The organism is Nocardia sp. XZ_19_369, assembly GCF_015355715.1.
Lineage (GTDB): Bacteria > Actinomycetota > Actinomycetes > Mycobacteriales > Mycobacteriaceae > Nocardia.
Map to the genome: position 1 here is coordinate 56,032 of NZ_JACVED010000010.1, position 115,343 is coordinate 171,374.

A 115,343-nucleotide genomic window follows, 5' to 3' on the forward strand; every position below is an offset into this window, starting at 1 on the left:
GTCCTTGATTCGGAAAAGCTGCGAAACCGGGGCGAGTCGAACTCCAACGCTGACGGTGGCGTCAAATGGCGTGGTTGCAGGTTCGGTCGATCCGACGGGTACGTCGCAAGCATCACAACCACCAATCTGACAATCGACAAGACCCGACAGCGCAACTTCGCCGACGCCAAGGAATTCAGTGTTGCTGGCCGCCAAGCGATCTCGACACGGCAGGTCGCCGATCATCCAGAAGCCGCCTGTGTGGTGAACGTCGAGATAAAGGGTGGAAGCCTCGACATCAACTTGAGCAACCCTCCCTCGAATCGGGAGACCGGGCAAATCGACTCATGCGTGCTTGCTCGGACGCTCGCCGAGAAGATTGTGCCAACGATGCCAGCCAGTGTTTGACCAGATTCTGATCGGACTCGTCGGGAGGGAAGGATAGAGATGAGCGACGATAAGTCACCTCGACCAATGGCGAACATGCTCGCTGCGGCACGCGACGGCCAATTGGCAGTCGAGATGAATCCGGAAGACTTCGTCTACATCGACCGCGATTGCCAGTTCTTCAAGGACACGATCCGGGACATCCAGGAGATCATGGACAACGTCTCCCGACAGGACCACTGGGGTCTCGGCGAGAAGGAAGACAAGATGGTGTCGGCCACGACGCTGGTCGACAGGTTCCGCAAGAAGGCCAACGGAGCGGGGAACGGCAACTCCGTGTGGCAGATCATGGAAGAGCACCACCGGATCGTCGAAGACATCCAGGAAGTCCATCGCGTCGTCCGCGAACGAATGATGCAGGCCGACAGCAACTTCGCCGCTGAGTTCAACCGGCTGAACGAAACGTTGCCGCAAAGGCCGCCGGTTCCCTTGAAGGCGGGACCGTACCTGCTTCCTGATGGGACAGGGCGATGAGCGGCTACGAATCGACACAGATTCCGGGTGGAGGTGAGCACACCGATAGCTGGGAACATCCAGACATCAAGGGCGCCTTCGAACCGCTCAACACGACCGACGCGATCAACCAGGCGCAGAAGTACTGGGAAGCCCACCAGAAATGGGAACAGGGCGTAGAGACCTTCGCCCGGGCGATCCAGAATTCGATCGCTCAAGCATGGTCCGGCCCCGCTGCCGACAAGTCGAAGGAATCGATTCAGAGCTACACCACTGACGCCCAGCAGTTGACCCCCGCTCTGGCTGAGCTGCACACCCGCGTCCGCGACGCCGCAACCGCAATTGTCAACACCAAGAAGGCAATTCCGGATCCCGTGGTCGTCACATGGACCTCGTGGGCATGGCCACCGCACCGCTGGGACCTGCAGCGCGACCAGAACGAAGAGACACAGAAGGCTCGAGTCGCGATGAACGAGTACTACGTGCAGCCTTTCAGCCAGATGGACGGCAAGATTCCGGTGCTCCCGACGCCGACCAGTCCGACGAAGGCCGTCGACATCCCGGCCCCGCCGCCCGGCGGATACCAGAGCCAGGACGGCACCGGCGGTCAGCCGTATCAACCCACGTCGACTACCACCGACCCGGCTTCGAACAACTCCACCGTTCCCGGCGACAAAGACGGCGACGGCAAGCCTGACGAACCGTCGACCCAGAACCCGAAGACGGCTGACAACCCGAAGGCCGAGCAGACCACACCTGCCTCGACGAACCCGGCAGGCACTCAGACCACACCGGCCGGCACCAACCCGACGACCACCCCGACACCGAGCAACCCCACCTCCACCGATCCGGCGAAGACCGCGCCGACGGGCACCGGCACGCCGTACTCCCCGAGCAGTCCCGGCAGTCCCAGCAGAACGGGCAGCCCCAGCAGTCCGGGTTCGCCTGGTTCGAAGACCCCGCAACCCGGCCGCAGTATCTCCGGCAGTCCCGCCGTTCCGGGCACCACGTCCACCCCGGCGGCAGCAGCCGCGGCGGCCGCCCGTGGCGCGAGCGGTGCCCCGGGCATGGGCGCTCCAGGCATGGGCGCGCGCGGTGGTCAGTCCGAGGACGACTCCGAACACAAGATCCCCGACTACCTGATCACCCAGGAGAACACCGACGAACTGCTCGGCGAGCTCCCGAGAACGATCCCCGGTGGCGTAATCGGCGGCGACAACACCACTTAGACCCCACGACACCGCACCGAACGGCGGAACCTCGCGTTTCGCGGCCGCCATGTCCCGTTCGCGTGGCGGTATTCGCCGGGCGCAGTTCGGTGATGCGAGCACGACCGCTCACGGCACTCACGAACAGAACGAACACACAGAAGATCGGACCGAGATGACTGAATGGACTTGGGAACCAGATGATTTCGCAGCACTCTGGTATTCCGATGCCCATGATCGGTTCCCCGGTCCGCTGCGCTACACGAGCCGGTTCGCTTTGCGTGACGAGTTCGCGGCACACCGTCGCACCGTCCGCGACCGTTATACCTCCGATGAGCTGGAGGAGATCCAGCTGGCGCTGCACACCTTGGGCACGTCCGATGTGCGGATCGAAATCCTAGGCGGCACAAGCAAACACAAGAAGAGCACCGGCCGAGATGACCTACGCGAGTACCGAATCATCGGTGCCCGCAACGCCTATCACGCCGTCACCCTGATGCAGGCGGGCACCGCCACCGAGCACGGCCCGATCCGGGTCCGCATGTTCCGCCCGGAAAGCCTTGCCGCACGCACCGTCCAGGCTCTCCCCGCCTGCCCGCCCGGCACCGCCGCGCCCGCCACCTTCCACCCCGACGACATCGCACCGCGCCGCGACGGCTACTTCGAAGACGTCGCCCGCCAAACCCCTCGTGAGCAATACCAACGCCTCGTCGGCCGCCCTGCCGACGGTGGCGGCACCGCCGTCCTCATCGCCGCCCCGCTGCACACCCCCGCTCAACCCTGGAACGTCTTGCAGTGGCACGACATCACCGACGACGGTCGCTACACCGAGATCCGCGGCCCGCACATCACCATCCGCCCCACCACCCCCACCGACCTGACCAGTCACTTCACCACCTGGATAACCCAGGCCTTGAATCGCCTCGAAGAAGCCAACTGGTAACCAACTACTTGACGTAACAATTGCGAGCGCCTGCACATTGGTGCCCGTCACTCCAAATCGCATTGCGGCGTTCGGGATAATGCGTTCACAGGCGCCGCAAATGGTGAGCGCACAATTAACAGTCGAGCATTAACCTATTTCTGAAGAGAAATATTGCTGACGCTAAATAACTCCGTCGCCGATGAAAGCAGTTTTTGGTTGATACCCTCGACAAAGCCTGCGACCTGCGGCGCAACAAACTCCCGATAACCGTGCCGTGCAGGCACAGGGCGACACTGTGCGCAGATCCTGCTCAACTGGCCGCAGACCGCTGCCCTTGACCGCTCGCCGGGTCCCACGCTCCGATCCACGAGTGGCTCGCCGCCAGTTCTTCCGCACGCTGCGTGCGCGGCTCATCGCGGCCGTCGGGCAGGTACATCCGGAGCACCGGCGGCGACTGCTCGGCCGCGGCCAGCGCGAGCTCCGGTTGCTGCGCAGTCACCGGATCGTCGCCGTCGGGCTCGGTGACGGTCTCGGTAGCGCGCCCATCGAGCATGTTCAGTGCCAGCGCGCACAACACGATGAGCGCCCCGCCGATGATCCCACTCCACGTGGGCACCTGACCGAAGAAGATCAGCCCGAACAGCAGCCCCCACACGCACTCGACGGTCAGCATGTTGCCGCTGAGCACGGGGTCTACTCGTTCGAACGAGTAGTTGATGAGGAAGACGTTCAGCACGCTGAGCAGGCCGCCGATACCGATTGCGGCCCAGAGCATTACCGCTGACGCGTCCGCCGGGACATGCGGCAGGCCATCTCTTTGCAACAGCGAGGTCAGCGCGACGCCCACCGCGCCGACACCGAGGGTCAGCGCGGTGAGTTCGTGATTGTTCAGCGTGCCGTCGTGCAGATCGCGGCCGAGGTAGCTCAGCGAAATCGCCACCATGGCGACCAGCGCGAGCAGGTTGCCATAGTTCAGCGAGCTCGACGCATTGCCGCCGAATCCCGACAGGATCGCGACACCCACGGCGGACCCACCGACGAACACGATCCGCACGGCAGACACGCGCACGCTGCGCAGCAGCATCCCTAGGGCCGCCACCAGCGGCAAGGCGGCGATGAACGAAATGTCGCTCACCGCCGTCATCCCGGCGGCCTTCGCGAACAGCGTGGTGCCGACTACGTACAGCAGCACGGTGCGTCCGATCACCACGCACCATTCCCGCGCGCTGATCCGCAGCACGGTGCGCCAGCGGATACATCGGCTGAATGCGATAATCGCGATGAAGAACGCCAGACCCGTACGGAGATAGACCTGTTGGGGCGCGGTGAAGCCGCCACCGAGATAGCGCGACACCACGGTGAGCATGGCAAATGACGCGGTTAGCAGAACCAGCGCTCCGATACCGCGCAGGTCAGTGAAATGTCTGCTTTGTACGATCTCGGACCCGTTGATATCGCTCACATTACCGATTTGAGCGACACCCAGGTTCCGTACTCCCGGGTATTTTTTCGCGACTTGCCGCAGCTACAACGGTACGGGCTGAACGACTCCCGCTACGGTGTCGCGTATCCGGTGTGTGCCTCGGTCAGGCGAGATTCGACTAGGCGGTACCCCCTGCCGCATTATGCAGCCGGGCGTGCTTTCGATCATCACGACAGTGACAGCGGCGGCCGCGAGCGAGCCAGCCTGCCAGCACCCAGGCTCCCGCCAAGGCCGTCACGGCCAGGGTGTTCATTGCCGAGGCCGCGGTCACGAAGGTGGCCAGAGCGGTCACCACAGTCGCGATAGGCGTCATTACGTGCACCATTTTGTGGGCGAATGACACGTGGTCATCCTCGTCGGCGGCACACTCCGGGTTTGCCAGGACCCTGCCGACGATGACGATTTTTTTCATACCCCCAGCGTGCCGCTGACCGGGCCCTGCGGCCAGGGATTGCCCCGCTCTTGCACGCCATACGCGCAGAACCACGACTTTTATGGACGAAGTCGTAGGGCAGGGATACCGTCGAAAGCGCGGACGTCGCAGATACCTACGCGTGTCCCGACTATCAGAAACACCAATGATCTGGAGATGTTGTGGGTGGGCAGCACAGCATTGCGTGCGGAAGACGAGTCGTACGCGAATACGAGGCCGCGGGTGGGTCGACGTGGGAGCAGGTACACGCCGTGCGATCGCATTGCGGGGTTTCCTTGTTGCGCGCTCATCGCATCGCGCATGGGTTCACGCTCGTCGATGTCGCGCAGCGACTACAGCAGATTGTCAGCGCCGACGGATCGTCATGCCGGGGGTTATCGCATCAGAGCGTGTCCCGCTGGGAGACCGGCCTCGACATGCCGACCTATCAGTTCCTCGACGCCCTGTGCCGGTTGTATCGCACGCGACCGGACCGGCTCGGTTTCGGACACGACTACACCGACGACGAAACCCCTTCTCCCGCTTTACCCGGCCGCTTGGTCGTCGCTCCGGCTTCGCATGTCGGCTCCACCGCGCGGGATACCGTTCGCGCGCTGGAGGAAAGCCTCGAACTCAGCGGCTATCTCGTATATGTCCTTCCCCCTTCGGAATACATTCCGGCGCGGATGCGCGACCTGGCTCAGGTCCAGCATGTGAAGCTGACCGATCACTCCGCCGATCTGCGCCGGCGGCTGCATCGCATCGAGGCAATTCTGGCGGGCCTCATCGCTTTTCGACTGAACGACGTCGCCGATCTGCACGACACGTTCATGTGGTTCGCCAAAGCGCGCCGGGCCGCCCGGCATGCCGGCGACCCTTCGCTCGAGGCCTGGCTGGCCGGGCACATGGCACACACCCACGAGTGCTATCGGCACGCCCTCGATCAGGGATTGGCCGCAGCGCGTTCGGCGCAGGCGGCCAGCGGACGGACGCCGACGGCGGCGGGCGTTTTCGGGTTGCTGGCGGAGGCGGGGATCCAGGCCAGAATCGGGCGGCGCCGGGACGCGCTGGAGGCGGTGAACGCGGCGGAGCGGATGTTCGACGCGCTGCCCGAGACCGCGACGACCGACGACAACCTCGGCACCTCCGAATACATTCTGCGGTGGCATCAATCGCATGCGCTCAGTTCGATCGGTGATTGGCGGGCGGCCGAGGCGATCCGCGATCGCATGCTCGAGTTACCGATGGCGGAGAAGGACCAGGTCGGTCGGGCGCTGCTCGATCTCGACATGGCCACGTTATGGACTCGCCAAGGGGAACTCGACCATGCGCGCGAGCAGATCCGTCAGGTGTGGCAGTCGCTGCCGCCGGAATTACGGGTGGGTCAGGTGCGCAGGAATGTGTCGCAGCTCGTGGTCGGGCTGCCACCGGCGTTGCGGGACAACATCATCGAGCGGTGATGGTGGGTCCTGTTGCGGGCGTAGGTAATTGGTGAGTCAGGCGTCAGGTAGATGGGTGCGCTGGTCGTAGGTCGAGAGTTGATAGCCGTCGGCGGTGCGCTGCCAGCTGGTGATCGAGCCGTTACCCGCGAGACCTTCTTCAGCGAGCGCCAAAACTGCTGTGTCGGTGAGGTTCTCCAGGATTTGCCGGAGGAACAGTACGACGGCGTCGTGCGCCACGATCAGCACGCGGCGGTGCCGATGCTCGGCTCGGAGATCGGACACGACACCGCGGAGGCGCTCGGCGACATCCTTGAACGACTCGCCACCGGGTGGGCGGTAGCCGAGTGGGTCGCGAGCTTCTTTCGCGGGTTCGTCGGGGAAGCGCTCGCGCACAGCGGCCGGCGGTAGGTGTTTCAGTTGACCACGGGAGCGGTCGTACAACCGCTGATCGATGCGATGGCACGGGACTGTGCGGTTCGCCGCACGCAATTCCTGTTCGGCGAGTTGCCAGGTTTGCACGGCCCGCAGGTACGGTGAGCAAAGCACCAGGTCGGGCAGCTGATCAGGGTCCAGGGAAACCAACCATCGGCCGACGGCCACGGCCTGCCGCTCCCCCAACTCGGTCAGTTCGATAGTCATGTCGTCGGATTCGATGAGTTCGTCGGCGGCGAAAGCAACATTCGCAGTGCTCTGCCCGTGCCGGACCGCGTACAGCAGGTCGACAGAGCCCGAATTGTCCATATGCGAGCAGGTCATCTCGAATTCACCGCGCCCCCAACCACTTACATCATCAGTTCGCACACCATCCCCTTCGTGATCACCCCAATTATGCGCCCGCTCACCGCCTACCCGGCAGTGCCGCGCCGCGCGCACGCTGAGCCGGGCTTTCGCACTGCGAGGGTGGCGGCAGACTTGCGCCCCCGAGTGTCGGGGTCGAAGCCGCAACCCGACGCCGAAGCCGTGCCCGAGGCCAGAGCAGGAGTAGGAGGCAGGTCCGCGCCAAGCCGCCGGTCCACGATTCATGATGCGGGCCGCCGCCCGTGCGGCCGGTGCTCAGCTCCTTGCCGCACTCTCCTCGTCAGCCGACCTGGGCCCAGCGCCGGTCCTGGGCGGGGTGGTCAGAACCGGAACGACGGCGGGTGCCGCAGTCAGTGCCGGAGACGGCCGGAGCCAGCGACAGAGCGGAACGAGCCTGGACCAAAGATGGGGAGCGGGAGGCAGAACCTCCGGCCAGACCGTGGTCGCCGCCGAAGCCAATGCCAGTTGCTGAACGTCAACCACAACCGCGCGGGTGACGGTGCGACTGCGCTGAGGGCGTCAGCAAGTGGCGTGTCGTGCCCGGCCGACGTACTGGGCCAGCCTGAGCCATCTGACCATCCCGCTCTGCCTTCCGGCTGGCATGGCATATCAGAGCCGCCATAACTCAGGCGGAGTCTGCGCAGTGCCGACTGCGGCTCAGCTAACGGAATGGTGCCTGCGGGTCGGGCGAGCGTTGCCCTCATACCCGCCGCACCAGGCCGGGCCGCTTGCACAGCGACGCGGCTACAAGCGATCACCTTGCACGGCGACACGCCTGCACCGCAGCGAAGTCCATCCGACCTGCCGCGCACACCGACGCCAGACACCGCACGATCGCAATGATCGCGCGGCGCTGTGGTTTTCGTGACCCGTCGCGTGTCGTCCAGCGCTTCCGCGCCGCGTACGGTGACACCCCGCAAATGGCTTTCGCCGACGGGGAGGTTTGGTTAGTCGCAGACCCTGGCTTGTTTGCCGGCGAGTGCGTCCAGGCCGAGCATCGCCAATAGGGATTGGCAATCGTCGGCGTTCTGTGAATAGCTGGCAACGGTGCGTGCGGCCACCGCGCTCTGTCGCGCAGTTTCGGCCTTTTCATTTGCCCGCGCCTCGGCGAATTCGCCCGGTTCGTGGATGAGAGTGATGTGTCGTGCCGGGGACATGAATCTCCTTGGGGTTGATCGAAGCCTACAAGGCGCGCTCGCTCCGCGACAGCCGAACCGACCCGGCAGTTCGCTGACCGGGGTCTGTCGGGCGGCACAATGCCGACAATTCGACAGGCGGCGGGGCGCGTCGAAGGGGAACAAGTTCCGCCGCCTTCCGGGGTGGTCGGACGCTTGCGAGCGCCCCGGAGCGGGCAGGGCCGCCGAGGCTACTGAACGCCGCCGAAGGTGGATTTGTCGGCGCGGATAGGGCCTGCGGCCACACACTCGATCCAGATCGAAGCACGATGAGTGTTGCGTCACATGATTGCCGGGATGAGCCGCGCGGCACTTCCAGCCGGCAACACCAGACGAGCTGGACGAGCGCGAAATCTTGGTGTCGACCCCTCTCGACACCGCTGGACCGTGATTACGGGACGAGTAGCTGACGGACCACTCCGTCGGCCAACAACCTGCCTCGATCGGTGAGGACGAGATGGTCTCCCGCGCGAGTGGCGAGACCGTCCGCGATGACACGGTCGGCGGCCGCGGTACCTGCCGGGTCCAGTTCGGCGAGGGGTAGCCCGGTGCGGAGACGAACGGCGAGCATGACGCGTTCGGTGTAGCGCTCGTCGGGAGTGAGGGTTTCCCACCCCGCCGCGGGGAGTCCGCCGTCGGCGACGCGGTCTGCGTATCGAGCGGGGTGTTTGATGTTCCACCAGCGCACGCCGCCGACGTGGCTGTGCGCGCCGGGACCCGCTCCGAGCCAGTCACCGCCGTCCCAGTAGCCGAGGTTGTGTCGACAGGCCGCGGCTTCGCTTGCGGCCCAATTGGACACCTCGTACCAGCTCAATCCCGCGGCGGTGAGGCGAGCGTCGATGCGTTCGTAGCGCGCGGCGAGCACGTCGTCGTCGGGCGCGGGGAGTTCGCCGCGGCGCACGCGGCGGGCCAGCGCGGTGCCGTCTTCGACGATGAGCGAGTAGGCGGAGACGTGGTCGACGCCTGCGTCGAGAACCGCGTCGAGGCTCTCGTCGAGGTCGCTGTCGCGTTCGCCGGGGGTGCCGTAGATGAGGTCGAGGTTGACGTGGTCGAAACCGGCGGCGCGGGCCTCTCGCGCGGCGGCGACGGCCCGGCCCGGCGTGTGGGTGCGGTCCAGGACCTTCAGCACGTGCGCGGCGGCGGACTGCATGCCGAGCGAGATCCGGGTGAAGCCTGCGGCGCGGATCCTGTCGAAGAATTCCGGCGAGGTGGATTCGGGGTTGGACTCGGTGGTCACCTCGGCGGACGCGGCGAGGGTGAAGTCGGCGCGCACGGCATCGAGGACCGCGGCCAGTCCGTCGCCGCCGAGCAGGGACGGGGTGCCACCGCCGACGAAGATCGTCGCCACCTCGGGCGTTGCCGTCGGCAGTGCCGCGAACTGCTCTGCCGCCGTGGCCAACTCGCCGCGCAGCGCCGCCAGCCAGGACTGCGGCGACGCGGAGGTCCCGAGTTCGCCCGCGGTGTAGGTGTTGAAATCGCAGTATCCGCAGCGTGTCGCACAGAACGGCACATGCACGTATATCCCGAACGGGCCGCCCCCGAAGTCGCCGAGCACCGGTCCGGACGTCTCGGTGCCGACAGGGATAGCCGCAGGTGAACTCACCCCTCCAGTGTGCAGGTCGCCCCGCGACCGACACTCGACGCCTCCCCCGCTACCCGATGGGACCTGGACGAATGATCACGGGGAACTGATGCCGTTCGCTACTCGGGCGATGCCGGCATCAGTTCCCCCTCACCTCAGGATTCGGCGATGACGGTGTTCTGGTTGGCGGTGAGCAGCCAGTGGCCGTTCTCTTTGGACATGACGTACATCGGCGAACCTTCGCCGGTGACCTGGCCGTCGTTGGTCAGGTAGCGCTGGCGGACCTTGACGGCGGCGACGTCGGGCCGGATGAACAGGACGTGTTCGATCTCGTAGGTGGCGGTGCCGTCGCGCATGGCGCCGGGCAGGACCTTGGCGGTGAACTCGGCGATCGCGGCGCGGCCGAACAGTCGTTTGCCGCCGCCGGTGGTCCAGATGGCGTCTTCACGGAACAGTCCGACGAACTCGTCGACGAGTTCGTTCTGCTGGGAGTGCTGGATGGTCGCAACTACCGTGCGAATCGCGTCGAGCTCGGTGTCGACAGGTGCGGTACTCATGCCGCAGAGTCTGATCCCTGAAGTGCGCTTCAGGTCAAATGAACTGGCGGACAGCATGATGCGGTCAGCGAAAACGAGCCAGGCAAGGGTGGCGCGGCTCCATCGGCCCGGCCAAGCAACGATGGCTGTCGAACGCGACGGCGGCAGGCCCCATCTCGACAGTGGCGCACTTCACTTTTAGTGATCCCGAGGTATCACCGGCCGCCATCGCTGGATGATCTATGACCGCCGTCACATATCTGCCGAACGGTCCAGGGGATTCTCCGCACTTTTGCGGAAAATATCGGTCTACGGTCGGAAGCCGCCCGTTGAGGTGGCACAATAGGCTGCATGCGCGCATCGGGAGTACGACTTGTGGCACGTCGCCACGTCGACTACAAGCGCGTCTGTAGCGCCAGCTGTCTGCCCGATTCCCCTCGGTAGCTCAGCGACGCCCATCCCCGGGTCCTCCCGGCGATCCCGATATTCGACTTCATCGGTCCGCTGACACCGCAGGTGCGAGTCAGCCCCTCGCGCCTCCAGCACGGATGTATCACCCACCCCGCAGGAGCGACCCTCATGACGTCGAGCACCGACGCCGGTCCGATCGATCAGTCCGGCCCCGAATCCCGGCCAGGTCACCACCCACGCCCCGAACGCCCCGCCACTGAACGCCGCGTCCGCCCCGACCGCCCGCGTCCGGAAGCCTCGGCAGGCCCGCGCGCCCGCACGGGTAAGCCGGTGCGTCGCAAGGCGGAGGGCCAGTGGGCGCTCGGCTACCGCGAACCGCTGAACCCGAACGAGCAGTCCAAGAAGGACGACAACCCGCTCAACGTCCGCGCCCGGATCGAGAACATCTACTCGAAGCAGGGCTTCGACAGCATCGACAAGGGCGACCTGCGCGGCCGCTTCCGCTGGTGGGGTCTCTACACCCAACGCGAGCAGGGCTACGACGGCAGCTGGACCGGCGACGAGAACATCGACCTGCTCGAGGCCAAGTACTTCATGATGCGCATCCGCTGCGATGCGGGCGCGTTGAACGTCGAGCAGCTGCGCACGCTCGGCCAGATCTCCACCGAGTTCGGTCGCGACACCGCCGACCTGTCCGACCGCGAGAACGTGCAGTACCACTGGATCGAGGTGGAGAACGTCCCCGAGATCTGGCAGCGGATCGAGGCGGTCGGGCTCGAGACCACCGAGGCGTGTGGCGACTGCCCGCGTGTGGTGCTCGGCTCGCCGCTGGCCGGGGAGTCGCTCACCGAGATCATCGACCCGACACCGGCCATCGACGAGATCGTGCGCCGCTACATCGGCAAGAAGGAGTACTCCAACCTGCCGCGCAAGTTCAAGACCGCGATCTCGGGCCAGCAGGACGTGGTGCACGAGATCAACGACGTCGCGTTCGTCGGGGTGAACCATCCCGAGCACGGGCCCGGTCTGGACCTGTGGGTCGGCGGCGGTCTGTCCACGAATCCGATGCTCGCGCAACGGGTCGGCGCGTGGGTGCCGCTCGATGAGGTGCCCGATGTGTGGGAGGCCGTGGTCTCGCTCTACCGCGACTACGGCTACCGCCGCCTGCGCACCAAGGCGCGGCTGAAGTTCCTGGTCAAGGACTGGGGCATCGAGAAGTTCCGCGAGGTGCTCGAAGAGAAGTACCTGAAGCGCAAGCTGATCGACGGCCCGGCACCGGAGCAGCCGACCAAGCCGATCGACCACGTCGGGGTGCAGAAGCTGAAGAACGGGCTCAACGCGGTCGGGTTCTCCCCCATCGCGGGCCGGGTCTCGGGCACGATCCTGACCAAGGTCGCCGACGCGGTCGAGCGGATCGGGTCGGACCGGATCCGGTTCACCCCGTACCAGAAGCTGATCGTGCTCGACGTCGCCGACGACAAGGTCGACGCGCTGATCGACGAGCTGGCACCCCTTGGGCTGCAGGCCCGTCCGTCGCTGTGGCGGCGAAACCTGATGGCCTGCTCGGGAATCGAGTTCTGCAAGCTGTCGTTCGCCGAGACCCGCAAGCGGTCCCAGGCGCTGGTGCCCGAACTCGAGGAGCGGCTCGCGGATCTCAATGCGCAGCTGGACGTTCCGGTCACCATCAACATCAACGGCTGCCCGAACTCGTGCGCGCGGTCGCAGATCGCCGACATCGGGTTCAAGGGCCAGCTGGTCGACGACGGCACCGGGAATCAGGTGGAGGGCTTCCAGGTTCACCTGGGTGGCAGCCTCGGCTTCGACAGCGCCTTCGGGCGCAAACTGCGTCAGCACAAGGTGACCAGCGACGAGCTCGGTGACTACATCGAGCGGGTGGTGCGCAACTTCATCAAGCACCGCGAGGATGGCGAACGATTCGCGCAGTGGGTCGTTCGTGCCGACGAGGCGGATTTGAAATGAGCCTCGCTTGCGCAAGAGCACACGCTGTATTTACCCACCCCGCCGGCTTCGCCGGCTGCCGTCCCCTCAGGTGATGGGAGATCAACTGTGACAACCGAACTGGTGGCGAAGCTCACCGAGGACGAGCTGCGGGCCATCGCCGATAAGGGCGCCGCCGATCTCGGTACCGACGCCTCGACGCTTGATCTGCTGCAGTGGACCGAGGACAACTTCGGCACTGCCGCTGCGGATCCGCAAGCGCCCGGTGGCTACATCGTCGCCTCGAACATGCAGGACGGCGTACTGGTGCATCTGGCCGCGCAGGTCCGCCCCGGAGTTGATGTCCTGTTCCTGGACACCGGCTACCACTTCGCCGAGACCATCGGCACCCGGGACGCCGTGGAAGCGGTGTACGGGGTGAACGTGGTCAATGTCCGGCCGGAACAGACTGTCGCCGAACAGGATCAGCTGCTCGGCAAGGATCTGTTCGGGCGCGATCCCGGCGAGTGCTGCAGGCTGCGCAAGGTCGTTCCGCTGAAGAAGTCGTTGAGCGGGTACAACGCGTGGGTCACCGGTATCCGCCGGGTGGAGTCGCCCACCCGCGCCAACGCGCCGCTCATCTCGTTCGACGAGGCGTTCGGACTGGTGAAGATCAATCCGATCGCCGCCTGGTCCGACGACGAGATGCAGGACTACATCGAACAGCACGGCATCCTCGTCAATCCCCTTGTGGAGGAGGGGTATCCGTCCATCGGCTGCGCTCCGTGCACACGGAAGCCGGAGCCGGGATCCGATCCACGAAGCGGGCGTTGGGCCGGCCTCGCCAAGACCGAATGCGGGTTGCACACCGCCTGACCGAGTCAGGCCTGGAGGAGGCAGCGTGCGTAACCACGTAGGGCCCTCGGACAGGCAGATTGGATACAGCATGACGGAGACCATTAACGTGAGCGAACGCGTGAGCGACCAATCCACCGAACGTGCCTTCGGCATCAGCGATTTCGATACCCTCGCCGCGCTGGAGTCGGAGTCGATCCACATCTTCCGCGAGGTGGCAGGTGAATTCGAGCGGCCGGTGATCCTGTTCTCCGGCGGCAAGGACTCCACCGTGCTGCTGCACCTGGCGCTCAAGGCGTTCTGGCCCGCGCCGCTGCCGTTCGCGCTGCTGCACGTCGACACCGGGCACAATCTGCCCGAGGTGCTGGAGTTCCGGGACAAGATCGTCGAGCGGTACGGGCTGCGGTTGCACGTCGCCAAGGTCGAGGACTACCTCGCCGACGGCAGGCTCACCGAACGCCCGGATGGCATCCGTAACCCGTTGCAGACCGTCCCGCTGCTGGACGCGATCACCGAGCACCGTTTCGACGCCGTGTTCGGCGGCGGCCGCCGCGACGAGGAGCGGTCCCGGGCCAAAGAGCGAATCTTCTCGCTGCGCAACGCCTTCGGGCAGTGGGATCCGAAGCGGCAGCGGCCCGAGCTGTGGAACCTCTACAACGGGCGGCACGCGCCGGGCGAGCATGTGCGGGTGTTCCCGTTGAGCAACTGGACCGAGCTGGACATCTGGCGCTACATCGCTCGCGAGGACATCGATCTGGCGAGCATCTACTACGCGCATCAGCGTCCGGTGTACCAGCGCGACGGTATGTGGATGACGCCCGGTGTGTGGGGCGGACCGCGGGAAGACGAAGTGCTGGAAACGCTTTCGGTGCGATACCGCACTGTTGGCGATGGATCTTCCACCGGCGCGGTGCTTTCCGATGCGGCCGACAACGCGGCGATCCTCGCCGAGGTGGCCGCTTCTCGGTTGACCGAACGTGGTGCTACCCGCGGCGACGACCGGGTGTCGGAAGCCGCGATGGAAGACCGTAAGCGCGAAGGCTATTTCTGATGCCGACGCCATTGGACCTGATGCGCGGTGTGGGTAACGCCTTGGCGACTGCCGCGCGGAAAGAACGTAAGCGAGAGGGTAGTTTCTGACATGTCCGACCTATTGAGGCTGGCTACCGCCGGTTCTGTCGACGACGGTAAGTCCACTCTGGTCGGGCGTCTGCTGTACGACACGAAATCCGTGCTCGCCGATCAGATCGACGCCGTGACCCGCGCCTCGGTCGACAAAGGTCTTGCCACACCGGACCTTTCGTTGCTCGTGGACGGGCTGCGCGCGGAGCGGGAGCAGGGCATCACCATCGATGTCGCCTACCGTTACTTCGCTACGCCGCAGCGCTCTTTCGTGCTCGCGGACACTCCGGGGCACGTGCAGTACACGCGGAATACGGTGTCCGGTGCGTCGACGGCACAGCTGGTGATCCTGCTCGTCGACGCGCGCAAGGGCGTCATCGAGCAGACCCGCAGGCACGCCGCGGTTCTCGCGCTGCTCGGCGTGCCGAAGCTGGTGCTCGCGGTGAACAAGATCGACCTGGTCGATGACGCGGCGACCGTATTCGCCGAGATCTCGGCGGAGTTCAACCAGCTCACCCGTACTCTCGGCTGGTCCGACGACGACGTCGTGGAGATTCCGGTCTCCGCGCTGCACGGCGACAATATCGCCACCCGGTCGACCAGCACCCCGTACTACACCGGGCCCTCGCTGATCGAGCACCTCGAATCGGTACCGGTCGATGCCGACAGCACCGGCAATCACACACTGGGACTTCGCTTTCCGGTGCAGTACGTGATCCGCCCGCGCACCGCCGAGTACCCCGACTACCGGGGTTACGCGGGTCAGATTGCGGCCGGTGCGGTCGCGCCGGGCGACGAGGTCGTCGTGCTGCCGTCCGGGATTCGCACCACCGTCGAACGGATCGACACCCCCGACGGTGAACTCGCGGTCGCGCAGACCGGCCGCAGCGTCACGCTGATCCTGGCCGACGACGTCGACATCTCCCGCGGCGACACCATCGCCTCGGTCGCCGACGCTCCCGAACCGATCGACACCTTCGACGCCACCGTCTGCTGGCTCGGCGACAAGCCGTTGCGCCCCGGCGCCCGCCTGCTGCTCAAGCACGGCACCCGCACCACCCAGGCCATCGTCGGCGGCCTGCTGGAACGCTTCGACGAGCAGCGCATGATCGCCGACCCGAACCCGGAATCATTGGCCCTCAACGACATCGGCCGCGTCTCCCTGCGCGTCGCCGAACCGCTCGCCGTCGACGACTACCGAGTGAACCGGCACACCGGCAGCTTCCTGCTGATCGACCCGTCCGGCGGCAACACCCTCGCCGCCGGCCTCGTCGGCGACGTGCTGTCGGCGGTCGAGGTCGGTACCGGAGTCTGAGATGACGGATCCGTCCGGCATCACATGGTCGGCCGCCGCTCCCGTGATGGGTGGGGCGTTAGCGGCCCGCGCAATCGGGAGCGAGGTGTCCGGCCGCCCCGCACTGATCGCGGTGGCACATGGGAGCCGGGATCCGCGGTCGGCTGCGACGATGTCGGCGGTTGTTGCCGAGTTGGCGGCCGCGCGGCCGGGTTTCGATGTGCGGCTGGCGTTTCTCGATCTCAGTGCGCCGTCGGTGGAGCAGGTCGTGGATGCTGTTGCGGCCGAGGGGCATACCCATGCGGTGGTCACGCCGCTGTTGCTGGGTAGCGCCTTTCATGCGCGGGTGGATTTGCCGGGGCTACTCGCGGCCGCGCACGCTCGGCACCCTCAACTGCAACTGACCCAGGCTGGGGTTCTCGGGCCTGATGCCCGACTGATCGCTGCCCTGCGGGATCGCGTGGCGGAGGCATCCATCTATTCGGCTGGCCGAGATCGCGTGCTGGAAGCGACCGCGTCCGTGCCCCAGCGAGACGGCAAGCCGCAAGCAACCGCCTTTACTCTGCTGGACCGCGAGCCGGAAGCATCCGCATCTTCGACCCAGCGAGACCACAGCCCGGAAGCCCCCACCGCGTCGTCCCAGCGAGACGGCGTGGCGCAAGCGTCTACCCTCTCGGCCCCGCGAAATCCCTTGGGCGCTCGGTCGAATCGCCGACTGGGGATCGCCGTTGCCGCCGTGGGTTCCTCCTCCCCCGCTGCCAACGCCCGCACGGCCGAGGTGGCCCGCCGCCTTGCCGCACTCACCGGGCACCTCACCGAGATCTGCTTCGCGACCACCGAACCAACACTGCCCCAGGCGATTTCCCGTCTGCGCACGCGTGGCGCCGAGGACATTCTCGTCGCCCCGTGGTTCCTTGCCCCCGGCCTGCTCACCGATCGCCTCATCGCTGCCGCACCGGATGTGCTGCACGCCAACGTCATCGGCCCGCACGCAGCTCTGACCGACATCGTCTGGGACCGCTACGACGCAGCGATCGCCACCACTCTCACAATGTCGGCCTGACAGCGCCCCGGCCGAGATAGAGCTCAGCCCAGCAGATTATCGACAATGGCCCTGGCCGTCGCGACTCCCCACTCGTTGTCCATCTGACGAGCGGTGTGGGCGGCCGATATGACGGCGTCGAGTTCGAAGGCGATGATGTCGGCGTTGCGCTCGGCGAGGTGGCCTTGCTCCTGGGCGAGGCGGATCTCCTTGGACAGGAATGCGAGGAAGTCGCGGTGGTCCGCGGCGATGGCGTCTCGAACGGGACCGGGACGACTGTCGAACTCGGCGAGGGTGGCGACGCGGAAGCAGCCGCCGGGGAAAGCGGGTTCGGCGACCTGGCCGAACCAGTGGTTCACGAGGGCGCGCAGGCGTGGCATGCCGCTGGGTTCGGCCAGGCTGGGTGTGATCACCTGGTCGATGAAGACCTCGCGGGCCGTTTTGACCGCGGCCAGCTGCAGGCTCTCCTTGCTGCCGAACAAGGTGGCGATGCCGCTTTTACTGAGGCCCAGGTCCGCGGCGAGCTTGCCGATACTCACGCCCGTCAGGCCCTCGACGGACGCCACGTCGGCGGCGTGTCTGGCGATCGAAGCCCGGGACCGCGCGCCCTTCGCCAAGCGCTGATCAGTGCCTTGCTGCTGGTCGGCCGGGGTAGTGGGCTCGGGCATGGCTCCATTCTTCCATGAAAGGTTGCATACAAGAACGTACGGTCGTACTTTAATGAACGAACGATCGTATGCACTTATGCCCTCTCGAAGGATCTTCATGACCGACGTGTCCGCGCTATCGCATAGCGACAACGAACTTCGTACCGAAGCCAACGACCCGCTGCTCCTCTCTCCCGAATCGGCACACCGCCTGCTTATCGGCGCTCCGTGGCAGCGATACGCGGTGCTCGGCGATTCCCTCGCCCAGGGTGTGGGCGACCCGAGCCCCGGTTACACGAACAGCGGCTGGGCCGACCGCGTCACCGACGCCCTGAGATCGGTGAATCCTGCTCTGTCATACCTGAATACGGGGCGGATCGGCGTCACCTCGACGCAGGTGATCGCCGATCAGCTCCAGTCCGTGCTCGAATTTCAACCCGACCTGGTCCACCTCAGCTGCGGCGGCAACGACCTGTTCACAGCGGGCGGCAGCCCCGACGAGGTCCGCGCGAACCTCGACACCCTCTTCGCCGCCCTCACCCGCAATGGCGCGCAGATCTGCGCCTTCACCCTCGCCGACGTGTGGGACACCGACCGGATGGCACCCATGCGCCAGATGCGGGACCGCATGTCCGTGCTGAACGACATCATCCGCGACCTCGCCGCCCGCTACGACGCCGTCCTAGTCGACCTGTGGGACCACCCCCTCCGCCTGCGCCCCGACCTGATGAGCGAGGACCTCATCCACTTCACCACCAGCGGCCACGCCGTCCTGGCCGCCGAGATCATCCGCGCCCTCGGCCACCGCATCCCGTCGAACACCCAGGCCACGGCCTGATCATCCGCCGAACGGGGCACAGTGGCGCCATAGCCGACAGGTCGGGCCGGAGGTCCGGTCCGGCGGCTGCCAAAGAGGCTAGGGCCGAACAATTTCCGACGGCGGCGGCGGGCCGACGGTGGTTGGCCACCCAGACTTCCGCGAGTGGCACGTGGTGGAGGCGTTTGTCGAGAAGAGCCCACCATGGTGTGCCACTCGACGACCGCCGCGATTCCGGAGCGGGAACGGGTGGAAGATCTCCGGGTCACGACTGGTAGCGCTCCAGGAGTTCGGTGCCGATGCGGACAAGTTCGGTGCGAACTTCCGGCGGGTCGAGGACTTCGATGGAGGATCCCCAACCGGCCAGTTGCTGGGCGAGCATCCAGGCGGTGGGGGCGGTGACCTGGACGCGGATCCGGCCGTCCTCGATCGGGCCGTCGACCACGCAGTGCCTGCCCTGCTGATTGCGCAGGATCGGTAGCAGGCGCTCGGAGATGAGGACGGTGGCGGCGGTGGCGGCGCGGCGCTGCTCGAGCTCGTCCACCACCTCATTCCAGGTCGCGGAGAGATCGAAATCAGCTGGGCGGTGGGCGGTTTCGTCGGTCACGACGGCCTCGGTGATGCGGTCGATGCGGAAGGTGCGCTGGCCGTTGTCGGTGCCCGCGATGAGGTACCAAATGGCGTCCTTGTCGATGAGGCCCCACGGGTCGACGAATCGTTCGGTGTGCTCGCCTTTCTTACTGGCGTAGCGCAGGCGAACCTTGTTGCGCTGCACCACCGCTCGCTGGAGCAGCGCGACCACCGGCGGCAGTTCGCGGTCGGTCTGGCCCCAGCGGGCCGGATCGATCACCACGGCGTCGGCGGCCGCGGCGGCATCGGTGCGGAACGGCTGCGGTAAAGCGCGAACCAGTTTGCGCAGTGCTGATTTCACCTCCGGCACCGCGTTCGCCGACGGTCCCGCCAGCAGAAACAACGCTCGAGCCTCGCCCGCCGTCAAGCCGGTGAGGTCGGTGCGCGCGCCGCCCACCAGTGACCAGCCGCCGCCGCGGCCGGGCTGCGGGTAGACCGGGACGCCCGCCATCGACAACGCCTCCAGGTCGCGCCGCGCGGTGGCGACCGAGATTTCCAGTTCCTCGGCGACCTCGGCCGCGGTCACCCGTCCGCGCGTCTGCATCATCAGCAGGATCGCCACCAATCTGTCCGCTCGCATGCGCACAATTCTGCCGGAAAAAGTGCTCATTCAGTGAGCACTTTAGGGCGGATGATGGTTTTCAACAGCAAAGAACACACCGAAGAAGGAGATTGACATGCTGCGAGGAATGGCGACGAGCACGTTCTACGCCGACGATCTGGAGGCCGCGAAGGACTGGTACAGCGAGTTCCTCGGCGTCGAGCCGTACTTCCACGTCCCCGGCGGCTACTACGAGTTCCGCATCGGCGACTACCTGCACGAATTCGGCATCGTCAACCGCGCATACGGACCGGCGGGCGCCCACAACGCCCCCGGCGGCGCGATCGTCAACTGGCACGTCGACGACCTCCAGGCCACCTTCGACCGGCTGCTCGAACTCGGCGCCAAGGAATACGACCCGATCACCCCGCGCGGCAACACCGGTTTCGTGACGGCGTCGGTCGTCGACCCCTTCGGCAACGTCCTCGGCCTGATGTCGAACCCGCACTACCTCGAGGTCCTGGCCAAGACCGGACCGGCGTAGTCCCCCACCGCGACCTCCTAGTCGCGGCCGAACAATCCGAGCGAGTGCCCCGCAGCCTGCTGCGGGGCACTCGGTCGTCGGTAGCCTGGCGGTCCGGCGTCGGTGCCCGGCGACCCCGCAACCCGGCGACCCCGCAACCCGGCGACCCGGCAACTCGGCAACCCCGCGACCCGGCAACCCCGCGACCCGGCAACCCCGCGACCCGGCAACCCCGCGACCCGCAACCCGGCGACCCCGCAGCCCGGCAACCCCGCGACCCGGCAACCCCGCGACCCGCAACCCGGCGACCCCGCAGCCCGGCAACCCCGCGACCCGGCAACCCCGCGACCCGGCAACCCCGCAACCCGGCAACCCCGCAACCCGGCAACCCCGCAACCCGGCGACCCAGCAGCCCGGCAACCCCGCGACCCGGCAGCCCGCAGCCTGGCAACCCGCAGCCTGGCAACCCCGCGACCCAGCAGCCCGGCAACCCCGCGACCCAGCAGCCCGGCAACCCCGCGACCCGGCGACCCGGCAGCCCGGCGACCCCGCAGTCCGGCAGCCCGGCAGCCCGGCAGCCCGGCAGCCCGGCAGCCCCGCGACCCAGCGACCCAGCGACCCAGCGACCCAGCGACCCCGCGACCCCGCGACCCCGCGACCCCGCGACCCCGCGACCCCGCGACCCCGCGACCCCGCGACCCCGCGACCCCGCGACCCCGCGACCCCGCGACCCCGCGACCCCGCGACCCCGCTATGAGATGGTTGCCACGGGTGACCGGAGATGCAATGTCTCGCGCAGCATTTCAGATGAAGCTCGGGCGATCGCTCGGTCTGGACAGATGAGCGGTGACCCGTAGAGCGGACTGGATATCGACCGCAGGCGGGGCGGGGCGGGCGTTGCGACATGGGCCGACATATGATCTGGGCCACATCAGGCCGTGCCAATGCGAGCGGCTTCGGGCTCGGAAGGACACCTATGGTCATACCCGCTGGAGCGGCAGACGATGCGAACAGTGCCGCGGAGGCACCTGCGTTGCGAGATCGAACCCCGGACGAGGCCGGTCGGCCGTCGGCGGACACGCTCGGCCGGACCCAAATGATCCCGGCCGTCAGTAAATTGGAGCAGACCGTGATCATGCCGCCGCTGGAAGGGTTGTCGGACAACGACTCTCCGGCGCCTCGCAGCCAGACGGGATGGACCACCCGGGTCACCGGTTTGTGGCGGCGGCTGCGACCGTAGCCGATGCCGGCACCGGCCGGCGCGATGGTGCCAGCTACAGATGCTGCCGACACCTGGTCGTCCTGCTCAGGGACGGAACCACCGCTCGAGTACCGTGGCGACGCCGTCTTCCAGCACGTTCCCGGTGACCTCATCCGCCAAGCCGCGGACCTCCGCGGGAGCATTCGCCATAGCCACGGAATGTGCTGCCCAGCGGAACATTTCGCGATCGTTGTAGCCATCGCCGATCGCCAGGGTGGCGGTGCGCGGTACCTGCAAAGCCAGGCGGAGACGTTCGAGGGCCCAGCCTTTCGAGACGCCTTGGCGCGAGACAGTGAGCCAGGGGCCGAATTCGCCGTGCACCCAGCTGGCACCGGGGACCTGAAGTTCTGCCAGTAGGCGCAGCATCTCTGCCAGTGAACCCTGCGGCCACCAACCGTTGAGTCGCGGAGTGCGCTCGCTGCTCAGGGCAGAGTGGTCGACGAGCAGGTATTCGCCGAGCGAGAACTGTCCAGGGCTGACGCCGGTCGCCCAGTAACCGACGCCGACCTTCTCCACAGCGAAGATCATCTCCGGGATCAGGGCGCGCAATGCGACGACCGCGGGCGCCGGGTCGAAATCCTGCACGGTGAGCGGCTGACCTTTGGCGACGTCGACGTGCACCGCACCGTTGGAGCACAGCGCGTGCCCTTCGACGAGGCCGAGCTCGGCCAGCACCGAACGGGTCGCCAAGACGGTTCGCCCGGTGGTCACGACCACGTGCGCGCCCGCCGCGACGGCCGCGCGCACAGCGGCGGCTACCCGCTCGCTCACCGGGCTGCCGGTGTCGAGCAGCGTGCCGTCCACATCCAGCGCGATCAGCTGGGGTCCCCCGGTTGCCACCAGCCCATTGTGCCCCGCGATAGCTGCGCTCGTCCCCCGATCAACCGCACCGAGACTGCTGCTCGCCTCGATGATTCGGTACTCCCCTGGCCCCTTACCCGCCGGTGGATCAAGAGGTCGCCGCTCGGGCGTCAGGTCAGCCATGCCCCGCCGAGCTGCTCACGTCGCAGCGCGGCCTCTCGCCAGTTCGGCGAGCGATTCCGCAGTGGTGTCGACGACCATGTCGTAGCTGCCGCCGTGGTCGTGCACCGCGTGGAAATTCCCGCGAGCCAACCCCGATTTCATTGCCGCGGTGCCGCTCGCGCTGCTCCGCTACGACCAACGGGCAGGTGACGGCTATCAGCCCTATTGAGGAAGATGACTCGGCTGGGGAGGTGAGCACCCGCATCCGACCAGATTATCGAGTCGAATGCGGGCCACTGGCAGCTAGTGGCTGCTCGCGGAGTCGCCGCCGGAAGTAGAACCGCCGGAGGGCGATCCGCCGGAAGTGCTGCCCGAAGAAGTATCGGACGTGCTGCCGCTGGTCGATGTGCCGCTGGAGGTTCCGGCTGACGCCGTGCCGCCGGATGTGCTTCCGCCCGAAGTGGTTCCGCCCGAAGTACTGCCACCCGTCGAAGTACCGCCGGACGAGGTGTCGGACGTGCCGCCGGTCCCGGACGTGGTGCCACCCGAGGTCTCTCCGGAAGACGTACCGCTGGTGCTGGATTCGCCGGACGTTCCGCCGGAGGTGGTTCCGCCGGAGGTGGTTCCGCCGGACGAGGTACTTCCCGAGGTAGTGCCGCTCGTGGTTTCGGAAGGTGTTGTGCCGGTGGCGGTACCAGCGCCTGCTGTCGGACTGTCCACCACACCACCAGTGGCTGGTGTAGCGACCGGGTCCGGTACCGAAGGCGCGGGATTGGTTTGCGGCGCAGCGGGTATCGAACCTGACGCGGGCGGCGATACGGGCGCGCCCGCGATCGGCGACACCGGATGGGCAGGGACGCCCGGAACCGAAGGATGCCCAGGCAATGGCGCAGGCTGCCCGAAGGGCAACGGATTGATGAAGTACGCCGGGTCGGCGTAGGTACCGCCGGGTCGCGCTGCGCCGCTGTGGCTTGCGAGTTCGTCGTGCGAGTCGCTGCGGGATTCCGCCATGCTCGGACCGAGCGTGCTGGTACGCGCCACGGGTGTGATGAACAGCCCATAGGCGGACGAGCTCGGCGCACCGAGGCCGGCCGCGATGGCTCGCGAGGTCTTCCATCCCGCCGGTGTGGCCACCCAGGCCTCGTGCTGACCGGCCGATTTGTCCGCGCTGGCGTCGTAGAGCAAGGCGTCACTCGACGGCGAGTCGAGGCCCGGGTAGTGCTCGAGCACCGGTGACGCGGCGGGGCCTGCGGGACTACCGAATACGGTCACCGCCGACATGGCAACCGCGGAAACCACAGCAGCGCTGGAGAATACGGCGACACGCGGCGCATACTCCTTACCACCGGACGCGGCAAGCGCCATGGTGCGCGCGGCCATCAAGGCGGCGCCCGCAGCGATGGTGTGACCCGGGTCGGCCGAAACGACCAGGGGGCGGCCGAGTTCGGCGAGTGTGCGGGCGACCTCGGCCGGCCGCGACGCCCCGCCGATCACCAGGATGCGGCTGATGTCGGAGAGGGTGAGGTCGGCGGATCGGACGGCCGCCCGCACCACTTCGAGGGTGTCGTGCACGTGCGCGGTGCGCAGGCCGTCGATGTCGACCATCGACAGCAGCGACATGGGCGTGGTCGCGCCGGGACCGGTGTCATGGGCGTATCGCGCGATCATCGCGCCGAGCGGCCTGCCGCCGAAGTCGTAGCAGCGCACCGGCTTTCCGACCATCGGATGGTTGTCCCAGTCGGGGCCGACCCGCACGACGGTGACGTCTAGACTGGTCCCGCCGAGGTCGTAGACGAGCACGAAGCCGGGCTCGAGTGGACCATGTTCGCGCTCCAGCCATTCGGCGGCGGCGACCGGTTCCGGTACCAGCGCAACGTCACTCGCACCCGATAGATCGAGCGCCTGCCGCAGCAAGGACACCTGCTTGTCGGAATACATTGCGGGATAGGTGGCTACGGCACCCGACTCGGCCGCAGTGGGCTCGGCCGCGCGCAGTCCGTGCACCACTGCCGCGACGAGGTTGGCCGGCGACCAGATGCGCCCGCCGACGATCATCGGTTCCGGATCGCGGCTCAGGTCGGCGAAATCCGTTACGGCCATGCTGAATTGCGGGATGCCGCCGATGCGCAGTCCGCCCGCGCTGTCGAACGTCACCGCGGTGCGTCGACTGCGCACGACGGGCCGGGTTCGTGCACCGGTCACCGAAGCCGTCACAGAGTTCACTGCACCGATGCTGAAACCCAGACCTGTGGTCATATGCTATCCCGTCAACGTACCGAGACCACGTCCATCACACAGAGAACCATGTGGCCGCGGTCGTCTTCCAAACAGCCAGCACAGATTAGCTGTTGGGCTCGCTGGAAGGATGTGGAATTGACATGAACGGGCCGCGAATGGCGTGAAACGTTTAGCTCCCGGCGACAATGATCCGCGTCACCTGCGAGTATATTCAAACATCAGACCGTCCAGCCCTCTCGACAAGGGCGGATTAGATACCGGGCGGTGCAATCCCGTTACCTCACAGCGATTCGGACAATGCGCCGATATCCGATCTTTCGACGAACTCGGCCAAAGAATGACAAGTCACATTATGACACTGACCGGTCGGTAACTAAAGCATTGCCGGTTAACGCATTTCGCGCATCTGCACACCACTCTCCAGAATGATGACACATCAACTCAACGTCTGTTTCCCGCCAGCGCCACCATCCGGCTCCGGCTTGACTTACTTCCACGACCCCACCAGCGCGGTGAGATCGCAAGAAGGAGAAGGGAAATGGAGACCATGGCAACACGGTTCGCGGAGAAGGTCGTGCTGATCACCGGCGCCAGCTCAGGTGTCGGCAAGGCGGTGGCCTTGCGGGTGGCGAGCGAAGGCGCCGCCGTGGTACTCGGCGCACGTGGCAAAGACGCGGGCGAGCAGCTGGCCGCCGAGATCCGCGCGGCCGGCGGCCGAGCAGTGTTCGTGCCGACCGATGTCACCGTGGAGGACGACGTAGCGCGGCTCACCCAGGCGGCCATCACCGAGTACGGGCGACTCGACGCCGCGTTCAACAACGCGGGCGCGGTCAACGCCTTCGGACCCATCAGCGAGATCGATGAGGCGGGCTGGCGGGCCGACCTGGAACTCAACCTGACGAGTGTGTTCTACGGACTCCGCCACCAGGTGCCCGCGCTGATCGCCTCCGGCGGCGGCGCAATCCTGAACAACGCGTCGAACCTCGGCGTGGTCGGCATGGGTTCGGTCGCGCCGTACGTGGCGGCCAAGCACGGCGTCGTCGGACTGACCAAAGCTGTCGCACTCGAGGCCGCCGCGCAGGGTGTCCGGGTGAACGCGATCGCGTCCGGAGCGATCGACACCCCGGCGTTCCGCAACTCGATGGGTGCGACACCCGAGGGCGAGGCGATGATCGCCGGGCTGCACCCGCTGGGGCGGATCAGTCAGCCCGAGGAGATCGCGGCGTTCTGCGCGTACCTGCTCAGTGACGAAGCCAGCTTCATCACCGGCGCCGCGCTCGCGATCGATGGCGGTTTCACCGCTCAGTAGCGTGCGTAAGAAAGGGCTCGGACGGGTCGCCGCGCGCGACCCGTCCGAGCGGAAGCGGGACCGACCCGACGTGGTCCCGCTAGATCACCAGGCAAGAACTTGCACCGTTGACCCCGGTGCCGACCTGCAGGCCGGTGGTCTTGGACTCCCTGTTTTGGTGACCAGGATGGTGTGCGGACCCACGGTCTGTGGAGTCCAATTGGCCACGTGCGTCTTACCCCTCTATCGTTCGGCCCCACCCCGCACCACCACAAGGCCCCGAAACTGGGGTCGCCGCGCATAACACCGCCAATTGCCTACGCCGCGAAGTAAAAGCGCGTGCCGGAACCACATCGCACGGTGCCGGAGGCAGAAAGCATCGGGCGGGCGCGTCAGCTCAGCAAAGAGCGAACGGCCAGCAGCAGAATCAGGTGCACCATGCGCTGATCAGTCAGCATGTTTGTCTGGAGTAGCCGAGGCGCACGCATTACTGGGCGCACACGAGGGCGAGGCGATGGCACCGGCCCAGCGGTCGACTCCATAACCCTGCGCGGTGCGGCAATTCAGCCGATCACGGTCACGCCCTCATCGCGCGACCAGTACGGCAGGGCACCATCGACGGCGGCGCTGGCGTCGATGGTGAGGCTCGCGGGACCACTGGGTCCCGCGAGAGACTGTCAGGAGCGGGTCAGGAGGCGGCGGACCGGGGTGCGGCGCTTGGTGGCGCCGGCGGCGCGGACCGCGGGTTGACGCTGCCGGACCAAGCGGTCGAATTCCGTTGCGGCGCCTGCGGGTTCGGCCAAACGTCCGGCATTGAAATCGTCGGCGAGTTGCTGCACGGTCTGCTGGGCGCAGGACTTGTTGGTGCCGATGAAGCCGGTCGGGCCGCGCTTGATCCAGCCGGTGACATAGGTGCCGGGAAGCACTGCGCCGCCGAGGCTTTCGAGAACACGGCCGTCCAGATTCGGGATCACGCTCGATGCGGCGTCGAACGGCAGGCCGGGCAGCGGCACGCCGCGGTAGCCGACCGAGGTGAGCACCAGACCCGCGTCGAGGCGTTCGGTGGCGCCGGTCGCGACCGCACGGGTGCGGCCGTCCGCGTCGGTGACGAGCTCGTTGCGGCTCACCTCGATGCCCGCGACCCGGTCGGTGCCGAGGATCTCGGTGGGTGAGGCGAGGTAGCGGAAGACGATTCGCTTGCGCTCGCCGAACGGCCGGTTGCGCACGCTGTGCAGCAACCGCAGCTTCTGCTCGACCTGGTACGGCAGACCATCGGTCAACTCGGGCAGGTCGCCCTCGATCGCGATGTCCACGTCGGCACCGAGCAGACCGACGAATTCCGGCACGGTGAAAGCGGATTCGAGCGGACCGCGGCGGCCGAGGATGACCACCTCTTCGATCTTGCTCTCCCGCAACGCCCGCAGCGCGTACGGCGCGATGTCGGTGCCCGCCAACGATTCCGGATCGCCGGTGAGGATGCGCGCGACATCGAGGGCGACGTTGCCGTTGCCGACGATCACGGCGCGCTGCTGCGTCAGGTCGAAGATCCGGTCGACGTGATCGGGGTGCCCGTTGTACCAGGCGACGAAGTCGGTGGCGGAGATGTTGCCTGCCAGCCCTTCACCGGGGATGTCGAGCTTGCGGTCGGCCGACGCACCGACGGCGTAGATCACCGCGTGGAAGTGATCGAGCAGCTCCTCGTGCGAAACATGCGCGCCCACTTCGACATTCAGGTACGAACCGAATCCGGGCTGCGCCGAGATGATGTCGAAGAGGTGGCTGACCTTGCGGGTCTTGTCGTGGTCCGGTGCGACACCGTGCCGGGCCAGCCCGTACGGCACCGGCAGCCGGTCGAACACGGTCACCGATACGTCGGGCTGGGTCAGCAGCTCGTCGGCCGCGTACATCGCCGACGGACCCGACCCGACGATCGCCACCCGCAGCGGCTGGCGCTCGGTGTGGATCGCGGCCGCGGGCACCGGCTTCGCGAGCAGTGGCCTGGGCCGGCTCTGCCAGTAGAAGTTCGCGTTGATCTCGATGAACGGCTTCTGCTCATCGGTCAGCTTCTTCGACGACACGATCGCGTCGACCGGGCACGCGGTGGCGCAGGCGCCGCAGTCGACGCAGGCCTGCGGGTCCACGTACAGCATGTCCGCGGTCAGGAAGTCCGGCTCATCCGGCGTGGGATGGATGCAGTTGACCGGGCAGGCGTACACGCAAGACGCGTCGCTGCAACAGGATTGGGTGACGATGTAGGGCACGTCAGCCGGCCTTGACCGCGCGCAACGGCTCCGAACGGTAGCGAGTGGTGTGGCCGTCGATCTTGAGCAGCTTCCAGACCGCCTTGGAGATCGGGTTCATCAGGCCGATATCCTTGGCCAGCGTGCGCACGTCACCGAAGAAGTCGCTGAACTCCTGCTTGGACTCCTTCGAGCCGTAGAACAGCTCCTTGCGGACGTAGTCCGGGATGTCGAACTCGCGCCAGAACGACCGCGGCGGGGTGAAGATCGAGCGGCCGAGGATGTACATGACGATCGGCATCGCGATCGACAGCACGAACTTGCTGCCTGGCTTCGCCTCCGGCACATGGATTTTCAGGAACTCGTGGGCGAACGAGATGTGCCGCGCCTCCTCGGCGACGTGAATGGCCATCACACCGCGCATGATCGGGTGCACGTCCTCGCCGGAGCGCAGAATCGCCTTCTGGATGTGGTCGATCGGCTCCTCGCCGGCCAGCACCGCCATGAAGAACAGATTCGGGAACAGCGCGGCCACGGGCGCACCGAGGTACTTGAACTTCCGGACGAGCGGGCCCATGCCCGGTACGTCCTCACCGATCCGGTTCACCATCTCCTGGAACATCAGGGTGTGGTTGTGCTCCTCGATCATCTCGTGGGAGCAGTAGCGGAACTCGGGGGAACCGTTGGGCAGGCCGAAGTTGTGCGTCACCATGCCACTGATCAGGATCGTCTCGAACTGCAGACCGACCTTGGCGACGTTGGCCTGGCGATACTTGCCGATCGCGATCTTGCGCTCGTCGGACTGCGCGAGGTACCACGGGTGGCGACCGAGCGGGTCGGCCGAGATCGGCAGAATCCACCGCTCCGGTCCCGCGTCGGGGGCGAAGTCGGGGTTGTCCCAGTCGATGTCCTCGAAGGGATCGAAATGCTTGTTGACCGAACCTTCGGAGAGCAACAGAAGCTTCGAGGCGTACTCCTGCGCCTTCTCCAGATCGGAATCGATCGGGGGCGTCACGGCTGTAGACATCGTCGTCGCTGCCTCTCCTAGTAGAACGTTTACCTGTTTCCCATAGTTACACCTACAGGAGGTCACGTCAACCCACGGAGACACATCTGGACGAACGATCATGGGGATCCGGTGGCGGCCGCCCTCGTCACCGCCGCCACCGGATCGCCCCGTTTACCGCAGCCCGAGCTGCGCCAACCCCACGATCACCCCGTCGGCGGGCAACGCGAGCGCCAGGCCGACACCCGCGACGGACAACCCCGCGGCCGTCGCAACCTTGGTCAGCCGCTGCTTGGTCCGCTGCGACAGCACCAAGGCCCGGGTGGCCGCCCGATGTGCGCCGCCACCGCGCCGCTTGCCGTGATGCTTGCCCGCGGCCTCCTCGGCGGCGACGGCGGCCCGACGGCCGATGATCGCCGCACCGTCGGCGATGGTGCGCTCCGGATCGGGCGCGGTGATCACCGGCCGGGCCAGCTCGCCCGCCAGCACCTGGGCCACCTCGACCGGCCGCGCCGCGCCGCCGACTACCAGGACGCAGTCGACGTCGGCCATGGTGACGTCCGCGACGCGCAGACATCGGTAGACCAGTTCCAACGACGAGCGCACATGCTTGGTGCGCAACTCGTCCGCGGTCGTGCCGGTGACCGAACCGGAGATCGAGGCCGACGGCAATCTGTGCCCCGCCCGCGAGGCGACCAGCGCACCGAAGGCCCGGCCACCGAATTCGGCGGAACGCATCGGCTCGCCGACTATGGGATTGATCGGACAGCCTGCACCGACCCGGACCAACGTGACGTCGAGACTCGCGCCGCCTAGGTCATAGATCAGGGCGAGCCCCGGCATGAGCGGGCCGCGATCGGCTTCCAGCCAGGTCGCCGCCGCGATGGGTTCGGCGACCAGCGCGACATGATCGAGACCGATGGCGTCGAGCGACGCCCGCAGATCTTCGACGTGCGACTCGGCGTAGCGCGCCGGGTAGGTCAGCGCGATACCGACATCGCTGCCGTGCCCGTCGCAATGCGGATGATCCAGCAGGGTTTCAGAGATGAGACTCTCGGCGACCACTGCCACCAAGTCCGCGGGTGACAACGCGCGGTGACCCACTCGCGCCGACATGATCGAACGCTGGGTGAGATCGGCGAATTCGATGATCGCGCGCCCGTGCCGCGGAATCATGCCGACCCGGGCCAGGCCCGTGCTGTCGAACGTGAGAGTTGTTCGGCGGGTGATGGATTGGGAGCGCTGGGCCCATCGGCGGCCCGGCGGCGCCTTCGCTGAACCTTCCTCCGCGAGAGCGGAAACCGTGTTCACCGTGCCGATGCTCAAACCCAGACCAACCGCCATCGCAATCCACCTGATCGCCGATCCGATTTGCTTCGAACTCCGTCCACGCAACCACTCCGCGACCCGCCTGCCAACCACCGGACACCCTGTTGTCCGCAGCCCGCCTGTTTTGGAACAGGTTGCATAGCACAGGCATCCATCCTGGTCACCTGCCCTGGACGGCGGCGAATGCGACGGCGGCCGGATCTCCCTGCGACACGCCGATATTCGCGGGTGTCCCATCCGTGTTTGCGGAGACCCACAACAACCGTGTGAACGTCGGGCACCTAGCGCGAATACACGTTCTCACATGCTGTGATAGCCCCTAACAATCCCCCGAAGTCCGGACAGGAGACCGCCGGAGGCGGATACTGTCCCGACCCGCCGGTGCGAGAACCACGAGACTCTCACCTCAGCCCTCTCGGGCACTTGCCCAGAAAGGACACCCCACACGTTTGCAGGGCTTGACGCGAAGGACTTCCGACGGCACGAACGACGGGATTTCCTTGCGCCAGCACAAGATCAGCAACGCTTCAGCAGCCGGATGATCTACCGCGCAGGCACAGCCTGACTCGGACTGCCCACCGATCAGTGCGCAGGCAACTCCGGAATCCGCGTCGCCCGCGCGTAAACCGTCTCACCATCGGCCAACCGCAACGCCTCCGCGTCACCCCGAGTCACCTGCGCTGCGAACAGATCACCGGTCGCCGCATTGCGCAGTTCGACCCGAACCTCGAAGCCCAGATGTACGACCCGTTCAACGGTCGCCCTGGTAACACCCGCGGATTCGGCCGTCCCCTCGTGCTCGGCCAGCGACATACTCGGCTCCCGCCCGACCCGAATGTCGTGCGGCCGCACCAGATGTCCGTTGAGCCGCGCGACCGCACCGAGGAAGGACATCACGAATTCATTGGCAGGCCGGTCGTATACATCCTCCGGCGTGCCGATCTGCTCGATGCGCCCCTTGTTCATCACCGCGATCCGATCGGCCACGTCCAGGGCTTCCTCCTGGTCGTGCGTGACCAGCACGGTGGTCACGTGGACCTCTTCGTGCAGCCTGCGCAGCCAAGTACGCAGATCGGCACGAACTTTGGCGTCCAGCGCGCCGAACGGCTCGTCGAGCAGCAACACCTGCGGGTCCACGGCGAGCGCGCGAGCCAGCGCCATCCGCTGACGCTGACCGCCGGACAGCTGCGCCGGGTAGCGGTGCTGGAAGCCGTCGAGGCCGACGATGCCGAGCAATTCGTCTACCCGCTTGGCGATTTCGGCCTTGGGGCGCTTGCGGATCTTCAGTCCGAAGGCCACGTTGTCGCGGACGGTCATGTGCTTGAACGCGGCGTAATGCTGGAATACGAAACCGATATCGCGTTTCTGCGGCGGCACCCTGGTCACGTTGTTGCCCGCGATCAGCACGATGCCGGAGTCGAGCGATTCGAGGCCGGCGATCGAGCGCAGCAGCGTCGATTTGCCGGAACCGGAGGGCCCGAGCAGCGCGGTCAGCTCGCCGGACGGGATATCGATGGTGACGTCGTCGAGCGCGGCGAACGAACCGTAGTTCTTCTTCGCATTGGTCACGGTGATCATTTAGTGCCCCGCTTGCGTTCGAGGAGGGTCATCAACAGGAGTGTCACGAGGGCGAGGCCCATCAGCAGGGTCGCGGCGGAGTAGGCGCCGAAGGTGTTGTGGTCGTTGATGTATCGGCCGTGCACCAGCAGCGTCAGCGTCTGTGACTTGCCGGGTTGCGCGGACGACACCATGATCACCGCGCCGAATTCACCGAGGGCGCGGGCCACGGTGAGCACCACGCCGTAGGTGAGGCCCCAGCGGATGGCGGGCAACGTGATTCGCCAGAACGTCTGCCACCGGGTGGCGCCGAGGGTGGTGGCGGCTTGTTCCTGCTCGTCGCCGATCTCGTGCAGCACCGGCTCGACCTCACGCACCACGAACGGCAACGTGACGAAGATGGTGGCGATCACCATGCCGGGCAACCCGAAAATCACCTTGAAGCCGGCGCTCTCGAGCCCGCCGAACCAGCCGTTGGCACCCCACAGCAGGATCAACGCGACACCAACGACCACCGGCGAGACCGCGAACGGCAGGTCGACGATGCCCTGAACGAGAGTGCGCCCCGGGAACTTTCCGCGCACCAGCGCGAGCGCGGTGAAGATGCCGAAGATGACGTTCAACGGGACCACGATCGCCACGATGATCATCGACAGCTGGAACGCCGAGATGGCCGCCGGCGTCGTGATCGAGTCGATGAACGCGCCGATGCCCTTTTCGAAAGTGCGCAGCAGAATGATGATCAGCGGCAGCACCAGCAGCACGAACAGGTAGCCCAGCGCGACGACGCGCAGCGAAATCCGGGTGGGCCAAGACAGATTCATCGGGTTTCCTGCTCTTTCCGCACGCTGCGCTCGGCGAGCAGGCGCAGCACGAGCAGCGAAACGAACGAAATCGCCAGCAGCGCAACCGAAACCGCGGCCGCGTTGATCGGGCGATCGATCTCGATCTGCTTCTGGATGTACTGCGAGGCCATCTCGGTCTCGCGCGGGATCGCTCCGCCGATCAGCACCACCGAGCCGTACTCGCCGATGGCACGGGCGAAGGCGAGCCCGCCGCCGGAGATGACCGCGGGAGCCAAGGTCGGTAATACGATGCGGCGGAAGGTCGTCCAGTTGTCCGCGCCGAGCGAGAGCGCGGCCTGCTCGACCTCGCGGTCGGCCTCGATGAGCACCGGCTGCACCGAGCGGACCACGAACGGCAGCGTGACGAACGCCAGCGCCACGACCAGCCCGGGCTGAGTTGCGTTGAGGTGGATGTCGATCGGGCTCTGCGGACCATACAAGGACAGCAGCACGATGCTCGCCACGATCGTCGGCAACGCGAACGGCAGATCGATCAGCCCGTTGACGATGCCCTTGCCCGGGAAGTCGTCGCGGACGAGCACCCAGGCGATCAGCGTGCCCATCACCACGTTGATCACCGCGACCACCACCGAGACGAGCACGGTGATGCGCAGCGAGTCCAGCGCGGCGGGCGCGGTGACCGCGTCCCAGAAGCCGGACCAGCCGTCCTCGAAGGAGGTGACGGTCAGCGCGGCCAGTGGCAGCAGCACGATGATGCTGAGCCAGAGCACCGCGGTGGCGATGCCGAGCGGGCCCACCGAGCCGGTCACGCGCAGCCAGGACCAATTCCACCGGCCGGTGTTCGGGGTACCGCCGGGAGCGGGCTTCGTGCCGATCCCGGCGGTGCTGGTGTCAGTCACAGTCGTCCAGTATCCCGTGTGCCGGAGCCGGTTACTTGGTCGCCTTGTCGTAGATCACCGCGACGGAGCCGGTGTTCGGCGTGAACAGCTCCTTGTCCACGGCCTTCCAGCCGCCCAGGTCAGCGATGGTCCACAACTTCTGCGGGGTGGGGAAATCGTTGCTGAAATCGGCCGCCACCTTCGGGTCGACCGGGCGGAAACCGGCTTGCGCCCACGCCTTCTGGCCCTCGGCGGTGTAGAGGAAGTCGCGGAAGGCGAGCGCCTTCTCCTGGTTCTTGCTCGACTTCAGCACCGCGACCGGGTTCTCGATCTTGAAGGTGACCGGCGGCACGAAGTGCTCGATCTGGTCGCCGTTGCGCTCGGAGAACAGCGCTTCGTTCTCGTAGCTGAGCAGCACGTCGCCGGTGCCCTGCAGGAAGGTCTCGGTGGCCTCTCGGCCCGACTTCGGCTGCACCTTCACGTGATCCTCGGACACCAGCTGGCTCAGGTAGTCCAGGCCGGCCTGCGGGTTCTTGCCGCCCTCGGACTTGGCCGCGTACGGGGCGAGCAGGTTCCACTTGGCCGAGCCGGAGCTGAACGGGTTCGGGGTGACCACCTCGATGCCCGGCTTCAGCAGGTCGTCCCAGTCCTTGATGCCCTTCGGGTTGCCCTTGCGGACCACGATCGCGACGACCGAGCCGAACGGAATTCCCTTGGTGGCGTCGGCATTCCAGTTCGTGTCGACCAGGCCGGCGTCGACCAGGCGGGTGATGTCGGGCTCGACCGAGAAGTTCACCAGGTCGGCCTCGGCGCCGTCCTTGACCTTGCGGGACTGGTCGCCCGACGCGCCGTAGGAGCCGTTGACGATGACGTTCTTGCCCTTTTCGGTCTTGTTGAACTCGGCGGCGACCTTGTCGAAGCCGGGCTTGGGGACCGCGTAGGCGTAGAGGTTCAGCGTGCCGCCGCTGCCGTCCGCGCCGCCACCGCCGACCGTGTCACTGGCTCCGCCGCCGCACGCGGTGAGGGCGACCGCCGCGAATGCGGTGATCGCGGCGACAGCGGTGCGTCGGCGCGGGGGGAGCCAAGATTTGCGAGACATCGGGGTGGACCTTTCCTACGGACCGCCTGCTCGGGAACTCGAGCGGCAGAAAAGACTGCGATGGATCGGTAGACCTGCCGCCGCTTCGATGCGGCTATGGCGCGACTGTCGGCCGGGTAGGCCGCCGGGGTTCGGGGACGTCTGCGAAAAAGTTGCACGCCAGTCTACGAGGGAGGGACGCGCAGACGTGCCCGGTCGCCGATCAGCGACAGAGAATGTCGGCGACCGCGAGGTTGCCGACCGCGATCAACGCCAGTTCATGGCGGACCTGCGGGACGGCATTCGAGGACACGGGCAGACTGTAGCAGAGGCCACGGCCTCGATTCGAATCACAGAGCTCCAGGAAGAGGGGGGTTTCATCCCATGACTACCAGCCCGGATCGCATACGCACCAGGTTTCCCGGCATCAGCACTCGCGCGTGGGAGCACCCGGCCGACCGGACCGCCTTGGTCGCGCTGCGCACGCTGTCCGGTTTCGACACCGTGCTGCGTACATTGTCCGGTTTGCTGCAAGAACGCCAGCACCGTCTTCTGTACCTGGCGACGGCGGTTCGGGTCGACGAACGACAGTTCCGTTCGCTGCATCAATTGCGCGAGGACTGCGTGGCCGTGCTCGATGCCCGCACCACGCCGGAAATGTTCGTGCTGCAGAGCCCGCAGGTGAATGCCTTCACCATCGGCATGGACCAGCCGTTCATCGTGCTGACCACCGGTCTCATCGATCTGATGGATACCGAGGAGTTGCGTTTCATCGTCGGCCACGAGCTGGGGCACGCCTTGTCCGGGCACGCGGTATACCGCACCATGCTCATGCATTTGCTGCGCATCTCCGCGAGCATCGGCTGGATGCCGGTGGGCGGCTGGGCTTTACGCGCGATCGTGGCCGCGCTGATGGAATGGAGCCGCAAGTCCGAGCTGTCCGGCGACCGGGCCGGGCTGCTGTGCGGACAGGATGTCGACGCCTCGGTGCGGGTGCACATGAAGACGGCGGGCGGCACCTGGATCAAGGAGATGAACCACGGTGCGTTCCTCGCGCAGGCCGACGACTACGAGCGGTCCGGCGATCTGCGCGACGGTGTGCTGAAACTGCTCAATCTGGAATTGCAGAGCCACCCGTTCTCCGTGCTGCGCGCCGCCGAGCTGCGCCGGTGGATCCAGAGCGGTGAATACGACCGCATGCTCGCCGGCGACTATCCCCGGCGCGATCAGGACAAGAACACCAGCCTCACCGAGGAGATCAAGGGCGCCGCGCGCACCTATCGCACCAATTTCGACCAGTCCGAGGACCCGTTGATCCGCACCGTGCGCAACCTCGGCCGCGATGTCGGTGCCGCAGTCGGCACGGTGGGCCAGGAGGTCGGCGAGACGGTGTCCAAGATCGGCAAGCGGTTCAACGACTGGCGGACGGGCGAGCGGGAGAACTAACCCCGGCCACCGCCGTGGAAGCCTGCCGCACACCTTTTGACAGACGCACGCGTGTCAGGACGGCGAGTCCGTGTGCGGGAGGTCAGAACGTGTGCGGCCGGCCCGGACTGTCGTGGCCGGGCCGCACCGTTGAACGGATGAGCTGGTCGCGGGTGTCAGCGCGTGACGAGCCAGGCGACCACGACGAGGACGAGCAGGGCGATCAAGGCGAGCTGGACGCGCGAACGTGGCATCAGTGGGCACCGCTCTGCACGGTCGGGCGGGCGTCGACGGCGAGATCGGCGGGCACGGTGTCGGGTACGGCGGGCAACGCCTGCTCGATGCCGTGCTTACGGTCCAGGATGCGCAGCAGGGCGCGCAGCGTGCGGTCCAGCAGGTAGGCGATGGCGAAGCTGACCGGGACCATGCCGACGAGCACGACGAGGAACTGCGGGATGAACGGGAGTCCCGCTACCCACAGCTCGAAGCTGTCCCACCACCCTGCGATCTGTTGCACGCGGTCCAGCCTAGTGGGTCCACCTGAGAGCTCGGCAAAGTCAATATTCGGTCACGGCGGCCCGCTGATACGGCACGGCGGCGAAGAGAGTGGACGTGCGGCCCGGCCGGGCCCGAAGATGAGGTATGCCGTCCTCCGATGATCTCACCGTCGACGAACCGTACGACCTGCCGGTGCTGAGCTACCTGTCCGCGTCCAAGCGGCATGGCGCCTACCCGCCGATCGACGACTACGCGTTCCTGTCCGACTGCGAGACCAGCTGTCTGATTGCCAGCAACGGGGCGGTCGAATGGATGTGTGTGCCGCGCCCGGACTCCCCGAGCGTCTTCGGCGCGATGCTGGACCGTAGCGCGGGGCACTTCCGGATCGGTCCGTACGGCGTCAACGTGCCCGCCGCGCGGCGCTACCTGCCCGGCGGCATGATCCTGGAGACCACCTGGCAGACCGAGACCGGCTGGTTGATCGTGCGTGACGCGCTGGTGCTCGGCCCGTGGCACAACAACGACCAGCGCTCCAAGACGCACCGCCGCACCCCGATGGACTGGGATGCCGAGCACATGCTGCTGCGCACGGTGAAGTGCGTCAACGGCACCGTCGAGCTGGAAATGAGCTGCGAACCCTCGTTCGACTATCACCGCGCGGCGGGTCGCTGGGAGTACACCGGCAAGGTGTACGAGGAGGCGACCGCCGTCCGCACCGACGACCCGAGCGCGGGCCCGAGCCTGGTGCTGACCACCGATCTGCGGCTCGGTCTCGAGGGCCGGGAGGCCCGCGCTCGCACCAGAATGGCGGAGGGCGACGAGAAGTTCGTCGCCCTGACTTGGTCGGAACTGCCCGCGCCCAAGACCTATGAAGACGCGGCGCAGAAGATGTGGCAGACCACCGAGAGTTGGCGGCAGTGGATCACGCTCGGCAACTTCCCGGATCACCCGTGGCGCGACTACTTACAGCGCAGCGCGCTGACGCTCAAGGGGCTCACCTACGCACCGACCGGCGCACTACTCGCGGCCGCCACTACCTCGCTTCCGGAAACCCCTGGTGGGGAACGCAATTGGGACTACCGCTACACTTGGGTGCGCGATTCCAGCTTCGCGCTGTGGGGCCTCTACACCCTCGGACTCGATCGTGAGGCCGACGATTTCTTCGCCTTCCTGCGCGACGCCACCACTGGCGACAACGGGGATGCTGTTCCGCTGCAAGTGCTTTACGGCATCGGCGGGGAACGTCAGATCACCGAGGAGACCCTCGACCATCTCAGCGGCTACGACCGCTCGCGGCCGGTGCGCATCGGCAATGCCGCGTACAACCAGGACCAGCACGACATCTGGGGCACCATGCTCGATGCCGTGTACCTGCACGTGAAATCCCGCCAGCAAGTGCCGGAAACGTTGTGGCCGTTGCTGGAACGCCAGGTTCGCGCCGCCATCGCACACTGGCGCGAGCCCGACCGCGGCATCTGGGAGGTGCGTGGCGAGCCCCAGCATTTCACCTCGTCCAAGGTGATGTGCTGGGTCGCGCTGGACCGCGGCGCGAAACTCGCTGAGCTGCACGGCCAATACGAGCACGCCACCGAGTGGTACACCATCGCCGACCAGATCAAGGCCGACATTCTCGAGCACGGAGTGAACGCCAACGGCGTCTTCACCCAGACCTACGGCGGCGACACCCTGGACGCCTCACTGCTTTTGGCGGTACTGACCCGCTTCCTGCCGCCGGAGGACCACCGCATCCGCGCCACTGTGCTGTCCATCGCCGACCGGCTCACCGAGAACGGCCTGGTGCTGCGCTATCGCACCGAGACCACCGACGACGGATTGTCCGGCGCCGAAGGAGCTTTCACCATCTGCTCGTTCTGGCTGGTCTCCGCCCTGGTGGAGATCGGCGAGGTGCAACGCGCCAGGCACCTGTGCGAACGACTCCTCGGCTTCGCCAGCCCGCTGCGCCTCTACGCCGAGGAAATCGACCCGCGCACCGGCCGCCACCTCGGCAACTTCCCCCAGGCCTTCACCCACCTGGCCCTGATCAACGCCGTCACCCACGTGATCAGAGCCGAAGACAACCGAACCGCAGGCGGTTTTCAACCCGCCCACTCCCCCGCGAACAACCCTGGGTAACTGGGGTTTTCGTCAGACGGTCAGACTGTCGGCCTGTTCGCGCAGGCCGCGCAGTTTGCCGAGTTGGCCGTCGACGTCGGCGATGCGGTCGCCGCTGTGGTCGCCGTACTTCTGGTAGGCGGCCTCGGCCAGGCGCAGCGCCTCGTCCGCTTGTTTGGCGACTTCGGCGGCGATATCGGTGAAGTGGTCGCGCAGGACGCGCTGCATGGCGCGCAACCGATTTCGTGATTCCTTGCTCACCTGGAAGATGACGTCGTCCATCAAACGAGCCACTGCGAGCTTTGCTTCGGCGCGGCGGCGCTGTTTGAGGTTTTTGCGCTCGTCCCAGAGGGCGTTGATGCCGAGCAGCACACCCGCGCCGATCGAGTACCAGTTCACCAACGACATCTTGAGGATGCTGGTGACGAGACCCACCATCAGGATGCCGCCGTAGGAGCCGCGCAGCGCCGACAGGATCTGTTGGCCCACGCGCGCTTTCGCGCTCTCCAGCGGTTCGAGTGGTTGCACCGGTTCGAGCACCTCGCCGGGGTTCTCCAACCGCATGTTGGGCAGTGGTGCGGCCCGATTGTCGGCGAGGAACTTCGAGGCCACCTGCTCGGACAGTTCGACCGAGCGGTAGTGCGCCATCACGAAGTTCTCTTCTACCGCCTCGCAGATCCTGGCGTCGAGATCGGTACCGAATTCCTTCCAGCGCCGCGCCGGATCGGTTTGCATGATTTCGGCCTCGGCGTCACGCACGAGGCTACGCAGGCGGTGGCGCAGGTCGTGTTCGATATCGGCCATCAACTCGGTGCTGCCGTCGACCAGCGTCACCTGCCAGTTGGCTGTCCGCTGGCGCAGCTGATCGGCCTCGTCCCTGGCTCGGACCAGCTTGTCGGTGATCTCGGCCCGCATCCGCGGATCCCGCAGCGACTCGACCTCATTGCGCAACGTCAACGCGAGATGATCACTGACCAGCCGGATATCCTGCACCGCGGCGTCCAGCGCGACGCTGTCCGCGCGGGCGACCACATAGTCGCGCAGGTGGTCGATCAGTTGCGGCACACCGGATTCGATGTCGCGCTGGTAGTTGCCGGACAGCCCGGCCTGCCGGTGCAGCTCCGCGGAGACGGGCGCCACCGCGAAGCCGAGCCCGGCCGCGTCGAGTAGTTCGCGATTGCGCTGCTGGGTGTGTGACCAGTGGGAGAACTGGTCGATCTTGTTGAGCACGCAGATGACGGTCGGGCAGATCTGCTGGATGCGTTGCAGGTAGGCGATCTGGTCCATGGTGAGTTCGGTGGCGGCGTCACCGACGTAGAGCACGGCGTCGGCGGCGGCGATCATCGACCAGGTGGTGTTGTCGGCCCCGCGCGCGCCGGGTGCGTCCATCACCACGACGCCGTCGGCCAGCAGCGGACTGGGCTGGGTGAATTCGGCCCGGATCACGCCGAAGCCGGAGATGGCTGGGCCGGGATCGAGCGGATCGACCGACTGCCGCTCGGTGCGGCCGTCGACCGAACGCACCAGTGTCGCAGTCGGTTCCGGTCCGTACTCGACGATGACGGGCACGCTCAGGTCGCTGTTGGTCGCGCTGACCGACGCGCCGACCAGGCTGTTGACCAGCGTGCTCATGCCGTTCTTCGGCTCGCCGACGACGACGAGGCGGACCCGGGGGTCGCTCACTCTCGCCCGGACCATGCTCAACCGGCTGCCCAGATCGTCGCGGCCCGCGAATCTGGTCATCTCCCGCAGTTCGTCCAGAATCCGGATCAGCGGCGCCATCGCGTCCGGATGTTTCACCGTCGCGGCCTTCAGCCCGGCTGCGGCAGACAACCTGCCTCCTTACATAGTTGTGCTCTCGATCGACATGGACGCCCCCTTCACCCCTTGATCACCAAGGTCCCGCGCTATATCAACGCGGAGTCCAAGCCGCCCGGGCCCATGTGGTGGGTCTCGGCCATCGTAGATTCCGGCAGCAGACCGCCGGACAGGCCACCGCCCGCGAGGATCGAGTGGTCGGTGTAGGTCGGGTAGTCCTGGATCTGCGCTGTGTTCGCGCCGACCAGGTGGGTGTTGTCCGCGATGGCATGCGGCTTGGGATCGATCGGCGGCTTGTAGGTCGGTACCGGCGCCTGCGTCGGCGTCGGCGCGTGGAAGGTCGGCGGCAGGTCGTGGGTCGGCACGGGTGCGTTGTGCGTCGGGACCGCCGTCGGCACGTCGCGGGTCGGCACGGTCGGGTCCGGCTGGGTCACCGTCGGCACCTCGCGGGTCGGCACGGTCGGCTGGGTGCTGACCCCGCCGGTCGCGCCGCCGGGGCCCGCGCCCGTGCTGGGAGTGGTCACGTCGTCGTCCGGGATGGTCGGCGACTGCGTCGGCTGGGTGCCCGTGGCCGGCGGGATCTTGGTGGTCGGCACGTCCGGCCCGGTGGAGATGCCACCGTGTGAGGTCGACGGGTGGCCCGCGCCGGGCACCTTCGTGGTGAGGTCCGGCGTCTTCGGGATGCTCGGCGTGGTGATATCCGAGGGCACCGTGGGGACCGGGACGGTCTTGGTGATAGTGGTGGGCATGTTCGGCGTGGTGACCGACACGTCCGAGGGCTTGGTATCGGGGATCGGATTCGGCTTCAGCACGGGCGTGGGCCGAGCCTGATCGAACAGTGCGGGCGTGGCGGCGGCGGGCACGGTGAGCACCGACGGACCCTCCGGCGCCGCAAACACATTCGCGATCGGGGTGGTCGCGGCGTCCGGCTGGATGGTGGTCTGCAGCGGAGTGGCCGCCACCGGCTGCGGCGCGGCACTCGCCACGGGCGCGACCACGGCGGGCGCTGCGGCGGCGGTGGCCACCGGCGCGACCGTGGCCATCGGTGCGGGCGCCGGGAGCGCCTGCACCACCGGTTGCGACGTGGGGGCCGGGGCCGCCGAGTGCGTGGAGTGTGTGGACTGGGTCGACGACGAGCCCGGCGTGGTGAGACCGCCGACAACACCGGGGTTGCCATGGCCGACCACGGTCGGGTCGGTGACCGCGCGGTCGTTGCCGTCGGGTACGTGCAGGCCGCTGCCGAGCCAGTCGGTGAACTGGTCGAGCTGATCACCGACGTGACCGGCGCCCAGGTCGACCTTCATCTCGGAGTTGAAGTAGACGCCCTGCGGGCCGATGGCGAAATCCACCGACCACTGCGTGCCGACAAAGATCCCGAGGGGATCACCGCCCGCGTCGCCGACTCCGTCGAAGGGGCCGCCCGCCGCCGGGGTCGCCTGGGATCCGGGCAGGTCGAAGACGCCGGAACCCGGCGCGACGAAACCGTTCGCACCCGGCAGGCCGAAACCGTGCCCGGCCTGACCCAGTCCGTGGCCGGGCAGACCGAAGCCGTTGCCGCCGGGCGCCTCGACTTCAGCGCCGGGGCGGTGGGCGGGGCCTGCGTCCGCACCGGGCAGGCCGATGCCGCCGGGCGTACCGGGCAGGCCGAGGCCGTTACCGGCGGACGTTCCCGGCAGTCCGACGCCGTGCTGGTCCGCGGCACCGGGCGTACCCGGGAGTTCCATGCCGTGCTGGTTCGACGCGCCGCCGGGCAGGCTCGGCAGGCCCATGCCCTGATGGGTGGACTCGGTGCCGGGCAGCTGGAATCCCGCGTCGGTGCCGTTGTACTCGTCGCCGAATGGCGGCAGATTCGCGCCGGGGTGGGTGCCGGGCAGGCCGAAGCCCGAGTTGCCATGGGCGACGGGCGAGTTGGCCGCGTACGGCGAGTTCAGCGGAGCCGGTTCGACGACCGGGTCCGGAAAGGTGATCGTCGGGGACGGCAGGTCGGCGTCGGGGTCGCTGTTGTGCGCCCAGCCCGCGTTCCTACTGTCCGCGTGTGAGGAACCGGGGTGCGCCGGGACGCCGCCACCGTTCGCGGCCACCAGTGCGCCGCCGGTGACATACGCGCCCGCCCGTGCTACCCGCGCGACACCCGTGGCCACTCGGTATGCGGTGTCACCCGCGCGCTCGGCTGCCTCGGTGGTGTCGTCATCGAAGGGCAGGTCACGCGTCATAGAAGCTCCATCTCGGGTTTCCAGCAGCCATCCTCACATGCCGGCCAGGCCGAGTGAAGATCACCTAACACTATTTCGGGAAAACCCGACTGTCACATTCTCCAGGACTGTAGAGACTCCACTGGTGGCGAGCAACACAACCCTGCCATCCCGAAAACCAGAACGGAAGCCCCATTTCTGGTGGGTTAACAAACCGTTCGAGGCGACCGATTTGGCGTGTGACCAGGTCGAATTCTGCCGCGCGCCGAGCGGGCCACGCACTCGACGACAGGAACCTAAGAGTTCTCTAACGAATGCTCAACAAGTGGTGAAGATCCTTTCCCTACCGTCGATTTCGTCGGACCAGCCGGGCCGGCAGCATCGATCCGAAGGAGTCACCCTCATGACCGCATTCACCGGACGCCGCCTCGCGGCCGTGCTCAGCGGGACCGCGCTCGCCGCCGCCGTGGTCGCGGGCATGGCGGGCGCCGCATCGGCGCAACCGGGACCGCCGCCCCCGCCCCCGGCTCCCGGCGTCATCCAGGTCGATCCGGTCGCACCTGGCGAACCCGTCATCTGCACCCCGATCGATCCGAGCGAGCCGGTGGTCATCACCCGCGGCGAAGGTGCGGACGGCCCGTGGGTCACCATCGAGCGCGAACTGCCGCCCGGCGCCGTCCCCGCTGTCCCGATCGCGCCGATGCCCGCGATCCCGGCCGACGCCGTGCCGGGCACCCCGGCCGAGACCTTGCCCAGCGCCCCGGGTGAGCCGGGGTGCGTCGTCGCCAGTGTGCGCTGACCGGGACTAATGTTGATCCATGACCGGACACCGGATCTTGGTCGTGGACGACGAGGTTCGCGTGCTCGCCTCGCTACGACGCGGGTTGGAACTCTCCGATTTCGAGGTGGTGACCGCGAGCGACGGCGCCGAAGCGCTGTCGATGGTGCGTACCGCGGCGCCCGACGCCATGGTGCTGGACGTGAACATGCCAACCCTGGACGGTGAAGGCGTGGTCACCGCGTTGCGCGCGATGGGCAACGACATTCCGATCTGCGTGCTCAGCGCGCGCAGCGCGGTGACCGACCGCATCGCCTGCCTCGAACGCGGCGCCGACGATTACCTCACCAAACCCTTCGACCTGGGCGAGCTGGTCGCCCGGCTGCGAGCTTTGCTGCGCCGCCGGGTGACCCCCGCCGAACGTCCCGGCACCCAGGTGCGGATCGGTCAGGTGCAGATCGACCTGGCCGGGCACCGGGTGCTGGCCGCGGGCGCGCCCGTCGACCTGACCAAACGAGAGTTCGAGGTACTCGCCTTGCTTGCCGAACATCCGGGCATCGTGCTCGGTCGCGAGCAGATCCTCTCCGCCGTATGGGGTTACGACTTCGCCACCGACACCAATGTGGTCGATGTCTTCGTCTCGTATCTGCGGCGCAAGCTCGAGACACCGGGCGCGCCACGGGTGGTGCACACCGTGCGCGGGGTCGGCTTCGTCCTACGGGAGCAGCCGTGAAACGGTCACCGTCGCTGCGTACCCGGGTGGCGCTGGTGTCCGGGGTCGTCGCCGCGCTCGTCGCGCTCACCCTGACCATCACGTTCGCCGCGTTGCTCAACGCGACCGGCGAGCGGCAGTTGGACGATACCGTTTCGTCGATGGCGGTAAGGGTGGCGCCGCCGTTCAAAGGTGCTCCGGCGGAGACACTTCCGCCGCCGTATCCGGGGCCGCAGGCACCCGCCGCGCCACCCGGCACACCGCCCTATGCGGAAAGTCCTTCGCCGCCACCGTCTGTCGCTTCGCCCTATACGGAAACGCAACCCTCGGTGGACGCCCGCTCGCCTTCGGTTGTCGATGTCCCCGAATTCTCGGTGCCCGGCGTACCCAGCGACGCGGCGGTGACCCGGGTCGACGGCCTGCCCGGGGTGCTGGTGTCGCTCGATCCGAACCGCGACGTGGTCGCCTCGGCCATCCACCGCAGCCAGCTCATCGGCCTCGGCATCGGGGTCGCCGGTGCCGTCGTCGCCGCCCTGCTCGGCTGGTTGCTGGCCGGTTATGCCGCGCGGCCGCTGCGCACGCTGGCCACCGCGACGCACGGCATCGACACCCTCGAGGAGCTCCCGCCGCTGTCCGGCCGCGGCGCCAAGGAGACCGAGGAGCTCTCCGACGCCATCACCCGCATGCTCGCCCGGCTCGAGGCCGCGCACCGCGCCACCAACCACGCCCTCACCAGCGCCCGCGATTTCGCCGCCGTCTGCGCCCACGAACTGCGCACACCGCTCACCGCGCTGCGCACCGACCTACAAGTGCTGGCCACCAAGGAGATTCCCGCCGACCAGCGCGGCACCATCCTCAACGAGGTGCTCTTCGCCGAACAACAGATCGAGAACACCCTCACCGATCTGGAACGGCTCGCCGTCGGCGAACTCACCGAGCCCGACATCTTCGAACCCTTCGACCTCTGCGAAACCCTCGACCGCGCAACCCAAGACGCGCAACGCCGGCACCCCGGCGTCCGCATCGAACTCATCGAATGCGAGCCCGTCACGGTGACCGGCCTCCCCGGCGGCCTCATGCTGATCGTCACCAACGCCGTGGCCAACGCCGTCCAGCACGGTCACGCCGACACCGTCACCATCACCGTCCGCCCCGCCGCCGACGACACGGTGGAGATCCTCATCGACGACGACGGAACCGGCATCCCGGATACCTTGTGCCCCAAGGCCTTCGACCGGTTCGTCAAAGGACCGGGTTCCCCGGGCTCGGGGCTGGGTCTCGCGCTGGTACAGCAACAAGCCGAATTGCACTCCGGCACAGCCGAACTCGCCAAGAGCCCAGCGGGCGGCGTACGGCTCCAGGTCCGGATCGCCGTGCAGCCCGCAGGCTGAGTTCGGTCGATCCGGTCCCGGAGCTGGGCTGCGCCCTACTTCCCCTTCGGCTTGTCCGACGCGGCGTCGGAGGAGAGCGCAGCCACGAAGGCTTCCTGCGGGACGTCGACGCGGCCGATCGTCTTCATCCGCTTCTTGCCTTCCTTCTGCTTCTCCAGCAGCTTGCGCTTACGGCTGATGTCGCCGCCGTAGCACTTGGCGAGCACGTCTTTGCGGATGGCGCGGATGTTTTCGCGAGCGATGATGCGCGAGCCGATAGCGGCCTGGATGGGCACCTCGAACTGCTGGCGCGGGATGAGTTCGCGCAGCTTGCTGGTCATCTTGTTGCCGTAGGCCTGCGCGGCGTCCTTGTGCACGATCGCGCTGAACGCGTCCACTGCTTCACCCTGCAGCAGGATGTCGACCTTCACCAGCGCCGCGTCCTGCACGCCCGACTCCTCGTAGTCGAGGCTGGCGTAGCCGCGGGTGCGCGACTTCAGCGAGTCGAAGAAGTCGAAGATGATCTCCGCCATCGGCATGGTGTAGCGCAGCTCGACGCGGGTCTCGGACAGGTAGTCCATGCCGCCGAGCTCGCCGCGGCGCGCCTGGCACAGCTCCATGATCGAGCCGATGAACTCACTCGGCGAGATGACGGTGCACTTCACCACCGGTTCGAAGACGTGGCGGACCTTGCCCTCCGGCCAGTACGAGGGATTGGTGACGACATGCTTGGTGCCGTCCTCCATCTCTACGGTGTAGACCACGTTGGGCGCGGTGGAGATCAGGTCGAGGTCGAACTCGCGTTGCAGCCGCTCCCGGGTGATCTCCATGTGCAGCAGGCCGAGGAATCCGCAGCGGAAGCCGAAGCCCAGTGCCACCGAGGTTTCCGGCTCGTAGGTCAGGGCGGCGTCGTTGAGCTGAAGCTTCTCCAGTGCGTCGCGCAGGTCCGGGTAGTCGGAGCCGTCGACCGGGTAGAGGCCGGAGTACACCATCGGGCGCGGCTCGCGGTAACCGGTGAGCGGCTCGGTCGCACCGTTGCGCATGGCGGTCACCGTGTCGCCGACCTTCGACTGGCGCACGTCCTTCACGCCGGTGATCAGGTAACCCACCTCGCCGACACCCAGGCCCTGGGTCGGCTTGGGCTCCGGCGACACGATGCCGATCTCCAGCATCTCGTGCGTGGCGCCGGTGGACATCATCTTGATCTTCTCGCGCGGGGTGAGCTTGCCGTCCACCACGCGGACATAGGTGACGACACCGCGGTAGGTGTCGTAGACCGAGTCGAAGATCATCGCGCGGGCGGGCGCGTCCGGGTCGCCGACCGGCGCGGGCACCGTCTTGATGACCTCGTCGAGCAGTTCGGTCACGCCGACACCGGTCTTGCCCGAGACCCGCAGCACGTCATCGGGGTCGCAGCCGATGATGTGCGCGATCTCGGCCGCATAGCGGTCGGGGTCGGCGGCGGGCAGGTCGATCTTGTTGAGCACCGGGATGATCGTCAGATCCTTGTCCAGCGCCAGGTACAGGTTCGCCAGCGTCTGCGCCTCGATCCCCTGCGCCGCGTCGACCAGCAGCACGGCGCCCTCGCAGGCCTCCAGTGCGCGTGACACCTCGTAGGTGAAGTCGACGTGGCCCGGCGTATCGATCAGGTGCAGCACGTAATCCGTGCCGTCCACCTGCCACGGCAGCCGCACGTTCTGCGCCTTGATGGTGATGCCGCGCTCACGCTCGATATCCATCCGGTCCAGATATTGGGCGCGCATCTGCCGCCCCTCGACCACACCGGTCAGTTGCAGCATCCGATCGGCCAGCGTCGACTTCCCGTGATCGATGTGCGCAATGATGCAAAAGTTCCGGATCCGAGACGGATCGGTGAACGTCGTGTCGGCGAAGCTGGCGGGCACTCCACTCCTCATGGGTATCGGCAAACTGTCCTCTATCGTCCCATGAGCAGTACGAAGCTCCCGCCATCGGTGTGGCGAAGCGCCGGATCGGGGTGCGACCGAGGGTGATCCCCGCTGGAAACAGTGGGCGCTCACACACCTGGTGTCGGTTTGCTATGAACGCGAATCCGCGCGGTAGCCGGTTCGTCCCTGGTCGCGAAGGTCCTGGCTGGAACTGGTCGTTCGGTCCGGCATTGTGCGCCTGGATCGGCGCACGGATGGGGGTCGCGGCGCGCGTGAGAAGACGGCGGTGCGCCGTTATATTGCGAATATGGCCCGAAGTTGGAACTCCCTCGGCAAGCAGCTCGGACTTATCGCTAAGGAGCAGGGTCCCAAGCTCGTCAGGCAGCAGGGGCCGCGGCTGGTGGAGCGGCTGGTCGGGTCGTTGAGCCAGCGGCGCACGCCTGCGGTGAAGGTGCGCCCGACCGCGTCCACCCCGGTGCCGACGGCCGAGCGGGCCCGGCAGGTCGTGTACTCGCCGCAGTTGGACGGGCGGGCCGATCCGGGCGAGATCGTGTGGACCTGGGTGCCGTTCGAGGAGGATCCGAGCAATGGCAAGGACCGGCCGGTGCTGGTGGTCGGGCGCGACCGCAGGACCCTGCTCGGGTTGATGCTGTCGTCGAAGGCGGACCGGGCGCGCGACCCGAACTGGGTCGGGATCGGCAGCGGCAGTTGGGATCCCGAGGGCAGGCCGAGCTGGGTTCGGCTGGACCGGGTGCTCGACGTGCCCGAGGCAGGCATCCGGCGCGAGGGAGCCATCTTGCCCCGCAAGTCGTTCGACCTGGTCGCCCATCGGTTGTGTGCCGAATACGCCTGGCACTGAAACGATTACGGTGATCGCCTCGACCGGCGACGCTGTTCCCCGAACGGCGGAATAGCGGAGAGCCCATCGGCACCCCTCGGCGCCGATGGGCTCTCGGATCAACTCAGGACAGCACGTTGCGCGAGCGACCGAACAGCAGGCCGTACACCAGCGCGCCGAGCGCACCGCCGATCAGCGGGAACACCACGAAAGCCCAGACCTGCCCCATCGCGCCGTCCTGGTAGGGGGCGACGGCGAGGCTGCGCGCGGGGTTGACGGAGGTGTTGTCCACCGGGATCGAGATCAGGTGGATGACGGCCAGCGTGACACCGATGGACAGGCCGGCCAGCGGCACATCGGAGAGCTGATCGGTCGAGGCGAGCACCACGAACACCAGCAGCGCGGTCAGCATCACCTCGATGATGATCATCGCGGCCAGCCCGTAGCCGTTCTGCAGGACGACCTCACCGAGTGGCCCCTTTTGCGCCGAAGGGCTGTGCGGCCCCCAGCCGTTCGCGCCGAGTCCCTTGGCCTCGCGGTCGTAGGACGGCAGATTCTTCGCCAGCGCGAACAATACGAGCCCGGCCAGGAATCCACCGATCAATTGCGCGATCCAATAACCCGCCGCGGTGACCACACTGATTCGGCCGAGCAGCAGATGACCGACCGTCACGGCGGGATTCACGTGGCAGCCGGAGATCGGCCCGATCGCATAAACAAGAAACAACAGTGAAAGGCCGAAGGCCAGCGCCACACCCAGCGCCCCGACCCGGTCCCCGGCGAGCACCGCCGTCCCGACACCGCCCATGACCAGGACGAACGTGCCGAGCGCCTCCGCTCCCCACTTCTTGCTGTCGGGAATCGGCCCGAATTCGGCAACCTCTTCCACAACTTCCTGAGCCGTTGGAGACATCTGTCCACCTTCCGCGTTCCAGACAAGTAGCTTGTGCCAGCCGTGGTGTCGCTCAGAAAACAGTGCCGTTCAAGATCAACGGGTTGTACCCGGGACGCTACGCCAGACGTGTGGTCTCTACAACGACCTCGGGATCGATGCGCCTGCGTGGCCGCCGCGGCAGGGGTGGCGAGGCCGAACGCGTCGGCGTAGCGTCCCGGTCGACGGTGCTGATTTCGTGCGCCGAGCGGCGGCTGGTATTCTCGACCTTCGGCGTTGCGTTACCCGTTTATCGAGGGTGCGACGCACGCGCAGGAACTTTTCCAGCACAGACCACTCAGCGACAGGAACACGAGGAAACAGGCGTGGCCAACATCAAGTCCCAGTTGAAGCGGATCCGTACCAACGAGGAAGCGCGCAAGCGTAACCAGTCGGTGAAGTCCTCGCTGCGCACCGCGATCCGCAGCTTCCGGGAAGCTGCCGCGGCCGGCGACAAAGAGAAGGCCGCCGCGCAGCTCCAGACCGCGAGCCGCAAGCTCGACAAGGCTGCCTCGAAGGGCGTCATCCACGCCAACCAGGCCGCCAACAAGAAGTCGGCCCTCGCGCTGGCTCTGAACAAGATCTGATTTTCCCGGTACCGATCCGGTACCGCATGCTTCTGACGCAGCCGCCGTGGCCTCGACGACCACGGCGGCTTTTGTCGTGCACACACCCCGGTCAGCGACCTGTTCGTCCGCGAGGATTCCGGATCGGCCCACAGCCTGTCGGAGGTTCCAGCTACCATTCGGCGCATGGTTACCGTTTACGCCAATCAGACTGTGGTCCGTGGCGAGGATCTGCCCGACGTGATCCGGGCCGCCGAGGTCCTGGGCATCGGGGTGAAGATCGAGAACGTGATGGTTCCCATCGACGAGGAGGGCTCGTACTCGTTGGAGTGGGTTGTCACGCGAGACGACGAAGTACCCGTGTACGACGACTGGGAGGGCCGATACGAGGAGTCGGAGGAAGAGGACGAGGAGCTGGTGCTCAGCTCGGTGGAGTGAGTTCCGCCGCGGGCGTCCGATCGACCAACGGCGCCGGATCGGCCATCAGCCGGTCCAGCGCCGTCTGCGAATCCGCGTCGGCCGCCCGATAGATGATGATGCGCTGGTCCGGATCCTGCACCGGCATCAACACCTCGTAATTGACCACCAGCCGCCCGACGATCGGGTGCCGCAGCGGTTTGGCGCCGCGGCCCTGCACCCGCACGTCGTGCCTGGCCCAACCCGCCTCGAACTCCGCGCTGTGTGCGGTGAACTCCGCGATCAGATCGCCGAGCGCCTGATCGTCCGGATGGGCCGCCCAGGCCGCACGCAGGTCCGCGACACCCTCGCGGATGATCCGCTCCCGCTCCACGTAGAAGTCGCGCATGCTCGGGTCCATCAGGCACAGCCACATGGAGTTGCGCTGGCGCGGCGGCACCGTGTCGAAGTCGATGATCAGTCGCGACATCTCCCGATTCCAGGCCAGGATGTCGTAGCGGTGGTTGATGAGCATCGCCGGTAGCGGCGACAGATCGTGCACCAGCATGGCCAGCGCGGGCGCGGGTACGGTGGCCGGCTTCCCGGCATTCGGCTGCCGCTGCTGAGCCAGATCGAACAGGTAGGCGCGTTCGTCGGCGTTCAGCCGCAGCGCCCGCGACAAGGCCTCCAGCACGTCGGCGGACGGACGCAGGCCGCGGCCCTGCTCCAGCCGGACGATGTAGTCGGTACTGACCCCCGCCAGCTCCGCGACCTCCTCGCGCCGCAGCCCCGGCGTGCGCCGCGCCTGTCTGCGCGGCGGTAACCCGAGGTCAGCGGGGGTCAGGCGCTCCCGCCGGTCGCGCAGGAAAGCCGCCAATTCCTGGGTCGCGTTCACCATTCCGGTCATCACCGTCGATATTACGGCTGCCTAGGACTGGCTTTCCCAGGAAAAACCTTCCCTTACCCCTCCGGTCGCGCCGCTGAAGACTGGGTTTCATCACCAATGCAGCACCAATGACAAGGAGCTGGACATGTCCGGAGTCCGTACCCTCGACACCTACCGGCTGCTCGGCCGCTCCGGTCTTCGGGTGTCTCCGTTGTCCCTCGGCACGATGACCTTCGGCGCCGACTGGGGTTGGGGCGCCGATAAGGACGAGGCCCGCAAGATCTTCGACGCCTATCTCGACCGTGGCGGAAACTTCATCGACACGGCAAGCCAGTACACCAACGGCACCTCCGAGCAACTTCTCGGCGAATTCACCGCGGACAATCGTGAAAGCCTGGTGCTGGCAACGAAATACACCATGCTGCGTCGCCCGGGTGACCCCAATTCCGGTGGGAACCACCGCAAGTCGATGTTCGCCTCGGTCGAGGCGAGCCTGCGCAAGCTGAAGACCGACTACATCGATCTGCTCTACTTGCACGCCTGGGACTTCATGACCCCCGTCGACGAAATCCTGCGTGGCATGGACGATCTCGTGCGTTCGGGCAAGGTGCTCTACGTCGGCATCTCCGATGCGCCGGCCTGGCAGGTGGCCCGCATGCAGACCATCGCCGACCTACGTGGCTGGTCACCGCTGATCGCGTTGCAGATCGAATACAGCCTGATCGAGCGCACCGTCGAACGCGACCTCATCCCGATGGCCCGCGAGCTCGGCCTCGGCGTGATTCCGTGGTCGCCGCTCGGTAGCGGCGTGCTCACCGGCAAGTACACCCGCGAGGACCTCGATCATCAAAGCGAGGGTGCGGTCGAGGGCACGCGCAAGAACGTCGCGGCCGCGCAGGGCGCGCTCACCGAGCGTTCGCTGTCCATCGCCGACGTGGTCAAGGATGTCGCCACCGAGCTCGGCAAGACGCCCGCGCAGGTCGCGCTGGCCTGGACGCTGCGCAATCCCGGCGTGACCTCGCCCATCATCGGGGCTCGCACCGCCGCCCAGCTGGAGGACAACCTCGGCGCGCTCGATGTCGAATTCGACCCCGCGCAGCTGGCTCGGCTCGAGCAGGCCAGCGCCATCGAACTCGGTTTCCCGCACGACATGCTGGCGCGGCCGATGACCCGCGGCGTCGTCTCCGGCGACCTGAAGATCGAAGCCCGCGCCTGAGCAATCGGTGCACGCGGCGGTGCGGGCATGGCTTGCGCCGCCGCGGGTGGCTGTCCTATGCTCGGCGCCGCGACATCCTGTCGCCGTAAGCGTTCACGTCAACCAACGCACCGGCCCCGCCGATCCGGCGGTGCCGTTGCCTGACGAACACTTACGGAGCGACCGATGAACTCTCGCAACACTTTTGGCAAGCTGCCCGCCCGGTATTCCGCGGTGATTCTGCCGATGCTGCTGTCCATTCTGATGACCTGCATCGTGTCCCTGATCAGCACGCTGATGAGCGACGGTCTGGCGGTCGGCGTCTGGTTGCGGTCCTGGGCGGTGTCCTGGCCCATCGCCTTTCCGACGCTGCTGCTGGTGTTGCCGCTCGTCCGCAAAGTCACGGCCGCCCTGGTGCAACCGCCGCAGCAGGCTTGACGCTCACTTTCCGGCAGTGCGATGAAATTCTGTGGTTCGGGTCGTCAGTACCGGTGACGACACCGAACCGGAGGAACACAGTGGACCGAGATCAGATCCAGGCGTGGGTAACGGCCGAAAGACTCTCGCTGGCCGACTTCTTCGACGACCTCGACGAGCCCGAATGGCAAGTGGAATCACTGTGTTCCGGCTGGAACGTGCATCAGGTGCTGGCCCACGTCTCGCTGTCCAGCAAGGTCAGCCTGTGGGAAACGCTGGTGGGGGTCGTCAAGGCGCGTGGCGATTGGGATGGGATGACCGACAAGCTGGCTCGTGATCGCGCTGACCGGTTCACGCCCGCCGAGTTGATCGCGCAGGTGCGTGAGTCGGCCGGATCGACGCACCGGGCTCCCGGGGCGAGTCCGATAGATCCGTTGGTGGACATGATGATTCATGGACAGGACGTTGCGCGACCGCTCGGCCGGGTGCGGGAGATGCCCATCGAGCAGGCGTGCGCGGCGCTCGAACATGTGCGGAACAATATTTTCTACGGTTCGCGTAAGCGGCTGCGTGGGATTCGGTTGGTTGCCACCGACGTGGAATGGGCGGGTGGCGATGGGCCCGAGGAGATTCGGGGGCCGATCAGTGATCTGTTGCTTGTCGCGACGGGGCGGAAGGCGGGGCTTGCGGCGTTGATCGGGCCGGGGGTCCAGCGGGTTACTGCCGCTATGTGAGAAGGTCGATGCTGTTGCCGCGCAGCGCATTAACGCCGCCGCCCAGGAAATTACTGCCGCCACTCCGAGTGTCACTGTCGCTGCATCGGGCGCCCCTCGCCACCATCGGGTATTAGGTTGCAGGACAGCACACTCGGCATATGTGGCACGCAGCCGGCATGGATGGCACCCACCGCCGCCGTGCTCGACCACCAATGGAGTCGAAGTCGCGAGCCTGGTAGAAGCGGATGGCTTCGGGCACGCTCGACCGTGCGGTGGTCAGTTGACGCAGGGGATGGTGTCGCCGGTGATGGTGGTGGCGACCGGTGCACCGACATCCGGTGTGGGCGTTGCGGTTCCGGCGAGCGGGTCGGTGGTCGGCAGCGTGGGCGGGCGGGTCGATTTGAACAGCGCGACGGAGGGATCCGGGTCGCCGAACGCGGCGCGGACCTCGCGGCGGATGGCTGTCGGGTCGATGATGTTGACGTCCTGACCGTCGATGGTGTCGTAGCGCAGCACCGGCAGGGTACGGAATTCGACGGCCGGGCTCTCGGACGAGCCGAGAGTGCGCAGGAAGTCGGTGATGTTCCAGCCGTCGGACAGCACGATATTGCGGTGGGCGACGTCCATCAGCGCGGACAGCTTGCCGACATCGGTGAACGTGCCCGCCTTGCGCAGATCGAGGGCCACCGAGGTGAGGAAGGCCTGCTGGCGGTGGGTCCGATCGAGGTCGCCGTTCTCCAGGCCGTGCCGCTGCCGGACGAACGCCAGGGATTGCGCCGGGTCGAGCCGCTGCCTGCCCGCCGGGAAGTCGGCGCCGGAGTAGTAGCTGTCGTTCACCGGTTTGTTGAGGCAGACGTCGACTCCGCCCAACGCCTTGGCCAAGTCGTAGAAACCCGCCAGGGTGACCTCGCCGAAGCGATCGATCGGCACGCCGGTCAGGTCGCGCACTGCCTGCACGATCGAGGCTCGCCCTGCCTCGCGTCCCGCACGCTCGAGGGCCCTGCTGTCGGTCACGCCCTGACTGATCAGCTGATCCTGCACGGCCGCTTTCTTCAGACCGTAGGCTTCCTTGATCTTTACGTTGGTGTAGCCGGGGATGCCGGAGACCTTGACGTAGTCGTCACGCGGAATCGACACGGCGACAATCTTTTTCATATCCGCGGGGATGTGCACCAGGATCAAGGTGTTCGCGTTGTATCCGCCCTCTTCGCCGTCGCCCGCGTGCAGCTGGTCCAGGATTTCCTTCGGCAGGTCGTTCCCGGCCTGATCCTTGCGGGTGTCCAGGCCGATCAGCAGCACGTTGGTGTCGCCGGCCAGCGACCGCGGTGCATCCACACCCAATGCCGCCGACCTGGTGAATCCGCGATCGAACCGGCCCTCGGTCGCCCATCCGACTGCGGTGCCCGCGAGCACCGCCATCGACACACCACCGGCCAGTACCTTCAGCGCGGTTCGCCCCGCTCGGCGTTCCGGACGACGATGCGCGCCACCGTGCGGCCGACCGCGCCGTAGGCGGCCCCGCCGGGAATCATCGACCGGAAAGACCGGTGCTGTTCGTTCGTCCATAACCGATTCCAGTTTGACACGAACGATTAGCCGACAAATGGCTCGATTCTTGGTGAAACCGCTGGCCAGAACGTCGCAGGCGGACTCGAGGCCGCCTCGGCGGTGCCGATCCGAGACCGGACGAACCTCATCTGACGTTGCGATCTGAGATTACAGCCGCGCCCGGATGGCTGCCGTCTTTCGCTCGGCAGCTCGCCCGATCCAACTGATTGAGTTCTCGCCCACATGTGCCACAGCACACATCCAGCATCCCGATTTTCTCGGCCGACCTGCTCGTCGAACTCTCTTACTCGACTGCCAGCCGACCGAGGCCAGTGATGGTGGCAGGTGGTGGGATCAGCCTGCGGCGTGGAGGTCGAGGATTTGAGTGAGGGCGTGTTCGAGGGCGTAGTTGGCGTCCGCAGCGCCGCCTTTGACGTCGGCGTTCAGGGCCGCGACCACCTGGAGGGCGGAGCCGATGGTGGTGGGAGTCCAGTTGCGGGCCTGCGCCTGGGCCTTCTTGACTTTCCAGGGTGGCATGCCCAGTTGCTGGGCGAGTTTGAACGGGTCGCCGCGGCCTGCGGAGCCGACGCGGGCGATGGTGTGCACGGAGTCGGCGAGGGCGTCCGCGAGCAGAACGTGGGGGACGCCGCGGTCGTTGGCCCAGCGCAGCGCCTCCATCGCGCCGGGGCGGTCACCGGCGACGGCGAGCTCGGCCACGTCGAAACCGGAGACCTCCGCCTTGCCCGAGTAATAGCGATGCACGGCGGCCACATCGATCTTGCCGCCGGTGTCGGAGACCAACTGTGAACAGGCCGCGGCGAGCTCGCGCAGTTCGGATCCGACGGACTCCAGCATCGCCTGCACCACGTCGCCCGCGACGCGTACTCCGGCGTTGCGGAATTCACCGCGCACGAACTCCACCCGCTCGGCCGCCTTGGTCACCTTCGCGCATTCGTGCACCACCGCACCGGCTTTCTGCAGCGCGGGCACCAAGGCCTTGGCCCGTCCGCCACCCGAATGCAGCACCACCAGCACTACGCCCTCGGGCGGATCACCGGCCGCAGCGGTGATCACCGCGACCGCGTCTTTGCCCGCCTCTGCTGCCGACTCCAGGATGATCACCCGGTCCTCGGCGAACAGCGACGGACTCAACAGCTCCGCCAATTCCGCCGTGCTGGCGTCACCCGCCCGCATCCGATCGACCGGCACCGCATCGGCATCCGGCGCGAGCGCACGCACCTGCGCGGTCACCTCCGCCACCGCCCGCTCGACCAGCAGCTCCTCGTCCCCCAACATAAGGTGCAGTGCAGGACGCTCGGTCATGACATCACCTCGCCGACGCTCGCCTCCGCCACACGCATACGCGCGCCGGTTCGATGGTCCTCTCGCTGACGCTCGCTGCGCTCGGTCACGGCAGCGATCCTACGGTCCCCCACCGACACCCCCACCCCGCAGGTTCCGCGTGTTCTCGTCACGGCGACCCGTCGAAGCGCTGCGCAGCTTTCCACGTGGCGAGGCCGTCGCGGATCGCGCGGGACTTCCGCAGAAGACGCCCGGGATTCGCCGCAACGGCCGCTTCCACCATCCGAGCATGCTGATCGAACTCCCCGCGCAGCAGCTTCTCCTCGATCGCCCGCGTGACGAACACCGTCAAGGTGACTCCATCGTCCTCGGCGGCCAGCTCCGCTGCCGCGAGCAGCTCGGTAGGTAGCCGCATGTTCACGGGTTCTGTCACGCTTCCAAATCTATCGAGGCCCGCACCTGACATGTGCCGGTTTGCCTTGCGGCACAGGAAGCTCATCGCGATGTCACCATCCGAAACTCCGGCCCTTCGCCCATGATCAGCACGTCTCCTCGCTGGTCTGTACGCACCACATTTGCGCCGACGGCAGATAACTCCGTGAGGACTCCGGGGTTCGGATGTCCGAAGGTGTTCTCGGTGCCGACGCTGATCACGGTCAGCCGCGGTCGTACCGCGGCGAGGAATTCCGCTGTGGTGGTTCGGGATCCGTGGTGTGGGAGCTTCAGGATGTCTGCCTGTAGGGAGATGCCGGTTTGCAGTAGTGCGCGTTGCGCGGGGGCTTCGATGTCTCCGGTGAGCAGGATGCGTCCCGCTGCCGTGGTTGCCGTTAGGACGACAGAGCGGTCGTTGGCTTCTTCGGCTTCGGCGCCGGGGGTCGGTCGTAGTCCATCCATCGCAGGGGCGAGGACCTCTAATTCGACTGTGCCGAACCGGAATAGCTGGCCGGCCGACAACTCCATCACTGGGATGTCCGCATCCTTAGCGACACCCACCACGTGCGCAAGCCCTTCGCCGTGCCCGCTCCGCTGCGCCGCTTTGCTCGACAATGGCTGGCGATCAGCCGACGCCGAGCGAGCATCTCCGGTGATCGACGTACCGCGGGTACCCGGTTGCACCGCACCGAGTTCATGCACCCCCACCGCCACGGCGGCCACGGCACGTCCGTCCAGCGCGCCGTTGATACCGCCGATGTGGTCGGCGTGAGGATGCGTCAGCACGAGGAGCGCGATCCGCGATATGTGCAAGCGGTCCAAGCAGTTTCGGATCGGCCGTGGCTCCGGCCCGACATCGATCACCACCGCGGTGCCGTCACCGACCGACAGCGCGAGTCCATCACCTTGACCGACATCGCAGGCGGCCAGCACCCAGCCCGACGGTGGCCAGCCGGGATGCCAGATTCGCACCGGGATCAGCACCACTGCCACGCCGAACGCCACGGTCAGGAGCACTCTGCGGATGGCGGCGAATCGCAAGGCGACGACGACCGCGGCGACCGCTACGAGGGCGATGATTCCGCCGAAGACTCCACCCGGCACCCCGATGGAGGCGCCGGGCACGTCGGCCGCGCGTTCGGCGACGAACAGCAGCCACCACATCGGCGGTGCGGCGCAGCGCAGTACGAGTTCAGCCAGCGGCGACCAAATGCAGGACAGCACCGCGCCGAGCGCCCCGATGATCGTTATCGGCGCGATAACGGGCGCCACCAGCACATTCGCGAGAATCGCGACCAAGCTGAGCTGCCCGTCCAGTGCGACCATGAGCGGCGTGGTGACAACGAAAGCACCCGCCGCCACCGCGACGATCTCTGCAGGGACGCGCCGCCAACCCCGCGCTCGCAGCCAGTCGGCCCAGCTCGGTGCCAGCAGGATCAACCCGGCGGTCGCGCACACCGACAAGGCGAAGCCGACCGAAACCGCGAGCGCCGGCCATATGGCGAGCAGCCCGATGACCGCCGCGCACAACGCGGGCAGTGCCTGCTTTCGACGTCCGGTTACCAAGGCCAGCAGGGTGATTGCGCCCATCGCTCCGGCGCGCAGCACACTCGGATCGGGCCGCGCGATGATCACGAACAGCACCAGCGCCGCGCCCGCGACGAGCGCTCCGGTGCGCGGACCGAGGGTCAGCACCCGCACTACCAGCAGCACCGCGCCGAGCAGAATGGTGAAATTGGCACCGCTGACCACACATAGATGACCCAAACCGGCGACATCGAACTCTTCACGAAGCTCGTCGGGCAGTGCGGAGGTGTCTCCGTCGACCAGCGCGGGTAGCAACCCGGCCGGTTCCGCGGGCAGTGCCCGGGCTGTCGTGGTCGCGAAATCCGTACGGATCGAATGGGCTACGCGTTGCCACCACGGCAAGGCGCCGACAACCTGCGGTGGCCCCTGGGCCAGCAGCGTCGCCACCGTGAGATCACGAATCCGTGGTCGATCGACTCGCGCCTGGAACTCGACCGCCTGTCCGGGCAGCAGCTCCGCCCACACCTCGCCCGACGCCAGCACCACCACCGCGCCACCGGATCGCACCGTCGTCGCGCCGAGCCGGTACTCGACCAGACCTGCCCGCACAACCCACCGGCTGCCTCCGAATGAACTGCCGCGCAACGGCTTCGGATCGTCGCTGGGCGTCACCACCACCCGCAGCGAAACCCCCGCCACGGCCCGCAATGGATGCGTGGCCACCCGATGTTCCCGCCACGCCGCGGCCACCGCGAACCCGCCCGCCAGCAGCACCGCGGCCAACGCCACCACCGCAACGGACCGGTGCCGCTCCCCCGGATGCGCCATCGCCGACAGCAGCAGCACCCACAGCCCGATCGCCAGCGCGACCAACGCCACCGCGAGCCACAGCCCGGCCACCCACCCGGCCGTCACCGCCACAATCGTTGCGCCCCAACAACACAACGCCGCGGGCAACAGCCGAGCGTCGAGCACCTGCGCCTCGCCATCGGCGTCATCCCGTTCTGCGTCCTGCCCGCGCCCGCCGGGCATTTGCCGCTCACTCCGGTCCACCGAGCTCATACCTTCACCAGCTCGCGCAGCCGGGACAGACGTGCGGGACCGATACCGTCGACCTGACCGAGCTGGGCGACGTCGGTGAAGCGTCCATGCGTGGTGCGCCAGGTGACGATGGCCTTGGCGGTGACCGGGCCGATGCCGGGGAGTGCGTCGAGTTCGGATTCTGTCGCGGTGTTGAGGTCCACCCGGCCCGATGGTGTGGATGGCTGCGTGGATCCGGAGGGGTCGGCCGAAGGGCGGGCACCCGAGTTGATGGTCGCGCTGCCGAGTTGCGGCGGGCCGGGGTTCGGGCCGGGTGGGCCGACGAGTACCTGGTCGCCGTCGAGCAGTCGCTGGGCCAGGTTGAGTCCGGCGAGGTCGGCGCCGTCTTGGGCACCACCTGCCGCCGCGAGGGCGTCGGCGACCCGGGATCCGGCGGGCAGCCGCACCAGACCGGTGCGCTGCACCAAACCGACGACACTGACTACCAATTCGGCGCCTGCCGACCCTGGTTCGGCAGGCGCCGGTGCGGCACCTGGCGCGGCGGCCGCACTCCGCGGCACCGCACCCGACAAGCGCGCTACGGCGGGGTCCGCGGTTGTCCGCACCGCGGGCACCGGTAGCACGGGGCTCGCCACGGGCCGTTCGCGAAATATCACCACGGCGGCTATTGCCATCGCCACCACGCCGACCAGTAGCAGCGTGCACATCCCCCGGCGTCCCGGATCCAGCCGCATGCCCCGAAATCGCTCCGGCACAATCCGATCCCGCCATCCGGTGGAGACGGGTTCCTCCAGCCACCCTGGCGAACGCACCTCACCATCGCCCTCCTCGTCATCGGACGGCAGCTCTGCCAGATCCCACCGTCCGGGACGCGCGATATCGTCATGCGCCGATTCGCCGAGCCCACCCGCCATCCGGGGCACCGCGGGCAGCGCACTCGCCAACTGCGCGCGGCGACCGCCGAGGGGTTGCGCGGCCTCGGCCGCGCCCGCGATTCCCGTCCGGCTGGCGCCGACGCGGCAGGTCAGTGCGCTCATCCGGCGCCGGATCCGTTCGCGTTCGTCCTGTCGTGGCATGGGGGCGACGGTAGTTCCGGGTGGCACCGAAAGATCGTGGCCGACCAGGTAATTCGCCCGCCCTGTTGACAACTGCTGGGGTGTGCACAACTCGCCGACGGCACGCAGATCGGTCGGGCGTGGCGCTGCGCGAAGTGCAAACTTGGCCCGTGATCCGATTCCGTTTCGGCTTGGCGCCGTGGGACCGAGTCGGGCCGTGGGGAGATCGGTCCCGGACTCTGCACTGGTTCACGCTCACCGAAGGCTGGTACTACATCGACCTCGGCGACCACCACCTACTCCGCTTCTCCGACCGCACGACCGAGTTACTGCGCACCCAATCCGGACGACACCAGACTGCACACGACTGCTACGTCGAGTACTACGTCGCCCGCCTGTGGGAGGACGTCCTCACGCTGCTCCCGAACGCACTGGAGCCGGTGCCGAACGACCTGGTCGACTTCATCGCCGCCGAAGCCACGGACTGGTCCTGGGCGGACACCCCGGAGGTCGACGCCGCGTCGACCTGGTACGGCGACCGCACCCTCGACACCGGCTATCTGTGGTTCGGCCCGCACCTGCGCTGGTGGCGAACCGTCGACGGCAGCGCCGACACCGTCACCGTCGCCTGGCACTACCCGGCGGATCCGGAGAGCGAAATCGAGTTCACCGGACCGTCGACCGGCCGGGTCAGTGTCCCGACCGACGAATTCCGCACCGCCGTAATCGAATTCGACCGCACCCTGCTCGCCGCGATGGCAGCGCGCCTGCGCGAATTCGAAAGCTCCGGCCCGCCACCAGGTATCGAGATCGACCCGGCCCAGTTGGCCTACGAACAACGCGACCGAGCGCGCTGGCTCTCCCGAGCCCTCGACCGCAGACCCGACACGGACTGGTCGGCCGTCCGCGCCGGTGTCCACACCCTTCGTCAATCCGCCACCGCAGCACGCTGACCCCAGCCAGGCCAGGTTCCCAGCACGCCGACCCGGCAAGACCCGTGAGCGGCACATCACGGAGACCCCTTCTCGCACTTCGCCGCAGCCATGTACCACTCCCCGATCCGCCGGGCACCGTACGGGACATGACGGTAGCCCGACCCGGCGTGTCGGCACCCCTATGTCCCGTTCGGCGCAACGACCGCTAGGTGCAGCCGCCGGGGAGGACCAGGACGCCTACTGCGCCGACGCCGAGGTGGATGCCCAGGGCGGGGCCGAATTCGGCGACGATTAGTTCGCGGATGCCGGGGACGAGGTCTCGGAGTTGGGCGGCGACGGTCTGCGCCGCGTCTTCGGCGCCGAGGTGTTGTACGGCCACGGCGGCACCGTCCTCGCCCGCCGCATCGACCGCTGCCGCAACAAGTTTCGCGAACGCCTTGGACCGAGTGCGGACCTTCTCCCGAAGTTCCAGCCGCCCCTCGACGATCTGCAACAGCGGCTTGGTAACCAGCTCGCTGCCGAAAAACGCGGCGGCAGAACTCAATCGGCCACCGCGGCGCAACTGTTCGGTGCGGTTCACCAGAATGAACGTCCGCGCGCGACTCGACGCCGCAACGGCCGTGTCGTACACGACATCCAGCGAAGCCCCGCCCTGCGCCCGGCGCGCGGCGGCCAGCACCGGCAGCCCGGTGGCCAGGCCCGCGCCGAGCGAATCGACGAGTCGGACCCGGTGGGCGGCGTCCATATCGCGAACGGCCTGCCGCCCCGCCTCCCACGTTCCGGAGAGCTGACGCGAAATATGCACCGCGACAACACCATCGCCGCCGCTGAGCTCCCAGGCCTGTTCGTAGACGGCGCGCAGCTCACCGGGCGACGCCGCCGAGGTGGTCACCGTGTCGGAGCTGTAATCGATGTCGATGGGGTCGACGCCCTCGCGGATCGCGCGGTCACCGATCAGCACATGCAGTGGTACGACGGCGATATCGAGCTCGGCGGCGAGTTCGGCAGGGAGGCTGGCGGACGAATCTGTCACGACCACGACGGCCACGGACTACCGAACCTCCTGCAAGGTCTTCACCATCGCGTTGGCCACGGCCGTATGCCCGGCCCAGCCCCAGTGGATGCCGTCCGGATTCGCGTCACCGGAGAAGATGTTGTCGCGCACCGCTTCACCGAGATCGACCAGCGGCACCGAGGTCCGCGCCGACCATGCCCGCAGCGCCTTGACGGCGGGCTCCCGCCCGGAATGCACGCGACCGTAGGCCTCGCAGTTGTGCACCGACGGCAGTACCGCGACGAACGGCAGGTCGGGCCGCAAGTGCGCCAACGCTTCCCGCGACTGCTCCAGATAGTCGACGCTCACCTTCGGCGGAAGCGCCACGGGGCGACCGAGTTTCGACAGCTTGGGCTGCAACCAGGTATAGGTGGCCCGGACTCGGCGGCGCAGCGCAGGCGGCCGCACGTAGCGGATCAGTTCACGCAGCGCGGTCGGCAGCGGCGAGGGCAGCGAGTCCATGCCGCCGACCGCGAACACCACGGCACCCGCGCGCGGCACGGCGGCCCACACCCGAGGATCACCGATCAACGCCCAGTAGGCATCCCGGCAGGTCCAGCCGATCCGCCCGACCACCTCGACATCCCAATCCAGCTCGGCCCCAACAAGGTTCGGCCAGATCCGCGGATGGTCTGCAGGCAGCCCGCCCTTGGGCCCGAAGTAGGACAACGAATCCGCGATCACCAGCAGCACGGGCCGCGCTGTCGCCGCCACCTCGGACGAGGCGACAGCGTCGGCAGCAGCGCCGACCGACTCGCCCTCCGACGCGGGATCGACGGTGGCGGATTCCGTAGTTGCCGAACCCGAGTCTGCCGACGTGGAGGCGACTGCCGCAGCGGACGCTCCCGCACGGGGAGCCGCCGCCGAACCGACTGCTGCGCTGAGCGGTTCACGAGCGGCGTCCGGCTCCGCAACCAGAGCCGAGGCGACAGCGTCGGCAGCAGCGGCGACCGACTCGCCCTCCGACGCGGGATCGACGGTGGCGGATTCCGCAGTAGCCGCGCCCGAGTCGGCCGAGGCACCGGACGCTCCCGCATCGGCAGTCGCCGCCGAACCGACTGCTGCGCTGAGCGGTTCATGAGAGGCACTCGGCTCCGCAACCAGCACCGAGGCCTCTACAACACCCGCAGCGGCTGCGTCCGAGACGGTTTCGTCGCCTGCAGACGGAGTCGCCGACGAAGCAACCTCGGCTACCGACTCCGGCGGCGGCGGATCAACCGAGCTGGCGGGCGCGGAACCCTCGGGTTCCCCGGGCGCCTCACCCTCGTCCGTGCCCGACTCAGCGGCTTCGGGCTCCACCGCCGGGGGTACCGGGGGCGGGCCGAACAGCGCGTCCGGGATCGAACGTTCCGGTTTGGCCGACGCCTTACGGAACAGTTCGTCCGGCACCTGCCGAATCGGGTCTTCAGAGGACATCCGGGGCCACCTTCGCCGATGCGTTCCACACGTCAAGGCGCCAGCCGGGCTGGTCGATGCTCGGACCGTGACTGCTGAGCTGCACCCAGCTGGTGTTGGCCAGTCCACCGAGGACGGGCCAGTTCGCTGGCGGCAGATCGAGCAGCGCGGCCGTGAGGCCGGCGATCAGCCCGCCGTGCGCCACCAGGATGATAGTCCGGCCGGGCCAGTCCTGCCGTTCGACGAGCAGTTCTCGCACCACCGGCAGTGACCGCGCGCCGACCTCGAGTTTGCTCTCCCCGTTCGGCGGCCGGAAGGTGGCGTCGAGCCGCCAGGCCTTGCGTGCGCCGGGGTAGTCGGCGTCGACCTCGAGGTGGGTGAGCCCCTCCCAGTCGCCGAGATCGGTTTCCCGCAGTCGCGGATCGGGCACCACGTCGAGCGAGGTGTGATCGGCGAGTGCGGAGGCGGTTTCGAAGGCGCGGCGCAGATCCGAGGAGATGATGGCGATCGCATTGCGCGAAACCAGTTCGCGCGCGGCTTCTTTGGCCTGACGACGGCCGAGTTCGGTGAGATCGGTGTCGATCTGACCCTGCATCCGGTCGGCGGCATTCCATTCGGTCTGCCCGTGGCGCAGCAGGATCAGGGTGCGCACGCCGGCGTACTTACTCACGGTCGCGCCTTTCTGACGCTGGACGCTGACTTACCGACGACTCGCTCGCTCACTCGGCATCGCTCTCCGCGTCACCGTTCACCGCCGCGGCCCGCGCCTCGGGTGTGCCGAGTCCGTCCACCGGCACCACTGGGCAGTCCTTCCACAACCGTTCCAGCGCATAGAAATTGCGCTCCTCGTTGTGCTGGACGTGCACCACGACGTCGACATAGTCGAGCAGCGCCCAGCGCCCCTCGCGCGTCCCCTCGCGCCGGACCGGCTTGTGGCCGGCATCGCGCAGCTTGTCCTCGATGTTGTCCACGATGGCGTTCACCTGGCGCTCGTTCGGCGCGGACGCGATGACGAAACAGTCGGTGATCACCAACTGCTCGGACACATCGAGCACCACCACGTCGAGTGCCAGCTTCTCGTCCGCCGCCAGGGCCGCGATCTGCGCGATCTCCACCGACTCCACAGACGCACTCATGCTTGCCCCCCGCTACGCTCGCTCACTCAGCTACCTTCCGCTCCTGCGGGCACATAGAGGTGCCGCTTGGATATGTACTGCACCACGCCATCGGGGACGAGGTACCACACCGGCCGATTCTCGGCGGCGCGGCGACGGCATTCGCTCGACGAGATCGCCAGCGCCGGGATTTCGACCATGGTCACCGCATCGGCCGGAAGATCACGCAGATGTTCCTCGAGATGATCGGTATTCAGCTCGTACCCCGGACGGCTCACCCCGACAAACCTCGCCAGTTCGAACAGTTCGGCCCAATCCTGCCATGTCAGGATGTTGGCCAGCGCATCCGCTCCGGTGATGAAGTACAGCTCGGCGTCGGGATGCTTGCTGCGCATCTCCCGCAGCGTGTCGACGGTGTAGGTGACCTTGCCCCGGTCGATGTCCGCGCGACTGACCGAGAATCGGGGGTTCGAGGCGGTCGCGATCACGGTCATCAGGTAGCGGTCCTCCGCCGGACTGACCTGTTTATCCGCCTTCTGCCAGGGCTGACCGGTGGGGACGAAGATCACTTCGTCGAGCTCGAACCGATTCGCGACCTCGCTGGCGGCGACCAGGTGGCCGTGGTGGATGGGGTCGAAGGTGCCGCCCATCACGCCCAGTTTGCGGCCGCGCCGACCTGTCTCTTGCATGAGTGCCGAGCTTAACCGGTCTGTTCCCCGCGGCCGGGAGCGGCAAGCTACTCCCCGGCCACCCAGTCCCCGTCCTCGGCGTCCAGCATTTCCCCCAGCTCCCGGCGCGCCCTGGCGAGTTCCTCGGCGATCTCGTTGCTCGACGAGCCGCCGTCCAGTTCGGTCAACTCGGCGATCAGCGCCTCCATCGCGGCGAACCACGGTCGGCCCGGCCCCGCCGTGGTCCCCCACAACTGCAACCAAGCCGCAGACCGCACGCACCGGGCCCGCGACACCACGTCCCCGAGTTCGCCGAACAGTTCGGCCGCCCGCCGATACGCGGCCACCGCCGCCGCGTCGTGATCGGAGTAGTCCAGCGCGGCCGCCGCCGACATGGCGAGTTGGGCGTGCAGTGCGCGACGTTCGGGATCGTGCTCCACCAGCTGAGCGCCGAGAGCGAACTGCCGGGCGGCGGCGTCGTATCGGTGCAGGGCGTTCAGCGATTCGCCGAACTGGGCACGAACCGTGGCCAGCTCGGCGGGTGGATAAGGAACCCCGTCCGCCGCCAAAGCCTCCTCGAAGAGCGCGACAGCCTCGCCGTGCCGCCGACCGCGATGGAAGGCACGCGCCGCGATCACGGTGTGGTGCAGCAGGTCCGGTTCGGACAAACCCTCCCACCGAGCGGCCGCGCGCACCGCCGCGTCCGCCAGATCGAGCTCGCGATCCGGTTGTCCGGCGATCGCGATGACCAATTGCGAGCTGACTCGCGCCAGGTGTTCCGCGGGCAGCACACCGGACCCGATCGTCAACGCCTCGCGCAGTCGAGCCTCGGCCTGTTCCGGGGCATCGGCCAGCCGGGCGGCACCGAGCTCCGCCAACCGCTGCGCTTCGCTTCGCCTGTCCGCTTCGGCGGTGACGTCCGCAGCCCAGTCACCGGAACTCGGGACCGCAGTTCGGCTCACACCAGTGGCAGCACTGCCGGCCACCGCGGAGCCCGAGGCTGGAGCAACGCCAGGAGCAGTGCCAACCGTCAACGCCGCACCGCTTCCAGCACTACCCGCCGACGAAACGGCGCCACCTGCCCTGGGGCCTTCGCCACCTGCCGCAGTGTCGACATCGACCGAACCGACGCCGCCCGCCGGGGAGCTACCGGCGCGAGCCGCCCCATCCGCAGCGGACGCACCCGCCGGAATGGCCGTACCCGCCGAGCCGGCAACGCTCAAAGAACCGGCATCGCTCGTCGCAATGCCATCGCCCGGCAGCACGGCGCTGTCCGGACCCGAACCGCCCTCGATGCCGCCACCCTCTGCCGAGGCGCCCCCGCCTGTCCAACCCCGCCCGCTGGCCGCATCGGGCGTCACGGCGGCACCATCCGCAGCGCGACAACCTGCCGCCGACGTCCCCGGCAACCGATTGCGCAGTCCGAGCGGAAGTCGTTCCAGCAATGGCTGTCTCGCCAACCGAGCGGTGACGCCGGTACTCACCGCAGCATTCCCGTTACGGATGTCGTACCGCGCACACAACCCAGCGATCTCCGTATCCAGTTCCGCCAGTAGCGAATTCACCGTAACGCCTGCGATCGGCACATAACCGAGGCCGAGCGTGTCGAGCCGGCGCAGCAGCACGCACACACCGGTGATGAACGCGAGCCTGGCACCGGCATCCGCACCAGGATCGGTGAGCCAGCGAGCGTGCTCAGCCAGAATCTCCAGACCGCGTCCTTCATTGCCGGTCAGCGCACAGAACTCGATATGCAACGCGACCGACGGCCGAAGGCTGTCGTTGTGCCGGACCAGCGGATATCCCGTCAGATGCGCGCCGCGCGCGTCGGCGACCCGTCCGGTGCGCAGCAACGGAAGCAGTGCCTGCGCCAATACTCGGTGCGGCTCCTCCGCACAGACCCGATCGCCATCGATGACCGGCTGCCAGTGCGCGAGCGCGCCGACATCGTCGCCCAATGCCGCACGGCCGGTGCCCCATTCGTTGCGCTCGCACGCATCGCAGTCCGACATGCCGTCACGCGGCGCCGCCATCGCCTCCTCGTGCAGCAGCGCACCGTGCTCGGCATCGCCCAGCTTCCTGGCCAGTTCGGCACGCAGCGCGAGCACCGGGCGCAGGCTGTAACCGCGCTGGCGGTAACGGTTTTCGAGCTCGTCGAACCACCGATAGACCGTCGTCGGCGGCACCGCCGGATTGTCGATCAGCCCCCAGGTCATCCACTTGAGGTACCAGTGCACCGAATGCGTCAGCGAGCCGAGCTCGGCGGGGAACTCGTCGTAGATCCGCAGCAGCCTGCCGTAGGCGACCGGCGCCAGGTCGCGCTCGCCCGCATAGGTGTAGGACTCGGCGAGCTCGAGCAGCACCCGCCCTTCGAGGTGCCGGTCGGTAGCAGACTTCGCCGCTGCCGCAAGCATTTCCAGCCGCTCGACGCGTAGTCGGCCGTGCGGCAACGAGTAGACCTGCGCGAGCGCCTCATTGATCTCGGCGGTATCCACCTGTCACTCCGTCTCTTCGCCGGTGCCCGCGGCACGTTGCGTCGCCCAGCTGAGGAATTCGCCGAAGGCGCGATTGAGCAGCGCCGTGTCGGCCGCCCGCAGCGGGCGGTGGGTCATCAGCAGGGCCTGCCCGTACAGCGATTCCACGGCCGTCTTCAGGAAGGCCGGATCGCCGATCCTGGCCAGCCTGCGCACGACCGGGCTGTGGTGGTTCAGTACGAGCTGGGCACGCGGCGCCGCGGCGTCCAGCGCGCCGAGGATCTCGGTCCACAGTTCGTCCGCGCCCAGCGCCGTCTCGGTCCTGGTGCGTTCGTTGCGCGCGCCGCGGTCGTCCAGATACAGCGCGGGCACCGAAACAGGGTGGAAGGCACGGACTATCACGTCGCACGACAGCGGATCCAGCACCGCGCGGGCGATGGACAGTACCGGCGTCAACGCCAGCTCCTCGGCCGGATCGATCGGGTCGAGCGCGGCCGTGATGGCGTCGGTGTCGAGGTCGATCACCTCGACGCCGGGCAGCAGCCGCGGCAGCAACGCCACCAGCTCACGGTCATAGGCGTAGCCGCCGTTGACGATCCCGATGCCCTGTGCGGCAGCGGTCGAGGCCACCTGGCGGAACTCCTCCACGGACGCGGTCACCCGGACGACCGAGTGTTTGCGTGCGAACTCGGTCAGCGGCAGTGGACCGTCGGTGGTCTCGAAATTCAAGTGCGGCAACATAATCCGGAACAGCTCCGGCGAATGCCGGGCCATTGCCTTGACCCCGAGGGCATGCACCGCGAGGAACGCGGCCAGCCGCTGCGGCTGTTCGGCCGCGATCTCGGTGAGCCAGTCGCGCACTCGATCGCCGAGCACCTCACGGATGATGGCGAGCCGTTCGTCCTCGTAGAGCCCCTCCCGGGAGGCCGTCGGCCGCAACGAGTCGGTGTCGATCACACAGCGCACGAAGAATGCCCAGTCCGGCAGCACGCCGCGCACCGCGTCGCCGAGCAGCATGCCCTTCAGGTACACCCGGTGCGCGCTGCTCTCGGCCGGATTGCCCGGCTGCGCAAGCACATACGCGACGCCGCTCACGCCCGCCAGTTCCGCGTCCAAGTCGATGACATCGAGCGGCGCGAAGCCGAGGACGCGCTCACCGAATTCGAGCAATGCGGCGCGGCGCTCGACGACGGACGGATATTCACGATGCCACACCGCCGGTCCATCGGTGACCGGCACGATGACGCCGTCGGACTCGACCGTCACCGCATACGGCAGCAATGACCCGTACTCACGGGCGAGTTCGATCACCCGGCGCGGGCCGAACCACGACTCCGCGCCGACCCGTGGCGTCAGGTGCACCGTGGTGCCGGGCTCGGGATATTCCGCCGGTTCCAGCAACCGCACCGAGTAGGTGCCGTCCGCGGCGGCCAGCCACTCGACCGGCGCGGCCGCGGGATCGTCGGCGGAGCGGGTGACCACCCGGATCGTCTCGGCCACGGTGAAGCAGGCCAGCAGGCCGATGCCGAACTGCCCGAGGAATTCACGCCGCGCGCCCTCGATGTCGTCCCGCTTCGACGACCGCCCGATGGTTGCCAGGAAGCGGTGCACGTCCGCCTCGGTCAGCCCGATCCCCGGATCGGCGATCCGCAGACCGGTCTCGTCGAGGCAGATCCGAATCGCGGTGGGCGCCAACCGGTCCCGCCCGGCGCGCGCGGTGACGGCATCGACGGCGTTCTGCAACAGTTCACGCAGATACACCCGAGGACTTGAGTACAGGTGGTGAGACAGTAAGTCGACGATCCCCCGCAGATCCACCTGGAACGTATAGCTGTCCTCCACCGCCGCCACACCATTGGGCGCTCTCTCCACCATGGTGGGCAATCCTTGCCGCACCGCCCAATGGTTCGCTTAACGAACGCTGATGGTCTCGACTGGCGAGCTGCTGAAAGCCGTCAGCCGGTCGGCCGCTTGGACTTCGGCAGCTTGCGCACGATCGCGTCATAGGACTGATCGACCAGCTCCCGCAGCTCATCACCCGGCACCGCACCGCCGAGCGTGATCACATTCCAGCCGTAGCGCCCGATATACGCCGAGGCCGCCACATCGTTCGGATACACCCGGGTCAGCTCGTCGGCCTCCTCCCGGCTGCGGCCACACTTGAGCCCCACCGAGGTGTCCCCGAGAAACGCGAAGATCTTGTCCCCGACCTTGGCGACCACGTCGCCTTCCCACGGCTCGTCCTGCCACGCGCCGGGTTTCGCCAGGCAGTACTCGAGCAGTCGCGCACCATCCATGTCAGCTCCTACACCGGTAGCAACATCGACACCACGGCCGTCAGCTGGCTGGCCGAGCGGCATTCGTGCATCTCGATCACCTGTTGGTATTTGTCGGCGGCGGAATCGCCGGAACCCCAGTTGGTGCGCATCTCCGGATTGAGCCAGTGCGCGTGCTTGGCGGTACACACCAGTCCCCGCAGGGTTTCCAGTTCGGGGTCACGGTAATTGGTGCGCGCGTCGCCGAGGATCAGCAGCGAGCTGCGGGCGGTGACGGCATCCGGGAAGTCTCTGGCGAAGCCGGCCAGCGCGTTACCGTAGTCGGAGTGCCCGTCCATCCCGACGACCCTGGCCTCGGTGAAGATCCGGTTCATCGCCTTGTCCAGCTGCGTGCGCGGATCGAAGAACCGGGTGACCTCGTCGGTCTGGTCGACGAACGCGAAAATCCTTACCCGCGAGAACTGTTCGCGCAGCGCGCTGACCAGCAACAGGGTGAAGTTGCTGAACCCGGCGACCGAGCCGGACACGTCGCACAGCAGAACCAGCTCCGGACGACCGGGCCGCGGCTTGCGGTTCACCAGATCAATGGGCACACCGCCGGTCGACATCGACTTCCGCAGCGTCTTGCGCATATCGATCTCGCCGCGACGGGAATGCCTGCGCCGCACCGCGAGTCGCGAGGCGAGGATGCGGGCGAGGCGCTGGGTGCTGCGCCGCATCTCGATCAGCTCGGATTCCGAGGCACGCAGGAAGTCGACGTCCTCGGACTGGCGCGGGACGCCGTAGCTGGCGACCCGCTCACGCCCGATCCGCTCGGCCACCCGCCGCCGCGTCTCCGCCTCCACAGACGCCCGGAACGCGTCGATCCGGCCGCGCGCGGCCCGCCGGGCGATCTCGGTGTCGAACGCGCTGGTATCCGGCCCGACCGCGAGGCCGGCCAGGATCTTGGCCAGCAAGGTCTGTGGCTGAACGTCTTTCAACGCCTGATACGCCGAGAACGAGGCCCCACTCGCGGACGTGTACTGACCGAGCTGCTCGACCAACTGGGCGGCCAGCGCCTCGAGCTGTGCCTCGGCCGATTCCTGGGTCAACAGCTCGGCGAGCAGTTCCCGCAGCGCGGCGAAGTCCACTTCACCGGTCGGCGTCCGGGGAATCTCGACCTCGTCGCGGGCACCGCTGCGCTCCCCGATCGCGATCGGAAACCACAGGTCGAACAGTCGATCGAAGGTCGCACGATGGGTGGTCCGGCGCAGCAACGAGCACGCGAGCCCCTCGCGCAGCACCTCCCGATCGAGCAGGTCGAGCACGGTCACCACCCGGCCCGCGTCCACGGTTTCCGAGGGGCCCACCGGAATGCCGCGTTCGCGCAGCGCTTCGACGAACCCGACGAGGTGACCGGGCAGCCCGTGCGGTGAAGTCAGGTCCACGTCGGGCGCGGGCTGCGAGCGCGCGGGCATGGCCTCAGGCCAGCTTCAGCTCGGCCAGCGCGCGCTGGTGATCGCTCTGATGCTTCAGCACGACACCGAGCGTCGTCCGCACCGCCGAATCGTCCAGATCGTGCATGCCGAGGGCGAGCAGCGTGCGGCCCCAGTCGATCGACTCGGCGACCGAGGGCAGCTTCTTGAGCTGCATGCCGCGCAACACGTGCACGATCCGCACCAGCTGGGCGGCGACGGCGGCGGACAGTTCCGGCACCCGGCTGGCCAGGATGCGGCGCTCCAGCTCCTCGTCCGGGAAGTCCAGGTGTAGGTACAGGCAGCGCCGCTTGAGCGCCTCGGACAGCTCACGGGTGGCGTTGGAGGTCAGCACCACGAAGGGCTTGCGGCTCGCGACGATGGTGCCCAGTTCCGGCACGGTGACCGCGAAATCGCTGAGCACCTCGAGCAGCAGGCCCTCGATCTCGACATCGGCCTTGTCGGTCTCGTCGATCAGCAGCACCGTCGGATCGCTGCGCCGGATCGCGGTGAGCAGCGGCCGCGACAGCAGGAATTCCTCGGTGAAGACGTCGGCTTTCGTTTCTTCCCAGTCGTTCTCACTGGACGCCTGGATCCGCAGGATCTGCTTGGCGTGGTTCCACTCGTAGAGCGCGCGCGCCTCGTCGACACCTTCGTAGCACTGCAGACGCACCAGCTCGGCGCCGGAAGTCTGCGCGACCGCCCGCGCCAGCTCGGTCTTGCCGACACCGGCCGGACCCTCGATGAGCAGCGGCTTGCCGAGCCGGTCGGCCAGGAACACCGAGGTGGCCGTGGCCTTGTCGGCGAGATAGCCCGTGGTCGCCAGCTGGTCGATCACATCGTCGACCGAGCTGAAGATCGGCTCCTGGGTCGTCTCGGAAATGGGGGCCACGTGCAGTCCTTCCTCGGGGGTTGGTCGCCCCCTGTTACCTAAACAGGCCGGATCTGGCCGTCGCCCCACACGATCCACTTCGTGGAGGTCAGCTCCGGTAGCGCCATGGGGCCGCGGGCGTGCAGCTTCTGGGTGGAGATGCCGATCTCGGCACCGAAGCCGAATTGCTCGCCATCGGTGAACGCGGTCGAAGCATTCACCATCACGGCGGCGGCGTCGACCCGGCTGGTGAATTCGCGGGCCGCGGCCAGCTCACCGGTGACGATGGCCTCGGTGTGCCCGGTGCCCCAGGTGTTGATGTGCTCGATGGCCGCGTCCAGGCCGTCGACCACCTTGAGCGCGATATCGAGGGTGAGGTACTCCTCGCCCCAGTCCTTGCTGTTCGCCGGCACCAGGCCGGGCAGATCGCCGTGCACGGTGACGCCGTGCCGTTCCAGCGCCTCGATCAGCTTGGGCACCGCGGTGGTCGCGATCGCGTCGTCGATGAGCACCGTCTCGGCGGCATTGCAGACGCTGGGGCGGCGGGTCTTCGCGTTGAGCAGGATCTGCTCGGCCATCTCCAGATCGGCGGCGGCGTGCACATAGACGTGGCAGTTGCCGGTGCCGGTCTCGATGGTCGGCACGGTGGCATCGCGGACCACGGCGCTGATCAGACCGGCGCCGCCGCGCGGGATCACCACGTCGACCAGGCCGCGGGCCTGGATCAGGTGCGTGACGCTGGACCGGTCCGCGCTGGGCAGCAGCTGCACCGCATCGGCCGGAAGGCCTTGTGCGACAAGAGATTCCCGCAGCACCGCGACCAGTGCGGCATTGGAGTGCGCGGCTGAGGACGAACCGCGCAGCAGCGCGGCGTTGCCGGATTTCAGGGTCAGCCCGAACGCGTCGACGGTGACGTTCGGCCTGGCCTCGTAGACCATGCCGATCACGCCGAGCGGCACCCGGACCTGACGGACCTCCAGCCCGTTCGGCAGCACCGAGCCGCGCACGATCTCGCCGATCGGGTCGGGCAGGCCGGCCACTTGGCGCAGGCCGGAGGCGATGCCGTCGATCCGGGCCTTGGTGAGCCGCAGCCGGTCGATCAGCGATTCCTCGACGTTCGCCGACTGCGCCGCTTGCACGTCCTCGGCGTTGGCGTCGAGCACCTGGTCGGCCGCGGCGAGCAGCGCGTCGGCCGCCGCGTGCAATGCGTCGTTCTTCTGCGCGGTGGTCAGCTGGGCCAGCACACGCGACGCGACCCGAGCCTTGCGTGCGGCCTCGTGCACCACCTCGCGGACATCCGGCTCGGTCGTCGTTCCTACCGTCATGGGTACAGCGTACTTTCCCGCCGCCGGGCCGGAACCACCGCTGTAGCGCCTCTACTAGCCTCTTACTGCATGGCCGAAAAGACGGACGTTCCCTCGATCGCGGTGCTCGGCAGTATCAATATGGACCTCGTGGCTACCACCGATCGACGGCCGGTGCCGGGCGAGACGGTGCTGGGCACCGGCTTCGCGATGGTGCCCGGCGGGAAGGGCTCGAATCAGGCGATCGCCGCGCAGCGGGCGGGCGGTGCCGTGCAGTTCCTCGGGGCGGTGGGTGATGACGTGTTCGCCGCCGAACTGCGCCGCGCGCTGACGGATTCGTCGGTAGGTGTCGAGCAGCTGCGGACCGTGGACGGGCCGAGCGGGGTGGCCGCGATCGTGGTGGACGGTGGCGGTGAGAACAGCATCATCGTGGTCGGCGGCGCGAACACCCGGATGACCGAGCTCACCGAGGCCGACCTCGCGGTGATCGCCGCGGCGGATATTCTGCTGTGCCAGTTGGAGATTCCGCTCGATACGGTGGCCGCGGCCGCGCGGCACGCCCGCGCGAACGGCACCACGGTGCTGCTCAACCCGTCCCCGGTGCAGCACCTTCCCGCCGAACTGTGGGCGAATGTCGATGTGGCGGTAGTGAATTCAGGCGAAGCCGAACAGCTCGGCGCCGACCTCGATCCGGTTGCCCATGTGGTCGTGACCCGTGGCGCCGACGGCGCGGTCTATCGCGGACCGGACGGCGAACAACTGTCCCAGCCGAGCCCCCGCGTCGAGGTCGTCGACACCACCGGCGCGGGCGACACCTTCACCGGAGCCCTGGCCGCCGCCTGGCACCGCGGCCCCGAATGGGCGCTGACCTGGGCAGGAACTGCAGGCGCGCTGGCTACCACCAAGCTCGGCGCGAGCACCTCGATCCCCACCGAAGAAGAAATCTCAGCCGCCCTCACCACGAAGTAGCACCGCAGGAAAAGGCAACGCCGACGGGCAATCTGCCGACTATCGTTGATGTTCATGTCCACCATGCCGGAGCGCATACCGTTCGACGGCGACAACGAAGCGGTGATCGGCAGGCTGGACGCCGAGATCGTCGCGTTGACCTTTGTCGACAACGCGGGGATCACCCGGGTGAAGACGGTGCCGATGCGGCGGCTGAAGCAGGCGGCGCGGTACGGGGTCGGGGTGTCACCTTGCTTCGAGACGTTCGCCTTCGACGACCTGATGGCGGTCGGCAAATACCTGGGCGGGCCCGACGGCGATCTGCGGCTGGTCCCGGACCTGGCGGCCTTGACCGAGCTCGCCTGCCAGCCGGGCTGGGCCTGGGCCCCGACCAACAAGTACACCCAGGAAGGGACGCCTTTCGCCGCCTGCCAGCGTGGGTTCGCAGCCCGCCAGGACGAGGCCGCACGCCGGGCCGGGATTCGGCTGTCCATGGCATTCGAGACCGAATGGTCCGTGGGCACCGACGACCCCGCGGACTTCATCCCCGCCGTGCACGGCCCCGCCTACAGCATGCTGCGGCTCGGACAGGTGGCCGACTACGCGCGGGAACTGGTCGCGATATTGGATCGGCAAGGGATCCTCGTCGACCAATTCCATCCGGAATACGCACCGGGACAGTTGGAGTTGTCCGTGCAACCGTCCGACCCGGTCGGCGCGGCCGACGACGCGGTGCTGGTGCGCCACACCATCCGGCAGGTGAGCCTGCAGCACGGCTGGCGGGCGCTGCTCGCGCCCTGCCTCGATCCGGACGGCACCGGATCCGGTGCACACCTGCACTTTTCCGCGCAGGACGCGGACGGCCCGCTGTTCGCCACCGGCGACGGCCCGTACGGAATGCGCCGAACAGGCGAGGCGTTCCTTGCCGGAGTGTTGCGCGAACAGCCTGCGCTGGTCGCAGTGGGCGCAGGCAATCCGGCGAGTTTCCTGCGCCTGGTGCCGTCGCGATGGGCGGGTACCTGGCAGTGCTGGGGCCGCGAAACCCGCGAGGCGGCACTGCGTTTCATCACCGGCGTGCGCGGCACCGAGGAGTGGGCGGCCAACGCCGAGGTCAAATGCTTCGACGCGACCGGGAATCCGTATCTGATCGTCGGTTCGGTCATCGCCGCCGGACTGGCCGGCCTCGCCGAGGAACTACGGCTGCCCGCCGAAATCAACGGCGACCCGGTCACCTTCGACGCCGAACAGCTGATGATCTCCGGTGTCCGCAGGCTGCCGACCAGCCCCGCCGAGGCCGCCGACCGGCTGGCGGACTCCAGGGTCCTGGCCGAGGCGATGGGCCCCGAACTGCACGACGCACTGCTCACCGTGCGCCGCGCCGAGGCCGAGCGCTACCGCGACAGTAGCCCGGAAGAGCTTGTCGCGCTGACCCGTTGGCGGTTCTGACGTGCTGACCGACGGCCTCACCCTGACCGACCATCACTGCCACGGCGTGGTTCCCCACGATGTGGACCGAGCCGGGTTCGAGCAGCTGCTCGGCGAAGGCGCCACCGGCAGCTTCGATTCCGCGATCGGGCTGGCGGTGCGCCGATGGTGCGCACCGGCGCTGGACCTACCGCCGCACGTCGGCGCCGATGCCTACCTGGCCCACCGAGCCGAACTCGGCTGGCGCGAGGTCGCCGTCCGGCTGCTCGCCGCCACCGGCACACCAGCTGGTTCATCGACACCGGATTCGGCGGCGGCACAGCGGAATTCAGCCCGCTCACCGAGGGCGAGGTGCGCGAGGTGGTGCGGCTCGAGCAGGTCGCCGAGCAGGTCATCGCCGAGGTGGGCGCGGGACGGGCGGTGTTCGACGAGATCGAGGCCCGGCTGCGCGACCGTGCCCGCCAGGCCGTCGGACTCAAGTCCATCGTCGCCTACCGGTGCGGGTTGGATTTCCCGCTGCGCGATCGACCACCGAAGGCCGTGTTCCCCGAACACCGCCTCACCGATCCGGACCTGCTCGGCTGGCTGGTCGGGCTCGGCACCCGCATCGGCGCCGAATTCGGCCTGCCCCTGCAATTCCACACCGGTTTCGGCGACACCGACCTGCGGCTGCACCGCGCGGATCCATTGCTGCTCACCGACTTTCTCCGCAAAACCGCGAACACCGGCCTCACCGTGATGCTGTTGCACTGCTGGCCATTTCATCGCAATGCCGCCTACCTGGCGCACGCCTTCGGGCATGTCCGGATGGATATCGGACTCACCGTCCCCTACGTGGGGCACCGCGCCCAGGCCGTGCTGGCCGAAGCGCTCGAACTCGCTCCCTTTCGCTCGCTGTGCTACTCCTCGGACGGTTACGGCCTGCCCGAACTGCATTTTCTCGGCGCGTTCTGGTGGCGCCGCGGCCTGGGCAGGCTGCTCGACGAATGGCTCGCCGAGGACCTGATCACCACCGCCGACGCCGAACGCCTGGCCGCGGGCATCGCCCATATCAACGCCGAGGATGCTTATCCGAGCACCCCCGCTCGGTAACACCGAGTGGAATTACTCGGCCGCGGCGCGTATTTATTCGAGTGCGCCTTGCCGCGTCGATCTTTACCGTTGATCACGAACCAACGAAAGGATCGAACAATGTTTCCCGTCGAGCTGCGCGGCACCCGTGCGCAGACGCTCATGTGGGCCGAAGAGCACGCGGTCGAGCAGGCCGCGCTGCAGCAGCTGCGGAATATCGCCGCGCTGAAATGGGTCCACGGCGTCCGCGTGATGCCGGACGTGCACCTCGGCAAGGGGGCAACGGTCGGCTCGGTGATCGCGATGAAGGACGCGGTGGCCCCGGCCGCCGTCGGGGTGGACATCGGCTGCGGCATGGAGAGCGTCAAGACCGACCTCACCGCTGCGGACCTGCCGGACGATCTGCGTTCGCTGCGGTCTCGGATCGAGGCCGCCGTCCCGGTCGGCTTCACCGCGCACGAGAGCTCGGTCAACGTGACGAAGCTCGGCGGCGAGGTGTCCGCGCTGGGCGCGAGCACCGCGACGCTGCGGGCGGGCTGGGACAGCTTCTGGCGCGCGTTCTCCTCGCTCGACGACGGAGTGCAGGCGCGAGAAGGCAAGGCGCACAAGCAGATGGGCACCCTGGGCGGCGGCAACCACTTCATCGAGGTCTGCCTCGACCAGGACGACGCGGTGTGGATCCTGCTGCATTCGGGCAGCCGCAATATCGGCAAGGAATTGGCCGAGCGGCACATGGCCGTGGCGCGGACGCTGCCGCACAACGTCGATCTGCCCGACCGCGATCTGGCCGTATTCCTCTCCGGGACACCGGAAATGGCGGCCTACCGGCGCGACCTCACCTGGGCGCAGGAGTATGCCGCACGCAACCGCGCGGTGATGCTCGCCCTGGTGTGCCGCGCGGTGCGCGACGAATTCGCCGGGCGTCCGGTGCGTTTCGAGCAGCCGATCTCCTGCCACCACAACTACGTGGCCGAGGAGCTCATCGACGGCATGCCGATGCTGGTCACCCGCAAGGGTGCGGTCCGGGCGGGCGCGGGCGAGCTCGCGCTGATCCCTGGTTCGATGGGCACCCGCTCATATGTGGTGCGCGGCAAGGGAAATCCGGCCTCGTTCCAGTCGGCCTCGCACGGCGCGGGACGGCGGATGAGCCGCAATGCGGCGAAGAAGCAGTTCACCGTCGCCGATCTGGTCGCCCAGACCGAGGGCGTCGAGTCGCGCAAGGACGCGGGCGTGGTCGACGAGATCCCGGCCGCCTACAAGGACATCGACGAGGTCATCGCCGCGCAGCGCGATCTGGTCGACGTTGTCGCGACGCTGCGGCAGGTGCTCTGCGTCAAGGGGTGAACTCGGGCCGCGCCCACCGGCTGGTGGGCGCGGCGCCGATTCATTTGCGTCGTAAGACGGCCGCGAAGGCCGCGCCGACCAGGAACATGCCGGTGAGTAGCGCGAAGCCGTTCAGAACCCAATTGTGTAGTGCGAGATGGAAATCGTCGGAGAGCTCGGGCAGGTTCTCGATCTGCCGGTAGGTGTCTTCCGGGAAGAGGATGTGCAGGATCCCGGGGATCAGGCCCCACACCAGGCCCGCGATGGCCGTGCCCACCGGGGAGAACGCGGCCAGCGCCGCGACCAGGAACAGCAGCACCGCGCCGCCGATGATCTGGAAGTTCGAACCCCAGCGGTCCGCCGAGCCGCCGAGGATCACCCACTGCCTGGTGTCCAGCGCGCCGTGCGCGGATAGCCCGACCCCGATCGGCGTGATCGCCACCGCGATCACCGTGCCGATCATCGTGCGGCCGAAGCCGCTGCGGCTCTGGAACTGGGCCCCCGGCGGCGACCAGCCCGCCGGCGACTGATATTGGCTCGACATGATTGGCCTCCTGCGCGGATCGGCTGGTTACCATCGAGTATGCGTCAGCGGCAGCGGAATTCCGGCTCAGCAACTCCGGCAGCGACCGGATCAGTTGATCCGCCCGCGATTCCCGGCGTCCGCCGCTCCTTCGTCACCGCACGTGGCATCCGCTTCCATGTGACCGAGGCCGGACCCGCGGACGGGCGGCCGGTGCTCGCGCTGCACGGCTGGCCGCAGCATCACTACGCCTACCGCCACCTGCTGGCCGATCCGCCGGAAGGGTTGCGGATCATCGCCGTTGACCTCCCCGGTTACGGCTGGTCCGGTCCGGCGCCGCATCGGTGGGCCAAGGACGAGGTGGCCGCCGATGTGCTTGCGCTGCTGGATGAACTCGGGCTCGACCGGGTCTTGCTCGTCGGCCACGATTGGGGCGGCTACATCGGATACCTCATGGTGTTGCGGGAACCCGAGCGCTTCGACGGTTATCTGGTGCTGAACATGGCGCATCCTTGGCAGACGCCGCGCACCGTGCTGCCACATCTGTGGCGGTTCATGCTCTATCAACCGCCGGTCGCCGCGTTCGGCACATTTCTCCATCAGCGCACCCGGTTTCTCCACCTGATGTTCGCCAAAGGCGTTGAGAACCACGCGGAGTTCGGCCCGGAAGTGGTGCGCGCCTATGCCGATCGGTTCCGCGATCCGGTGGTGGCCCGCACCGCGACCGATACCTATCGCACGTTCCTGCTCCGCGAACTGCCCCGCGCGGGGCGCACCGGCGAGACCCGCCGCGCCACCGTGCCGATTCGGGCGCTGTTCGGGGTCGACGACGGTGCCGTCCACCATTCGCTCGCCGCCGCGGAAACCGCGCAGGCCGACGACTACACCCTGGAACGGGTGACCAACTGCGGGCATTTCATCACCGAGGAGCGCGCTGACCTGGTGCGCGCCCGCCTGATCACGCTCGCCGCGGACACCGCCCGGCCCGACTCGCAAGCCTGAAAATTGCGGTAGCGCTGCGCTTTTACACCTGCTGTGTCGAATCGTGGTTGTCGGTGCCTTGCAGCGCCGTGATGTGCTCGACCACGACGGTATTGCCGCCACGCTGTTTCGCCTGGTACATCGCGCTGTCGGCGCAGCGGATCAGATCCTGCACGAGCTGACGGCTGCGGCTGTAGCCGTCGGCACCCGCGTCGGCGACGGCGATGCCGATGCTCGCGGTGACTGAGATCGACCCGACGGGTTCGGCGACGGCGGCGCGCAACCGCTCGGCGGCGTCGACCGCGTTGGGGGCGGGCAGGCGTGCGACGACCGCGAATTCCTCACCGCCGAGCCGGGAAACGATGCTGCGCGCCGGGGCCGCGTGCTGCAATCGGTCGGCGGTACACACCAGCACCTCGTCGCCCGCGGCGTGCCCGAAGGTGTCGTTCACGGCTTTGAACCGGTCCAGGTCGACCATCATCACGCAGACCGGCACCGGGCCGGCGCCACCGACCACCATCGCGGAGTGATACTCGAATCCCCGCCTGCTCAGCAAGGTCGTCAAGGGGTCGGAGAGCATGTCGGTCCGCAGCATCCAGTAGCAGAACTGCAACCCCGGCGGCACCACCGTGGCCGCGACCATGCCGAGGATCATGATCACCGCCGACGCGGCGTCGCCGACCCCGAACAGCGGAATCGACAGCACCACCGCGGAAGCCAGCGACCAGGCCGTGTGTGCGGCGAGCACCTGCGGACTGTGGAACGCGCTGACATAGATGCCGACGATCAACAGCAGCATCATGCCGACCGACCGGACGACATAGCCGGGGCTCAGCACGCAGACCACCGTGATGCACACGTCGCCGATCAAGCACAACGTCAGCGATTCGACTCGGTTCGGCCACGGCAACCACCACCAGCGCACCACCCACACCGCCGCCAGCGCCACGATGCACCACAGCACCGTCCGGCCGAACATGCTCTGCGGACCCGCCGACGACGTCACGACCAACACACTGATGAGCGGCGTCGCCAGCCCGCACAGTCCGATCGCGAATTTCACCACGCCGAGCGCCGAGCGGTCGGCGAGCGCGTTCACCACCCAGCGGTAGTCGACGCCGTCGCGCCACCAGTCGCGCAGTAGTCGCAGATAACTGCTCATGGCCGCGCCTCGCTTGCGCTCGGCTCCGCCGAGGGCAGTGCCACGGTTGTCTCGCTCATTCGACTCGTCCTCGGCGTCGACAGCAGCCTCGTATCGTTCGAACCGCACTCACTTGTGGTGAACGCCGCCGTGGCCGGGGATTTCGGCCGACATAGCAGCGATCCAGGCAGTGTAAGCCACATCACGGCGGATACCGAGAGTCCGATCGGTATCGACCGCGACATGCACGGTCGGGGCGGGCGCGCGCGACGAGCACGGTTCGTGTCGGTACCGTCGGGCACGATGGAGCCCATGACCACGGCGACCGATGTCCCGGCGATCGACCTCACCGCACCCGACCTTCGCGAGCGCGCGGAACATTTGCTGCGCGAACTGGCCGGGCCTGCCGCTCGGCTACGAGAGGACCAGTGGACGGCGATCGAGGCGCTGGTGGTGCAGCGGCGCCGCGCGCTGGTGGTGCAGCGCACCGGCTGGGGTAAGTCGGCGGTGTACTTCATCGCCGCCAAGCTGTTGCGCGGGGCGGGCCGCGGGCCGACCGTCATCGTGTCGCCGTTGCTGGCGCTGATGCGCAACCAGGTCGCGGCAGCGCAACGAGCGGGTGTGGTTGCCGCGACCATCAATTCGGGCAATGTCACCGAATGGGACGAGATCCACGCGCAGGTCGCGTCCGGCGAGGTGGATGTGCTGCTGGTCAGTCCGGAACGACTGAACAATCCGGACTTCCGCGACCAGGTGCTGCCGAAACTCGCCGCCGACGTCGGCCTCGTGGTGATCGACGAGGCGCACTGCGTCTCCGACTGGGGCCACGACTTCCGGCCCGACTATCGGCGGATTCGCACGCTGATCGCGGATCTCGGCTCGGACGTACCGGTGCTGGCCACCACCGCGACCGCGAACGACCGGGTGGTCACCGACGTCGCCACCCAGATCGGGACCGACACCCTGGTGTTGCGCGGCACGCTGGACCGCGAGTCGCTGCACCTGTCGGTGGTGCGCTTCGACGACGCGGTGGAACGCACCGCCTGGCTCAGCGGGCACCTGCGCACCCTGACCGGCTCCGGCATCGTCTACACCCTCACCGTCGCCGCCGCGCACGATCTGGCCGACGTGTTGAACTCGCACGGCCACACCGTCGCCGCCTACACCGGCCAGACCGATCCCGCCGAGCGCGAGGCGCTGGAAGCGGCGCTGCTGAACAACGAGGTGAAGGCGCTCATCGCCACCTCGGCGCTCGGGATGGGTTTCGACAAGCCCGATCTCGGCTTCGTCGTGCACGTCGGCGCGCCGTCCTCCCCCATCGCCTACTACCAGCAGGTCGGTCGCGCGGGCCGCGCCACCGAGCGGGCCGAGGTGGTGCTGCTGCCCGGACCCGAGGACGCGCGGATCTGGAGTTACTTTGCCTCCGTTGCGTTTCCGCGCGAGCACATCGTGCGTTCGGTCCTCGACGCGCTCGACACGGACCGCGCGTTGTCCACGGCCGCGCTGGAGCCACTGGTCGAGCTGAACCGCTCCCGGCTGGAGATGGTGCTCAAGGTGCTCGACGTGGACGGTGCGGTGCGCCGGGTACGCGGCGGCTGGGTCTCCACCGGTCAGCCGTGGACCTACGACACCGAACGCTACGAGCGGCTGTCCGAGGCGCGCGAGGTCGAGCAGCAGGCCATGATCGATTACCAGTCGACCGCGGCCTGCCGGATGGAGTTCCTGCGTCGTCAGCTCGACGATCCCGGATTGCCTGCCGGACAATCTGATTCGCCCGGCTGCGGGCGCTGCGACAACTGCACCGGCACCCGGCTCGATGTCACGGTGGACGCCGACGCGGTCGCCGCCACCCGGGCGCGCCTCGACCGGCCGGGTCTGGATCTGAGCCCGCGCAAGCAGTGGCCCACCGGCATGGCGAAGCTCGGTGTTCCCTTGTCCGGCAAGATCACCGGCGGGGCCGAGACGGGGCGCGTGCTCGGCAGGCTCACCGATCTCGGCTGGGGTCAGCGCCTGCGCACCTTGCTCGACGGACCCGACGATCCCATCCCCGAGAAGGTCTTCGAGGCCTGCATCGCCGTACTGCGCGACTGGGATTGGGCCGTTCGCCCGACCGCGGTGATGGCACTCGAATCCCCGCGCTACCCCGTGCTGACCGCCACCCTCGCCGCGGGCCTCGCCGAGGTGGGCCGCATGCACGACCTCGGCACCCTGCCGACCCGCCCGGACCGCCCACCGGTGTCCGCCGCCAACTCCGCCCATCGCGTCGCAGGCCTGTTCGACTCCTGGGAGGTCCCCGACCTCACCGATGTGGAAGGCCCGATCTTGTTGGTGGACGCGCTGTCCGACACCGGATGGACCCTCACCCTCGCTGCGCACGCGCTGCGCAAGGCGGGTGCGGACGCCGTTCTGCCCTTCGCCCTCGCGTCGGTCACCTAGTCGGCTGGAGTCACTGCCGAGCGTCCGGCAGGGTGATCGTCTTCGGGTCTGGTTCGATCGGCCGAGTGCCGCCCAGACGGTTATCCGGCGGCACCGGTCGGCGGGGCTCGCGGACGCCCGCCGTGCCACCGCCGCTACCGCCGCGGGGCGGACCACCTCCGGCTACCTTGCCGCCCAACAGTCTTCGAATGGCCCGGAGCAGTTTTCGCATCATACGGTCCAGTGTGCTCGCCGAATCGTCGGTCACCGTCGTTGTTCGCAGGCAGCGAAGCCACAGATCAGAGGCTGAGGGTGGCGCGCAGGCGAGCGTCGAGGGATTCGGACTCGGAGACGGTGAGTTCGCCGAGTTGTTCGGTGAGCCAGGGGCGGTAGGCGCGGTGCAGTTCGAGGGTGTCGGCCCAGCCGTGTTCGGTGTGGGTGGCCAGGACGTGGCCTGGGTCGGCGTCGCGCAGCGGGACGACGTGCAGCCAGCGGTAGGGCGAGGTGATCACGGCCGAGTCGGAGACCAGCACCACCGACATGCGTCGGGGCAGCGGGGTGCCGTCGCGCAGTGCCGGGGAGTAACGCCAGACTTCGCCGCGCCTCATGCCGCGCCGCGGTTGCGGCGGGCGTCGGTTTCGGCCGCCTCGGCGATGGTCAGGTCGTCGTAGGCGGCGGCTTGTTCGGCGGCCTCGTCGACGGCCAGCTTCGCCAGGCTGTCGTGCACCAGCGCGGTGCGCAGCGAGGCGTTGATCACCGAGGAGAGACTGCGATTCTGCTGGTCGGCGGCCTGCTTCGCCCATTCGGCCACCTGCGGGTCCAGGGTCACGGTCACCCGCGTCGCTTTATTCATGCCGCCACCTCGTCAGCGCTCGCCGCCGCATGATCTTCATGCCACGCTCGCTCATACCCTCATGCATACCACGATGCTGCACAGTGTGCGGCCCGTTTTCCGCCCCCGCGGCCGGTGTCGCTTCGGCTATCGTCGGACGCGTGGCCAGCAAGTCTGCGTCGCCGGCCATCGAACTCGACGTCGGCGACCGCACGATCCGCATTTCCAACCCGGACCGGGTGTACTTCCCGGAGACCGGCGCGACCAAGCTCGACCTGGTGCAGTACTACCTGAGCGTCGGCGACGGCATCGTCCGCGCGCTGCGCGACCGGCCGTGCATGCTGCACCGCTTCCCGAAGGGACTCGCCGGGGACAAGGTGCACCAGAAGCGCCTGCCCGCGGGCGCGCCGGACTGGATTCCCACGGTGCGCGTCTTCTTCCCCCGCTACGGCAGGCACGCTGACGAGCTGTGCGTGCGCGAGCTGGCCGACGTCATCTGGGCCGTGCAGATGTCGACGGTCGAGTTCCATCCGTGGAACTCCCGCGCCGCCGACACCGAGTGCCCCGACGAGTGGCGTATCGACCTGGATCCGATGCCGGACTGTCCGTGGTCGCGGGTGCAGCGGGTGGCCGGTGTCGCGCAGGAAGTGCTCGAGGAACTCGGCGCGGTCGGCTGGCCGAAGACCTCCGGCGGCAACGGTTTACACATCTACGTCCGGATCGCACCGAACTGGGGTTTCAAGGAGGTGCGGCGCGCGGCGCTCGCCTTCGCACGCGAGGTGGAACGCCGCGCACCCGACGACGTGACCACCACCTGGTGGCGCAAGGACCGCGACCCCGAGCTGCTGTTCGTCGACTACAACCAGAACGCCCGCGACCACACCATCGCCGCCGCCTACTCGGTGCGCGGCGTACCGACGGGCACCGTTTCCACCCCGATCCGCTGGGACGAGATCCCCGACATCGATCCGCGCGACTTCACCATGAAAACCGTCCCCGCCCGCTTCGCCGAACTCGGCGACCTGCACGCGGGCATCGACGACGCCGTCTTCGAGATCGACCAGCTGCTGGAGTGGGCCGACCGCGACAAGGTGGACGCCGATCTCGACGCGGAAACCGACCTCGACGCGGACTAGCCACAGCCGATCCGACCGTCCGCGGCACCCCTGCGCTGCGGCGCGGCGAGGGGGCTCAGCGACGGTGATAACGTCGCTGAGGTGCTGCCATAGGTGCCGTGCGAACCCGCTGTACTGCTCCGAAGGAGGTCCTCCATGAACCGACCGGCAGTAGCGATAGCGATCGGACCGGCCGACCCGCCGCCCGCATTGCTGGCGAAGGCGGTGGTGGACGGCGGCGCGACGACAACCGACCTCAGCGAGGCGCAGGGGTTGGTCTGGGCGGGCACGCCCGGGCAGTTCCCGGACGAGTTGCCGAGCACGATCGAGTGGGTGCAACTCCCCGCGGCCGGCGTCGAGGAATGGTTCAACGCGGGCATCATCGCCGCCCACCCGAAGGTGCAATTCACCTCCGCCGCAGGCGCTTTCGCCGCGAGCGTGGCCGAGCACGCGCTGATGCTGCTGCTGGCCGGGGTGCGCTATCTGCCCGAGCATCTACGCGCGGCCAGCTGGCGGCAGCAGGATTTCATCCCGCACATCGGTTCGCTGCGCGGCAAGACGGTCACCATTGTCGGCGCAGGCGGTATCGGCCGGGCGTTGATCCCCATGCTCACCCCGCTGGGCGCGCAGGTGATCGCGGTGAACCGATCCGGCCGCCCGGTCACCGGCCCCGGCATCCCCGACACGATCGAGACGATCTCCACCGACCACCTCTCCCGCGTGTGGCCGCGCACCGATCACGTCGTCGTCGCGGCTCCCGCCACCCCCGCGACGCACCATCTCATCGACGCGGACGTGCTCGCCAGGCTCAAGCCGTCCTCCTGGGTCATCAATATCGCCCGCGGCAGTCTGGTCGACACCGATGCCTTGGTCACCGCGCTCGCCTCCGGCGCCATTGCCGGAGCCGGTCTCGACGTCACCGACCCGGAACCGTTGCCGGACGGCCACCCACTCTGGGTACTGCCGAATGCCATTGTGACGCCGCATGATTCGAACCCGCCGCAGTTGCGGCTGGCCGCCTTCGCCGACCATGTCGGCGCGAACGTGCAGCGCTTCGTCGCGGGCAAAGATCTCCTGGCCCCGATCGATCCGGACCGCGGCTACTGATCCCCACGCGCCGCCCCTACGTACACGGCGGCGAAAAGTACTTATAGATGACTGATTCGGGGCACCCCCCTGCGGCCATAACGTAGTTCCTGTCAGCAAGAACGACAGCGAAACCGCAGATCACAGCCCCGGAGGAGCTCATCATGGACACCATCGTCGCCCAGTACCTGGAAGCCTGGAACACCACCGACGCCGCCGCCCGCAAGGCCGCCGTCGCCCGGGTGTTCACCGAGACCGCCGGCTACACCGACCCGCTGATGGCGGTGGCCGGGCACGACGCCATCGACGCCGGAATCGCCGCGGCGCAAGCGCAATTCCCCGGTTGGACCTTCCGGCTGGCCGGCCCGGTGGACGCCCACCACGACCAGGTCCGCTTCACCTGGGAGCTCGGCCCCGCCGACGCCCCCGCGGTGGTTGTCGGCTTCGACGTCGCCGTGGTCACCGACGGCCGCATCGCCAACGTGTACGGCTTCCTCGACAAGGTCCCCGCCGCAGCCTGATCAAAACCCGCTCCGCTACATACTGATTCACCGAAGGAAAACAGAGTCATGAACGCCACCGCCCCGTCCTACCTGTCCTCCGTCATGGCCCCCGGCCCGCAGCTGCTCCGCCTCTCGCTCCGCTTGGATGCCGTGGTCACCGGCGTCAACGGCCTGGCCTACCTCGCCCTCGCCGGACCGCTGGAGTCGCTGCTCGGCCTGAACACCGAGCTCGGCATTCCGATCGGGATCTTCCTGACGCTGTACGGCGTGGCGGTGGCGATCATCGGCACCCGGCAGACGATCAGCCCCGCGGCGACCCGCGTGGTGATCGCAGGCAACGCCGCCTGGACCGTGGTCAGCCTCGCCGCCCTCGTCGCAGGGGCCCTCGACCTGAATCTGGTCGGCTCGATCTGGACGGTCATGCAGGCCGCCACCGTCGGCGGTTTCGCCGCCCTGCAGTACCTGGGCCTGCGCAAAGCGCAGTGAGTATCCGACAACTGAACAGCCCCGCCCCCGACGACCGCGGCACCAGTACCCCAGCTGATGCCGCGGTCGTCGTCGCAGGTCAGACCCTATTTCGATCAGCCTGCAACAAATGTGCCATTGACAACTGGCACATTCATCGATGATTCTGAACACATGACAAGGTCAACGAGGACCTCGATCCCCCGGGGTCGGCAGCCGGCGGAGCCGGCGGGGTGGGTAAGCACAGGCGTACCCGCCGCCCCCTCCACGCGGGCCACCCTGGCCGCGGCGGCCACCCAGTTCGGGTTGCGCCCGCTGAACAACGCGGTGCCGATGAACGCACCGGGAGTCTGGTTCGCCCGCAAGCTCGTCGCCACCTTCATGGCCGTCGGCGGCCCGGTGCCCCGCGGCACCGCCGTCACCCCGGTGCGGTCCGGGGCGGTGCGCGGCGAATGGGTCCGCGCGCCCGGCGTCTCCTTCGGCAAGCGCGCCGTCTACTACATCCACGGCAGCGGTTACGTCATCTGCTCCGCCCGCACGCACCGCGGGCTGGCCGCGCAGCTGTCCCGCAAGACCGGACTCCCGGTTTTCCTGACCGACTACCGACTCGCGCCGGAACACCGCTTCCCGGCGGCGGCCGACGATGTCGAGGCGGGCTACCGCTGGCTGCTCGACCGCGGCTACACCGCCGACGACCTGGTGATCGCCGGTGATTCGGCGGGCGGGCACCTCGCGCTAGACCTGCTCATCGAGAACGAACGCCGCCGCATCCCGCAGCCCGCGGCCGTGGTGCTGTTCTCCCCGCTGTTCGACCTCACCCTGCAGCTGGCCGCCGAACAAGAACGGCGCCAACGGGATCCGCTCATCTCCGCCAAGGCGGCGAGCCGCATGCCACGCGCCTACACGCAGGGCCTGCCCGACGACACCCCGCGACTGCGGCTGACCGTGCCGGAGGGCATGTCGCTGCCGCCCATGCTGATTCAGGTCGGCGGCACCGAAATGCTCAGTGCCGACGCGCGAGCGCTCTGCGCGATGGTGCGCGCCGCCGGCGGCAGCTGCGAGCTGGAGGTGTGGCCGGGTCAGGTGCACGTCTTCCAGGCGCTGCCGACGCTGGTGCCCGAGGCCGATCAGGCCCTGGCCCGCGCGGCCGACTTCCTGCGGACCGCACTGGCCGCCCGCACTGTCTCCGAGAAGGTGAGCTGACGATGTTCGGACTGGAAAAGCTGCTGCCACTGGGTAATCGGCCACGGCGCAGCTACGGCGCGCGAGCGGTGGTGACCGGGGCCGGCAGCGGCATCGGCCGGGCCTTCGCGCTGGAGATCGCCGATCGCGGCGGGCAGGTCATCTGCGCCGACATCGATGAGGCACGCGCCGACGAGACCGTCGCGCTGATCGAACGCAAGCATCGCGGCACCGCGCACGCGTTCCGCTGCGACGTGGCGCACCGCGAGGACGTGGAAAACCTTGCGCGCTTTGCCGAATCGCTGTTCGAGCGCCCGGTCAGCCTGGTCATCAACAACGCGGGCGTCGGCATCGGCGGCAAGCGGGTCGGCCAGGTCGGCTTCGAGGACTGGGAGTGGGCCCTCGGCATCAATCTGTGGGGCGTGGTGCACGGGTGTGAGGTCTTCACGCCGCAGCTGCGTGCCGCCCGGCGCGGCGGCATCATCAATGTCGCCTCCGCTGCCGGGTTCGCCGCCGCACCGTCGATGTCGGTCTACAACGTGTCCAAGGCCGGGGTGATGTCGCTGTCGGAGACGATGGCGGCCGAGCTGAGCGGCACCGGCGTCGCGGTCACCGTGCTGTGCCCCACCTTCGTGAAAACCAATGTGGCCAAGGACGGCCGGATCACCCAGCAGTCGGCCCGGCTGGCCGACACCCTGATGCGCTGGACCGGCTTCACGCCCGAACACGTCGCCCGCAACACCCTCGACGCCCACGATCGTGGGCAGCTGTATGTGCTGCCGCAGCTGGACGCCCACGTCGTGTGGCGGCTCAAGCGCTACTTTCCCGCCCAGTACACCTATGTCCTCGGCCTCCTGGATCGGGTTCTGCCCCAGGACAACTCCCCCGCCACCGACCGCACCTCGGTCACCGACAAGACAGGAGTCTGACATGGCCATCACGATGGACTTCGACGACATGCTCGCCAAGATCAAGGACCGGCAGTGGGCGCTGGCCGATATCGACTGGGATGCACCGGGTGCCGAGACGATCTCGCCCGAACTGCACGCCAAGCTCAAGCCGTTCATGGCCGACCTGATGTGGATCGAGAACGTCGGCGCGCGCGGCTTCGCCGCCATGGCGAAGAAGGCGCCCACCGAGACGCTGCGCGAGATCTACCGCTACTTCCATGCCGAGGAGCAGCGGCACGCCAACGCCGAACTGGCGCTGATGCGGCGCTGGGGCATGCTCGACGGTGACGAGATCCCGCAGCCGAATGTGAACGTCAAGCTGGTGATCGACTTCCTGGACAAGTACGCCGACGGCATGTCGCTGTCGTTCCTCGGCACCGTGATTCCGATGCTCGAGGTCGCGCTGGACGGCGCGCTGGTCAAGTTCATCATGGACGAGATCCACGACCCGGTCTGCCAGGACGTCTTCAAGAAGATCAACAACGACGAATCCCGGCATTTGGCCGTCGATTTCGCGGTGATGGATGTGCTCGGTCACGCACATATCCGCAAACTCGCCACCGACCTCGTCGGCGGCTGGCTGAAGCCGTCGCTGATCATCGGTGTGCTGAGCTATGTGCCGCTGCTGAACAAGATGCGCGACAACATCGTCGAGATGGGCGTCGATGAGGAGAAGCTGTACTCGGCGCTCAAGCGATACGCCAATGTCGGTGAGCGCAGCGAATTCGCGCGCAGGCTGCCGATGTATCAGCTGGTGAAGATGCAGGGCGGCTGGGTGATCGACCGCGGCCACCCGTACCACCTGTTCGCCGACGCGCTGGTGAAGATCACCGCCAGGGTGCCGAAGGCGCTGCTGCGCAGGGACCCGACCTGGGTCAAGGAAGTCACCTACGAGCCGGCGGCGTGAGGCAGATGAGCACCAAAACTTTGGACGTCGCCATCATCGGCGGCGGGTTCGCCGGTGTCGGCAGCGCGATTCGCCTGAAACAGCAGGGGATCGACAGTTTCGCCATCTTCGAGCGCGGCGACGCGATCGGCGGCACCTGGCGCGACAACACCTATCCCGGTGCGGCGTGCGACATTCCGTCGCGGCTGTACTCCTACAGCTTCGCACCGAACCCGGACTGGTCGCACACCTACTCGGGCAGCAACGAGATCCTCGGCTATATCGAGACGATGGCGGCCGAGTTCGGCCTCGGACCGCATTTCCGGTTCGGCCACAACGTGTCCGGCATCGCCTTCGACGAGCCCGCCGGGCTGTGGGAGATCACCATCGACGGCCGCAGCGAGGCCGTGCGGGCCCGCGCCGTGGTGCTCGCCTCGGGACCGCTGGCCAATGTCAGCTTTCCGAACCTTCGCGGCATCGAGGACTACGCCGGGCACAAGATCCACAGTGCCCGTTGGGATCACGACTACGACTTCACCGGCAAGAAGGTCGCGGTGGTCGGCACCGGCGCCAGCGCGGTGCAGATCATTCCGGAGCTGGTCGATAAAGCCGCTTCGGTCAAGGTCTTTCAGCGCACGCCGGGCTGGGTGCTGCCCCGGGTCAACCGGCGCACCAACGCGGTGACCAAGGAGCTCTACCGCCGGGTGCCCGCCGCGGAGCAGCTCGCCCGGCAGGCCTGGTTCTACGGGCACGAGTCGGTCGCGCTCGGCGTCGTCTGGAACACGCCGCTGACCAGGGTCGTCGAACTGGTCGGGCGGGCCCAATTACGCAGGCAGGTCAAGGATCCCTGGCTGCGCCGCCAGCTCACCCCGGATTTCCGGGCGGGTTGCAAGCGCCTGCTGATGACCGACGACTACTACCCCGCGCTGCAACGGGACAACTGCAAGCTGATCACCTGGCCCATCGCGCGGCTCTCCGAAAACGGCATCCGCACCGCGGAAGGCATTGAGCACCAAGCCGACTGCATCGTCTTCGCCACCGGCTTCGACGTATCCAAGACCGGCACCCCGATCCCGGTCGTCGGCCGGGACGGCCGGGTGCTGGCCGACGAATGGTCGCGCGGCGCGTATGCCTACAAGAGTGTCGCCGTATCCGGGTATCCGAACCTGTTCTTCACCTTCGGACCGAATTCGGGCCCCGGCCACAACTCGGCGCTGGTGTACATGGAAGCCCAGATCGACTACCTGGTCAGTGCCATCGGCACCATCCTGGAGCAGGATCTGCGCATCCTCGACGTCCGGAAGGACCGGCAGGACCGCTACAACGCGGGCATGCAGCGCAGGCTGACCGGCACCACCTGGAACTCGGGCTGCCGCAGCTGGTACCTCACCGAGGACGGCTTCAACGCGACCATGTATCCGGGCTTCGCCACCCAGTACGTCAATCAGCTGCGGACCGTCGACCTCGCCGACTACACCGTCGTCGCCGCGGACCGCAACGCCCGCAAGCCCCGGATCGCGGCGGTTTCCTAGATGACCGGTGCCGGCGGCCTTGGCGATAGACTCGGTCGATCAATGACCGGGCTGTTCGGTCGCCGGCATTCCGGCGCGCAGGTGGGCGAGGAGGTGGAATCGATGGAGTACCGCATCGATGACCTCGCGCGCGCCGCGGGCACCACCACCCGCAATGTGCGCGCCTACCAGGAGCGCGGCCTGCTGCCCCCGCCCGTCGGCAAGGACGGCCGGGCCAGCATCTACGACAATTCGCACCTCGAGCGACTGCGGCTGATCGACGCGCTGCTGCAACGCGGTTTCACCACCGCGCACATCGGCGACTTCATCACCAGCTGGGAGACCGGCAAGGACCTCACCGAGGTGCTCGGCCTGCAGCACGCGGTCACCGCGTCGTGGGCGAAGGACGAAACCTTCGAGGTGCCGCGCGAGCTGATCGGCACCATCCTCGGCGCGGAGGCCGACGAGCTCGTCGACCGGCTGCGCGAGATGAACCTGGTCCGGTTGGAAGGTGACACCGTGGTTTTCACCGAGACCCAGCTGCTCACCTCGTTCGCCGAGCTGCACGAGTACGGCCTGGAACTGCGCACCCTCATCGAGATCTACGCCGAGGTCGCCGCCCGGATCGACGACATCACCCACATCATGATCACCGCCGCCAAGCAGCACATCATCGATGAGCACGGCGCTGGCTGGCTCCCCGAGACCAGCGGCGAAATCGCCGACACCACAACGATGTTGAGCAAGATGCGCGAGCTGGCCGTCGCCTCGGTGCACTCCACGCTGGCCCGCTCGCTCGACGTCACCCTGCGCCGGGAACTCGGCGACTACCTCGCCACCGCCGCCGAACGCGAACGCGCCAAGACGGATTCGCGCCCGGACACCCCGTCCTGACGGCTCAGACCTGGACCGAGTCGTGCTTTCCGGCGAAATCAAGGAAGCGCGAGATCACCTGGTCCGGAATCGCCCACAGCATGTCGTGCCCGACGCTGGGATAAGTCTCGATATCGGCCGCGGGAAAATGCCGTCGAACGTGACCCGCCGCCACCTCGGGATCATGGATGACCGACTCGGCGCCGTACAGGGCGAGCACCGGTGCGGTGATCGCGGCCAGCCGTTCGTCGGTGAGCGGGCGCGGCCACGGCAGCGCCATCCGGAACTTCACCCCCGCCAGGATCATTTCCCATTCCTCCTCGGTGAACCGGATACGCGGCTGGAGCCAATCGTTGAGCTTCTGCATCTTCTCCCGGGTGGGGCGGATGCCCGCGGCGATGAATTTCCGCAACACCCGCCAGGGCGGCCTGCCGAAGATGGCCGGGGTCGGTTCCAGCAGGCTCAGACTCGCCAGCCGATCGCAATGCTCAGCGGCGATAACGGCGGCCAGCCACGCGCCGAGCGAGTAGCCCGCGAGGTGGACGCGATTCGCACCGAGTCCGGCGATCACCTCGCCGGCCCAGCGGGCGATATCGGTCTCGTCGCGCATCGGCGCGGTCTGCACGCAGCGGCCCGCCCAGCCCATGACATCGGTGGTGTACACGATGCGGTCGCGGGCCAGGTCCTCGATGAACGGGCCCCACACCAGGCTGTTGCCCGACATGCCCGGCAGTAGCAGCAGCGGGACACCATCTCCCGACCCCGACTTACGCACTCGCGTTGTCCCGAAAGATGTTTCGATGTCGAGCTCTGTCGACGGCACCGGCCACCGTGCCGCCATCGCGTCGTAGCTTCGCAGGTAGGTGGCCTGCGCCTCGTCGCTGGTGAACCGTCCGATCTTCGGCATGATCGCCCCTCCCATGTTGGTGATATCAACGTACCATATAAATGGTACGGACATACCATCAAAAGGGATTCACACTCGCGACCGACGAGCGAAAAGCCTTGCGGCGCAGGTGTAGCCGACCACAGCGAGTCCGACGGACCACAGCACCGCGAGTGCTGCGCTGCTGTGCCATTCGCCGCCGATGAGCAAGCCACGGAGCGTGTCGATCACCGGAGTCGCTGGCTGATGCTCGGCGAAGCCGCGTAACCAGGACGGCATGGTGGCGGTCGGCACGAAGGCGCTACTGATGTAGGGGATGAACATGATGGCGTAGGTGAATCCGCCTGCCGCCTCCGGGTTTTGCGCGAGCAGGCCCAGCGCGACCGCGATCCAGGTGATCGCATGCACGAAGAGCACGATCACCGCGAGCGCGCCGAGCCACCCGAAAAACCCTGCGTGCGAACGGAAGCCCAGGATCACCCCGACCACGAGCACCACGGCGACAGCGAGCATGTTGCGCACGACCCCCTCCCCCACATGCCCGGCCAGCAGTGCCTGCCGAAAGATCGGCAAGGTCCGGAATCGGTCCACCGCACCGGTGCGCAGATCGGTCGCCACCGCGGTGGCAGTGATCGAGGCACCGAATCCGGTGCACAGCAGGATGATTCCGGGGATCACGTAGTCGATGTAGGGCCCGTCCACCTGGATCGCGCCACCGAACACGTACACGAACAACAGCATGATCAGCACCGGCAACACCAGCGAGATCAGCAGCGTGTCTCGGCTACGCAGCGTATGCCGCACCGCGCGCCGGAACATGACGGCGCAATCCCCGCAAGCGAGCGCCAGTCCGCTCATACCGCCCCGCCGGCGGTCAGCCTGCTCACCCGGCCGTAGCCTCGACGATGTCGGCGGTGCGCGGCGTCGCGTCCGCGTGCGATTGCAGCTCTCCGGCAAGGTTTTTCGCCCGTTGCGCGGTTCCCTGGTCCAGCAGTGTCCGTACTCCTGATTCCAGCCGCTCCCGGTCGAGCTTGCGGAAGCTCAGATGCGCACCGACACCGAGCCGTTCGACCTGCGCACCCCACATCGGCTGGTCGAACGACACCGAACAGACCAGCGTCGGCAGACCGGCGCGCAGGCTTTCGAAGGTGGTGCCGATGCCGCCGTGGTGCACGGCGGCGGCACACACCGGGAAGACGATGTCGTGCGCGACCGGGCCTACCACCTTGACCTGCTTGCCGGTTTCGGCGTCGGCGGCGGCCAGATCGCTCCAGCCCGCGCTCACCAACCCGCGGATACCCAGCCGTTCGCACACCTCCTCGACGATGGCGAGCACGGCGTGCGTGTCCCGGATGGGCATGCTGCCGAAGCCGAAGTACACCGGCGGGTCGCCCTCCGCGATCCAGGCGATCACCTCCCCGTGATCGGCGGCCAGCTCGCCGAGCGCCTCCCTGGCGGTCCGCTCCAGCGGCAGGAAGCCGACGAGCGGCCTGCGCTCGCCCCACTCCTCGGCCAGGCCGGGCACCAGCGCACGGTCATAGATCTGCACCTCCGGCACGCCCGCACGCGCGAGCATGTCGGCCGGCGCGGCGGTGGTGCGCGGCAGGCCGAGTTCCTTGCGCAGCTGGTTGAGGTAGCGCATGAAGACGACGCGGCGCAGGTTCTCCGCCAGCAGCCAGGTGGCGCGGTTCACCACGGCGGGCGGGTGCCAGGCCGGCGGCAGCGAACCGGGGAACGGATACACGGAGTTCTTCCGGCACGGAAAGCCGTGCAGCGAGACCATCGGCACCCGCATCGCCTCGGCGACCGACGCGGCCCGATCCTCGGTGAGCATGGTCGCCACGATGACGTCCGCGCCCGCGCAGACGTCGATCACCTCGCGGTTCATCTGCTCGGCGTAGTCGGCCATCTGCTTGCCGACCAGCTGCATCAGCCGGAAGCTGCTGCCCGCGGCCAGCGCCTTCTGGCCCTCGTCGGACGAGTAGAGCTGCTGCACGTCCGGCCCGCAGCTGACGGCGGCCAGGCCGGTGCGGGTGGCGAAGTCGACGAGGTTCGGCGGCGCGCCGACCAGCACGTCGTGGCCGCGCCTGCGCAGCTCCAGCCCGAGCGCCACCGCGGGTTGCACGTCGCCGCGGGTGCCCGTCAACGGAATCGCCACTCTCATGCCAGCTCCTGTACCCGGCGGGGCCATACCCCGCACTTGTCGCGACTCGTGTTTTTCCAGCATCCGCGCGGCGCACATGTCCGTACCGTGGTCCCATGCACGTCGCGCTGTTCACGGACTTCCATCCCGCGACTCTCGGCGGGATCCAGACCTCGGTACATGCCCAGCGTCGCGGGCTCGAGCGGCTCGGCCACCGCGTCACCGTGTTCACCGCGCCCACGCCGGAATCTACCGAACCGGACCCGGACCTGGTGGTCCTTTCCGCACTCGGGGGCGTCGTGGTGAACGGTTTCGCCATGGTGCTGCCGACGCCGGCGAACAATCGGGCCATCGACGCGGCGTTCGCCGAGCGCGGCCCGATCGACGTCGTGCACACCCAGACCACCTACGGCGTCGCCATCGCCGGGCTGCGCGCGGCCCGGCGCCACGGTCTGCCCGTTGTGCACACCGTGCACAGCCGCGACGATGTCTTCATCGCCAACACCTCGCCGGTCCCGTACCTGTCCGCGCTCACCATGCGGGCGTTGCACGGCCGCTTCGTCTCCCATCGGGGGCGCATGCCGCGCAATGATGAATCCCGGGCGGCGCGGCATGCCTGGCGCACCATGGTCGCTCAGGCCCAGGCCGCCGATCGAGTGATCGTGCCGACCGAGCACTTTGCCCAGCGCATCCTGGCCCACGGGCTGACTCGGCCGATTCGGGTGATCTCCAACGGAATCGATGACGAACTGCTCGACGCCGCACAGACTTCGGTGCCGGAGTCCGGCCCGGTACGAACCGGTCCACTACGAATCCTGTGGTGCGCCAGACTATCCGGGGAGAAGCGGCTGCTCGAGGCGATCGAGGCGGTGCGGCTCGTCGAGAACTGCGAGTTCGACATCTATGGCACCGGCGAGCTGTGGGAGCGTGCGCGGACGGCGATCGACGCGGGCGGGCTGAGCGACCGGGTGCGGTTGCACGGTGCGGTCAGTCAGGCGGAGTGCCTGGCCGCGATGGCGACGCACGACGTATTGCTCTTCCCCTCTTCGGGTTTCGACACGCAGGGCATGGCCTTGCTGGAGGCGGTGGCCATGCGGCTGCCGGTGGTCTACTGCGATCCGGATCTGGCCGAGACGGTGCCCGAAGGCGGCGGTGTCTGTACCCGCAACCCCTCGGTGGCCGCGATCGCCGACGCGCTGCGCGAACTCGCCGACGACCCGGAACAATTGGCGCCGATGCGCAAGATCCTCGCCGATCATGCCGACTCCGCGCGGCAATCACGCCTCACCGAGGTGATCGTCGCGATATACGCCGATCTGGTCGGAGGTGCGAAACAAACCATGCCGCAGCCTGTTCCGAATGTACCCACCGCGCTGGGGCGACTCCCCCTGCTCGGCCACAGCGTGGTGGCGCTGCGCGATGGACTGAAGTTCGTCACATCGCTGGCCGAGATCGGCCCGATCGTCCGGATCTATCTCGGCCCGCGACCGGCCTATGTGCTCACCACGCCGGACCTCATCCGTGCGGTGGGTTTCGACGAGGCGGGCGAATTCCATCGCGAGGAGCTGCGCGACGCGATCCAGGAAGTCATTCGCGGCGCGTCCAACGTGCTCAGCGGCAAACCGCACGAGCTGCGCCGGCGGATGATCGCGCCCGCGCTGCGGCAGCGCCGGTTGACCGAATACGCGGTGGTCGCCGCCGATCTCGCGAACGCATGGTCGGCGTCGCTGCCACCCGAACAGCCGCTGAACCTGGTGGACGAGGCACACCGTCTCGTCCTCGACACGATCTCCTCGACGCTGTTCACCGCCGAGTTCGGTGCGGACGCGAAACGTGAAGTCCAGCAGAACATCCCGTGGCTGCTCGGCCAGGTGATCCAACGCGCCGCCTTGCCGCCGCCGGTGCGCCGCCTGCGCGTCATCGCCAATCGCCGGTTCACCGCCAAGTCCCGTCGGTTGCGCGCCGAGATCGGCGCCGTGGTTACCGAATATCGCCGCGCCGACCGCGATTTCCACGATGTGCTCTCCGCGCTGGTCCGGCACAGTGACCCGGAGACCGGTACCCAGCTGTCGGACGAGGAGATCATCGACGAGCTGCTGCTGATGCTCGCCGCCGGCGTCGGCTCGACCGCATCGATCCTGGGCTGGGTGTGGCACGAGATCATGCGCAATCCGGATATCGCCGCCGAATTACGCCGTGAGCTCGATGATTTCGTCGGCGAGGGACCGGTCACCCCGGACCATGTCGCGGAACTGCCGTATCTGCGGCTGGTCATCCTGGAGACGCTGCGGTTCTGGGGCCCGTGGGTCAGCACACACACCGCGGACGGACCGGTCACGCTGGGCGGTACCACGCTGCCCGACGGCGCCATGGTTGTGTTCAGCCCGTACATGATTCACCACAACCCGCACTACTATCCCAGCCCGGAAACCTTCGACCCGGATCGCTGGTTCCCCGGTCGCGTCGAGGAGATCGACAAGAAGGCGATCCTGCCGTTCGGCGTCGGCAGCAGGCACTGCCCGGGCAACAACTTCGCCCTGATGACCATCACCCTCGCCACCGCCGCCCTTTTCGCCCGCTGGCAGCCGGTCGCTGACCCGGGCTATCAGGTGAAACCGTCGAACCGTGATTTCGTCGCCGCCCCGTCGCGGCTGCCGGTGGTCCTGCACGCCCGGGCGTAGGGCCGATGAGTTCCGGACCTCACCGTCAACGGCACGGTCGCCCAGGTCACCGACCCGGGCGGCGGTGGACGACATCGCCGCGCGGTACGCCGCGGACGGCTGGCCCGCGAAGGTCGATGCCACCGGGCCGGCGCTCACCGCCGAGTACAGCGCCCCGTCCGCGGGCCCGCCGCCCTGGCACGTCTACCGCATCGCCGTCGAGACCGCGATGGCGCTCGGCACGGTGGAGCCGGGCGGCGCGACCCGCTGGCGATTCTGACGACGCCAACCTCGTCGAGGGGCAGCCGCCGGTTCGGCCCATGACGCGCGGCAGGCCCGTACGCTGCTTGGTGGCATAGTGCCGGCCGTCGAGCGGATGGAGACTCCTATGGCACCCGACCACCCGAGAATGCCACCGCCAGCGCTGGTTCGGGCTGTCGAGCTGGTGCGCAACGGACTCTCGGTCGCTTATCGCAAGCTGGTGCCGGGACAGCTCGCGGTGATGGAACTGCTGGCCGCCGGATGGTTGACGCAGGCGATCCACGCCGCCGCCGAACTCGGCATCGCCGACGCGCTGGCGGACGGGCCACGCAGCGGCGCCGAGCTGGCCGAGACCGTCGGAGCCGATGAGGACGCACTGCATCGACTGCTGCGATTGCTCATCAGCCACGGCATTTTCACCCGGCGCCGGGACGGCAGGTACGCCCTCACCTCGATGGCCAAAGCGCTGCAACGGGACACCGGCGTCACCCTGCGCGACGCCGCCCTGTTCTTCGGTTCGCCTATTCACCGGGACAATTGGTCGCATCTGGTCGACGCGGTCCGCACCGGCAAGCCGGTCGGCGAAGCGCTGCACGGCATGTCGTTCTTCGAGCACGCACGGGTCGATCGTGAGCTCGGCACGCTGTTCGACAATGCGATGACCAGCATCGGCAGCCTGTCGCTCGCCCCGTTGCTCGCGGCCTACGACTTCGGCACATTCGACACCCTGGTCGATGTCGGCGGCGGCGAGGGCGCGCTGATCGCCGAAATCCTGCTCCGGGCACCACGATCCACGGGCATCCTGTTCGACCTGCCGGAGGTGCTGGAGTCGGCGCCGAGCCGGCTGGCCGAGCTCGGGCTGGCCGACCGCTGCGCGATCGAGGCCGGCTCCTTTTTCGATGCCGTACCGCAGGGTGGCGACGCCTACCTGCTCAAGCACATCCTGCACGACTGGGCCGAGGACGACGCGGGACGGATCCTCACGACGGTCCGCGCGGCGATGAAACCCGATGCCCGCCTGCTGGTCATCGAGCTCGTCGTCCCCGAGCACACTCGCCCGCATCCCGGCAAGTTCATCGATCTCGAGATGCTGGTGAATACCGGCGGGCGCGAACGGACCGCCGACGAGTACCGGGAGTTCTTGGCACGCTTCGGTTTCAAGCTGACCCGAGTGATCCCGACGGTGTCACCGGACAACATTCTCGAGGCCGAGCCCGCTTAAGGTGCCAGTGCCGCCGCGATGACCGTGGTCACGACCCTGCTGACGGCTTCATCCGTCGGGGGTATGCCTTTGCGGTCGGCGAACAGCAGATGCCCGGCCCCGATCAGCGTGGGCGCCAACACTTCCACGTCGGCCGCGGCCACGACGCGCCCCTGATTGCGCTCGGCGTCGAGGTAGTCGGCGATCATCGCCGTCGCTTCCGCCAGCAGCGGAACGCCCGTTGGCCTGGACTGACGCAACCTGGCGCGCAACTCGTCCCGGAAGGTGACGAGGCTGACGATCGACACGGCAACCGTCCCGAACAGCTCGGTCAACGCGTCGCTGAGATTGCCGACGACGGTGCCGGTGCCCGCGGCTTCGCGCAACGCGGCCGCCTGCTGGTCGATCCGCGCGATGCGGTCCAGCACGAGCTCGGCCAGGAAGGCGTCGAAGTCGGCGAAATGCCGGTGCAGTACCCCTTTGGCGCAGCTTGCCTCGGTGGTGACCGCCCGGCTGGTCAGTGCGCTCGGCCCGTCCCGCAGCAGGATGCGTTCGGCGGCATCGAACAACTGGTCGCGCACGTCGCGCATGGCCACTCCGGTTGGCACCGTGTACTTCTCCCTTGTCGTCCAGCCCGAAACGGTTGAAGAGTGGGCATCCGCCCACTTATAGTGGGCACATGCCCACTATACCGTCGCCGCCAGAGTCTCATCGCGCCCGCGAGATAGCCGAGTCGTTCGGCGTGGACACCGAGCGCTACGACCGGTCCCGCCCCCGCTATCCCGACGCGCTGGTGCAAGCGATCGTCGCCGAAAGCCCGGGACGCGACTTCCTCGACGTCGGGGTCGGCACCGGCATCGTCGCCCGGCAATGCCGAGCCGCCGGTTGTACCGTCCTCGGCGTCGAACCCGACGAACGGATGGCCGAATTCGCGCGCCGCCACGGCATCGAAGTCGAAGTGGCCACCTTCGAGGCGTGGGACCCCGCGGGGCGAACATTCGACACCGTTGTTTCCGGGCAGGCGTGGCACTGGGTGGACCCCGTCGCCGGCGCGGCCAAGGCGGCGGAGGTGCTACGGCCCGGTGGCCGACTTGCCTTGTTCTGGAACGTAAGTCAGCCACCGCCCGAACTCGCGGAGAATTTCGCCGAGGTCTACCACCGTGCGATCCCCGACTCCCCGTTCTCCCGCGTGCCCGCGACCACTCCTGCTCAGATGTACGCGGCGATGTGCGATAAAGCCGCCGACGGCATTCGCGAGTCGGGCGCCTTCAGCGAGCCGCAGCGGCGGCAATTCGACTGGGAACAGCAGTACACCCGCGATGAGTGGCTGGATTTCTCAGCGACCACCGGCGCCACCACCCGTCTCCCCCAGGCCGTGCTGGACGAGGTACTGGCCGGCCTCGGTGCCGCCGTCGACGCGGTGGGCGGCAGCTTCACCGTGCAGTACACGGCGGTCATGGTCACTGCAGCGCGGATCGCCGCCTGACGCTCGCGACCCGTCGGTCCGTCGACCGAAATTCCTAGGTGTCCGACACGAAAGCGCGGGTGGTGATGCCGAGCGCGCTGCTCGTCATGCAGGAGGCGCGCATCGGCTGGCCGACCGCGGACGGTACGGAATCGGTGCCGGAGTAGGGCCCGAAGATCGGGCCGTCCGGGCTCGAAGCGGCACTGATGCCGACGCATTCGACCTGCAAGACCGAGGATCCGTACCCCTCGTGGCAGCGAGCGATGGCATCGGTCACCCCTCGATCGATGAAGCAGGCGCCGGGGTCGGCGGCCGCGGCGTTCGCGTTGCCGATCACCAGGCCGCAGGTGAGCACGAGTAGGCAGCCGACCCCGATGGTTCGACGTAACAGGGTTCGTACGACTCGGCCTCGCTTACGCTCGCTCACATAGATCCCTTCCTCGCGAGTGTGCACAATCGTCCCGGTACCGGCCCGGTCGCCGCATCAGCGTGAAGCGTCCCCCGGCGCTATTCCACCAGACCCGAGGCGCATTCGCGCGGGACACGACGGTCGCATCGGCCACCGTTTCCCGCGTCAGGGCAAGGTCAGGGCCTGGCCGATCAGGGTGAGGTAGAGCGCGAGGACGAAGACGACGGCGGGCAGCGGCGGATAGTCGGCGCGGTCGCCACGCAGAAACTTCAGTGCGCCGAAGGCCGGTATCAGCAGCAGCGGGGCGGGGAGCCAGGCAAGCAGCGACGAGTATTCCCACGGGCGGACGAGAGCGATATCGCACAGCACCGCCGCGACCGCACACAGCAGCGACGCCGCGGTGCTTCCCCTGGCGCCCAGGGCATTCGAGTACAGCAGCTCGCCGGGGCGGCGTTCCCGCGAGGTCTTCCTGGCGAACTCGAACTGCAGGAAGGCACCGGCGAACACACCGGCGACCGCCGCGGCCTGCCACTGTGCGCGCACCTCGCCGGTGTCGATCGCCGAGACGACCACGTAGCCGGTGACGAGTAGCTGCACCGGATAGGTGACGAACAGATTCACCATGATGTCGGTGCGCACGGTCGCGAACAGCCACTCCAGCCCCCACAGGGCCAGCCCGTAAGCCATTGCGACAGCGATCATTACGGCCGAGCCCGCCGACAGCGCCAGACTGCCCACGATAGCCCCCAGCGCAATGAGTCCCATCGCCACCCGAAGTTCGACCGCACTCACCGCGCCGGTCACCAGCGGGCGGTCCGGGTTGTGCACGCGGTCGTATTCGAGGTCCTTCTGCTCATCGACCATGCGCAGATACAGCAGCACGAACGCGACGACCACTATCCGGACCAGCGTGGCCCCGGTCGGTCGCCAGGCCGATTCCGGCTGTGTCACAAGCGAAGCCGTGCCTTCGAGAGCCAGCACCCACAGCACGCCGTACAGCAGGTAGTGCGGCTTGTACATCACCGCGGTGAACCGGACGATCCGCGCGGCGGACGTCAGCGGATTCCTCACGCCCACCGATCCCAGCTGGTCACCTCGGCCGCCGGTGTGCGCCGCCCCGGCCTGTCACTGCCGGGCAGCAGGTGCGCGACCGGGACCATGGCCACCTGGGTCACCTCGTCGAACGGGATACCGAGCAGGTCGGCGACCTCGCGTTCGTAGGCCAGATGCGCCGTCGTCAGGCAGGATCCGAGCCCACGCTCGCGCAGGGCGAGCATGAAGTTCCACACCGCGGGATAGATCGAGCCGTAGAAGCTCGCCGAGCGCAGCGGCGGCGCGGACTCCGGCAGCCTGCCGAGCGAGCAGACGAGCACCAGCGCGGGCACCTCGGACAGATGCTCCGCCAGGTACCGTCCGGAGGCGAGATCGCCGAGCTGATCCGGCCGCGGTGTGCGTCCGGACAGGTTGGCGGCGAAGCCTTTTCGGTAGTACTCCGCGATCTGCTGCTTGGTTTCCGGGTCCTGCACGACGAGGAAGCGCCATGGCTGCCGGTTGCTGCCGCTCGGTGCCTGAATCGCGATATCCAGGCACTCCAGCAGGTCTCGACGCTCGACCGGCCGGGTGAGATCGAGGCGGCGGCGAAACGAGCGGGTGGTGGTGAGCAGTTCGGTGCTCATCAGCGCTCGGCCGCAGGCAGTTCGGCGTCGAAACCCAGTTCGTCGTCGGCGAATTCGAGATCGACCTCGGCCGCGACCGCATCGCACTGTCGGATCTCGCAGTGGATCACCGTGCGGTCGGCCTGCTGCCCGGTGATCTCCGCAACGCATTCCGCAGGGCGGTCCAGTTCCACGAATCGCTCGAAAGCGCTGCCGACGCACTGTAATCGGGGTGCCCGGTGCAGCACCATGGCCAGCGCGGTCTGCCTGCACGCCTCGATCAAAAGACTCCCCGGCGCATGATCGAGTTGGTGGTCGAACAGAAACGGATGGCCGAGATCGGGCACCAGCGTCGCGCGGGCGGTGGTGCCGGACACCTGTGGCGCGGCGATCACGACATTGCGCCAGTTCTCCCGCCCGACCTCGGCCGCGACCGCGCGATCGGCCAACGCCGAGGCACCCCGATACGCACCGAGACCGAGGCTTTTCCGGAAGGCCGCACGAAGCGAGGCCCACTGTCGCGACGTCATCCAGGAGAACGAGCCGTCGACGGTCATCATCGACTCTGCGCCGCAGTCGATTTCGAGCACCATGTCCAGACCCTGCACCCGCTCACCGCGTACGTGCCGGCGCGGCACCCGCACCCGCATCACGAGATCGGCTGGTGCGGTGCCGATTTCCCATGCCGTGGTGTCCGCGCCGGTGCCATTGAAGGTGCGCACGATGAACGCCATGTCGGCAGGGACGCCGTAGAACTCGTGGCTCAGCGCGATCGCCGCCTGCCTGGCCGCCTCCATCACCAGCAGCGGGTCGTGCCGCAGCGCGAGCGATCCGAGGTGGTCGCTGTAGTAGGCGTGCATTCTCGGTAATTGGGCGCCGACCACGAACTCGTCCTCGGCCACGGTGTCGAGCGAGGTGACGAACACCTCGGATACCGCGCACCGGTGCGCCAGCTCGCGCGAGATCGTGCGCAGATGAGTCGCTGTCTTCACCGTTTCCACGTTTGCCGTCACGGTTGTTCCTCCAGCCAATCTTTCGCGGATACCGGGCGCAGCGTTTGCGGCTGCGTGCCGACCCGCATCGGGAGTACATAGGACCCGAGCACGATCACCGACCACGGATCGAGTTCCCGGCCGTCGGCCCACGCGGCATACAGCAGCTGCGCGCAGTCCGGGTCGGCCGCGCGGTCGAATCCGGGTGCGACCGGGGCACCGGCCGCGTCGAGGTCGCGCAGAATCCGCTCTACCGCGACCGCACGGTCGAAGCTGCGAGCGGGTGTCCACGCGTAGAGGTCGTTCGCGATCGCGAGGGCCTCGGCCGAGCGGTCGAGGCCCGCGCCCGCCTCCGCGATCACCGCCGCCCGGCGCTGCTCGTCCAGGTAGATGGCGAGCTCCCGCAACACGTCGGCGGGATCGTCGGGCGAATGCACCAGATTCAGCAGGTAGCTGTGGCGGCCGAGCAGATGGCGCAGCTCGCCAGGCCGGCGTTTACGCGGGTCGGTCGGGCCCTTGGCCTCCGTGAGGCGCACGGGGACCGGGAGTTCCGCGTCCTCGCCGCGCACGACGAGTACCAGCACGTCGGAGATGCCGACGAGCAGGTCGGCCAGGCGTCGGCGTTCGGGTGAGGCGATGTTCCAGGCGAAGTACCACAGCGCGCGAGCGAAATGCCGATCGACCGCCACTCGGAAGGCAGAGACCACTCGGAAGTCATTGTCCGCCAGCCACTTCAGTGTGGGCTCGACGGCTCTGGCGACAATGGCGTCCGGTTTAAGCAGCAGCATCGAGTGCGCCTTGGCGAACTTCGCGGCATCGACACCGAGGCGATCGAGTTGGTCCACGGTCTCCTGCACATAGGTGTCGCCGGCATAGGCCGCCACCTTTTCCCGCTGCGGCGTCAGCGCGGCGAGCAGCTCACTCAGCGGGGCCGTCACCGGTCGGCTCCGCCGAAGTCGTTGCCCGCCAGCACTTCTTCGATCGACGGCAAGGGCACGCCGAGGTATCCGGATTCCAGGCAGTAGTCCAGCAGCACCCGCAGATACTCCTTTCCGGTCGACGGCGACGATCTGCCGAGCAGCACTTCGGCATTCGACGTGTCGAAGGCCAGCCGACGCTCGAAGTAGCTGGTGTACAGCGAGCCGATGCGCCGGTAGTACTCCCGCTCGATGGCGCCGAGATCGTCTTCGTGGAAGGTCGTCGCGGGCACGAAGGTCGCGACCTCGAACGACGGATACTCGGCGAACACGTCGGATACCTCGCGCAGCGACAGGGTGTCCCGGCCGAGCGCGTGAAAGGTGCGGCCGGTCGCCGAGTCGAAATCCAGCACGGCCGCGGCGATCACCTCGGCGACGTGGTCCACCGGCGCCAGCGCGAGCGTCGCGTCGTACCGGCCGGGCAGCGAGCGCAGTTTGCCCTCGACCATGAGCTTGACCACGGTGTAGAGGTTCTTATACTCGCGGATCACGCCGGTGCCGCTCGCGCCTGTCACGATGCCCGGCCGCACGATCGCCCAGCGCAGGCCCTGCCCACCCGCCGCACGCACCAGCTGTTCGGCGCGGAACTTGCTCTGCTCGTATCCGTTTCCGAAGGACTGGCCCGCGTCGAGTTCGTCCTCGGCGATGGTGCCGCCGCGTCTTCCGCACACATAAGCCGTACTGACGTGCACGAGCGGGACGTCCCAGGTCTGGGCGAGTGCGATCGCGTTGGCCGTGCCCTGCACATTGAGTTCGTCGTAGTCCTGCGCGGCGGCATCGAACGCCGTGGTGGCGGCGCAGTGCACGATCATGCCGACACGTTCGGACAGATCCGCCGAATCACGCTCGGACAGCCCGAATCCGGGACTGCGGATGTCGCCGGCGACCGGGCTACCCGCGCCGAGTGCGGTGCCGTCGTTACGGACGATGCACGAATTGCTGTGCAGCACAGCCGCGACCGGTCGGCTCGCGGCGGCCAGCCGAGCCACCACCTCCGCGCCGACGAGACCTGTTGCGCCGGTGACCAATACGGTGTCGCGCCCGCTCATGCCGCTACCTCGCCGACGCTCGATGCGGCCGTGCGCGAGAATGCGCCGTGCCGCTGGTTCAATCGCGCGCTCATGACTGATCCTCTGCGGCCAGCGTGGTAGCGATCAGGCCGATGACCTCGCCGACCCGGCGCACGCCGACGAGTTGTTCCGGCTTGTAGCGCGGCAGGCCGAACGACCGCTCCAGCACGACGGTCAGTTCCATCAATCGCAGCGAGTCGAAACCCAGGTCCTCGATGAGCCGTTGACTGTCCTCGGCCGGGCCCTGCGGGTCGGGCGCCATGGCGTAAACCAGCTTGCGCACCCGCTCGGCCACGGCGGCATCGGCGGTCATGACCGCACCGCCCCGTCGCGCAGGTGCGGTTGCTGCCCGCCGGAGGCGAGCAGGTCGCGGGCTTCGTCGAGCGGCAGGTCGGTGTCGAGATAGCCTGCGATGCGCAGCCAGTCGTAGCCGATGGCCAGGGTGCGCCGCCACTGTTCCCGCGAGTCGAACGAGGCCGGGAACCCCGTCGCGGCCGGGTCCGCGGCGATGGAGCGGACCAGCGTGACGAAATCGTCGAGGACCGCGAGGCCGGCCACGGCGTCGTCGGCGTCCGAGAACCGCACCTGCCGAGCCGTTTCCAGCCGCGCGAGCAGTTCGTCACGCGACGCGGCGTTGGCAGGCACGAGGCGGCGCAGGGTCGCCGACGGGGCGACGTCCGCAGGCAATGGGTGAATGCCGAAGGCGGACAACACCACTCGCACTCCCATGGCGATCATTCGATGCGCGGCGATGTCGGCTACGGCGCCCTGACCATTCTTGACGGCACCCGCAAGATCCTCGCGAGCGTTCTCCAGCACGATGTTCGACCACACCAAGTTCAGTGCGCACTCGGTGAACCGGCGGGCGGGCAGCGGTGAGAGGGTCGCGATCGTGTCCTCGCGCGCGGCGCCGTTCACCCCGAGTGCCGGTGCCAGCGCGGAGGGCACCGGCGTGTACGGCCGCACCGGCTTACACATGGCGAGCGCGGGCGTGAGGGGTTCGCCACGGCGCCACTGCAAGCCGACGAAGCCGAGCCGGACGAACTCGGCCAGCTCGGCGGTGTTGTCGTGCGGTGCGCGGGTCAGCACCGCAGCGAGCGAATGGCGGAACACCACCGAACGCCAGGCGCGGGCACCGTTGTCCGAGAGCGCGAAAACCTCGCTGTCGCCGCGCACTACGTGCACGCGCCCGCCGATGGTCCAGGTGGTGACGCCGGGCACCCTGGCGAACACGATCTGGTCGGGATCATCGGCGACACCCTCGACACCGAACTCGGCGGCGAGTTCGAGCAGCTGATTCCAGGTGGCCTGTTCGGACAACGCCCGCGCTGTCGCGTCGCCGAGCACGCCCTGCGGTGTGTCGCCGTAGCTCCGCTGCGTGTCGTCGCCCGCCCATGCGCCCGGAGCACTGAGATCGCGGTAGCGGTCGACGAGTTCGGCTTTGCCGATCCGATCCAGTTGCTGCGGCAGCCATTTGGTCTCCAGGTAGCTCTCGCCCCGGCGGGCGGCCCACCCCTTCATGGCCTGGAGCAAGCCGTCGCGGGCCCAGTCGATCGCCTCGTCGCGCGCCTTCAGTGTGCGCAGCGCGACGGCGTAGCGCAGGGCCTGCACGGCGCGCGCGGTCCACCAGTCCGCGATCAGCGTCATGAACGTCGAGTGCGGCAACAGCGCGCGCAATCCGTCGACGTCGGGGCTACCCGGACGAATCACCGTCGCCCGCAGGAACCGCTGACACCGATTGAGCAGATCCTCGTCGAGCTCGGCCACGGTGGCGGCCTTCGCCACCTGGTCGAGCTGGCGGCGCAGCTGCGATTCCGAGCGCGTGCGCACCTCGACTCGACGGCCGTCGATGAACAGGACCGTCGGCAACGTGGGCAACTCCTCGTCGCCGGGCGCGAGCACCAGGAAGTCCACATCGGATCCCGCGTTCCCGAATCCTTCGGCGAGCGAACCCTCGAACAGGATGGTCGAATCCGTTGGCACCGAGACAATTTCCAGCGCTTGGTCGAGCAACTGGCGGACCCGCTCGGCCGCCAGAGTCGGCTCGGGGAGGTCGGTCGCGGCTCGCTCCAGGTTTTCGCCGGACCGGGGAGCCTCGCCACCACCGGCGTCGGAGTTGCGGGCAGCCTCTGGCTCGTGCACCACGGCGTCCGTCAGCGATCCGTCGCGGAACTGCTCCCACATATGACGCCTGCGCGGCTTACCACTCGACGTGCGCCGAATGATGCCGCGCGGCCCGGTGACTATCACCGCAGTCTGAGCAGGTCCCAGCTCGCTGCGAATGATCCTGCGCGCCTCAGGGATCCAATCGCCCGGCTTGGCCTCCGCGAACAGCGCAATCCCTTGGTCGCCGGGTTCGGTGATCGCGACGGCGGCGAGTTTGCCCTTGGTGATTCCGGTTTCCTGAGCAACGCGGGACTCGATGTCCTCCATGAACACCGAACGCCCGCGCACCTTCAGGCTCGACCCCATCCGGCCGAGCACGAATACCTCACCGCGATGCAGGAATCCGGCGTCACCCGTATACAGCGCGCCGTCGATGATCCTGGTGGACGCGCCTTCGGACTCCTCGGAGTAGCCCAGCGCCACCGAATCGCCGACCACCACCATCTCGCCGAGCGTGCCGTCGGGCAGCTTGCGACCGTCCTCGTCGACCACCGTGACGGTCGACTCCGGGGTCGAGTAACCGAGGCCCGTGATCCAGCCCGCGCCGTCCACGCGATGGGTGTCGTCGAGCAGTTCCCGGTCGAGGATGGTGATGGGTTCGCCGAAACGCAGCGTCGGGGTGTCGATGCGCAGGGCGGTGATCGGGCGATGCCGCGCCGACGAGGTCACCATCAGCGTCGACTCCGCCAACCCGTAGGCGAGTGTGTAGGCGCTCATCGAAAAGCCCCGTGGCCCGGTGAGATTCGCGAACGACTGGAGATCGGCCACCTCGACAGGCTCCGAACCGACGGCGAGCGTGCGCCAACCGGACAGGTCGAGATCGGCGATCTCCTCGGGCGAAACCCGGTGCGCCACATAGCCGAGCGCGAACGACGGCGACGGCGAGTGCTGGGCGTGCGCCATCGCGCGCAGCCAGCGCGCAGGGTCGCGGACGAACTGGTCCGGGCGCATCAGGTACAGATCGCCCTGGTTGGTGACGGTGGTGAGGAACGCGCCGACCAGTCCCATGTCGTGGTAGAGCGGCAGCCAGGACACCATCGCCTCGCCGCTGCGCCACTCGACCAGGGCGGAGATCATGGCGATGTTGTTCGCCAGGTTGTGCCAGCTCACCCGCACGCCACGCGGGGCGGCAGTGGAACCCGAGGTGAATTGCAGCAGCGCGCACTCGTCGGGCTCGCCGAACACGCGCTCCTCGGGAGCGCGCAGCGTGGACGCGTCGATCACCACGGGTTCGTCGGTGCGCCCGGCCACTGTCGCCGCCTGCCGCACCAGCTGCTCGAACTCCGTCGAGGTGACCACCAACCGGGGTTTCGCCCGCGTCAGAATGGCGGCGATGTGCGCGATGATCTGGTCGAGGTCGCCGAACATCGGCGGCGCGACCGGCGTGAACACGCCGCCGCACGCCCAGACCGCGTAGAACGCGGCGACGCAGGGGAATCCGGTCGGCATGATGACGCAGGCGCCGTCGCCGCTGCCCATCCCGTGCTGCCGCATCACCGCGGCGATCGACCAGGTGAGTTCGGCCAGTTCGGCGTAGCTGCGGTATTCCCAGCCGTCGGCCTCGTCGGCCAGGTAGATCCCGGCCGCCTCGGCCGGGGCGGCTAGCCAATCGCGGACGGCCGCAACGTCTTTGTCAGGATTCATCGCGGACATCTCCTTCGGCCAGCACCGTCACGGTCCCGTTCGTGCCATCGACCCGGATCCGCGCGCCGGTCCGCACCTTGGTCGTGACGTCCTTGACCTGGACCACCGTCGGCACCCCGAGTTCCCGCGCCACGATCGCGACATGGGTGAGCGGGCTGCCGCGCTCGATGACCAGCGCCGACGCCGAGGGCAGTGCGGCCACCCAGCCGGGATCGGTCCGATATGCCACCAGGATGCCACCCGCGACGTCGCGTGGCTCGTCCACCACGACGGCGGTCCCCTCGACGATCCCGGAGGCCGACGGTGTGCCCACGAGGACAGTCCCGGCTTCGGCCGCCGGGGTATCGGTGATGGGCACCCAGCCCTGGGTTGCCAGTTCGGCCCTACCGAAGGTCGATCCGGTGGTGACGAATCTGGCGGGCGCGACCAGCCCGGCGTCCTTGGCGCGCTGTGCCTTTCGCGCACCGACAAGGTCACGCAGGTCGGCGGTATCGGCCTGCTCGTAGCAGCCGCGCAGCTCCTGCACGGTCAGGTAGAACACGTCGGAGAACTCGTCGATGACGCCGCGCTCGGCCAGGTCGCGGCCCATCACCCGGATCATCCGCTTGACCATGCCGAAGGCTCTCGTCCGGCAGAACCGCAGCCGCTCACGGTGCGCGGCGCAGCGGGACACCTTGCCGCGCAACCGTTCATAGATCCTGCGCCGGATACCGTGCAGATGTTGGTCGAGGTATTTCTCGGCCTCGTCGTGATTGCCGAGCGGTGCGTCCGGCAGGGCGCTGCGCAGCATGATGAACAGGCTCGCCGGATCTTCGCGCAGGTCAGGTGTTTCCAGTTTGAGTTCGTCCAGGCTTCGGTAGCCGTAGCGGTCGATGTAGGCGTCGACCTCGGCGCGGAAGTCCGGATGGTTCGCCAGTGCCGGGTAGATCTGTTCCGGCGTAGTCGAATTCACCAGTGCGGTCAGCTCGGGGTCGGCGCGGGCCACGTCGGCGAGGGCCTTCATCGCGCGGGCGGGTTCGGCGGACTCGACGTCGGCGCCGGGACCGACGACCGCGTACAGGAACCACTCCGGCGCTTTCGGCAGCAGCAGCTTGGTGAGCAGGAACATCAACCCGGTGCAGGTCAGCAGGATCGCGTCGAGCACCATCAGCGGACCCCAGCGTTCGACCAGGTCGCGGTCCACCTTCCGGTACGCCGCATAGGCTTCGGCGCCGGACAGCGCGGTGTAGTCGATGGCTTCGTATTCGTCGTAGACGCGGTAGAAGTCGGTCATGAACTGTTCGACGATGGCGTCGATGCCGAACAGCCGCCGCAGATAGGTCAGGGTGGTCACCGAGCGCGAGCGGAGTCGGCTCAGCGGGTTCCCGAAGGTGAACGGGTGCAACGTCTTCGCGATGTCGTCGGGTAGCGGTTCGGCCACGCCGAGGGCGGCCTCCAGCACCTTGCGGTTCAGTGGGTAGCCCGGCGCGATGCCGACCATCCGATACCAGTGCAGCAGGTTGTAGTAGACGCGGCCGTGAAAGTAGCCGAGTAGCACCGGAGTCCAGCGCTCGGTCTGCCGCAGCTGCGCGTCGGGGACGCGGAGGGACTTCGCGTAGCCGTGGTACACCCGGCCGTAGATGTCGGCGGCGGTGGTGAAGGTCAGCGGCGAGGTGAGGCCGTTGAAGCTCTCGATGATGTTGGAGTTGTCCCAGATTCGCTGTTCGCCGTCGGGCATCACCTCGCCTGCGCCGCGGATAATCGCGCGGGGTGCTGCACCGAGCACCGTGGTGATCGGGCGTGACTGGAGGAACCAGAGTCCCGCGTCGTCGATCGCCCACTCCACATCCTGCGGGGCGCCGAACTCGACCTCCAGCTTGCGGCCCAGCTCGGTGATCTCGGTGATCTCGGCGTCGGTCAGCACAGGCAGCTCACGTTGTTCCGCCTCGACCGCGCTGACCGCGTAACCCTGATCGCCCTCGGCCACGTACGACCGGTCCTTGTCCCCCAGCACGGTCTCCAGCACCGTGCCGGAGGACTTGTCGACCACCACGGAGTCGGCGTCCACCGCACCCGATACCAGGCCCTCACCGAGCCCGTAGACCGCGCTGATGACCAGTTCGTCGCGCGCACCGCTGATCGGATTCGCGGTGAACAGTACGCCGCTGGCCCGCGCCGCGATCAGGCGTTGCAGCACCACGGCGACCGTGCCCGCTCGCGGCTGCTTGTTGGCGAAGGCGTAGCGCAGCGAACGCTCCGAGAAGGCCGACGCCCAGCAGTCGCGCACCCGGTCGAGCACCGCGTCTATCCCGTTGACGTTCAGAAAGGAATCGAACTGGCCCGCGTACGAGTGCTCCGGCCCGTCCTCGGCGACCACCGACGACCGGACCGCGATCGGGCCGTCGCCGAGCCGCCCGTAGGCCTCGGCGATCAGCGCGCGGAGCTCGTTGGGCAGCGGTGTCGCGGTGATTTCGGCCCGCACCGCGGCACCGGCGGCGAGCGCCGCATCCAGGTCTTCGAGAAGTGTGACCTCGGTCACTCTCCGTGCGAGGTCAGCTTCGGCGGTGAACCGCGCGAAGACGTCGGTGCCGAGCACCGTCCAGTCGGGAACGCGAAAACCGCACTGCTCCAGACGGTGCAGACCGCGCGCTTTACCGCCTCCGACGGCGGCGATCGTCGCGATATCGGTCCACGGTCCAAGCACCTGCACGGCATGCTCCCATCACCCCTGATCGTTACGCCGAGGCACCACGCACCGGCTCGTTCGGGCAGAGCACAACTAAGGGGTTGTATGGATATATCCGAGAATTCACCGCAGTGTTAGCCCACAATCCTAGGTGCTCGGTGCGGCGACCGCCGACGCGCGCTACGACCGTTAAGCTACGAAGCAGTTTCGGTGGGTTCGGTGAGGATGTGATTCGGGCGGTGAGTTGGACCTTCACTCCGGACGAGTTCGCCCACCTCTGGCGCGAAACCGACCTGGATCGGCACCCGTATCCGTTGCGCATCCTGGAAACGCCGCGCACCGAGGACGAGGCCGACAAGCTGCGCTCGACGCTGGAGGAACGGCTGCCGCTCGGCGCGGATCCCGATCTGAGCGCCTGCCTGCGCATCCTGGCGGCTCCGCACACCAGGATCGTCGCGATCGGCGGCACGCACACACCGGGCAGCGAGATCCGGCTGCTCGCCGCCGCGATCTTCGACCGGGCCGTGCTCGCGGTGCAGGAACCCGGTTCGTCACCCGATTTCGGCGGGCGCGTTCGGCTCTCGATCGGGCACAGCGGCAAGCTGGGCAACCGGATCGCCGGACTGCTGCCCGCCGCACCGCCCGGCAAGGAACCGGCCCGGGTGGCGCCGACCGACGCCGTCCGCGATGAAGAAGTGGTGGTTGCGCAGCAGCCGACCGCGCCGCGCATCCGCAAGCTGCTGCTGAAACCGCACAGCGCCGAAGGGCATATCCGGATCGAGCCCGGTCTGGATCGGTCCGCTCCGCCGCCGCCGATTCACTACACCTGGTTCGACGTCAAGGGTGACGGACGGTATCTCCTGCGGGCCGGCAAGGAAGTCCACATCACTCCCGCCTCGGCCGAACAGATCGGCGCGCAACTGCAGAAGCGCATCGGAGCCTGACCCGCTTTGTCGATGCCGACCGATAACCACTGGTGCCCGCGAGCAGGGCTACGGGCTAGTCTGAGTCGGACCGACCATCTCAGGGGTGTGCGATGACGATCGAGACCAGCCGAGCCGATATCGTCCGGTTCAAGCAAGCGGCCCAGGCAGGCACCGTCCAATTCGATCCGGCGGCGGCCCGGCGCTGCGCCGAGATGTACGACCAGCAGGCCGAACGGCTCATTCATCTGCAACAACGCCTCGAAACCGCCTCGGAGCTGGGCGGATTCGGCGGATTCGTGTCGGCGCAGCAATTACAGGCTGGGTTCAATCACAAAGCGCGGGATGCCGCCACGTTGCTAGATCACTACATCGAGGCGGCCTACCGAATGAAAGAGGCGTTTCTCATCAGCGGTGGGTTACTCGAAGAAGCCGACGCCGCCAACGCCGCCGCCCTGCGCGCCGTCGCCTCGAGGATCCCGCGATGACCGGCACCGATCCCGACTACATCAGCTCGATGGAGCACTTCGAGTCGATGCGGCACGAAGAGATCTACGCCAAGACCCAGCAGATCGACGCCGCCGAAATACTGCGCGCCTCGGTCGCCTGGCTCGAGGCGGCAGGCACGGTCAGCACCTCGTTCCCGCTCACCCGCGGCAGCGTGGACCGAGTGATGAACTCGATGGAGTGGAAGGGTGCCGCCGCCGACGCCGCGTACGCCAGCATCCGCAGCTTCGCCGCCTCGGCCGACGAACTGGCCGCCGTCATGGGCCAGGTCGGTGCCCGGCTCGGCGGTGTCGCCGCCGCGGCCGAGGCGGTCAAGATCGCGGTCGCCCCGCCCGGATCCTCCGGACCCATCGGCGCGGTGGCCCGACTACTCGAGG

At 67.7% G+C, this 115,343-nt stretch carries 106 protein-coding genes (2 of these 106 only partly in view); 49 read left to right on the plus strand and 57 right to left on the minus strand.

Annotation, left to right across the window (positions count from 1 at the left end; translation table 11 throughout):
• From IBX18_RS33155 to IBX18_RS33170, 4 genes are all read left to right on the plus strand, one after another.
• Positions 1 to 387: the 3' portion of a DUF3558 domain-containing protein gene (locus IBX18_RS33155; protein ID WP_194837445.1), read on the plus strand. It extends 192 nt beyond the left edge of the window; the window shows 387 of its 579 coding nt (coding positions 193-579); its start codon lies beyond the left edge, outside the window; its stop codon occupies positions 385 to 387.
• Between the two features lie 39 nt (positions 388 to 426).
• Positions 427 to 900, plus strand: coding sequence for a hypothetical protein (locus IBX18_RS33160; RefSeq protein WP_228542174.1), 474 nt, complete (start codon positions 427 to 429; stop codon positions 898 to 900).
• Positions 897 to 2,108, plus strand: a complete 1,212-nt coding sequence (locus IBX18_RS33165) for a hypothetical protein (protein ID WP_194837446.1) — start codon at positions 897 to 899, stop codon at positions 2,106 to 2,108. The genes IBX18_RS33160 and IBX18_RS33165 overlap by 4 nt, the downstream gene beginning before the upstream one ends.
• A gap of 154 nt (positions 2,109 to 2,262) precedes the next feature.
• Entirely contained in the window at positions 2,263 to 3,030 is a 768-nt protein-coding gene (locus IBX18_RS33170; RefSeq protein ID WP_194837447.1) for an ESX secretion-associated protein EspG, read from the plus strand.
• A 292-nt stretch (positions 3,031 to 3,322) separates the two neighbouring features.
• Here the strand turns inward: IBX18_RS33170 and IBX18_RS33175 are convergent, their stop codons facing one another.
• Entirely contained in the window at positions 3,323 to 4,366 is a 1,044-nt protein-coding gene (locus IBX18_RS33175) for a DMT family transporter (protein ID WP_194837448.1), read from the minus strand.
• Between the two features lie 247 nt (positions 4,367 to 4,613).
• Positions 4,614 to 4,907, minus strand: coding sequence for a hypothetical protein (locus tag IBX18_RS33180; protein WP_194837449.1), 294 nt, complete (start codon positions 4,905 to 4,907; stop codon positions 4,614 to 4,616).
• A gap of 272 nt (positions 4,908 to 5,179) precedes the next feature.
• Between IBX18_RS33180 and IBX18_RS33185 the strand changes: the two genes are divergently transcribed.
• A complete protein-coding gene (locus IBX18_RS33185; protein WP_306796523.1) occupies positions 5,180 to 6,367 on the plus strand; it encodes a helix-turn-helix transcriptional regulator in 1,188 nt (395 codons plus the stop codon).
• 36 nt (positions 6,368 to 6,403) lie between these two features.
• On the opposite strand, the gene IBX18_RS33190 is transcribed toward IBX18_RS33185, so the two are convergent.
• The 4 genes from IBX18_RS33190 to IBX18_RS33205 all read right to left on the minus strand — a co-directional run bounded on the left by IBX18_RS33190 (position 6,404) and on the right by IBX18_RS33205 (position 10,461).
• Positions 6,404 to 7,105, minus strand: coding sequence for a histidine phosphatase family protein (locus IBX18_RS33190; protein ID WP_194837451.1), 702 nt, complete (start codon positions 7,103 to 7,105; stop codon positions 6,404 to 6,406).
• Positions 7,106 to 8,094: 989 nt separating this feature from the next.
• The gene (locus IBX18_RS33195; protein ID WP_107654883.1) at positions 8,095 to 8,304 is read right to left on the minus strand and encodes a hypothetical protein; all 210 of its coding nucleotides are present in this window, start codon (positions 8,302 to 8,304) and stop codon (positions 8,095 to 8,097) included.
• 409 nt (positions 8,305 to 8,713) lie between these two features.
• Positions 8,714 to 9,907 carry a radical SAM family heme chaperone HemW gene (gene hemW / locus IBX18_RS33200; protein ID WP_306796544.1) on the minus strand — a complete coding sequence of 398 codons (1,194 nt, stop codon included), beginning with the start codon at positions 9,905 to 9,907 and terminating at the stop codon, positions 8,714 to 8,716.
• Positions 9,908 to 10,059: 152 nt separating this feature from the next.
• Positions 10,060 to 10,461: an SgcJ/EcaC family oxidoreductase gene (locus IBX18_RS33205; RefSeq protein ID WP_194837452.1), complete on the minus strand. Its 402-nt coding sequence runs from the start codon at positions 10,459 to 10,461 to the stop codon at positions 10,060 to 10,062.
• A gap of 330 nt (positions 10,462 to 10,791) precedes the next feature.
• On the opposite strand from IBX18_RS33205, the gene IBX18_RS43505 reads away from it, so the two are divergent.
• From IBX18_RS43505 to IBX18_RS33230, 6 genes are all read left to right on the plus strand, one after another.
• Positions 10,792 to 10,884 carry an Ms4527A family Cys-rich leader peptide gene (locus tag IBX18_RS43505; protein ID WP_370465231.1) on the plus strand — a complete coding sequence of 31 codons (93 nt, stop codon included), beginning with the start codon at positions 10,792 to 10,794 and terminating at the stop codon, positions 10,882 to 10,884.
• A 135-nt stretch (positions 10,885 to 11,019) separates the two neighbouring features.
• Positions 11,020 to 12,831, plus strand: a complete 1,812-nt coding sequence (locus IBX18_RS33210; protein ID WP_228542175.1) for a nitrite/sulfite reductase — start codon at positions 11,020 to 11,022, stop codon at positions 12,829 to 12,831.
• Between the two features lie 87 nt (positions 12,832 to 12,918).
• Positions 12,919 to 13,665 carry a phosphoadenylyl-sulfate reductase gene (locus IBX18_RS33215; protein WP_194837453.1) on the plus strand — a complete coding sequence of 249 codons (747 nt, stop codon included), beginning with the start codon at positions 12,919 to 12,921 and terminating at the stop codon, positions 13,663 to 13,665.
• A 70-nt stretch (positions 13,666 to 13,735) separates the two neighbouring features.
• Complete coding sequence (gene cysD, locus IBX18_RS33220) at positions 13,736 to 14,695, plus strand: sulfate adenylyltransferase subunit CysD (protein ID WP_228542176.1); 960 nt, start codon at positions 13,736 to 13,738, stop codon at positions 14,693 to 14,695.
• A 90-nt stretch (positions 14,696 to 14,785) separates the two neighbouring features.
• Positions 14,786 to 16,081 (plus strand): sulfate adenylyltransferase subunit 1, encoded by a 1,296-nt coding sequence (locus IBX18_RS33225; RefSeq protein ID WP_194837454.1) that lies wholly within the window; start codon positions 14,786 to 14,788, stop codon positions 16,079 to 16,081.
• A gap of 46 nt (positions 16,082 to 16,127) precedes the next feature.
• Positions 16,128 to 17,123 (plus strand): sirohydrochlorin chelatase, encoded by a 996-nt coding sequence (locus tag IBX18_RS33230; protein ID WP_194837679.1) that lies wholly within the window; start codon positions 16,128 to 16,130, stop codon positions 17,121 to 17,123.
• A 23-nt stretch (positions 17,124 to 17,146) separates the two neighbouring features.
• On the opposite strand, the gene IBX18_RS33235 is transcribed toward IBX18_RS33230, so the two are convergent.
• Positions 17,147 to 17,770, minus strand: a complete 624-nt coding sequence (locus tag IBX18_RS33235) for a TetR/AcrR family transcriptional regulator (protein WP_194837455.1) — start codon at positions 17,768 to 17,770, stop codon at positions 17,147 to 17,149.
• A 97-nt stretch (positions 17,771 to 17,867) separates the two neighbouring features.
• On the opposite strand from IBX18_RS33235, the gene IBX18_RS33240 reads away from it, so the two are divergent.
• Entirely contained in the window at positions 17,868 to 18,587 is a 720-nt protein-coding gene (locus IBX18_RS33240; protein WP_194837456.1) for an SGNH/GDSL hydrolase family protein, read from the plus strand.
• A gap of 244 nt (positions 18,588 to 18,831) precedes the next feature.
• On the opposite strand, the gene IBX18_RS33245 is transcribed toward IBX18_RS33240, so the two are convergent.
• The gene (locus tag IBX18_RS33245) at positions 18,832 to 19,776 is read right to left on the minus strand and encodes a YafY family protein (RefSeq protein WP_194837457.1); all 945 of its coding nucleotides are present in this window, start codon (positions 19,774 to 19,776) and stop codon (positions 18,832 to 18,834) included.
• A gap of 97 nt (positions 19,777 to 19,873) precedes the next feature.
• Between IBX18_RS33245 and IBX18_RS33250 the strand changes: the two genes are divergently transcribed.
• Together IBX18_RS33250 and IBX18_RS33255 are read left to right on the plus strand one after the other, a co-directional pair.
• A complete protein-coding gene (locus tag IBX18_RS33250) occupies positions 19,874 to 20,281 on the plus strand; it encodes a VOC family protein (RefSeq protein ID WP_194837458.1) in 408 nt (135 codons plus the stop codon).
• Positions 20,282 to 21,293: 1,012 nt separating this feature from the next.
• Complete coding sequence (locus tag IBX18_RS33255) at positions 21,294 to 21,500, plus strand: hypothetical protein (protein WP_194837459.1); 207 nt, start codon at positions 21,294 to 21,296, stop codon at positions 21,498 to 21,500.
• Positions 21,501 to 21,566: 66 nt separating this feature from the next.
• Here IBX18_RS33255 and IBX18_RS33260 read toward each other — a convergent pair whose 3' ends face one another.
• Both IBX18_RS33260 and IBX18_RS33265 read right to left on the minus strand, forming a co-directional pair.
• Positions 21,567 to 22,361, minus strand: coding sequence for an HAD family hydrolase (locus tag IBX18_RS33260; RefSeq protein ID WP_306796524.1), 795 nt, complete (start codon positions 22,359 to 22,361; stop codon positions 21,567 to 21,569).
• A 426-nt stretch (positions 22,362 to 22,787) separates the two neighbouring features.
• A complete protein-coding gene (locus tag IBX18_RS33265; RefSeq protein WP_194837461.1) occupies positions 22,788 to 24,707 on the minus strand; it encodes an Hsp70 family protein in 1,920 nt (639 codons plus the stop codon).
• A 553-nt stretch (positions 24,708 to 25,260) separates the two neighbouring features.
• Here IBX18_RS33265 and IBX18_RS33270 point away from each other — a divergent pair.
• Positions 25,261 to 26,031, plus strand: coding sequence for an SDR family NAD(P)-dependent oxidoreductase (locus IBX18_RS33270; protein ID WP_228542177.1), 771 nt, complete (start codon positions 25,261 to 25,263; stop codon positions 26,029 to 26,031).
• Positions 26,032 to 26,687: 656 nt separating this feature from the next.
• Here IBX18_RS33270 and IBX18_RS33275 read toward each other — a convergent pair.
• The 8 genes from IBX18_RS33275 to IBX18_RS43510 form a co-directional block, all read right to left on the minus strand.
• Positions 26,688 to 28,271: an FAD-dependent oxidoreductase gene (locus IBX18_RS33275; protein ID WP_194837462.1), complete on the minus strand. Its 1,584-nt coding sequence runs from the start codon at positions 28,269 to 28,271 to the stop codon at positions 26,688 to 26,690.
• Between the two features lies 1 nt (position 28,272).
• On the minus strand, positions 28,273 to 29,277 hold the full coding sequence (locus tag IBX18_RS33280) for a diiron oxygenase (protein WP_194837463.1): 1,005 nt from the start codon (positions 29,275 to 29,277) through the stop codon (positions 28,273 to 28,275).
• A 153-nt stretch (positions 29,278 to 29,430) separates the two neighbouring features.
• Positions 29,431 to 30,600: an Hsp70 family protein gene (locus tag IBX18_RS33285; RefSeq protein WP_194837464.1), complete on the minus strand. Its 1,170-nt coding sequence runs from the start codon at positions 30,598 to 30,600 to the stop codon at positions 29,431 to 29,433.
• A gap of 567 nt (positions 30,601 to 31,167) precedes the next feature.
• A complete protein-coding gene (locus IBX18_RS33290) occupies positions 31,168 to 32,163 on the minus strand; it encodes a sulfate/molybdate ABC transporter ATP-binding protein (RefSeq protein ID WP_135235559.1) in 996 nt (331 codons plus the stop codon).
• Positions 32,160 to 32,966: a sulfate ABC transporter permease subunit CysW gene (gene cysW / locus IBX18_RS33295; protein ID WP_135235558.1), complete on the minus strand. Its 807-nt coding sequence runs from the start codon at positions 32,964 to 32,966 to the stop codon at positions 32,160 to 32,162. The genes IBX18_RS33290 and cysW overlap by 4 nt, the downstream gene beginning before the upstream one ends.
• Complete coding sequence (gene cysT / locus IBX18_RS33300; RefSeq protein WP_371865778.1) at positions 32,963 to 33,823, minus strand: sulfate ABC transporter permease subunit CysT; 861 nt, start codon at positions 33,821 to 33,823, stop codon at positions 32,963 to 32,965. Before cysT ends, cysW begins: the two co-directional genes overlap by 4 nt.
• Positions 33,824 to 33,878: 55 nt before the next feature.
• Positions 33,879 to 34,925 (minus strand): sulfate ABC transporter substrate-binding protein, encoded by a 1,047-nt coding sequence (locus IBX18_RS33305; protein ID WP_228542178.1) that lies wholly within the window; start codon positions 34,923 to 34,925, stop codon positions 33,879 to 33,881.
• Positions 34,926 to 35,127: 202 nt separating this feature from the next.
• Complete coding sequence (locus IBX18_RS43510; protein ID WP_324188356.1) at positions 35,128 to 35,217, minus strand: Ms4533A family Cys-rich leader peptide; 90 nt, start codon at positions 35,215 to 35,217, stop codon at positions 35,128 to 35,130.
• A gap of 71 nt (positions 35,218 to 35,288) precedes the next feature.
• On the opposite strand from IBX18_RS43510, the gene IBX18_RS33310 reads away from it, so the two are divergent.
• Entirely contained in the window at positions 35,289 to 36,350 is a 1,062-nt protein-coding gene (locus IBX18_RS33310) for a M48 family metallopeptidase (protein ID WP_107654865.1), read from the plus strand.
• Between the two features lie 232 nt (positions 36,351 to 36,582).
• On the opposite strand, the gene IBX18_RS33315 is transcribed toward IBX18_RS33310, so the two are convergent.
• Positions 36,583 to 36,846 carry a hypothetical protein gene (locus tag IBX18_RS33315; RefSeq protein WP_186818725.1) on the minus strand — a complete coding sequence of 88 codons (264 nt, stop codon included), beginning with the start codon at positions 36,844 to 36,846 and terminating at the stop codon, positions 36,583 to 36,585.
• A 125-nt stretch (positions 36,847 to 36,971) separates the two neighbouring features.
• Here IBX18_RS33315 and IBX18_RS33320 point away from each other — a divergent pair, with 125 nt between their 5' ends.
• Positions 36,972 to 38,960 carry a glycoside hydrolase family 15 protein gene (locus IBX18_RS33320; RefSeq protein ID WP_194837465.1) on the plus strand — a complete coding sequence of 663 codons (1,989 nt, stop codon included), beginning with the start codon at positions 36,972 to 36,974 and terminating at the stop codon, positions 38,958 to 38,960.
• 12 nt (positions 38,961 to 38,972) lie between these two features.
• Here the strand turns inward: IBX18_RS33320 and IBX18_RS33325 are convergent, their stop codons facing one another.
• A complete protein-coding gene (locus IBX18_RS33325; protein ID WP_194837466.1) occupies positions 38,973 to 40,772 on the minus strand; it encodes a dynamin family protein in 1,800 nt (599 codons plus the stop codon).
• Between the two features lie 74 nt (positions 40,773 to 40,846).
• Entirely contained in the window at positions 40,847 to 42,970 is a 2,124-nt protein-coding gene (locus tag IBX18_RS33330) for a hypothetical protein (RefSeq protein WP_194837467.1), read from the minus strand.
• Positions 42,971 to 43,352: 382 nt separating this feature from the next.
• Between IBX18_RS33330 and IBX18_RS33335 the strand changes: the two genes are divergently transcribed.
• From IBX18_RS33335 to IBX18_RS33345, 3 genes are read left to right on the plus strand one after another with little or no spacing between them, the layout of a single operon-like run.
• Entirely contained in the window at positions 43,353 to 43,748 is a 396-nt protein-coding gene (locus IBX18_RS33335; RefSeq protein WP_194837468.1) for a hypothetical protein, read from the plus strand.
• A 19-nt stretch (positions 43,749 to 43,767) separates the two neighbouring features.
• Positions 43,768 to 44,460 (plus strand): response regulator transcription factor, encoded by a 693-nt coding sequence (locus IBX18_RS33340; protein WP_194837469.1) that lies wholly within the window; start codon positions 43,768 to 43,770, stop codon positions 44,458 to 44,460.
• Positions 44,457 to 45,830, plus strand: coding sequence for a HAMP domain-containing sensor histidine kinase (locus tag IBX18_RS33345; RefSeq protein ID WP_194837470.1), 1,374 nt, complete (start codon positions 44,457 to 44,459; stop codon positions 45,828 to 45,830). The genes IBX18_RS33340 and IBX18_RS33345 overlap by 4 nt, the downstream gene beginning before the upstream one ends.
• Before the next feature lie 35 nt (positions 45,831 to 45,865).
• Here IBX18_RS33345 and lepA read toward each other — a convergent pair whose 3' ends face one another.
• Positions 45,866 to 47,725 (minus strand): translation elongation factor 4, encoded by a 1,860-nt coding sequence (gene lepA / locus IBX18_RS33350; protein ID WP_194837471.1) that lies wholly within the window; start codon positions 47,723 to 47,725, stop codon positions 45,866 to 45,868.
• A 298-nt stretch (positions 47,726 to 48,023) separates the two neighbouring features.
• Between lepA and IBX18_RS33355 the strand changes: the two genes are divergently transcribed.
• Complete coding sequence (locus IBX18_RS33355) at positions 48,024 to 48,575, plus strand: type II toxin-antitoxin system PemK/MazF family toxin (RefSeq protein WP_194837472.1); 552 nt, start codon at positions 48,024 to 48,026, stop codon at positions 48,573 to 48,575.
• 103 nt (positions 48,576 to 48,678) lie between these two features.
• Here the strand turns inward: IBX18_RS33355 and IBX18_RS33360 are convergent, their stop codons facing one another.
• Positions 48,679 to 49,467 (minus strand): aquaporin, encoded by a 789-nt coding sequence (locus IBX18_RS33360; protein WP_194837473.1) that lies wholly within the window; start codon positions 49,465 to 49,467, stop codon positions 48,679 to 48,681.
• A gap of 344 nt (positions 49,468 to 49,811) precedes the next feature.
• On the opposite strand from IBX18_RS33360, the gene rpsT reads away from it, so the two are divergent.
• Positions 49,812 to 50,072: a 30S ribosomal protein S20 gene (gene rpsT, locus IBX18_RS33365; RefSeq protein WP_107660148.1), complete on the plus strand. Its 261-nt coding sequence runs from the start codon at positions 49,812 to 49,814 to the stop codon at positions 50,070 to 50,072.
• Positions 50,073 to 50,237: 165 nt separating this feature from the next.
• Entirely contained in the window at positions 50,238 to 50,489 is a 252-nt protein-coding gene (locus IBX18_RS33370; protein ID WP_107654853.1) for a hypothetical protein, read from the plus strand.
• Here IBX18_RS33370 and IBX18_RS33375 read toward each other — a convergent pair.
• Complete coding sequence (locus IBX18_RS33375) at positions 50,473 to 51,354, minus strand: helix-turn-helix domain-containing protein (protein WP_194837474.1); 882 nt, start codon at positions 51,352 to 51,354, stop codon at positions 50,473 to 50,475. The two genes, IBX18_RS33370 and IBX18_RS33375, sit on opposite strands and share 17 nt — an antisense overlap.
• 124 nt (positions 51,355 to 51,478) lie before the next feature.
• On the opposite strand from IBX18_RS33375, the gene IBX18_RS33380 reads away from it, so the two are divergent.
• The 3 genes from IBX18_RS33380 (at position 51,479) to IBX18_RS33390 (ending at position 53,679) form a co-directional block, all read left to right on the plus strand.
• On the plus strand, positions 51,479 to 52,549 hold the full coding sequence (locus IBX18_RS33380; RefSeq protein ID WP_194837475.1) for an aldo/keto reductase: 1,071 nt from the start codon (positions 51,479 to 51,481) through the stop codon (positions 52,547 to 52,549).
• A 165-nt stretch (positions 52,550 to 52,714) separates the two neighbouring features.
• Positions 52,715 to 52,966 carry a DUF2798 domain-containing protein gene (locus tag IBX18_RS33385; protein WP_107654851.1) on the plus strand — a complete coding sequence of 84 codons (252 nt, stop codon included), beginning with the start codon at positions 52,715 to 52,717 and terminating at the stop codon, positions 52,964 to 52,966.
• An 80-nt stretch (positions 52,967 to 53,046) separates the two neighbouring features.
• A complete protein-coding gene (locus IBX18_RS33390) occupies positions 53,047 to 53,679 on the plus strand; it encodes a maleylpyruvate isomerase family mycothiol-dependent enzyme (protein WP_194837476.1) in 633 nt (210 codons plus the stop codon).
• Between the two features lie 258 nt (positions 53,680 to 53,937).
• Here the strand turns inward: IBX18_RS33390 and IBX18_RS33395 are convergent, their stop codons facing one another.
• The 5 genes from IBX18_RS33395 to IBX18_RS33415 form a co-directional block, all read right to left on the minus strand.
• Positions 53,938 to 55,227, minus strand: a complete 1,290-nt coding sequence (locus IBX18_RS33395; protein WP_194837477.1) for an LCP family protein — start codon at positions 55,225 to 55,227, stop codon at positions 53,938 to 53,940.
• Between the two features lie 336 nt (positions 55,228 to 55,563).
• Positions 55,564 to 56,532 (minus strand): DNA polymerase III subunit delta, encoded by a 969-nt coding sequence (holA, locus tag IBX18_RS33400; protein ID WP_194837478.1) that lies wholly within the window; start codon positions 56,530 to 56,532, stop codon positions 55,564 to 55,566.
• A gap of 148 nt (positions 56,533 to 56,680) precedes the next feature.
• A complete protein-coding gene (locus IBX18_RS33405; protein WP_194837479.1) occupies positions 56,681 to 56,944 on the minus strand; it encodes a hypothetical protein in 264 nt (87 codons plus the stop codon).
• 62 nt (positions 56,945 to 57,006) lie between these two features.
• Complete coding sequence (locus tag IBX18_RS33410) at positions 57,007 to 59,532, minus strand: ComEC/Rec2 family competence protein (protein ID WP_228542179.1); 2,526 nt, start codon at positions 59,530 to 59,532, stop codon at positions 57,007 to 57,009.
• Positions 59,529 to 60,425: a ComEA family DNA-binding protein gene (locus tag IBX18_RS33415; RefSeq protein WP_228542229.1), complete on the minus strand. Its 897-nt coding sequence runs from the start codon at positions 60,423 to 60,425 to the stop codon at positions 59,529 to 59,531. The genes IBX18_RS33410 and IBX18_RS33415 overlap by 4 nt, the downstream gene beginning before the upstream one ends.
• 311 nt (positions 60,426 to 60,736) lie before the next feature.
• On the opposite strand from IBX18_RS33415, the gene IBX18_RS33420 reads away from it, so the two are divergent.
• On the plus strand, positions 60,737 to 61,519 hold the full coding sequence (locus IBX18_RS33420) for a DUF5984 family protein (protein ID WP_194837481.1): 783 nt from the start codon (positions 60,737 to 60,739) through the stop codon (positions 61,517 to 61,519).
• Positions 61,520 to 61,706: 187 nt separating this feature from the next.
• On the opposite strand, the gene IBX18_RS33425 is transcribed toward IBX18_RS33420, so the two are convergent.
• The 11 genes from IBX18_RS33425 to IBX18_RS33475 all read right to left on the minus strand — a co-directional run bounded on the left by IBX18_RS33425 (position 61,707) and on the right by IBX18_RS33475 (position 74,133).
• Positions 61,707 to 62,549 carry a DegV family protein gene (locus IBX18_RS33425; RefSeq protein ID WP_194837482.1) on the minus strand — a complete coding sequence of 281 codons (843 nt, stop codon included), beginning with the start codon at positions 62,547 to 62,549 and terminating at the stop codon, positions 61,707 to 61,709.
• A gap of 3 nt (positions 62,550 to 62,552) precedes the next feature.
• Entirely contained in the window at positions 62,553 to 63,269 is a 717-nt protein-coding gene (gene octT, locus IBX18_RS43260; protein ID WP_194837683.1) for a diglucosylglycerate octanoyltransferase, read from the minus strand.
• A 691-nt stretch (positions 63,270 to 63,960) separates the two neighbouring features.
• Positions 63,961 to 64,620, minus strand: coding sequence for a histidine phosphatase family protein (locus IBX18_RS33435; RefSeq protein ID WP_107654842.1), 660 nt, complete (start codon positions 64,618 to 64,620; stop codon positions 63,961 to 63,963).
• A gap of 49 nt (positions 64,621 to 64,669) precedes the next feature.
• Entirely contained in the window at positions 64,670 to 65,086 is a 417-nt protein-coding gene (gene rsfS / locus IBX18_RS33440; protein ID WP_107654841.1) for a ribosome silencing factor, read from the minus strand.
• A 26-nt stretch (positions 65,087 to 65,112) separates the two neighbouring features.
• A complete protein-coding gene (nadD, locus tag IBX18_RS33445; RefSeq protein WP_107654840.1) occupies positions 65,113 to 65,754 on the minus strand; it encodes a nicotinate-nucleotide adenylyltransferase in 642 nt (213 codons plus the stop codon).
• Between the two features lie 47 nt (positions 65,755 to 65,801).
• A complete protein-coding gene (locus IBX18_RS33450; RefSeq protein ID WP_194837483.1) occupies positions 65,802 to 68,228 on the minus strand; it encodes a hypothetical protein in 2,427 nt (808 codons plus the stop codon).
• 3 nt (positions 68,229 to 68,231) lie between these two features.
• Positions 68,232 to 70,082 carry an HSP90 family protein gene (locus IBX18_RS33455; RefSeq protein WP_194837484.1) on the minus strand — a complete coding sequence of 617 codons (1,851 nt, stop codon included), beginning with the start codon at positions 70,080 to 70,082 and terminating at the stop codon, positions 68,232 to 68,234.
• Positions 70,083 to 70,162: 80 nt separating this feature from the next.
• Positions 70,163 to 70,504 (minus strand): MmcQ/YjbR family DNA-binding protein, encoded by a 342-nt coding sequence (locus IBX18_RS33460; RefSeq protein ID WP_194837485.1) that lies wholly within the window; start codon positions 70,502 to 70,504, stop codon positions 70,163 to 70,165.
• An 8-nt stretch (positions 70,505 to 70,512) separates the two neighbouring features.
• Positions 70,513 to 71,940 (minus strand): VWA domain-containing protein, encoded by a 1,428-nt coding sequence (locus tag IBX18_RS33465; RefSeq protein ID WP_194837486.1) that lies wholly within the window; start codon positions 71,938 to 71,940, stop codon positions 70,513 to 70,515.
• Between the two features lie 4 nt (positions 71,941 to 71,944).
• A complete protein-coding gene (locus IBX18_RS33470) occupies positions 71,945 to 72,829 on the minus strand; it encodes a MoxR family ATPase (protein WP_194837487.1) in 885 nt (294 codons plus the stop codon).
• 38 nt (positions 72,830 to 72,867) lie between these two features.
• Complete coding sequence (locus IBX18_RS33475) at positions 72,868 to 74,133, minus strand: glutamate-5-semialdehyde dehydrogenase (protein WP_194837488.1); 1,266 nt, start codon at positions 74,131 to 74,133, stop codon at positions 72,868 to 72,870.
• A gap of 69 nt (positions 74,134 to 74,202) precedes the next feature.
• Here IBX18_RS33475 and IBX18_RS33480 point away from each other — a divergent pair, with 69 nt between their 5' ends.
• From IBX18_RS33480 to IBX18_RS33495, 4 genes are all read left to right on the plus strand, one after another.
• Positions 74,203 to 75,081 carry a ribokinase gene (locus IBX18_RS33480; RefSeq protein WP_194837489.1) on the plus strand — a complete coding sequence of 293 codons (879 nt, stop codon included), beginning with the start codon at positions 74,203 to 74,205 and terminating at the stop codon, positions 75,079 to 75,081.
• 54 nt (positions 75,082 to 75,135) lie between these two features.
• A complete protein-coding gene (locus IBX18_RS33485) occupies positions 75,136 to 76,506 on the plus strand; it encodes a glutamine synthetase family protein (RefSeq protein WP_194837490.1) in 1,371 nt (456 codons plus the stop codon).
• A gap of 144 nt (positions 76,507 to 76,650) precedes the next feature.
• Positions 76,651 to 77,577, plus strand: a complete 927-nt coding sequence (locus tag IBX18_RS33490; protein WP_228542181.1) for an amidohydrolase family protein — start codon at positions 76,651 to 76,653, stop codon at positions 77,575 to 77,577.
• A gap of 99 nt (positions 77,578 to 77,676) precedes the next feature.
• Positions 77,677 to 78,900, plus strand: a complete 1,224-nt coding sequence (locus IBX18_RS33495; protein WP_194837491.1) for an RtcB family protein — start codon at positions 77,677 to 77,679, stop codon at positions 78,898 to 78,900.
• Between the two features lie 40 nt (positions 78,901 to 78,940).
• On the opposite strand, the gene IBX18_RS33500 is transcribed toward IBX18_RS33495, so the two are convergent.
• Positions 78,941 to 79,423 (minus strand): hypothetical protein, encoded by a 483-nt coding sequence (locus IBX18_RS33500; RefSeq protein WP_194837492.1) that lies wholly within the window; start codon positions 79,421 to 79,423, stop codon positions 78,941 to 78,943.
• A gap of 39 nt (positions 79,424 to 79,462) precedes the next feature.
• On the opposite strand from IBX18_RS33500, the gene IBX18_RS33505 reads away from it, so the two are divergent.
• The gene (locus IBX18_RS33505; RefSeq protein ID WP_194837493.1) at positions 79,463 to 80,404 is read left to right on the plus strand and encodes an alpha/beta fold hydrolase; all 942 of its coding nucleotides are present in this window, start codon (positions 79,463 to 79,465) and stop codon (positions 80,402 to 80,404) included.
• A 22-nt stretch (positions 80,405 to 80,426) separates the two neighbouring features.
• Here IBX18_RS33505 and IBX18_RS33510 read toward each other — a convergent pair whose 3' ends face one another.
• A complete protein-coding gene (locus tag IBX18_RS33510; RefSeq protein ID WP_228542182.1) occupies positions 80,427 to 81,545 on the minus strand; it encodes a GGDEF domain-containing protein in 1,119 nt (372 codons plus the stop codon).
• 291 nt (positions 81,546 to 81,836) lie between these two features.
• Between IBX18_RS33510 and IBX18_RS33515 the strand changes: the two genes are divergently transcribed.
• Positions 81,837 to 83,960, plus strand: a complete 2,124-nt coding sequence (locus IBX18_RS33515) for an ATP-dependent DNA helicase RecQ (RefSeq protein WP_194837495.1) — start codon at positions 81,837 to 81,839, stop codon at positions 83,958 to 83,960.
• A 278-nt stretch (positions 83,961 to 84,238) separates the two neighbouring features.
• On the opposite strand, the gene IBX18_RS33520 is transcribed toward IBX18_RS33515, so the two are convergent.
• Together IBX18_RS33520 and IBX18_RS33525 are read right to left on the minus strand one after the other, a co-directional pair.
• On the minus strand, positions 84,239 to 84,547 hold the full coding sequence (locus IBX18_RS33520; protein ID WP_228542183.1) for a hypothetical protein: 309 nt from the start codon (positions 84,545 to 84,547) through the stop codon (positions 84,239 to 84,241).
• Complete coding sequence (locus IBX18_RS33525; RefSeq protein WP_194837496.1) at positions 84,544 to 84,792, minus strand: DUF6364 family protein; 249 nt, start codon at positions 84,790 to 84,792, stop codon at positions 84,544 to 84,546. The genes IBX18_RS33520 and IBX18_RS33525 overlap by 4 nt, the downstream gene beginning before the upstream one ends.
• A 140-nt stretch (positions 84,793 to 84,932) precedes the next feature.
• Here IBX18_RS33525 and ligD point away from each other — a divergent pair, with 140 nt between their 5' ends.
• The 9 genes from ligD (at position 84,933) to IBX18_RS33570 (ending at position 93,363) form a co-directional block, all read left to right on the plus strand.
• Entirely contained in the window at positions 84,933 to 85,907 is a 975-nt protein-coding gene (gene ligD / locus IBX18_RS33530) for a non-homologous end-joining DNA ligase (protein ID WP_194837497.1), read from the plus strand.
• Between the two features lie 135 nt (positions 85,908 to 86,042).
• Positions 86,043 to 86,993 (plus strand): D-isomer specific 2-hydroxyacid dehydrogenase family protein, encoded by a 951-nt coding sequence (locus tag IBX18_RS33535; RefSeq protein ID WP_194837498.1) that lies wholly within the window; start codon positions 86,043 to 86,045, stop codon positions 86,991 to 86,993.
• Between the two features lie 143 nt (positions 86,994 to 87,136).
• Positions 87,137 to 87,493, plus strand: coding sequence for a nuclear transport factor 2 family protein (locus tag IBX18_RS33540; RefSeq protein ID WP_107654826.1), 357 nt, complete (start codon positions 87,137 to 87,139; stop codon positions 87,491 to 87,493).
• 48 nt (positions 87,494 to 87,541) lie between these two features.
• A complete protein-coding gene (locus tag IBX18_RS33545) occupies positions 87,542 to 87,961 on the plus strand; it encodes a hypothetical protein (RefSeq protein WP_194837499.1) in 420 nt (139 codons plus the stop codon).
• A gap of 153 nt (positions 87,962 to 88,114) precedes the next feature.
• Positions 88,115 to 89,143: an alpha/beta hydrolase gene (locus tag IBX18_RS33550; RefSeq protein WP_194837500.1), complete on the plus strand. Its 1,029-nt coding sequence runs from the start codon at positions 88,115 to 88,117 to the stop codon at positions 89,141 to 89,143.
• Positions 89,144 to 89,145: 2 nt separating this feature from the next.
• Positions 89,146 to 90,051: an SDR family NAD(P)-dependent oxidoreductase gene (locus IBX18_RS33555; protein ID WP_194837501.1), complete on the plus strand. Its 906-nt coding sequence runs from the start codon at positions 89,146 to 89,148 to the stop codon at positions 90,049 to 90,051.
• A gap of 7 nt (positions 90,052 to 90,058) precedes the next feature.
• Positions 90,059 to 90,979, plus strand: a complete 921-nt coding sequence (locus IBX18_RS33560) for a reductase (protein WP_107660140.1) — start codon at positions 90,059 to 90,061, stop codon at positions 90,977 to 90,979.
• A gap of 5 nt (positions 90,980 to 90,984) precedes the next feature.
• Positions 90,985 to 92,490, plus strand: coding sequence for an NAD(P)/FAD-dependent oxidoreductase (locus IBX18_RS33565; protein ID WP_194837502.1), 1,506 nt, complete (start codon positions 90,985 to 90,987; stop codon positions 92,488 to 92,490).
• Positions 92,491 to 92,532: 42 nt separating this feature from the next.
• Positions 92,533 to 93,363, plus strand: a complete 831-nt coding sequence (locus IBX18_RS33570; protein WP_228542185.1) for a MerR family transcriptional regulator — start codon at positions 92,533 to 92,535, stop codon at positions 93,361 to 93,363.
• A gap of 4 nt (positions 93,364 to 93,367) precedes the next feature.
• Here IBX18_RS33570 and IBX18_RS33575 read toward each other — a convergent pair whose 3' ends face one another.
• The 3 genes from IBX18_RS33575 to IBX18_RS33585 all read right to left on the minus strand — a co-directional run bounded on the left by IBX18_RS33575 (position 93,368) and on the right by IBX18_RS33585 (position 96,392).
• Entirely contained in the window at positions 93,368 to 94,249 is an 882-nt protein-coding gene (locus IBX18_RS33575) for an alpha/beta fold hydrolase (RefSeq protein WP_194837503.1), read from the minus strand.
• Positions 94,250 to 94,318: 69 nt separating this feature from the next.
• Positions 94,319 to 95,086: an ABC transporter permease gene (locus IBX18_RS33580; protein ID WP_194837504.1), complete on the minus strand. Its 768-nt coding sequence runs from the start codon at positions 95,084 to 95,086 to the stop codon at positions 94,319 to 94,321.
• A gap of 25 nt (positions 95,087 to 95,111) precedes the next feature.
• A complete protein-coding gene (locus tag IBX18_RS33585; RefSeq protein ID WP_194837505.1) occupies positions 95,112 to 96,392 on the minus strand; it encodes a glycosyltransferase in 1,281 nt (426 codons plus the stop codon).
• A 95-nt stretch (positions 96,393 to 96,487) separates the two neighbouring features.
• On the opposite strand from IBX18_RS33585, the gene IBX18_RS33590 reads away from it, so the two are divergent.
• The 3 genes from IBX18_RS33590 (at position 96,488) to IBX18_RS33600 (ending at position 100,514) form a co-directional block, all read left to right on the plus strand.
• A complete protein-coding gene (locus tag IBX18_RS33590) occupies positions 96,488 to 99,052 on the plus strand; it encodes a cytochrome P450 (RefSeq protein ID WP_194837506.1) in 2,565 nt (854 codons plus the stop codon).
• Between the two features lie 64 nt (positions 99,053 to 99,116).
• Positions 99,117 to 99,311: a pyridoxamine 5'-phosphate oxidase gene (locus tag IBX18_RS33595; protein WP_194837507.1), complete on the plus strand. Its 195-nt coding sequence runs from the start codon at positions 99,117 to 99,119 to the stop codon at positions 99,309 to 99,311.
• A gap of 108 nt (positions 99,312 to 99,419) precedes the next feature.
• Complete coding sequence (locus IBX18_RS33600; protein ID WP_194837508.1) at positions 99,420 to 100,514, plus strand: methyltransferase; 1,095 nt, start codon at positions 99,420 to 99,422, stop codon at positions 100,512 to 100,514.
• Here the strand turns inward: IBX18_RS33600 and IBX18_RS33605 are convergent.
• Positions 100,511 to 101,101 (minus strand): TetR/AcrR family transcriptional regulator, encoded by a 591-nt coding sequence (locus tag IBX18_RS33605; RefSeq protein ID WP_194837509.1) that lies wholly within the window; start codon positions 101,099 to 101,101, stop codon positions 100,511 to 100,513. The two genes, IBX18_RS33600 and IBX18_RS33605, sit on opposite strands and share 4 nt — an antisense overlap.
• 71 nt (positions 101,102 to 101,172) lie before the next feature.
• Between IBX18_RS33605 and IBX18_RS33610 the strand changes: the two genes are divergently transcribed.
• Positions 101,173 to 101,979 (plus strand): bifunctional 2-polyprenyl-6-hydroxyphenol methylase/3-demethylubiquinol 3-O-methyltransferase UbiG, encoded by an 807-nt coding sequence (locus tag IBX18_RS33610; RefSeq protein ID WP_194837510.1) that lies wholly within the window; start codon positions 101,173 to 101,175, stop codon positions 101,977 to 101,979.
• Between the two features lie 34 nt (positions 101,980 to 102,013).
• Here the strand turns inward: IBX18_RS33610 and IBX18_RS33615 are convergent, their stop codons facing one another.
• The 9 genes from IBX18_RS33615 to IBX18_RS33655 all read right to left on the minus strand — a co-directional run bounded on the left by IBX18_RS33615 (position 102,014) and on the right by IBX18_RS33655 (position 113,560).
• Complete coding sequence (locus IBX18_RS33615) at positions 102,014 to 102,385, minus strand: hypothetical protein (RefSeq protein WP_194837511.1); 372 nt, start codon at positions 102,383 to 102,385, stop codon at positions 102,014 to 102,016.
• A gap of 147 nt (positions 102,386 to 102,532) precedes the next feature.
• Positions 102,533 to 103,438 (minus strand): hypothetical protein, encoded by a 906-nt coding sequence (locus IBX18_RS33620; RefSeq protein WP_306796525.1) that lies wholly within the window; start codon positions 103,436 to 103,438, stop codon positions 102,533 to 102,535.
• The gene (locus tag IBX18_RS33625) at positions 103,435 to 104,043 is read right to left on the minus strand and encodes a nitroreductase family protein (RefSeq protein WP_194837513.1); all 609 of its coding nucleotides are present in this window, start codon (positions 104,041 to 104,043) and stop codon (positions 103,435 to 103,437) included. The genes IBX18_RS33620 and IBX18_RS33625 overlap by 4 nt, the downstream gene beginning before the upstream one ends.
• Positions 104,043 to 105,035: a ScbA/BarX family gamma-butyrolactone biosynthesis protein gene (locus IBX18_RS33630; protein WP_306796526.1), complete on the minus strand. Its 993-nt coding sequence runs from the start codon at positions 105,033 to 105,035 to the stop codon at positions 104,043 to 104,045. The genes IBX18_RS33625 and IBX18_RS33630 overlap by 1 nt, the downstream gene beginning before the upstream one ends.
• Entirely contained in the window at positions 105,032 to 105,952 is a 921-nt protein-coding gene (locus tag IBX18_RS33635; RefSeq protein ID WP_194837514.1) for a nucleoside-diphosphate kinase, read from the minus strand. Before IBX18_RS33635 ends, IBX18_RS33630 begins: the two co-directional genes overlap by 4 nt.
• The gene (locus tag IBX18_RS33640; protein WP_194837515.1) at positions 105,949 to 107,040 is read right to left on the minus strand and encodes an SDR family oxidoreductase; all 1,092 of its coding nucleotides are present in this window, start codon (positions 107,038 to 107,040) and stop codon (positions 105,949 to 105,951) included. The genes IBX18_RS33635 and IBX18_RS33640 overlap by 4 nt, the downstream gene beginning before the upstream one ends.
• A gap of 70 nt (positions 107,041 to 107,110) precedes the next feature.
• Entirely contained in the window at positions 107,111 to 107,374 is a 264-nt protein-coding gene (locus IBX18_RS33645) for an acyl carrier protein (RefSeq protein ID WP_194837516.1), read from the minus strand.
• The gene (locus IBX18_RS33650) at positions 107,371 to 110,871 is read right to left on the minus strand and encodes an AMP-binding protein (RefSeq protein ID WP_194837517.1); all 3,501 of its coding nucleotides are present in this window, start codon (positions 110,869 to 110,871) and stop codon (positions 107,371 to 107,373) included. The genes IBX18_RS33645 and IBX18_RS33650 overlap by 4 nt, the downstream gene beginning before the upstream one ends.
• A complete protein-coding gene (locus IBX18_RS33655; protein ID WP_306796527.1) occupies positions 110,861 to 113,560 on the minus strand; it encodes a phosphoenolpyruvate synthase in 2,700 nt (899 codons plus the stop codon). The genes IBX18_RS33650 and IBX18_RS33655 overlap by 11 nt, the downstream gene beginning before the upstream one ends.
• A gap of 215 nt (positions 113,561 to 113,775) precedes the next feature.
• On the opposite strand from IBX18_RS33655, the gene IBX18_RS33660 reads away from it, so the two are divergent.
• The 3 genes from IBX18_RS33660 to IBX18_RS33670 form a co-directional block, all read left to right on the plus strand.
• Entirely contained in the window at positions 113,776 to 114,480 is a 705-nt protein-coding gene (locus tag IBX18_RS33660) for an ESX secretion-associated protein EspG (RefSeq protein ID WP_194837518.1), read from the plus strand.
• Positions 114,481 to 114,572: 92 nt separating this feature from the next.
• Positions 114,573 to 114,947, plus strand: a complete 375-nt coding sequence (locus IBX18_RS33665; protein ID WP_107654808.1) for a hypothetical protein — start codon at positions 114,573 to 114,575, stop codon at positions 114,945 to 114,947.
• On the plus strand, positions 114,944 to 115,343 hold the start of the coding sequence (locus IBX18_RS33670) for a hypothetical protein (RefSeq protein WP_194837519.1). It continues 800 nt past the right edge of the window; the window shows 400 of its 1,200 coding nt (coding positions 1-400); the start codon lies at positions 114,944 to 114,946; its stop codon lies off the right edge, out of view. The genes IBX18_RS33665 and IBX18_RS33670 overlap by 4 nt, the downstream gene beginning before the upstream one ends.

Bases quoted from the DNA above. Each gene is read 5' to 3' on its own strand.
- IBX18_RS33575 (WP_194837503.1), bottom strand. From the start codon at position 94,249: ATGCCGAAGATCGGACGGTTCACCAGCGACGAGGCGCAGGCCACCTAC.
- IBX18_RS33180 (WP_194837449.1), bottom strand. From the start codon at position 4,907: ATGAAAAAAATCGTCATCGTCGGCAGGGTCCTGGCAAACCCGGAGTGT.
- IBX18_RS33665 (WP_107654808.1), top strand. From the start codon at position 114,573: ATGACGATCGAGACCAGCCGAGCCGATATCGTCCGGTTCAAGCAAGCG.
- IBX18_RS33640 (WP_194837515.1), bottom strand. From the start codon at position 107,040: ATGAGCGGGCGCGACACCGTATTGGTCACCGGCGCAACAGGTCTCGTC.
- IBX18_RS33550 (WP_194837500.1), top strand. From the start codon at position 88,115: ATGACAAGGTCAACGAGGACCTCGATCCCCCGGGGTCGGCAGCCGGCG.
- IBX18_RS33235 (WP_194837455.1), bottom strand. From the start codon at position 17,770: ATGCCCGAGCCCACTACCCCGGCCGACCAGCAGCAAGGCACTGATCAG.
- IBX18_RS33500 (WP_194837492.1), bottom strand. From the start codon at position 79,423: ATGTCGAGCCAATATCAGTCGCCGGCGGGCTGGTCGCCGCCGGGGGCC.
- IBX18_RS33250 (WP_194837458.1), top strand. From the start codon at position 19,874: ATGCTGCGAGGAATGGCGACGAGCACGTTCTACGCCGACGATCTGGAG.
- IBX18_RS33600 (WP_194837508.1), top strand. From the start codon at position 99,420: ATGGCACCCGACCACCCGAGAATGCCACCGCCAGCGCTGGTTCGGGCT.
- nadD (WP_107654840.1), bottom strand. From the start codon at position 65,754: ATGCAAGAGACAGGTCGGCGCGGCCGCAAACTGGGCGTGATGGGCGGC.
- IBX18_RS33170 (WP_194837447.1), top strand. From the start codon at position 2,263: ATGACTGAATGGACTTGGGAACCAGATGATTTCGCAGCACTCTGGTAT.
- IBX18_RS33480 (WP_194837489.1), top strand. From the start codon at position 74,203: ATGGCCGAAAAGACGGACGTTCCCTCGATCGCGGTGCTCGGCAGTATC.
- IBX18_RS33565 (WP_194837502.1), top strand. From the start codon at position 90,985: ATGAGCACCAAAACTTTGGACGTCGCCATCATCGGCGGCGGGTTCGCC.
- holA (WP_194837478.1), bottom strand. From the start codon at position 56,532: ATGACCGAGCGTCCTGCACTGCACCTTATGTTGGGGGACGAGGAGCTG.
- IBX18_RS33460 (WP_194837485.1), bottom strand. From the start codon at position 70,504: ATGGATGGTGCGCGACTGCTCGAGTACTGCCTGGCGAAACCCGGCGCG.
- IBX18_RS33455 (WP_194837484.1), bottom strand. From the start codon at position 70,082: ATGGTGGAGAGAGCGCCCAATGGTGTGGCGGCGGTGGAGGACAGCTAT.
- rsfS (WP_107654841.1), bottom strand. From the start codon at position 65,086: ATGAGTGCGTCTGTGGAGTCGGTGGAGATCGCGCAGATCGCGGCCCTG.
- IBX18_RS33195 (WP_107654883.1), bottom strand. From the start codon at position 8,304: ATGTCCCCGGCACGACACATCACTCTCATCCACGAACCGGGCGAATTC.
- IBX18_RS33535 (WP_194837498.1), top strand. From the start codon at position 86,043: ATGAACCGACCGGCAGTAGCGATAGCGATCGGACCGGCCGACCCGCCG.
- IBX18_RS33330 (WP_194837467.1), bottom strand. From the start codon at position 42,970: ATGACGCGTGACCTGCCCTTCGATGACGACACCACCGAGGCAGCCGAG.
- IBX18_RS33280 (WP_194837463.1), bottom strand. From the start codon at position 29,277: ATGTCTACAGCCGTGACGCCCCCGATCGATTCCGATCTGGAGAAGGCG.
- IBX18_RS33310 (WP_107654865.1), top strand. From the start codon at position 35,289: ATGACTACCAGCCCGGATCGCATACGCACCAGGTTTCCCGGCATCAGC.
- IBX18_RS33525 (WP_194837496.1), bottom strand. From the start codon at position 84,792: ATGAATAAAGCGACGCGGGTGACCGTGACCCTGGACCCGCAGGTGGCC.
- IBX18_RS33370 (WP_107654853.1), top strand. From the start codon at position 50,238: ATGGTTACCGTTTACGCCAATCAGACTGTGGTCCGTGGCGAGGATCTG.
- IBX18_RS33510 (WP_228542182.1), bottom strand. From the start codon at position 81,545: ATGAGCAGTTATCTGCGACTACTGCGCGACTGGTGGCGCGACGGCGTC.
- IBX18_RS33410 (WP_228542179.1), bottom strand. From the start codon at position 59,532: ATGAGCTCGGTGGACCGGAGTGAGCGGCAAATGCCCGGCGGGCGCGGG.
- IBX18_RS33585 (WP_194837505.1), bottom strand. From the start codon at position 96,392: ATGAGAGTGGCGATTCCGTTGACGGGCACCCGCGGCGACGTGCAACCC.
- IBX18_RS33515 (WP_194837495.1), top strand. From the start codon at position 81,837: ATGACCACGGCGACCGATGTCCCGGCGATCGACCTCACCGCACCCGAC.
- IBX18_RS33415 (WP_228542229.1), bottom strand. From the start codon at position 60,425: ATGGCGGGTGGGCTCGGCGAATCGGCGCATGACGATATCGCGCGTCCC.
- IBX18_RS33545 (WP_194837499.1), top strand. From the start codon at position 87,542: ATGAACGCCACCGCCCCGTCCTACCTGTCCTCCGTCATGGCCCCCGGC.
- IBX18_RS33355 (WP_194837472.1), top strand. From the start codon at position 48,024: ATGGCCCGAAGTTGGAACTCCCTCGGCAAGCAGCTCGGACTTATCGCT.
- IBX18_RS33540 (WP_107654826.1), top strand. From the start codon at position 87,137: ATGGACACCATCGTCGCCCAGTACCTGGAAGCCTGGAACACCACCGAC.
- IBX18_RS33650 (WP_194837517.1), bottom strand. From the start codon at position 110,871: ATGAATCCTGACAAAGACGTTGCGGCCGTCCGCGATTGGCTAGCCGCC.
- cysW (WP_135235558.1), bottom strand. From the start codon at position 32,966: ATGAATCTGTCTTGGCCCACCCGGATTTCGCTGCGCGTCGTCGCGCTG.
- IBX18_RS33335 (WP_194837468.1), top strand. From the start codon at position 43,353: ATGACCGCATTCACCGGACGCCGCCTCGCGGCCGTGCTCAGCGGGACC.
- cysD (WP_228542176.1), top strand. From the start codon at position 13,736: ATGACGGAGACCATTAACGTGAGCGAACGCGTGAGCGACCAATCCACC.
- IBX18_RS33205 (WP_194837452.1), bottom strand. From the start codon at position 10,461: ATGAGTACCGCACCTGTCGACACCGAGCTCGACGCGATTCGCACGGTA.
- IBX18_RS33245 (WP_194837457.1), bottom strand. From the start codon at position 19,776: ATGCGAGCGGACAGATTGGTGGCGATCCTGCTGATGATGCAGACGCGC.
- IBX18_RS33385 (WP_107654851.1), top strand. From the start codon at position 52,715: ATGAACTCTCGCAACACTTTTGGCAAGCTGCCCGCCCGGTATTCCGCG.
- IBX18_RS33485 (WP_194837490.1), top strand. From the start codon at position 75,136: ATGTCCACCATGCCGGAGCGCATACCGTTCGACGGCGACAACGAAGCG.
- IBX18_RS33360 (WP_194837473.1), bottom strand. From the start codon at position 49,467: ATGTCTCCAACGGCTCAGGAAGTTGTGGAAGAGGTTGCCGAATTCGGG.
- IBX18_RS33230 (WP_194837679.1), top strand. From the start codon at position 16,128: ATGGGTGGGGCGTTAGCGGCCCGCGCAATCGGGAGCGAGGTGTCCGGC.
- IBX18_RS33165 (WP_194837446.1), top strand. From the start codon at position 897: ATGAGCGGCTACGAATCGACACAGATTCCGGGTGGAGGTGAGCACACC.
- IBX18_RS33375 (WP_194837474.1), bottom strand. From the start codon at position 51,354: ATGACCGGAATGGTGAACGCGACCCAGGAATTGGCGGCTTTCCTGCGC.
- lepA (WP_194837471.1), bottom strand. From the start codon at position 47,725: ATGAGGAGTGGAGTGCCCGCCAGCTTCGCCGACACGACGTTCACCGAT.
- IBX18_RS33495 (WP_194837491.1), top strand. From the start codon at position 77,677: ATGTTTCCCGTCGAGCTGCGCGGCACCCGTGCGCAGACGCTCATGTGG.
- IBX18_RS33570 (WP_228542185.1), top strand. From the start codon at position 92,533: ATGACCGGGCTGTTCGGTCGCCGGCATTCCGGCGCGCAGGTGGGCGAG.
- IBX18_RS33465 (WP_194837486.1), bottom strand. From the start codon at position 71,940: ATGCCCGCGCGCTCGCAGCCCGCGCCCGACGTGGACCTGACTTCACCG.
- IBX18_RS33160 (WP_228542174.1), top strand. From the start codon at position 427: ATGAGCGACGATAAGTCACCTCGACCAATGGCGAACATGCTCGCTGCG.
- IBX18_RS33590 (WP_194837506.1), top strand. From the start codon at position 96,488: ATGCACGTCGCGCTGTTCACGGACTTCCATCCCGCGACTCTCGGCGGG.
- IBX18_RS33320 (WP_194837465.1), top strand. From the start codon at position 36,972: ATGCCGTCCTCCGATGATCTCACCGTCGACGAACCGTACGACCTGCCG.
- IBX18_RS33580 (WP_194837504.1), bottom strand. From the start codon at position 95,086: ATGAGCGGACTGGCGCTCGCTTGCGGGGATTGCGCCGTCATGTTCCGG.
- IBX18_RS33490 (WP_228542181.1), top strand. From the start codon at position 76,651: ATGGTGCGCACCGGCGCTGGACCTACCGCCGCACGTCGGCGCCGATGC.
- IBX18_RS33305 (WP_228542178.1), bottom strand. From the start codon at position 34,925: ATGTCTCGCAAATCTTGGCTCCCCCCGCGCCGACGCACCGCTGTCGCC.
- IBX18_RS33475 (WP_194837488.1), bottom strand. From the start codon at position 74,133: ATGACGGTAGGAACGACGACCGAGCCGGATGTCCGCGAGGTGGTGCAC.
- IBX18_RS33610 (WP_194837510.1), top strand. From the start codon at position 101,173: ATGCCCACTATACCGTCGCCGCCAGAGTCTCATCGCGCCCGCGAGATA.
- IBX18_RS33380 (WP_194837475.1), top strand. From the start codon at position 51,479: ATGTCCGGAGTCCGTACCCTCGACACCTACCGGCTGCTCGGCCGCTCC.
- IBX18_RS33210 (WP_228542175.1), top strand. From the start codon at position 11,020: ATGACGTCGAGCACCGACGCCGGTCCGATCGATCAGTCCGGCCCCGAA.
- IBX18_RS33340 (WP_194837469.1), top strand. From the start codon at position 43,768: ATGACCGGACACCGGATCTTGGTCGTGGACGACGAGGTTCGCGTGCTC.
- IBX18_RS33190 (WP_194837451.1), bottom strand. From the start codon at position 7,105: ATGACCTGCTCGCATATGGACAATTCGGGCTCTGTCGACCTGCTGTAC.
- IBX18_RS43505 (WP_370465231.1), top strand. From the start codon at position 10,792: ATGCGCGCATCGGGAGTACGACTTGTGGCACGTCGCCACGTCGACTAC.
- IBX18_RS33645 (WP_194837516.1), bottom strand. From the start codon at position 107,374: ATGACCGCCGATGCCGCCGTGGCCGAGCGGGTGCGCAAGCTGGTTTAC.
- IBX18_RS33225 (WP_194837454.1), top strand. From the start codon at position 14,786: ATGTCCGACCTATTGAGGCTGGCTACCGCCGGTTCTGTCGACGACGGT.
- IBX18_RS33270 (WP_228542177.1), top strand. From the start codon at position 25,261: ATGGAGACCATGGCAACACGGTTCGCGGAGAAGGTCGTGCTGATCACC.
- IBX18_RS33395 (WP_194837477.1), bottom strand. From the start codon at position 55,227: ATGGACGAACGAACAGCACCGGTCTTTCCGGTCGATGATTCCCGGCGG.
- IBX18_RS33505 (WP_194837493.1), top strand. From the start codon at position 79,463: ATGCGTCAGCGGCAGCGGAATTCCGGCTCAGCAACTCCGGCAGCGACC.
- IBX18_RS33290 (WP_135235559.1), bottom strand. From the start codon at position 32,163: ATGATCACCGTGACCAATGCGAAGAAGAACTACGGTTCGTTCGCCGCG.
- IBX18_RS33625 (WP_194837513.1), bottom strand. From the start codon at position 104,043: ATGAGCACCGAACTGCTCACCACCACCCGCTCGTTTCGCCGCCGCCTC.
- IBX18_RS33520 (WP_228542183.1), bottom strand. From the start codon at position 84,547: ATGAGGCGCGGCGAAGTCTGGCGTTACTCCCCGGCACTGCGCGACGGC.
- IBX18_RS33285 (WP_194837464.1), bottom strand. From the start codon at position 30,600: ATGGCGGTTGGTCTGGGTTTGAGCATCGGCACGGTGAACACGGTTTCC.
- IBX18_RS33555 (WP_194837501.1), top strand. From the start codon at position 89,146: ATGTTCGGACTGGAAAAGCTGCTGCCACTGGGTAATCGGCCACGGCGC.
- IBX18_RS33240 (WP_194837456.1), top strand. From the start codon at position 17,868: ATGACCGACGTGTCCGCGCTATCGCATAGCGACAACGAACTTCGTACC.